The 115,343-nt window shown below is 60.5% G+C and carries 94 protein-coding genes and 1 tRNA gene (2 of these 95 running past the window's edge); 28 read left to right on the top strand and 67 right to left on the bottom strand.

What is annotated here, in order from left to right; genetic code table 11:
- The 5 genes from glmU to CENROD_RS02800 all read right to left on the bottom strand — a co-directional run.
- On the bottom strand, nucleotides 1-1,267 hold the 5' portion of the coding sequence (glmU, locus tag CENROD_RS02820; protein WP_041193902.1) for a bifunctional UDP-N-acetylglucosamine diphosphorylase/glucosamine-1-phosphate N-acetyltransferase GlmU. It extends 146 nt beyond the left edge of the window; the window shows 1,267 of its 1,413 coding nt (coding positions 1-1,267); the start codon lies at nucleotides 1,265-1,267; its stop codon lies beyond the left edge, outside the window.
- Between the two features lie 16 nt (nucleotides 1,268-1,283).
- Nucleotides 1,284-3,758 carry a diguanylate cyclase domain-containing protein gene (locus CENROD_RS12335; protein WP_051360286.1) on the bottom strand — a complete coding sequence of 825 codons (2,475 nt, stop codon included), beginning with the start codon at nucleotides 3,756-3,758 and terminating at the stop codon, nucleotides 1,284-1,286.
- A gap of 30 nt (nucleotides 3,759-3,788) precedes the next feature.
- Entirely contained in the window at nucleotides 3,789-4,835 is a 1,047-nt protein-coding gene (locus CENROD_RS02810) for a sugar ABC transporter substrate-binding protein (RefSeq protein WP_022771571.1), read from the bottom strand.
- A 176-nt stretch (nucleotides 4,836-5,011) separates the two neighbouring features.
- The gene (locus tag CENROD_RS12330; RefSeq protein WP_238551813.1) at nucleotides 5,012-5,818 is read right to left on the bottom strand and encodes a putative metalloprotease CJM1_0395 family protein; all 807 of its coding nucleotides are present in this window, start codon (nucleotides 5,816-5,818) and stop codon (nucleotides 5,012-5,014) included.
- A gap of 75 nt (nucleotides 5,819-5,893) precedes the next feature.
- A complete protein-coding gene (locus CENROD_RS02800; RefSeq protein ID WP_238551812.1) occupies nucleotides 5,894-6,916 on the bottom strand; it encodes a M14 family zinc carboxypeptidase in 1,023 nt (340 codons plus the stop codon).
- On the opposite strand from CENROD_RS02800, the gene hemG reads away from it, so the two are divergent.
- Nucleotides 6,915-7,469 carry a menaquinone-dependent protoporphyrinogen IX dehydrogenase gene (gene hemG / locus CENROD_RS02795; RefSeq protein ID WP_022771568.1) on the top strand — a complete coding sequence of 185 codons (555 nt, stop codon included), beginning with the start codon at nucleotides 6,915-6,917 and terminating at the stop codon, nucleotides 7,467-7,469. The genes CENROD_RS02800 and hemG overlap by 2 nt on opposite strands.
- Here hemG and CENROD_RS02790 read toward each other — a convergent pair.
- Nucleotides 7,390-8,517: an aminoglycoside phosphotransferase family protein gene (locus tag CENROD_RS02790; RefSeq protein ID WP_022771567.1), complete on the bottom strand. Its 1,128-nt coding sequence runs from the start codon at nucleotides 8,515-8,517 to the stop codon at nucleotides 7,390-7,392. The two genes, hemG and CENROD_RS02790, sit on opposite strands and share 80 nt — an antisense overlap.
- 89 nt (nucleotides 8,518-8,606) lie before the next feature.
- Between CENROD_RS02790 and CENROD_RS02785 the strand changes: the two genes are divergently transcribed.
- Genes CENROD_RS02785 through rsmA form a run of 3 tightly spaced genes read left to right on the top strand, consistent with a single transcriptional unit; the run spans nucleotide 8,607 to nucleotide 13,324 of the window.
- Complete coding sequence (locus tag CENROD_RS02785) at nucleotides 8,607-11,090, top strand: LPS-assembly protein LptD (protein ID WP_022771566.1); 2,484 nt, start codon at nucleotides 8,607-8,609, stop codon at nucleotides 11,088-11,090.
- A gap of 3 nt (nucleotides 11,091-11,093) precedes the next feature.
- Nucleotides 11,094-12,464 (top strand): peptidylprolyl isomerase, encoded by a 1,371-nt coding sequence (locus tag CENROD_RS02780; RefSeq protein ID WP_022771565.1) that lies wholly within the window; start codon nucleotides 11,094-11,096, stop codon nucleotides 12,462-12,464.
- On the top strand, nucleotides 12,461-13,324 hold the full coding sequence (rsmA, locus tag CENROD_RS02775; protein ID WP_022771564.1) for a 16S rRNA (adenine(1518)-N(6)/adenine(1519)-N(6))-dimethyltransferase RsmA: 864 nt from the start codon (nucleotides 12,461-12,463) through the stop codon (nucleotides 13,322-13,324). Before CENROD_RS02780 ends, rsmA begins: the two co-directional genes overlap by 4 nt.
- Here rsmA and CENROD_RS02770 read toward each other — a convergent pair.
- From CENROD_RS02770 to cysS, 7 genes are all read right to left on the bottom strand, one after another.
- Nucleotides 13,302-13,877 carry a barstar family protein gene (locus CENROD_RS02770; protein ID WP_022771563.1) on the bottom strand — a complete coding sequence of 192 codons (576 nt, stop codon included), beginning with the start codon at nucleotides 13,875-13,877 and terminating at the stop codon, nucleotides 13,302-13,304. The genes rsmA and CENROD_RS02770 overlap by 23 nt on opposite strands.
- Before the next feature lie 540 nt (nucleotides 13,878-14,417).
- Nucleotides 14,418-14,510, bottom strand: a tRNA-Ser gene (locus CENROD_RS02765).
- A gap of 95 nt (nucleotides 14,511-14,605) precedes the next feature.
- Nucleotides 14,606-15,874 (bottom strand): aspartate kinase, encoded by a 1,269-nt coding sequence (locus tag CENROD_RS02760; RefSeq protein WP_041193210.1) that lies wholly within the window; start codon nucleotides 15,872-15,874, stop codon nucleotides 14,606-14,608.
- Nucleotides 15,875-15,883: 9 nt separating this feature from the next.
- Entirely contained in the window at nucleotides 15,884-16,870 is a 987-nt protein-coding gene (tilS, locus tag CENROD_RS02755) for a tRNA lysidine(34) synthetase TilS (protein WP_041193209.1), read from the bottom strand.
- Nucleotides 16,863-17,846, bottom strand: coding sequence for an acetyl-CoA carboxylase carboxyltransferase subunit alpha (locus tag CENROD_RS02750; protein WP_041193208.1), 984 nt, complete (start codon nucleotides 17,844-17,846; stop codon nucleotides 16,863-16,865). Before CENROD_RS02750 ends, tilS begins: the two co-directional genes overlap by 8 nt.
- Nucleotides 17,847-17,936: 90 nt before the next feature.
- On the bottom strand, nucleotides 17,937-18,593 hold the full coding sequence (locus CENROD_RS02745) for a DNA-3-methyladenine glycosylase family protein (RefSeq protein ID WP_022771558.1): 657 nt from the start codon (nucleotides 18,591-18,593) through the stop codon (nucleotides 17,937-17,939).
- A gap of 25 nt (nucleotides 18,594-18,618) precedes the next feature.
- Nucleotides 18,619-20,043 (bottom strand): cysteine--tRNA ligase, encoded by a 1,425-nt coding sequence (gene cysS / locus CENROD_RS02740; protein WP_022771557.1) that lies wholly within the window; start codon nucleotides 20,041-20,043, stop codon nucleotides 18,619-18,621.
- Between the two features lie 353 nt (nucleotides 20,044-20,396).
- On the opposite strand from cysS, the gene CENROD_RS02735 reads away from it, so the two are divergent.
- The 7 genes from CENROD_RS02735 to greA all read left to right on the top strand — a co-directional run bounded on the left by CENROD_RS02735 (nucleotide 20,397) and on the right by greA (nucleotide 27,736).
- A complete protein-coding gene (locus tag CENROD_RS02735) occupies nucleotides 20,397-21,530 on the top strand; it encodes a L,D-transpeptidase Cds6 family protein (RefSeq protein WP_151194646.1) in 1,134 nt (377 codons plus the stop codon).
- A gap of 270 nt (nucleotides 21,531-21,800) precedes the next feature.
- Entirely contained in the window at nucleotides 21,801-23,129 is a 1,329-nt protein-coding gene (locus CENROD_RS02730) for a L,D-transpeptidase family protein (protein ID WP_081699911.1), read from the top strand.
- Between the two features lie 72 nt (nucleotides 23,130-23,201).
- Nucleotides 23,202-23,717, top strand: a complete 516-nt coding sequence (locus CENROD_RS02725; RefSeq protein ID WP_022771553.1) for a peptidylprolyl isomerase — start codon at nucleotides 23,202-23,204, stop codon at nucleotides 23,715-23,717.
- A 33-nt stretch (nucleotides 23,718-23,750) separates the two neighbouring features.
- Entirely contained in the window at nucleotides 23,751-24,521 is a 771-nt protein-coding gene (locus CENROD_RS02720; RefSeq protein ID WP_022771552.1) for a UDP-2,3-diacylglucosamine diphosphatase, read from the top strand.
- Nucleotides 24,522-24,658: 137 nt separating this feature from the next.
- Nucleotides 24,659-25,531: an HlyC/CorC family transporter gene (locus CENROD_RS02715; RefSeq protein WP_022771551.1), complete on the top strand. Its 873-nt coding sequence runs from the start codon at nucleotides 24,659-24,661 to the stop codon at nucleotides 25,529-25,531.
- Nucleotides 25,518-27,137 (top strand): apolipoprotein N-acyltransferase, encoded by a 1,620-nt coding sequence (gene lnt, locus CENROD_RS02710; protein WP_238551811.1) that lies wholly within the window; start codon nucleotides 25,518-25,520, stop codon nucleotides 27,135-27,137. The genes CENROD_RS02715 and lnt overlap by 14 nt, the downstream gene beginning before the upstream one ends.
- A 122-nt stretch (nucleotides 27,138-27,259) precedes the next feature.
- The gene (gene greA, locus CENROD_RS02705) at nucleotides 27,260-27,736 is read left to right on the top strand and encodes a transcription elongation factor GreA (protein WP_041193885.1); all 477 of its coding nucleotides are present in this window, start codon (nucleotides 27,260-27,262) and stop codon (nucleotides 27,734-27,736) included.
- A gap of 105 nt (nucleotides 27,737-27,841) precedes the next feature.
- Here greA and CENROD_RS02700 read toward each other — a convergent pair whose 3' ends face one another.
- Nucleotides 27,842-28,324 (bottom strand): YhbY family RNA-binding protein, encoded by a 483-nt coding sequence (locus CENROD_RS02700; RefSeq protein ID WP_022771548.1) that lies wholly within the window; start codon nucleotides 28,322-28,324, stop codon nucleotides 27,842-27,844.
- A gap of 23 nt (nucleotides 28,325-28,347) precedes the next feature.
- On the opposite strand from CENROD_RS02700, the gene CENROD_RS02695 reads away from it, so the two are divergent.
- The gene (locus tag CENROD_RS02695; RefSeq protein WP_022771547.1) at nucleotides 28,348-28,989 is read left to right on the top strand and encodes an RlmE family RNA methyltransferase; all 642 of its coding nucleotides are present in this window, start codon (nucleotides 28,348-28,350) and stop codon (nucleotides 28,987-28,989) included.
- Here the strand turns inward: CENROD_RS02695 and ccmE are convergent.
- The 11 genes from ccmE to CENROD_RS02640 all read right to left on the bottom strand — a co-directional run bounded on the left by ccmE (nucleotide 28,963) and on the right by CENROD_RS02640 (nucleotide 40,653).
- Nucleotides 28,963-29,385, bottom strand: coding sequence for a cytochrome c maturation protein CcmE (gene ccmE / locus CENROD_RS02690; protein WP_022771546.1), 423 nt, complete (start codon nucleotides 29,383-29,385; stop codon nucleotides 28,963-28,965). The two genes, CENROD_RS02695 and ccmE, sit on opposite strands and share 27 nt — an antisense overlap.
- 35 nt (nucleotides 29,386-29,420) lie before the next feature.
- The gene (locus CENROD_RS02685) at nucleotides 29,421-30,347 is read right to left on the bottom strand and encodes a PhoH family protein (RefSeq protein ID WP_022771545.1); all 927 of its coding nucleotides are present in this window, start codon (nucleotides 30,345-30,347) and stop codon (nucleotides 29,421-29,423) included.
- A gap of 66 nt (nucleotides 30,348-30,413) precedes the next feature.
- Complete coding sequence (locus CENROD_RS13830) at nucleotides 30,414-30,587, bottom strand: hypothetical protein (protein ID WP_187292325.1); 174 nt, start codon at nucleotides 30,585-30,587, stop codon at nucleotides 30,414-30,416.
- A gap of 72 nt (nucleotides 30,588-30,659) precedes the next feature.
- Nucleotides 30,660-31,019 (bottom strand): DUF1801 domain-containing protein, encoded by a 360-nt coding sequence (locus tag CENROD_RS02675; protein ID WP_022771543.1) that lies wholly within the window; start codon nucleotides 31,017-31,019, stop codon nucleotides 30,660-30,662.
- 4 nt (nucleotides 31,020-31,023) lie between these two features.
- A complete protein-coding gene (locus CENROD_RS02670) occupies nucleotides 31,024-31,416 on the bottom strand; it encodes a VOC family protein (protein WP_022771542.1) in 393 nt (130 codons plus the stop codon).
- A 255-nt stretch (nucleotides 31,417-31,671) separates the two neighbouring features.
- Nucleotides 31,672-32,088 carry a type II toxin-antitoxin system VapC family toxin gene (locus tag CENROD_RS02665; protein WP_022771541.1) on the bottom strand — a complete coding sequence of 139 codons (417 nt, stop codon included), beginning with the start codon at nucleotides 32,086-32,088 and terminating at the stop codon, nucleotides 31,672-31,674.
- The gene (locus CENROD_RS02660) at nucleotides 32,088-32,336 is read right to left on the bottom strand and encodes a hypothetical protein (protein ID WP_022771540.1); all 249 of its coding nucleotides are present in this window, start codon (nucleotides 32,334-32,336) and stop codon (nucleotides 32,088-32,090) included. The genes CENROD_RS02665 and CENROD_RS02660 overlap by 1 nt, the downstream gene beginning before the upstream one ends.
- A 75-nt stretch (nucleotides 32,337-32,411) precedes the next feature.
- Entirely contained in the window at nucleotides 32,412-32,996 is a 585-nt protein-coding gene (locus CENROD_RS02655) for a mobile mystery protein B (RefSeq protein WP_022771539.1), read from the bottom strand.
- Nucleotides 32,997-32,998: 2 nt separating this feature from the next.
- Complete coding sequence (locus CENROD_RS02650) at nucleotides 32,999-33,481, bottom strand: mobile mystery protein A (protein WP_022771538.1); 483 nt, start codon at nucleotides 33,479-33,481, stop codon at nucleotides 32,999-33,001.
- 171 nt (nucleotides 33,482-33,652) lie between these two features.
- Nucleotides 33,653-35,206, bottom strand: coding sequence for an ATP-binding protein (locus CENROD_RS02645; protein WP_022771537.1), 1,554 nt, complete (start codon nucleotides 35,204-35,206; stop codon nucleotides 33,653-33,655).
- Nucleotides 35,207-35,832: 626 nt separating this feature from the next.
- Complete coding sequence (locus CENROD_RS02640) at nucleotides 35,833-40,653, bottom strand: Lcl domain-containing protein (RefSeq protein ID WP_022771536.1); 4,821 nt, start codon at nucleotides 40,651-40,653, stop codon at nucleotides 35,833-35,835.
- A 167-nt stretch (nucleotides 40,654-40,820) separates the two neighbouring features.
- Here CENROD_RS02640 and CENROD_RS13825 point away from each other — a divergent pair, with 167 nt between their 5' ends.
- Nucleotides 40,821-41,003 carry a hypothetical protein gene (locus CENROD_RS13825; RefSeq protein WP_187292324.1) on the top strand — a complete coding sequence of 61 codons (183 nt, stop codon included), beginning with the start codon at nucleotides 40,821-40,823 and terminating at the stop codon, nucleotides 41,001-41,003.
- Nucleotides 41,004-41,560: 557 nt separating this feature from the next.
- Here the strand turns inward: CENROD_RS13825 and CENROD_RS02630 are convergent.
- The 13 genes from CENROD_RS02630 to CENROD_RS02575 form a co-directional block, all read right to left on the bottom strand.
- Nucleotides 41,561-42,205, bottom strand: coding sequence for a PD-(D/E)XK nuclease domain-containing protein (locus tag CENROD_RS02630; RefSeq protein ID WP_022771534.1), 645 nt, complete (start codon nucleotides 42,203-42,205; stop codon nucleotides 41,561-41,563).
- 93 nt (nucleotides 42,206-42,298) lie between these two features.
- Complete coding sequence (locus CENROD_RS02625; RefSeq protein ID WP_041193205.1) at nucleotides 42,299-43,870, bottom strand: FIST signal transduction protein; 1,572 nt, start codon at nucleotides 43,868-43,870, stop codon at nucleotides 42,299-42,301.
- 310 nt (nucleotides 43,871-44,180) lie between these two features.
- Nucleotides 44,181-44,363, bottom strand: coding sequence for a hypothetical protein (locus CENROD_RS02620; protein WP_022771531.1), 183 nt, complete (start codon nucleotides 44,361-44,363; stop codon nucleotides 44,181-44,183).
- Nucleotides 44,360-45,652 carry a type II toxin-antitoxin system HipA family toxin gene (locus CENROD_RS02615; RefSeq protein ID WP_022771530.1) on the bottom strand — a complete coding sequence of 431 codons (1,293 nt, stop codon included), beginning with the start codon at nucleotides 45,650-45,652 and terminating at the stop codon, nucleotides 44,360-44,362. The genes CENROD_RS02620 and CENROD_RS02615 overlap by 4 nt, the downstream gene beginning before the upstream one ends.
- Nucleotides 45,653-45,658: 6 nt before the next feature.
- A complete protein-coding gene (locus CENROD_RS02610) occupies nucleotides 45,659-45,979 on the bottom strand; it encodes a helix-turn-helix domain-containing protein (protein ID WP_022771529.1) in 321 nt (106 codons plus the stop codon).
- A 75-nt stretch (nucleotides 45,980-46,054) separates the two neighbouring features.
- Entirely contained in the window at nucleotides 46,055-46,210 is a 156-nt protein-coding gene (locus tag CENROD_RS13820) for a hypothetical protein (RefSeq protein ID WP_187292323.1), read from the bottom strand.
- A complete protein-coding gene (locus CENROD_RS02605; protein WP_022771528.1) occupies nucleotides 46,200-46,886 on the bottom strand; it encodes an SDR family oxidoreductase in 687 nt (228 codons plus the stop codon). The genes CENROD_RS13820 and CENROD_RS02605 overlap by 11 nt, the downstream gene beginning before the upstream one ends.
- Nucleotides 46,887-47,309: 423 nt before the next feature.
- Entirely contained in the window at nucleotides 47,310-47,510 is a 201-nt protein-coding gene (locus tag CENROD_RS02600; RefSeq protein WP_022771526.1) for a hypothetical protein, read from the bottom strand.
- A gap of 30 nt (nucleotides 47,511-47,540) precedes the next feature.
- On the bottom strand, nucleotides 47,541-48,860 hold the full coding sequence (gene hisD, locus CENROD_RS02595; protein WP_022771525.1) for a histidinol dehydrogenase: 1,320 nt from the start codon (nucleotides 48,858-48,860) through the stop codon (nucleotides 47,541-47,543).
- A 5-nt stretch (nucleotides 48,861-48,865) separates the two neighbouring features.
- Nucleotides 48,866-49,519, bottom strand: coding sequence for an ATP phosphoribosyltransferase (gene hisG, locus CENROD_RS02590; RefSeq protein WP_041193883.1), 654 nt, complete (start codon nucleotides 49,517-49,519; stop codon nucleotides 48,866-48,868).
- The gene (gene murA, locus CENROD_RS02585) at nucleotides 49,519-50,808 is read right to left on the bottom strand and encodes a UDP-N-acetylglucosamine 1-carboxyvinyltransferase (protein WP_022771523.1); all 1,290 of its coding nucleotides are present in this window, start codon (nucleotides 50,806-50,808) and stop codon (nucleotides 49,519-49,521) included. Before murA ends, hisG begins: the two co-directional genes overlap by 1 nt.
- A 99-nt stretch (nucleotides 50,809-50,907) precedes the next feature.
- Nucleotides 50,908-51,663 carry an ABC transporter permease gene (locus CENROD_RS02580; protein WP_041193204.1) on the bottom strand — a complete coding sequence of 252 codons (756 nt, stop codon included), beginning with the start codon at nucleotides 51,661-51,663 and terminating at the stop codon, nucleotides 50,908-50,910.
- Nucleotides 51,660-52,601 carry an ABC transporter ATP-binding protein gene (locus CENROD_RS02575; protein WP_041193880.1) on the bottom strand — a complete coding sequence of 314 codons (942 nt, stop codon included), beginning with the start codon at nucleotides 52,599-52,601 and terminating at the stop codon, nucleotides 51,660-51,662. Before CENROD_RS02575 ends, CENROD_RS02580 begins: the two co-directional genes overlap by 4 nt.
- 105 nt (nucleotides 52,602-52,706) lie before the next feature.
- Between CENROD_RS02575 and CENROD_RS02570 the strand changes: the two genes are divergently transcribed.
- Nucleotides 52,707-53,888: a nucleotide sugar dehydrogenase gene (locus CENROD_RS02570; protein WP_041193203.1), complete on the top strand. Its 1,182-nt coding sequence runs from the start codon at nucleotides 52,707-52,709 to the stop codon at nucleotides 53,886-53,888.
- A gap of 25 nt (nucleotides 53,889-53,913) precedes the next feature.
- Nucleotides 53,914-55,176 (top strand): EAL and HDOD domain-containing protein, encoded by a 1,263-nt coding sequence (locus CENROD_RS02565; RefSeq protein WP_022771519.1) that lies wholly within the window; start codon nucleotides 53,914-53,916, stop codon nucleotides 55,174-55,176.
- Here the strand turns inward: CENROD_RS02565 and CENROD_RS02560 are convergent.
- The 12 genes from CENROD_RS02560 to CENROD_RS14530 form a co-directional block, all read right to left on the bottom strand.
- Complete coding sequence (locus CENROD_RS02560; RefSeq protein ID WP_022771518.1) at nucleotides 55,163-55,531, bottom strand: DUF4062 domain-containing protein; 369 nt, start codon at nucleotides 55,529-55,531, stop codon at nucleotides 55,163-55,165. The two genes, CENROD_RS02565 and CENROD_RS02560, sit on opposite strands and share 14 nt — an antisense overlap.
- A gap of 13 nt (nucleotides 55,532-55,544) precedes the next feature.
- Nucleotides 55,545-56,150, bottom strand: a complete 606-nt coding sequence (locus CENROD_RS02555; protein WP_022771517.1) for a DUF4276 family protein — start codon at nucleotides 56,148-56,150, stop codon at nucleotides 55,545-55,547.
- Complete coding sequence (locus CENROD_RS02550; protein ID WP_022771516.1) at nucleotides 56,147-57,292, bottom strand: AAA family ATPase; 1,146 nt, start codon at nucleotides 57,290-57,292, stop codon at nucleotides 56,147-56,149. Before CENROD_RS02550 ends, CENROD_RS02555 begins: the two co-directional genes overlap by 4 nt.
- The gene (locus tag CENROD_RS02545) at nucleotides 57,289-60,867 is read right to left on the bottom strand and encodes an Eco57I restriction-modification methylase domain-containing protein (protein ID WP_041193202.1); all 3,579 of its coding nucleotides are present in this window, start codon (nucleotides 60,865-60,867) and stop codon (nucleotides 57,289-57,291) included. The genes CENROD_RS02550 and CENROD_RS02545 overlap by 4 nt, the downstream gene beginning before the upstream one ends.
- Nucleotides 60,864-64,256 carry a helicase-related protein gene (locus CENROD_RS02540; RefSeq protein WP_022771514.1) on the bottom strand — a complete coding sequence of 1,131 codons (3,393 nt, stop codon included), beginning with the start codon at nucleotides 64,254-64,256 and terminating at the stop codon, nucleotides 60,864-60,866. Before CENROD_RS02540 ends, CENROD_RS02545 begins: the two co-directional genes overlap by 4 nt.
- A 15-nt stretch (nucleotides 64,257-64,271) precedes the next feature.
- Nucleotides 64,272-65,102, bottom strand: coding sequence for a TatD family hydrolase (locus CENROD_RS02535; protein WP_022771513.1), 831 nt, complete (start codon nucleotides 65,100-65,102; stop codon nucleotides 64,272-64,274).
- A gap of 15 nt (nucleotides 65,103-65,117) precedes the next feature.
- Nucleotides 65,118-65,837, bottom strand: a complete 720-nt coding sequence (locus CENROD_RS02530) for an ABC transporter ATP-binding protein (protein ID WP_022771512.1) — start codon at nucleotides 65,835-65,837, stop codon at nucleotides 65,118-65,120.
- Nucleotides 65,838-65,841: 4 nt separating this feature from the next.
- Nucleotides 65,842-67,095 carry a lipoprotein-releasing ABC transporter permease subunit gene (locus CENROD_RS02525; protein WP_022771511.1) on the bottom strand — a complete coding sequence of 418 codons (1,254 nt, stop codon included), beginning with the start codon at nucleotides 67,093-67,095 and terminating at the stop codon, nucleotides 65,842-65,844.
- Between the two features lie 42 nt (nucleotides 67,096-67,137).
- Complete coding sequence (locus CENROD_RS02520; protein WP_022771510.1) at nucleotides 67,138-68,739, bottom strand: AAA family ATPase; 1,602 nt, start codon at nucleotides 68,737-68,739, stop codon at nucleotides 67,138-67,140.
- Nucleotides 68,740-68,741: 2 nt separating this feature from the next.
- Nucleotides 68,742-70,334 carry an AAA family ATPase gene (locus CENROD_RS02515; protein WP_022771509.1) on the bottom strand — a complete coding sequence of 531 codons (1,593 nt, stop codon included), beginning with the start codon at nucleotides 70,332-70,334 and terminating at the stop codon, nucleotides 68,742-68,744.
- A 2-nt stretch (nucleotides 70,335-70,336) separates the two neighbouring features.
- On the bottom strand, nucleotides 70,337-71,932 hold the full coding sequence (locus tag CENROD_RS02510) for an AAA-like domain-containing protein (RefSeq protein WP_022771508.1): 1,596 nt from the start codon (nucleotides 71,930-71,932) through the stop codon (nucleotides 70,337-70,339).
- Nucleotides 71,933-72,118: 186 nt separating this feature from the next.
- Nucleotides 72,119-73,495, bottom strand: coding sequence for an SDR family oxidoreductase (locus CENROD_RS14530; RefSeq protein ID WP_187292322.1), 1,377 nt, complete (start codon nucleotides 73,493-73,495; stop codon nucleotides 72,119-72,121).
- Here CENROD_RS14530 and CENROD_RS02500 point away from each other — a divergent pair.
- Nucleotides 73,494-74,579, top strand: coding sequence for a class I SAM-dependent methyltransferase (locus CENROD_RS02500; protein WP_041193201.1), 1,086 nt, complete (start codon nucleotides 73,494-73,496; stop codon nucleotides 74,577-74,579). The genes CENROD_RS14530 and CENROD_RS02500 overlap by 2 nt on opposite strands.
- A 100-nt stretch (nucleotides 74,580-74,679) precedes the next feature.
- Here the strand turns inward: CENROD_RS02500 and CENROD_RS02495 are convergent, their stop codons facing one another.
- The 8 genes from CENROD_RS02495 to CENROD_RS02460 form a co-directional block, all read right to left on the bottom strand.
- Nucleotides 74,680-76,206 (bottom strand): anthranilate synthase component I family protein, encoded by a 1,527-nt coding sequence (locus CENROD_RS02495; protein ID WP_022771505.1) that lies wholly within the window; start codon nucleotides 76,204-76,206, stop codon nucleotides 74,680-74,682.
- Between the two features lie 185 nt (nucleotides 76,207-76,391).
- Nucleotides 76,392-77,444, bottom strand: coding sequence for a CDP-6-deoxy-delta-3,4-glucoseen reductase (locus CENROD_RS02490; RefSeq protein WP_022771504.1), 1,053 nt, complete (start codon nucleotides 77,442-77,444; stop codon nucleotides 76,392-76,394).
- 170 nt (nucleotides 77,445-77,614) lie between these two features.
- Complete coding sequence (locus CENROD_RS02485) at nucleotides 77,615-78,838, bottom strand: glycoside hydrolase family 18 protein (protein WP_151194569.1); 1,224 nt, start codon at nucleotides 78,836-78,838, stop codon at nucleotides 77,615-77,617.
- A 51-nt stretch (nucleotides 78,839-78,889) separates the two neighbouring features.
- Entirely contained in the window at nucleotides 78,890-79,939 is a 1,050-nt protein-coding gene (locus CENROD_RS02480; RefSeq protein ID WP_022771502.1) for a porin, read from the bottom strand.
- 215 nt (nucleotides 79,940-80,154) lie between these two features.
- Complete coding sequence (lspA, locus tag CENROD_RS02475; protein WP_081699795.1) at nucleotides 80,155-80,685, bottom strand: signal peptidase II; 531 nt, start codon at nucleotides 80,683-80,685, stop codon at nucleotides 80,155-80,157.
- Between the two features lie 15 nt (nucleotides 80,686-80,700).
- Nucleotides 80,701-83,583, bottom strand: coding sequence for an isoleucine--tRNA ligase (ileS, locus tag CENROD_RS02470; RefSeq protein WP_022771500.1), 2,883 nt, complete (start codon nucleotides 83,581-83,583; stop codon nucleotides 80,701-80,703).
- 10 nt (nucleotides 83,584-83,593) lie between these two features.
- A complete protein-coding gene (locus tag CENROD_RS02465; RefSeq protein WP_022771499.1) occupies nucleotides 83,594-84,565 on the bottom strand; it encodes a bifunctional riboflavin kinase/FAD synthetase in 972 nt (323 codons plus the stop codon).
- A gap of 32 nt (nucleotides 84,566-84,597) precedes the next feature.
- Complete coding sequence (locus CENROD_RS02460) at nucleotides 84,598-85,827, bottom strand: HD-GYP domain-containing protein (RefSeq protein WP_081699794.1); 1,230 nt, start codon at nucleotides 85,825-85,827, stop codon at nucleotides 84,598-84,600.
- A 230-nt stretch (nucleotides 85,828-86,057) separates the two neighbouring features.
- On the opposite strand from CENROD_RS02460, the gene dapC reads away from it, so the two are divergent.
- The 6 genes from dapC to CENROD_RS02430 all read left to right on the top strand — a co-directional run bounded on the left by dapC (nucleotide 86,058) and on the right by CENROD_RS02430 (nucleotide 94,012).
- Nucleotides 86,058-87,290, top strand: a complete 1,233-nt coding sequence (gene dapC / locus CENROD_RS02455; protein ID WP_022771497.1) for a succinyldiaminopimelate transaminase — start codon at nucleotides 86,058-86,060, stop codon at nucleotides 87,288-87,290.
- Between the two features lie 116 nt (nucleotides 87,291-87,406).
- Nucleotides 87,407-88,231 (top strand): 2,3,4,5-tetrahydropyridine-2,6-dicarboxylate N-succinyltransferase, encoded by an 825-nt coding sequence (gene dapD, locus CENROD_RS02450; RefSeq protein WP_022771496.1) that lies wholly within the window; start codon nucleotides 87,407-87,409, stop codon nucleotides 88,229-88,231.
- Nucleotides 88,232-88,463: 232 nt separating this feature from the next.
- A complete protein-coding gene (locus CENROD_RS02445) occupies nucleotides 88,464-89,639 on the top strand; it encodes a PilT/PilU family type 4a pilus ATPase (protein ID WP_022771494.1) in 1,176 nt (391 codons plus the stop codon).
- Nucleotides 89,636-90,796 carry a succinyl-diaminopimelate desuccinylase gene (gene dapE, locus CENROD_RS02440; RefSeq protein ID WP_022771493.1) on the top strand — a complete coding sequence of 387 codons (1,161 nt, stop codon included), beginning with the start codon at nucleotides 89,636-89,638 and terminating at the stop codon, nucleotides 90,794-90,796. Before CENROD_RS02445 ends, dapE begins: the two co-directional genes overlap by 4 nt.
- A 19-nt stretch (nucleotides 90,797-90,815) precedes the next feature.
- Entirely contained in the window at nucleotides 90,816-91,727 is a 912-nt protein-coding gene (gene prmB / locus CENROD_RS02435; RefSeq protein ID WP_041193863.1) for a 50S ribosomal protein L3 N(5)-glutamine methyltransferase, read from the top strand.
- Between the two features lie 311 nt (nucleotides 91,728-92,038).
- On the top strand, nucleotides 92,039-94,012 hold the full coding sequence (locus CENROD_RS02430) for an ABC-F family ATP-binding cassette domain-containing protein (RefSeq protein WP_022771491.1): 1,974 nt from the start codon (nucleotides 92,039-92,041) through the stop codon (nucleotides 94,010-94,012).
- A 103-nt stretch (nucleotides 94,013-94,115) separates the two neighbouring features.
- Here CENROD_RS02430 and CENROD_RS12325 read toward each other — a convergent pair whose 3' ends face one another.
- The 7 genes from CENROD_RS12325 to CENROD_RS02395 form a co-directional block, all read right to left on the bottom strand.
- A complete protein-coding gene (locus tag CENROD_RS12325) occupies nucleotides 94,116-95,765 on the bottom strand; it encodes a diguanylate cyclase domain-containing protein (RefSeq protein WP_022771490.1) in 1,650 nt (549 codons plus the stop codon).
- Nucleotides 95,766-95,848: 83 nt separating this feature from the next.
- Complete coding sequence (locus tag CENROD_RS02420) at nucleotides 95,849-97,159, bottom strand: ABC transporter substrate-binding protein (RefSeq protein ID WP_238551810.1); 1,311 nt, start codon at nucleotides 97,157-97,159, stop codon at nucleotides 95,849-95,851.
- A 263-nt stretch (nucleotides 97,160-97,422) separates the two neighbouring features.
- Complete coding sequence (locus CENROD_RS02415; RefSeq protein WP_238551809.1) at nucleotides 97,423-97,722, bottom strand: metal-sensing transcriptional repressor; 300 nt, start codon at nucleotides 97,720-97,722, stop codon at nucleotides 97,423-97,425.
- A complete protein-coding gene (locus CENROD_RS02410) occupies nucleotides 97,710-97,922 on the bottom strand; it encodes a YgaP family membrane protein (RefSeq protein WP_022771487.1) in 213 nt (70 codons plus the stop codon). Before CENROD_RS02410 ends, CENROD_RS02415 begins: the two co-directional genes overlap by 13 nt.
- A gap of 41 nt (nucleotides 97,923-97,963) precedes the next feature.
- Nucleotides 97,964-99,253: an NAD(P)/FAD-dependent oxidoreductase gene (locus CENROD_RS02405; protein WP_022771486.1), complete on the bottom strand. Its 1,290-nt coding sequence runs from the start codon at nucleotides 99,251-99,253 to the stop codon at nucleotides 97,964-97,966.
- A gap of 43 nt (nucleotides 99,254-99,296) precedes the next feature.
- Nucleotides 99,297-102,596 carry an efflux RND transporter permease subunit gene (locus CENROD_RS02400; RefSeq protein ID WP_022771485.1) on the bottom strand — a complete coding sequence of 1,100 codons (3,300 nt, stop codon included), beginning with the start codon at nucleotides 102,594-102,596 and terminating at the stop codon, nucleotides 99,297-99,299.
- Between the two features lie 6 nt (nucleotides 102,597-102,602).
- Complete coding sequence (locus CENROD_RS02395; protein WP_187292321.1) at nucleotides 102,603-103,703, bottom strand: efflux RND transporter periplasmic adaptor subunit; 1,101 nt, start codon at nucleotides 103,701-103,703, stop codon at nucleotides 102,603-102,605.
- Between the two features lie 408 nt (nucleotides 103,704-104,111).
- On the opposite strand from CENROD_RS02395, the gene CENROD_RS02390 reads away from it, so the two are divergent.
- From CENROD_RS02390 to CENROD_RS02375, 4 genes are all read left to right on the top strand, one after another.
- Entirely contained in the window at nucleotides 104,112-104,951 is an 840-nt protein-coding gene (locus CENROD_RS02390; protein WP_022771483.1) for an ABC transporter permease, read from the top strand.
- 25 nt (nucleotides 104,952-104,976) lie between these two features.
- Entirely contained in the window at nucleotides 104,977-105,939 is a 963-nt protein-coding gene (locus CENROD_RS02385) for an MlaD family protein (RefSeq protein ID WP_022771482.1), read from the top strand.
- A gap of 29 nt (nucleotides 105,940-105,968) precedes the next feature.
- Nucleotides 105,969-106,664: a hypothetical protein gene (locus tag CENROD_RS02380; protein WP_022771481.1), complete on the top strand. Its 696-nt coding sequence runs from the start codon at nucleotides 105,969-105,971 to the stop codon at nucleotides 106,662-106,664.
- A gap of 159 nt (nucleotides 106,665-106,823) precedes the next feature.
- Nucleotides 106,824-108,038, top strand: coding sequence for an FAD-dependent monooxygenase (locus CENROD_RS02375; RefSeq protein ID WP_022771480.1), 1,215 nt, complete (start codon nucleotides 106,824-106,826; stop codon nucleotides 108,036-108,038).
- A 47-nt stretch (nucleotides 108,039-108,085) separates the two neighbouring features.
- Here CENROD_RS02375 and CENROD_RS12320 read toward each other — a convergent pair whose 3' ends face one another.
- Both CENROD_RS12320 and CENROD_RS02365 read right to left on the bottom strand, forming a co-directional pair.
- A complete protein-coding gene (locus CENROD_RS12320; RefSeq protein WP_022771479.1) occupies nucleotides 108,086-112,453 on the bottom strand; it encodes a PAS domain S-box protein in 4,368 nt (1,455 codons plus the stop codon).
- Between the two features lie 25 nt (nucleotides 112,454-112,478).
- Entirely contained in the window at nucleotides 112,479-113,450 is a 972-nt protein-coding gene (locus CENROD_RS02365; RefSeq protein WP_022771478.1) for an esterase/lipase family protein, read from the bottom strand.
- A gap of 110 nt (nucleotides 113,451-113,560) precedes the next feature.
- Between CENROD_RS02365 and aat the strand changes: the two genes are divergently transcribed.
- Together aat and radA are read left to right on the top strand one after the other, a co-directional pair.
- Nucleotides 113,561-114,379 carry a leucyl/phenylalanyl-tRNA--protein transferase gene (aat, locus tag CENROD_RS02360; RefSeq protein ID WP_022771477.1) on the top strand — a complete coding sequence of 273 codons (819 nt, stop codon included), beginning with the start codon at nucleotides 113,561-113,563 and terminating at the stop codon, nucleotides 114,377-114,379.
- Nucleotides 114,380-114,409: 30 nt separating this feature from the next.
- Nucleotides 114,410-115,343 carry the 5' portion of a DNA repair protein RadA gene (gene radA, locus CENROD_RS02355; protein WP_022771476.1) on the top strand. It continues 467 nt past the right edge of the window, so only the first 934 of its 1,401 coding nucleotides appear in the window; the start codon lies at nucleotides 114,410-114,412; its stop codon lies beyond the right edge, outside the window.

Here is a 115,343-nt window from a genome sequence, read left to right as displayed (position 1 = left end):
TGAGCACGCAATTGCTGCCGATATGTACGTCCGCGCCGATGTGGGTATGGTGCTTGCGCACGCCGTCGTAGTTGGCCGTGATGCTGCCTGCGCCAAAGTTCACGCGCTCTCCCACCGTCGCATCGCCCACGTAGGCCAGATGGTTGGCTTTGGCTCCCTCTGCGAGGGTAGAGTTTTTGACCTCGACGAAATTGCCCACATGGACGTCCGCACCCAGCTTGGCGCCGGGTCGCAGCCGCGCAAAAGGGCCAACCAGCGCGCCGGTGCCGATGCGCACAGGCTCTTCGGGTGCCGAGCCTTCGGCGTGGGTGAAGGGATGGATGCGTGCTCCCGCTTCGACGACGACGTTGCGCAGCACGCAGTGGGCACCGATGTGTACCCCCTCCCCCAGCTCCACCCGGCCTTCAAAGATGCAGTTCACGTCGATGGAGACGTCCTGCCCGCACTCCAGCACGCCGCGCACGTCGATGCGCGCGGGGTCGGCCAGTCGCACCCCGTTGTCGAGCAGGGCATCGGCCACGCGGCGTTGGTAGGCGCGTTCCAGCTCGGCGAGTTGCGCCGGGCTGTTGACACCAACCACCTGCACGGTGTCCGCAATGCAGTGGGTGACGACGGGGAACCCGTCTTCGACGGCCAGGCGGACGATGTCCGTCAGGTAGTACTCGCGCTGGGCGTTGTCCGCCTTTACCCGGGACAGCCAGGAACGCAGCCGTTGCGCGGGGGCGGCGAGGATGCCGCAATACACCTCGCGAATCGCACGCTGCGCGGGGGTGGCGTCTTTCTGTTCGACGATGGCACGCACCGCGTCCCCTTCGCGGACGATGCGCCCATATCCGGTCGGGTCGAGGGGTTCCATCGTTAGCAAGGCGAGCTGGTTCCCTTGGCTGGCGTGCAACAGTGCTTGCAGTGTGCCTGGCAGCGTCAAGGGCACGTCGCCGCACAGCACCAGCACCATGGTGTCGTCCCCACAGGCTGGCAATGCCTGCATCACGGCGTGGCCAGTGCCGAGCTGGGGTTCTTGCCGTATGCAGACGATGTCTGGCACGGCGCTTGCCATCGACGGCACACACGCGGGGATCGACGCCTCGACCATCGCGGCCTCGTGGCCCGTGACGACCACGACCTTGCGAGCCTGGAGCTGGTATGCCAAATCGACCACATGATGCAGCAAAGGCCGCCCGGCCAGTGGATGTAGCACCTTGGGCAAGCGGCTTTTCATGCGCGTGCCCTTGCCTGCGGCAAGGATTACCACGTCGAGGTTGTGCAGCGGAAAGGAAGAAAGATCAGGGTTGGACATCGGGGGGAGGCTCCAGGGGTCGTTCGGCTATCGCAACGGTATTGCGGCCGCGTTGCTTGGCAACGTACATCGCCGTATCGGCGCAGTGGGTCAAGGCAATGAGATTGGTGCCGTGGTCTGGGTACATCGCCAGGCCGATGCTGGCGGAGACATTGATGTCGTGCCCTTCGATGGGAAAGGGTTCGTCCATCGCGGCCCGCACTTTTTCGGCGACGAGCATCGCATCGTCTACATGCTTGACATGGCGAAGCAGCGCGACAAATTCGTCACCGCCCAGGCGGGCCGCAGTGTCCGAGGCGCGGATGCTTTGGCACAGGCGCATCGCTACCTCTTGCAGCAATAGGTCACCAATGCGATGCCCATAGCGATCATTGACAGGCTTGAATTTGTCCAGATCGAGAAACATCAGCCCAAAGCGCGACTGCTCACGACGGCATGCCGTCAGGGCGGATGCAACGCGATCATCGAAGAGCGAGCGGTTGGGCAGCCCGGTCAAGGGATCGTGCAAGGCCATGCTGCGGATCCGTTCCTCGGTATCTTTCAATGTTTGGATGTCGGCAAAGTACCCAAACCAGACGATGCAGCCTGCGCTGTCGAGTTCGGGCATGGCTTGCCCTTCGAACCAGTGGTACTCGCCATAAGCCTGGCGGATGCGGAACTGCTGCCTCCATAAGACGAGCGAGGCAGCAGATTGCGCAAGACTTTCCGTTACGCCGGGGGCATCGTCCGGGTGCAGGCGCGCAAACCATTCCCCAGCGTCGTGATGCAGTTCTTCCGGGGTCAGGCCGAAGATTTGCACGCGGGGGCTGATATACGGGAAATGCGCCCTGCCCTGCACGGTTTGGCGGTACTGGTACATCACCCCGGGAACGCTTTCGGCCACCTTGCGCAAAAAATCCAGCGTTTGGGATTGGGCGTGTTCGGCCAGCTTGCGCGCCGTGATGTCGGCATGTACGACGACGGCACCCTGGTTCACCGTGGCCAGCGGGGTGATGGTGAGCGTGAACCAGAGCTTTTCATGGGGCAAGTCGCAGCAGTATTCGGCGGAATAAATGGGTAGCAGTCCTTCCAGTACGGCCTGAATTCCCGCGCTGCCATCTGCCAGACGCTCTGCCACGGGCAAGCCGACCATGTAGGCTTCCAGGTAGTTGGTTCCCACTTCCGGACGCAAGTCCGGGCCAGCGCACGCGCGCAAGTGCAAGGCAAAGCGCTTCCAGGCAGCGTTGGTCTGGACGATGTACCCTGCTACGTCCAGCACAGCGATGTGGTTCGACTCTGAATCGAGAATGGCTTGGGCAAAGCGGGTGCTTTCGTCAAGCTCGCTCACGCGCTGCTGCAAATCGCCCAAGGTGGTCGACAGCCTCTGTGCCATTTGGTCTAGCGAGGCGGAGATGTGCGCAAACTCGTACTGGCCCACGACCCCGGTGCGATGCGCCATGTTCTCCCGCGCATACTCGCCAGCACCCCGGCTCAGCGCAGCCAAGGGTTCGACGATCTGGCTTCTGGTGAACTGACGGGATCGCCAGACGATCCACAACACACTGACTACGCCGAACAACAGCACTGCGGCCAGGAGGGCGATTCCCTGCGCCAGATCCGCCAGCGGCTGGTAGGCAATGACACGCAAATCCGAGCGCAGGGAACGCGCCGTGGCCACCAGATGCAGCCCCCCTTGCGCGGTTTCGTACAACCCGAAGCCATTGCCCGCAAACCAGGCGCGGGGGTACAGGGCATCGAAAGTCATGGCAGAGCGCATCCACGCAGGCTTGTGGTGCAACGTCACCCTACCGCCCACGCAGACTGCGAACACGCGGCCCGTTTGCCCCAGCCGAATCTGGTTGAGCTGTGTCCACAACCGGGATAGTTCGACGCGGGAGACCAAACTGTATGCAAAGCTGCCCGCAGCATTGGGCACCGGGACGGCGACGACGAGATGTGGCAAAGGCTGTCCGTCAAAGCGTGGCGCACCGACGAAAACGTCGCCCTTGCGCACCGACCCCAGCCAAGGCTGGTCATTGATCCTGCCCAGGTAAGGAATTTGCACCCGGTTCTGCTGTTCGAGTACGACCCCATCAGGCCGCACGAGATAGAGCCCCTGCAGGGTCGGATTCATCACGAGGGCCGTGCGGAAGATGTCGGCGTGGGCCTCCGTGGTGGCCAGGTATTTGGCGGTGATGTCGAGGTTGGTGCCGATCCCCAGCAGGTATTCGTCGACGACCGCTGCGCCTTGTCTGGCTTGCGCAAAGAGCTGGGCATGGATCTGCTGCCCGAACGACACCATGCCGCCCAGCGCAATAGTGCCAATGCCAAGCAAGGCAATCCACCCCAGTTGGCGTACCCGGCAATACAGCTCGGCGCCTACGCTGCGAGTGGGCGTAGCGCCAACAACATGGGCCTGGGGCTTGGACGCATTCCACGTCATCGCTTCCAGCCCTACAAGCCTGTCAACCAGCGCACGCATGGTCGTCACGCATCGTGTACCGGGGGGAAGTCAGCCGTTTTGCCGGGCGCGGAGGTACGACTCGACATTGCTGCGGTCGATCACCTCAATGCCACGCCATACGGAACGCGCAGGATAGGTTTCCTTGCGCTCCAAGTGGCGGATGAGCAGTTGCACCGCCGCGCGGGCCTGTGCTTCGGGGGACTGCTCAATGGTCAGGTGCATGCGCTCGGCAAGGATGGCTTCGAGCGCCTCAGGGTTGGCGTCGACGCCCGTCACGAGGATGTTTTTGCGCCCGGCGCGCTCAATCGCATCCGCAGCGCCGAGCGCCATCATGTCGTTGCCTGCCAGGATCGCGTCGATGGAAGCAAAGCGATCGAGCCACTCGCGGGTGATCTGCTCCGCCTGCGCACGGAGCCAGTTGGCGGATTTCATGTCGAGGATCTCGATGTCATGCTTGCCCAGCGCGTCCAAGAAGCCATCCCGGCGGTCGATGGCGTTCTGCCCCTCTTCCTGGCCAACGAGGATCAATACCTTGCCCCGTCCGCCCAGTTTCTGGGCCACCCAATTCGCAGCCAACACCCCGGCCTGGTGGTTGTCGAAGGCAAGTTGGGTCAGCGTCAGCGCAGAATTGAGCGGGGTATCCAGCACGATGACCGGTTTGCCCAGCTTGATGAACTGCTCTACCGACGCGACAAGCATGTTGCTATCGATGGGCACGACGACCATCGCGTCGTACTCCTCCTTGGCAAGCTGTTCGATCAGACGGATTTGGAGGGGAACGTCATAGCGTTCGACTTCCGGGTTGCGCAAATCGACCTGGACATGAAAGTCATGCGCTGCTTGCAAGGCACCACGCCCCAGACGCACGGGGTAAGAATTGCCCCCTTCTCCGGCCTTCGTCACCAGGGCGATCTTCCAAGGCTTGGTTGCACGGATATGGCGCGACGGGGAAAGATGGGTGGAATCGACCGGATTTTCTTCTGCATGGGAAGCTGGAACGACGGGCGCTTGCACTGCATCCGGCTCTTGGCGGGAGCAAGCCGCCCAATGCAAGGTCACTACCAGAAAAAAAGGAAACCAGCGTAGTTTGGGCATGGTCGACAAGGGCAAATGGATGCAATGCACCGGGTCGGGGCATTGTGCCAAGAACGTGCCGACTGCGGCCCATGCCGACGATCCGACAAATCCCATACCCTTTTGGGGATCACCATGGTTCCCTGGCAAAGGTACAGCGTATCGATTGCGTTGTAGGAGCGACGGCAGTCGCGATGTCAGGCTACCCACCGTTGCCCCACGGTGCCTTTCACGTTGGCAGCTTCGTCGGCATTGCCTGTCCGGTGATCACTTTCCACGCCGTAGGCACGGTCGACGGCGCGCTTCGTCGAGGAGGATTTGCCCTCGTTTCCCGCATTGCCCTCGTTGCTGGCTTGCTCGGCACGGGCCTGCAATTCCATCTGCTGGGCTTTGGCGGCGACGGCGACATCCGTGCTCGAAGGGTCTGCCGGAGCCAGCGCTGCGGTGCGTATCCTGCGGGCGCGGTCGGCAGTTTCCTCGGGCGTTCGACCCGGTGAGACGTCGATCGACACCTCCCCCCCGATGGCGTAGTAGGCCCCGTCCGGGCCACGCTGAAAGGAGAACGATGCCCCGGAAAGCGCCAGCCCGCCTGCTGCGGCAAGGTGCGCGGCTTCATGCTGGCGAACCTGGGTATCGCGAGACTGGAGCTTGGTAAGCTGGGCCAAATCCGCTTCGCTGAGCTGTGCCGGGTCCTCCGCGCCGGACTGCGCTGGGGCTTTGCCGTCGGTTTTTTTGTCGGCCGTCTTGTCGGTCTTTGGGTCGGCTTGGCGATTGCCGCGATCTTGTTCAGCCTGCCCGGCTTTCTGGGGTTGTCCGGGGGCAGACTGGGAAGCCTCCGCCGACAGGGATGGGGTGGGTGTCGTCGTCTCTGGATTGGCAGAAAAGGCAGGGGAGACGTCGGGCTGCTCCGCAGACTTCTGTGCGAACTGCTGAGCGCGCATCCCCGCATAGGCCCAGCGGCCCATGGCGGAGTAGGGAGCAGCAGAAACCGGGGAAATTCCCATGGCGGCACCGGAACGTACACCTTGCACAGCGTGCAGGCATTATCCGCAGGGTGCCTGCGGAAAGAAAGACCTGCCTCAGTGCAATCCAGACACCGGCGCGGACTGTGGAGCAGAAGCTCCCGTCGTCTTGGAAGCAGGGCGCGGCAAGGTGTTCTGCATCCAGCGTTGCAGATCCCCCCACATCCTGCGCATTTCCGCCGGGGGCGGCGCACGCAGCGCGTTGGGCAGTTCCACGGTGACGACAGGAATGCCTTGTTGCAGACCGCAGTAATGCCCCAGGGAACCGGGGAATACCCCAACCCGGTCGAGGTAGAGGCGCCCCAGCCGGGTGGGAGGGCGCAAGGGGCCGTCAAAGTCCAGCACACCGTAGGGAGCATGCACGCTGACGACGAGATCGGGAGCAAAGGTGCGAATCTGCTCGGCAAGGTAGCGGGATTCCGGCTCGCTCAAGGGGGCGGAGCCAGGCCAGCGCCGGGGGTCTTTGCGGGTGCGCCGCTCCCAATACAGGGGCGCTTCCCGGACCCAGTCCGGGGTGGCGAAATTGCGATTGAGGTCCACGCCATGGGCGTTGACTCGGGTGGCCGGCCTGCGCAACATGCCATCCGGGTTCAACACGGGAAGGAAGCGCCAGTGCGTATCCAAGGGATCCCGCAAAGCCATGCCAATCCAGTGAAAGACCAGTGATGCCGAAGAGAACTCGTCCCCATGGATCCCCCCCAGCACCAGCACGCGCCACTGCGCCGGAGATGCTGCGACATCACGCACCAACAAAGGCTGTCCCAGCACGCTAGTGGCCCCGCTGGGAACCAAGGCTGCCTGCTGGCACAGCGCACGCGACACCTGCGGCACGCGCAGAAAAAACGCCGGGCAAGCGTGCGCCATCCCCACCGTGCCAACGACGAGGAACATCCCTAGCAGGCGAACCACCAGGGAACGAACCGGGCATAGGCATATCCACTGCAACCAGTGCCACTGCGGCCCACACGACTGCGGCCCGTGCGTAAGATCAACGGGAAAGATTCGACGGATGCGGGAATCGCCCACGCCCTCGGCACCCCTGTTGCTATGACCCCTGCTCTCATTTCTACGCAACTTCATGAAAACGCTCATCGTCTACTCGACCACGGATGGTCACACCATGCGGATATGTCAGCGAATCGATACCGTGCTGACGGAACGCGGCCACGCCGTTACGCTGGTTCCCTTGCTGCCTTTGCTCCGGGATATGGCTCTCCTGCATTTCGACCGCATCGTCGTGGGAGCGAGTATCCGGTACGGCCACCATCGTCCCGAAGTGCTTGAGTTTCTGCAAACCTACAAGGACGTGCTGCAGCAACGCCCCACGGCGTTGTTTAGCGTGAACGTCGTTGCACGCAAGCCTGGAAAAAATACACCCGCAACCAACCCGTATACCAAGAAGTTGTTGCGTCGAATGGGGTGGACACCGGCTTTGGTCGACGTCTTTGCAGGCAAGCTGGATTACCCCCGGTACCCGTTCTGGGATCGGCAGATCATCCGGGGCATCATGCTGTTGACCCACGGCCCGACGGATCCCAAGGCAGTGGTCGAGTTCACCGACTGGGCGCGGGTCGATGCCTTTGCCCGAGCGGTGGACAAGCTCGCCATTCATCACGATGCCTCGCCTCATTGACAGCGCGCTGCTCCCACTCGTCGATGCAACGCAGCAGCGTATCCAGTTCGCGGTAACGGCGGCAGGTGTCACGGATGTATGCGATGAACCTCGGCGTATCGGCCAGGTAGCGCGGTTTGCCGTCGCGCAGCGTCAGCCGCGCAAAAATGCCGGCGACCTTGAGGTGCCGCTGAAGGCCCATCCACCGTACCCCACGGTCGAAGGCATCGACATCGTCCCCCACGGGCAGCCCGTGCTGTCGGGCAGTCAACCAGTAGCGGCGGACGATGTCCACGCAAAAGGCGTCGTCCCAGCTCAAAAAGGCATCGCGAACAAGGCTGGCGATGTCGTAGACGATGGGGCCATGCATGGCATCCTGAAAATCGAGCACGCCCAGGCGTTCATCGGTGTCGCCCGGCAGCATCAGGTTGCGTGGCATGAAGTCACGGTGTACGTAGACCGATGGCCAGGAGAGGTTTTCCGTGACGATAGCGTCGAACATCGCATGCAATGCGTTGCGTTGCGCATCGTCCAGCACGATCTGCCGGTGCCGTGCCAAGTACCAGTCTGGAAAGAGCGACAGCTCGCGGTGCAGGTAAGCGCGGTCATAGGGGGGGAGCACGCCACTACGGCTTGCGCATTGCCAGGCGATGAGCGCGTCGATGGCGCGGTCGTACATCCACACATTCCTATCGGGTTGTTGGGTATCGAGCGCCTGCATCATCGTCGTCGTGCCCAGGTCACTCAGCAGCAGAAAGCCGTGGGTTCGATCCCAATCCAGCACTTGCGGAACGCGCAATCCGGCCTCGCGCATCAGTTGTTCCACCTGGACGAAGGGAGCGCAGTCCTCCCGATCCGGCGGGGCATCCATGACGATGTAGCTCGTCTGCGCGGCATCGATGCGGAAATACCGCCGAAAGCTGGCGTCGGCACTGGCCATGCGCAGGCTGGCAGGCTCCAACCCCAAGGCAGCGGGCAACGATTGCAACCACGCCAGGAAGGCAGACTGGCGTTGCGCGCTGGGCCAGTCGATGCAATGTGGCGCGCCTTCGCCGTGGGCAGTGCTCATGGATAATCCTTTTTCCCAGTTGACTTTTTTGCTTGCACAAGCGTTCTTCGGTGTGGGGGTTGGGATAGCTTGGCCCCTTTCTTCCCCCCATGGATTGTCCCCGTCAGGGTGCCAGGCTCGTTGAAGTTCCCCCGCATGGCCAGCGCTTGCGGGCGGTGGCCATGGGTGTTGTCTTGCTGCTGTCGCGCACTGCGGCTATTGCACAAGAAACCGCTGCGCAGGGAACCATTGCACCGGGAACCATTGCACCGGGAACCAAGGTGCAGGGAACTGTGGCGCAAGACCGTGGCGAGCTTCGTTCCAGCCCGGCACTGGGGGAACGTGCTCCCTCGCCCGAACCCTTGCCTCTCTTCGTTTCCGGGCAGCGGGTACACGGCGTGGTCGATCAGCACGTCAGCATCGAAGGCGATGCGCGCCTCTCCCAGGGCGATCTCGTCGTCCATGCCGATAAGCTGGAATACCGTGCCGACAACGACCAGGCGCAGGCGGTGGGGTCGGTGCGGGTGTGGAAGGCGGGGGATCGATTCGCTGGGCCTCGATGGTCGATGCAACTCGGTACCCGGACAGGCTTCTTCGAAAAGCCCTCGTACCACTTGCTGCGCAACGATGCACACGGGCACGCGCAGCGAATCGACTTTCTCGGTGCCGACCACATCCGCATACAGGGTGCGCAATACACCACCTGCCCCTGCCCGACTAGCACGGCAGCAGGTATGGGGAAAGGTGGGGAACCCGATTGGGAATTGCGCGCAGACTGGATCGATCTTGACCGCCAGCAGAACGAGGGGACAGCCCGCAATGCCGTGCTGCGTTTCTTGGGCGTGCCTCTATTGCCAGTGCCGTACTTGAGTTTTCCTCTCGGCAACCAGCGCAAATCCGGCGTATTGCCACCGACCGTCGGTATCGACAATGTCGATGGCTACTCCCTTTCCGTGCCCTACTACTGGAATATCGCGCCCAACCGCGATGCCACCCTGACCCCCACGGTGATGACCAAGAGGGGGGTGATGCTCGGCAGCGAATTCCGGTACCTCGAACCGAGCCACGACGGCACGGTGCGCCTGGATTGGATGCCTTCGGACTCCCTGCGAGACCAGAGCCGCTGGGGACTCGACACCGTCCACACAGCCCGCTGGAACAACCCGTGGACTGCGTGGGGGGATTCCCCGCTGCACTTGCGCTTGCAGTTGCGCCGCGTGAGCGACGATGACTACTGGCGCGACTTTCCGCGTGCAGACACGCTGCTTTTTCAGCGTTTGTTGGCAAGCGAAGCAACCCTCTCCTGGACACAGGGAGATGTTTCGCACCGGGTGCAGGCACTGCGCTGGCAGACGCTGCAAGATGCATCGGCGCCGATCGTCCCGCCCTACGACAGGCTGCCGCAACTCCAGAGCCGATACCACCGGGAGATGGGCAACGGGCTGAACGTTTCCCTGCTGGCGGAACACACACGGTTCCAGTCCGACGAGACCCTGACCGGCCAAAGCAATGCCTGGCGTTCGCTAGGCATTGCCACGCTGGGGTATCCGCTGTCGGTGTCTGCCCTCTCCTTGCTGCCGACCATGCAATGGCATGCGACGCGATACCGCTTCGATACCCCCCAGGCGGATGGGCAACGCACTGCCACCCGTATCGTTCCCACTTTCAGCCTTGATGGCACGGTGGTATTCGAGCGCGATGCGTCGCTGTTCGGGCGGGAATTGCTCCAGACGCTGGAGCCTCGCGCCTTTTACGTTTTCACCCCATTCCGGGATCAACACGCTCTGCCCGTCTATGACACGGGCGCGAGGGATTTCAACCTCTCCTCCATCTACTCGACCAACGCCTTCGTGGGGAATGATCGCATCTCCGACAGCAACTTGCTGACCCTGGGGCTGACCACACGCTGGCTGGACCCAGCCACAGGTGCCGAGGCCGCGAGCTTTGGCGTGGCCCAGCGGTTGCGCTTGCGTGACCAGAACGTGACGCTCCCCGGCGAATCGCCTGTGGTCGATCGGATCAGCGACGTACTGTGGGGTGGTTCGATCCATTGGAACGAACACTGGGGCTTCGAGGGGACGATGCAATTCAACCCCAAAACCGACAGTTCCATACGGACGACCCTGCATGGCTCCTACAGCCCCAGGACGTACCACACCCTTTCCGCCGCCTACCGCTTCCAGCGCGAGTCGAGCGAACAGGTAGATCTGGGCTGGCAGTGGCCCCTGCAGTGGGGCGCCGAATCCGCGCAGCAAGCCGAAGCGCGCTGGTATTCCGTCGGGCGGCTGAACTACAGCATGCATGAAGGAAAATTGGTCGATTCGATCCTGGGCTTCGAGCACGTGGCACGGTGCTGGTTGGCGCGCGTGGTGCTGGAGCGGGTCCAAACCGGTGCTTCGAGCGTCAGCCACCGTCTGATGTTTCAGCTTGAATTCTTTGGGTTCGGCAGGTTGGGCATCAATCCCCTGAAATCTTTGCAGGAACACATCCCCGGTTACACGGGCCTTCGGTCTTCGGCTTCCGATTCCTCCCCTGTTTCTTCCTTTCCGTCTTCCTCTTCCTCTGCTCCCCAGCTTTATTCCCACTACGAGTAATCCATGCCCTTGCTATTTCCGCGTTCTTCCCTATCTTCCTTTTCTTCCCTGCTGGCGATGTTCGTCGGCGCCATCGTCAGCGTTCACGCGCAGACACTCACCTTGGCGTGGAGTGCTTCGCTTGATGGCGAGTCCGGGCCCCAGCGCCCTATCGACTACATCGTCGCGCTCGTCAATTCGGAGCCAATCACCCTCACCGACGTGCAACGCGAAGCCCAGCGTGTGCTGCAACAACTGGCGGTGCAACGCCGCCCCGTTCCGGATGAAAAAACCTTCCGCTCCGACGTGCTCGAAGGGCTGATCCAACGACGGTGGCAATTGCAACTTGCGCAGGAACTGGGGATTCGGGTGGAAGAAGCGGCGGTTGACGAAGCCGAACGCACCATTGCATCCCAAAACCAAACCAATGTTGCAGAGCTGCGCCGCCGCGTCGTCGCCGAAGGGATGGGGCTGGATCGGTTTCGCAGCCAACTGCGTGAGCAATTGCTGTTGCAGCGCCTGCGGGAAAAGGAGGTGATCGCTCGCGTCACCGTCTCCGAGCTGGACATCGACAACCATTTGCAGCAGCAAGAACAAGCGCCGGATTTGTCCAAATTGCGGCTGCATCTGGAACAGCTCGTCGTGCCGGTTCCTGATGGAGCTAGTCCTGCCGATGTCGACAAACTGCGCACCCTGGCCGAAGCACTGCGAAACCATGCCAGCAAGGGAGAGGCGCTATCGACGCTGGCTACGACGCTCTCCAATGCCACGCTGCGCATTGCTGCGGAAGATTTGGGGGTACGCACTGCCGACCGCTACCCGGCTGCATTCGTCCATGCCGTGCGGCATTGCGCGCAGGGGGAGGTGTGCGAGCTGGTGCAGTCCGGCGCAGGTTTCCATATCCTCAAGGTGCTGGAAAAAACCAACCCTGCCTTGCCTGCCCCCTGGAGCGTGGAACACCATACCCGGCATATCCTGTTGCGCCCCTCGACCAGCGTGAGCGAAGCCGACGCCCGTTCGCGGCTGACCGAGCTTCGACGCCAGATCCTGGCTGGTCGCATCGACTTTGCCAAGGTGGCCAAGGATCTTTCCCATGACGCCAGTGCAGCCCAGGGGGGCGATTTGGGGTGGGCCGGGCCGGGAGTTTTCGTCCCGGAATTCGAGGCCATCATCGAACAACTGGAACCCGGCGCGCTCAGCGAGCCTGTCATTTCCCGCTTCGGAGTGCATCTGATTCAGCTTCTCGACCGCCGCCGCGTAACCATGCCCCCCGCGCAGTACCGGGAAGCGGTACGCGCCACAGTGCGCGCCCTCAAGCTGGAAGAAGCCTACAAGACGTGGAACCAGGCGCAGCGCGCCAAAGCCTATGTCGAATACCGGCAGGCTCCGGAATGACGAAGGTTCCGGGATCCCTGTCGGGGTCGTGCAATCCGCCTCATTCTTGCCGGGGACACATCGCACGCAAGCGCTTCGGCCAGCACTTTCTGGTCGATGGCGCAGTGGTCGATGCCATCGTCGATGCCATTGATCCCCAACCTGGGGAATACCTCGTCGAAATCGGCCCCGGGCTTGGTGCCCTGTCCGAACCCATCGCCGAACGTGCTCTGGGGCTGACCGTCGTCGAAATCGACCGGGACCTGGCGCAGCGTTTGCGGTCGTCGCAGCCGAGGTGGCACGTCGTCGAAGCCGATGTGTTGCAGGTGGACTTCACGGCCATGGCGCAATCGGCGCAAGGCGATGGAAAGAACTTGCGCATCGTGGGCAATCTGCCCTACAACCTGTCCTCACCAATCCTTTTTCATCTGTTGCGTCACATTGATGCCATCCAGGATCAGCACTGCATGTTGCAGCGGGAAGTCGTCGAACGGATGGTGGCTGTGCCATGCACTGCGGAGTACTCCCGCCTGAGCGTAATGCTGCAAGCGCACTACGAGATCGAGCGATTGCTCGACGTGGCTCCAGAGAGTTTCTACCCGCCACCACGGGTACACAGCGCCGTGGTACGCATGATCCCACTACCCAACCGCCCGCCGCCCGCACAACAGGAAGCCCTGGAAGCCCTCTTGCGCGTGGCTTTTGCCCAGCGCCGCAAGATCTTGCGGCATGGCCTGGGAACATGGCTGACGGCAAACGGCGTGCAGGCCCCAATCAACCTGCAACGCCGGGCGGAAGAGATTGGCGTGGAGGAATACCTGGCTCTCGCGCAGCAGGTAGCGAGCAGCCCAGGTTTTGCTACGACCAAAGGTTCGGGTTGAAAGGGCTGCTCATCCGCAGTGCATGCAAAGACACATCCAGTAGGCGGGCAGCCGCCGGTGCATCGGCATCGGCATCCGCGCCCCGTGCGCCTGCAGCGGGCAGCGCGACGGAAAAGGAATAGAAGCAGCGGAAGGGCACCTTTTTCTCGCCCCAGTGTTCTGCGGCGTCCCGGAAGGTGTCCAGCAGTTGCTCACGTGCTTCCTTGTCGAATTTCGCATGACAAGGAAGATGCTCCAACACGATGATGAACCCGAGGTAGCCGGCCGTCTTGAGCGTGCCGTCGCTGAGGCTGTCATGCAAGGCATCGAAATTCTTGCATGCCGTCGCGCCCAGCCCAAATTGCTGACAAAGGACGTCGAAAACTTCTTGCTTGCTTTGCGCAGTCGCAAGATTGGCGCGGAGGAAGCGATGACCCGCCGTCCTGGCAACCTCTTCAAGCTCATGCACCCGGTAAGCCTGGATCGACTGGACAACGTTCGGTCGAAGGCTAGCCAGCAGGGCTTCAATGCGGAGGGAGGAAGGAACGCAGATGGGGGAGGAATCCAGAGGCATGTCGTGACACTTTCTTTGGTGGGCCAGATAGCAAGCCTGGGCTGCTATCGCTTGATTCCGTTTTTCATCGAATCGCACGCGACCCCATCGAAAAACGAAAAAAGGAGTGTCGGGGATTTGGGCAAAAAACGCAAGTATGCGAAGCAATCCGGGTAATCCATCACACCCCGGCAAGGCCGCTGCGCAACTCGGGGCAAGCAGCACATTACAAAATGGATGCTGGTTCTTCCAGCGTTATGCATGAAAGTCGCGCTCATCCGTGCTGACGATCCGGCCTTCTCCATACTCCTCGGCCAGCATAAGAACCTATTCCAGTAGGGGCTGCGCCATCGCATTGCACGCGGCGGCGGTGCTCGGAATCCTCATGTACCGTAAGTACATTCCGGTTCCTGCGCTCCGGCGCCACGCACACTGCTTCGGCTCGCCTGCCTACTGAAATTGGTTCTAAGTGGGACGCAAAAAAAGCCCCGTAAACACTAGATTTGCACTAGGTTTGCGAGGCTTCTCAGGGGCTGTGCAGAACTACATGAAATTCTTTTCTGGCGGAAACGAAGGGATTCGAACCCTTGATGAGGCTCAACACCCCATACTCCCTTAGCAGGGGAGCACCTTCGGCCACTCGGTCACGTTTCCAAAAGACTCGAAATTATCGCATGTTGGGTAGCTCTTACTAGCCCCGCAGCCTTGGATATGGCACTCTCATCCGTTGGGGGAAGGGGGATGGCCTTTTAGGCAGGCTCGGCTTCAAGACCGAAGGCCTTGTGCAGAGCGCGCACGGCCAATTCCAGGTACTTTTCATCGAGGACGACGGAAGTTTTGATCTCGCTCGTCGAGATCATCTGGATGTTGATCCCTTCTTCGCTGAGCGCCTGGAACATCTTGCGTGCCACCCCAGCATGGCTGCGCATGCCGATTCCGACGATCGAGACCTTGCAGATTTTGGTATCGCCGATCACGTCCATCGCTCCGAGCTTGGGGACGACTTGGTTGCGCAACAACTCCATCGTCTTGGGATGGTCGTTGCGGTGGACGGTGAAGCTGAAGTCGGCTTTGCCCTCCTTGCTGATGTTCTGGATGATCATGTCCACTTCGACATTGGCATCCGCGACAGGGCCGAGGATTTGGTAAGCGATGCCTGGCTTGTCTGGCACCCCCAGAACGGAAATTTTGGATTCGTCGCGGTTGAAAGCGATGCCCGAAACGATGGCTTGCTCCATGGTGTGGTCTTCCTCAAAAGTGATCAATGTGCCGGAGTTGGCTTCTTCGTCGATGTCGATATCCCACGGGGTGAAGCTCGACAACACGCGCAGCCGCACCTTGTATTTCCCCGCAAATTCGACCGAGCGAATTTGCAAGACTTTGGAACCCAAGGACGCCATCTCCAGCATTTCCTCGAAGCTGAGGGTGTGCAGACGGCGGGCCTCGGGAACGACGCGGGGGTCGGTGGTGTAGACGCCATCGACATCGGTGTAAATCAGGCACTCGTCGGCCTTCATCGCAGCCGCCACGGCGACGGCAGAGGTGTCGGAACCACCGCGCCCCAGCGTGGTGACATTGCCGCCCTCGTCTAACCCCTGGAAGCCCGTGACGATCACGACTTTGCCCGCATCAAGGTCGGCTCGCAGCCGTGCGTCGTCGATGGACTCGATCCGCGCCTTGGTGTATGCGCTATCCGTACGAATGGGCACCTGCCACCCTGCGTAGCTGACCGATTGCAGCCCCAACGCTTGCAGCGCAATGGCCAGCAAAGCGCTGGATACCTGCTCTCCCGTGGCGGCAAGCATGTCCAGTTCCCGGTAGTACGCAGGAGTCAATGCCTGGGGGGATAGTTCCTGCGCCAGCGCAAGCAGACGGTTGGTTTCCCCGCTCATCGCCGAAGGGACGACAACCATGCGATGCCCGGCGCGCACCCATTTGGCAACGCGCAGCGCCACCTGGCGAATCCGTTCGGTAGACCCCATCGAAGTACCACCGTATTTGTGTACGATCAAAGACATATAAGAAATTCAATGAGTTGGAGTGGGTATATTGTACCAATGCAGTGCATCCCCCTGACGCTGGCAATGCCCCGTTGCCACCTTGAGATGGACCGCATGGCCACGAGTACGGCAGTGTGCGATTTGGCGCAACAGCTCGTCGAGCTGGGCAGCGCTGGGGATGACGCCGTGGCAGGTGGCCAGCCAATGCCGCAATACATTGGCTTGGCGGTGCGTAGCCAATGTTTGCAGGGCAGTGATGCGAGGTGGCACGCCGACTTGCTCCAAATCCATCGCTGCCAGATCGTCGAGGAGCTGCTGCGCTTGTGCACAGTGCGCGCTGCTCCGGGCAAAGGTGTGAAGGCACTGCGGCATGCACTGCGTCAATGCGGGGAGAACTTGCTGCCGGATGCGGTTGCGCAGAAAAGATGGATCGTCATTGCTGGGGTCTTCGACGAACGTGACGCCCTGTCCTGCCAGCCAGCGCCGAATGTCTTGCCGGGACACGTCGAGCCAGGGGCGGTGGTATGCGATGCCGTCTCGCACCCAGGTTCGAGGCATGGCGCTCAGGCCCCGCAGGCCCGCGCCACGCGCCAGCGCCAGCAGCAGGGTTTCGATCTGGTCGTTCGCGTGTTGGGCCAGAGCGATTGATGCAACCACTCCACCCTGCTGACGAATCTGCTCCACCATGGAAGCAAACGCCCAATAACGCGCTCGCCGTGCGGCATCTTCTGGGCTTTGGCCGGGGAGTTTGCGGGCATCCACGGCACGCAAGTGCAGCGGAACGCCAAGCCGTGTACACAACTGCGCACAGTGCTGCGCAAAAACCGACGCCGCAGGCTGCAACCCATGGTCGACATGGAAGGCACACACCTGCCCAGGCCAACGTTGCGCACAAGCCCAGAGCAACGCGGTGGAATCGGCACCGGCGCTGCACGCTACAGCCAGTGGCAGCGCAGGAGCAAAAACATCCAGCGCCTGCTCCACGGAGCAGTGCCGGTGCCCCCACTCAGGCACTCGCAGTACCGGGCTTGAGTTCGGTAAATCGTCCGTAGCTTTGCAAGCGGGCATAGCGCCGTTCCAACAGCGCCTGCGGGTCGAGATCGTTGACCTGCCGCAGTGCCTCCGCCAACGCCCGCTTGAGGAACGTCGCCATTTGCTTGGGGTCACGGTGCGCGCCGCCAACGGGTTCGTTGACGATCTTGTCGATCAACCCCAGCGCCTTGAGCCGGTGCGCGGTGATGCCCAAGGCATCGGCTGCGTCCTGCGCCTTGTCCGAGGTTTTCCAGAGGATCGACGCGCACCCTTCCGGGCTGATGACCGAATAGATCGAATACTGGAGCATCAACACTTGGTCGCCGACGGAAATCGCCAGTGCCCCGCCGGAACCACCCTCCCCGATGATCGTGACGATCACCGGAACCCGCAACTGTGTCATCTCGTAGATGTTGCGACCAATGGCTTCGGACTGGCAACGCTCTTCAGCATCGATACCGGGGTACGCCCCAGGCGTGTCGACGAAGGTGAAGACTGGCAGGCGGAATTTTTCTGCCGTTTTCATCAGCCGCAAGGCCTTGCGATAGCCCTCAGGCTTGCTCATCCCGAAATTGCGGACCGAGCGTTCTCGGGTATCGCGCCCCTTCTGCTGCCCGATGATTACGCACGGCATTCCATGGAAGCGGGCCAGGCCACCGATGATGCTCAGGTCATCCGCGAAATGCCGATCCCCATGCAGCTCGACGAAGTGCGTAAAGATCTCGGCCACATAGTCCAGGGTGTAGGGCCGCTCAGCGTGGCGGGCAATCTTGGTGATCTGCCACGGAGTCAGGTTGCTGTAAATATCCTTGGTGAGCTGCTGGCTCTTGCGCGCCAGTTGATCGATTTCCGCAGAAATGTCGACAGCAGATTCGGACTGGACGTAGCGCAGTTCTTCGATCTTGTTTTCCAAGTCGGCAATGGGGGTTTCAAAGTCCAGAAAAGTTTTTTTTGCCACGCCAGCTCCATTCGACGAAATACCCCGCACGACAACTCCGCACGACAACCCCCCGGACTCCCCCCGGAACACCTCCGTTTCCCGCCCCGGTCAATATTCGACGGGAATGGGATCCAGCGATCGCCAAATATACCAAGTGGCTACGGAACGGTATGGCGCCCACCGGCTGGCAATATCCAGGGCTTGGCGACGCGCAATCGCAGCGCCATCCAGGTAGTTCTGGCTGATTCCCCGCAACAGCCCGATATCGTCGAGCGGCAGCACATCCGGGCGCATCAGGTGGAAGATCAGGAACATCTCGGCAGTCCAGCGACCGATTCCGCGAATCGCGACCAGCTCCTTGATGATCGCTTCGTCGTCCATGCCCGCCCACGCAGCGGTATGCACCTTGCCTTCGATGCAATGCCGAGCCAAATCGCGCAAATATTCGACTTTGCGGGCACTCATGCCAACAGAGCGCAAGGTGTCCGTCGATAAGGCGAGCAATGCTTGGGGCGATGCGGGCTGCATCTGACCAAGCAATCGATCCCATACCGACTGGGCAGCCTTGACCGAGATTTGCTGCCCCACGATGCTGCGCGCCAGGGTGGCAAAGGCGTCGTTGCGGCTGCGTAGCCGCGCAAGCCCATACGTGGCGATCCACCGCCCGAGGATGGGATCGCGCTCGGCAAGGTAGACGCAGGCCTCGTTCCAGTAGGCAGGGGTCTCGGCGCCACTGTCTTCGGGCGACCAGGGGGTTGCGGCCATCGCGCCAGCGTTGTGGACGGGGGATTCAACCCAAGCGGGAGACAGATTCCCAGGTCGTTCCCGACGGGGTGTCCCGCAGCGCGATGCCTTGCGCGAGCAACTCGGCGCGGATCCGGTCGGCCCATGCAAAGTCCTTGCTTGCCTTGGCTTGGGCGCGCTGGGCGATGCGGGCTTCGATGTCTGCGCGATCCACCGCAGCGCCACCTTGCAAATACGAGGCGGGCTCCTGTTGCAGGATGCCCAGGCATCCTCCCAAAGACCGCAATAGCCCTGCCAGCCGTGGGCAGTGGCTGCGGTGTACTTCGCTGGCCAGATCGAACAACACCGCTACGGCTTCCGGGGTGCCAAAGTCTTGATCCATGGCTTTGCGAAAACGGGCGGCATAAGGCTCTTGCCCATCGATGGATGCCATGGATGCAATACATGCGGTAGATGCTTCGGCGGGAGCTGCATCGACCGGCACTGCGGCCAAGGCGCCGTACAGCCGCCGCAAAGCCAGCCGCGCATCGTCGAGCGACGCGCCAGTGAACGCCACATCGCTGCGGTAGTGCGAACGCAGCAGGAAAAATCGCAGCGTCTCAGCATCGACGTGCTGCAGGATGTCCCGGATCGTCGACACATTGCCCAGGCTTTTGGACATCTTTTCCTGCCCCAGGGTGACGAAGCCGTTGTGCAGCCAGTACCGCGCCAAAGGAACGCCATGGGCTGCCTCGCTTTGGGCGATTTCGTTGTCATGGTGAGGGAACTGCAAGTCCACGCCGCCACCGTGAATGTCGATAGTCTGCCCCAGCAGGGACGCACACATCGCCGAACATTCGATATGCCAACCCGGGCGCCCTACGCCAAAAGGGCTATCCCACCGCGCTTCGGCGGGGTCGCTGTCCTTGGCGGATTTCCACAAGACGAAGTCGAGAGGATCTGCCTTGTTGTCATTGATGCCGACCCGTTCCCCCGCCCGCAGTTCGGCCAGGCTTTTCCCGCTCAGTCGGCCATAACCGGCAAAGCGACGCACTGCGTAGTGCATATCGCCATCAGCGCTGCGATAGGCGAAACCTTGCTCTTGCAAGCGGCCAATCAGTGCCTGCATCGCGGGGACGTACTCGGTGGCGCGGGGTTCCTCGGTGGGGCGGAGCACACCCAGCGCATCGGCATCCTCGTGCATCGCGGCGATCATCCGGTCGGTAAGCGTGCGCAGGGACTCCCCGTTTCCCGCAGCGCGACGCAAAATTTTGTCGTCGATGTCGGTGATATTGCGAACGAAAGTAACGCAGTACCCACTTTCCTGGAGCCAGCGGCGAATCACGTCGAAAGCAACCATGGACCGCGCATGGCCAAGGTGGCAGAGGTCGTAGACCGTCATGCCGCAGACGTACATGGAGACATGCCCGGGACGTTGCGGCACGAAAGGTTCGAGGCTGCGGGTAAGGGAGTTATAGAGGTGGAGACCCATCGCGTGTTGGTCGGATAGAGAAGAAGCAACAAAACTTTGCCAAAGGCGTATTCCAGTAGGGCTATTTTCAGGCTGGATTGCACTCCTCACGCACTCTACCCCTCCCCCGCTGAGGGAGAAAATTGTTGTGCCGTGCGTTGGCTTCGCTCCTATCGAAATAGGCTCCCAACCAAAATGGCCCAAAAATAGGCTGGTCTACAATCATTTTCGGTAATCGAATGCAGCAAAATCAGATAGGTGCCGCTTCGGTGCCAACGATCTCAGTGTTCTTTGCAAGACCATTGCAAGACTTTTTTGCCAGTCGATCCGGAAGATGTTTTTTCTTTATCGATTCTGTCGTCACACCAACAATGATGCCCAATCGCTCTTTGCTCCCCAAAGTTTTTTTGCGCTCGCTGGCCCTATCTGTCAGCCTGTGCGCCGGTCTATGTGCCAGCTCGGTCGTGCTGGCGGACGACTACGCCGATGCCAGCCAGTTGGTTCGCGCCAACAAATTTGCCGAAGCGATGGTCAAAGTGGACAAGGTGCTCGCCACCAAGCCCAACGACCCCCAAATGCGCTTCCTCAAGGGGGTGATTCAGCGTAACCAAGGCAGACATGCCGACGCCATCGCCACCTTCACCAAATTGACGGAAGACTTTCCCGAGTTGCCTGAGCCGTACAACAACCTCGCCGTGCTCTATGCAGGGCAGGCACAGTACGACAAGGCGCGCATCGCGCTGGAAATGGCGATTCGTACCAACCCCAGCTACGCGACTGCGCACGAGAACCTGGGCGACGTATACGCCCGGCTTGCATCACAGGCCTACAACAAGGCCTTGCAGCTTGACAGCGGCAACCTCGTCGTTCCGCCCAAGCTGGCGTTGATTCGCGAAGTGTTCAAACCCAATCTGGGCAATACCCGTCCCGCCCCAGAACCAGCGCCAGTTGCGGTGACTGCTTCGGCCTCCGCTCCGACTCCTTCTCCTATCCCCGCTCCCACCCCTGCTCTGGCCCCCAACCGCCCGATGTCTGCTTCGGCGCCAGCCACGCTATCGGTACCTACCTCGGTACCGGCATTGGTTCCCGCTGCGCCCAAGCCTGTGGACGTTGCGGCTGCGCCTAAGGCTCCCACCGTTGCTACCACTCCTGGGGCGCCGGCTGCCAATCCAACGCAGGCCGTCGAGCAAGCCGTGATGGCATGGGCGCAGGCGTGGTCTGCCAAGGACATCAATGCCTACTTGGCCAGCTATGCGCCGGATGCCGTGCCCACCGGCAAAGGCCCTCGCTCTACCTGGGAACAGGAGCGCCGTGACCGCATCCTGGGCAAGAAGTCCATCCATGTGCAGATTTCCAAGCTCCAGGTCAAGGTACAGGGCGACACGGCGCAAGCACACTTCCGCCAAGCCTACCGTGGGGACGACCTCTCTGTCTCCAGCAGCAAGACTTTGGGACTGCGCAAAGTTGGCGCGCAGTGGCTCATCGTGAGCGAGACCTCCGGGCGTTGATCGCGCTGGGGGCTGCGCATGGCCCCAGTGCAGCGCATCCATCTGTTGCAACGCATCCATCTCTTGTAGGAGCGCCGGAAGTCGCGATGGCAGGGCCACTTCCGGCGATGGGATTTGCACAGTCGGCTCTGTTTTGCGACGTCCGTCGCTCCTACCCCTACAGCAAAGACGGTTTTCTCTGTGTGGAAGCAGCGGAAACTGTGCTGTGCCTGGCCAATGGCTAGAGGTGTGCATACCGTAGCCCTGCGGGAAAAGAGTGAGGGCGACACCATGCAACCGCCGAATTGGGCTTATGGGTGGTTCAGCCAAGCTTTGTTGGGCAGTCCGGGCTTCTGGGGCGTAGTGCGCCGCAGTGCGTACCGGGTAGGTTTCTGCCTGTTCCTCGCTGCCTTGATCTTGGCGATGGGAGCAGCAGACGCCCAAAGCAAGCAACGAGCGCCCAAGCCCAAGCCCTCGTCCGTGCAGCCTGCTGCGGCCGTGTCGTCCTCTCCGATGGGAGCGGAGTCCCGGTTACTCGACATCTATAGGCTGATTCTGCTGGGGGATACCCGCACTGCCCTGCTGTACGCGACTGCGCTGGTGCGTGACTATCCCCATTTCGCCTTGGCGCAGTTGGTGTACGGCGACCTTCTGCAAGCCCGCTCGCGCCCCATGCAGCAATTTGGCGATGCACTCCCACCACAACGCAAGGCAGGGCAAGATGCCTTGGCAGATTTGCGCGAGGAAGCGCGGTTGCGCAGTAAGGCGGCCAACGAGCGCCCACGGCTGATGCGCGTTCCCTCGCAATTTGTCCATCTGGCCCCGGAGATTCGCCATGCGATTGCGATCGATGCCTCCCGCGCACGGCTGTATGTCCTGGAAAACCGTGCGTCAGGAATGGTCGTCGTCGCCAACTACTACGTCACCATTGGAAAAATGGGGCTGGGCAAGACGAGCGAAGGCGACCAACGCACCCCCACCGGGGTGTACTTCATCACGGGGCGTATTCCTTCCCAAGCGCTGCGTGAAGAATACGGGGCCGGGGCGCTGCCGCTCAACTACCCCAACCCCATCGACCAACGCCGGGGCAAGACGGGTAGCGGCATCTGGCTCCATGGCCCCTCGCCCAAACAATTTGCCCGTGCGCCAGAGGCCAGCGACGGCTGCATCGTCCTCTCGAACCCAGATTTGGAGCAACTGATGCGAACGGTCGAGCCACGGCTCACCCCGGTGGTTATCGCTCCCCGGCTGCACTGGGTGCATCCCCGTTCTCTGCAGTCGAACCGTCAAGATTTCGAAGCCAGACTGCGGGCGTGGTCTCAGGCGCGTAGCCATTCTGACCCGGAAGCACTGCGGGCGTTCTACGAAGCGGTGTCCATCGGCCCCAAGATTGCCCCTGCGGTAGATGCTGACGGAATTGCGCCAGCGACAACCCGACAAACTGACAAACTCCTACCCCGTGCGCCACGCGCCCTGTCGTTGCTGCGCTGGGTTGATCCAGAAGAAACCATGATCGTCACCCTCGAAGAACCGTCTGCCAAAGACAGCATCTTCCGTCGCCAGTACTGGGCACGCCAAGGCCGACAGTGGTTCATCATTCACGAAAGCATCGTGGATTAATCTTCCTCCCTCCCCCTGTGGGCGTTGCCTGCGGGGCCTTTTCCCCACCATCCTTTCTACAAAAAAAGCACCATGCCAGAAAACACCACGCCTACTGTCGCTCTCCACATCCGCAACCACGGCGTCATCACCCTCACGCTGGATGCAGAAAAAGCCCCGCTGTCGGTCGCCAATTTTTTGCGCTATGTCGAAAAGGGACACTACGACGACACCCTGTTCCACCGGGTCATTCCCGGGTTCATGGTGCAGGGCGGAGGCTTTGATCCTGGTATGCGGCAGAAACCCTGCGACGCCCCCATTGCCAACGAAGCCAGCAATGGCTTGAAAAACCAGTCGTACAGCGTGGCCATGGCGCGTACCAACGATCCCCACTCGGCCACGGCGCAGTTTTTCATCAACGTGGCGAACAATGGCTTTCTCGACCACAAGGCGCCCGATGCCTCGTCGTGGGGCTACGCCGTGTTCGGCAAGGTAACGGAAGGCAGCGAGGTCGTGGATCGCATCGCAGCCGTGCGCACAGGCCGCCGTGGGTTCCACGAAGACGTGCCGGTGGAGGATGTCGTCATCGAAAAAGCCGTCGTCGTTTGACGATTGCATTGCGCGCCCTTCGCCTACGCTCCCATGCACGCCACCCCGCCCTGGCCGACCGTCGACGCCCCCCCAGGCTGGCAAACGGTCGATTGCATTGCCGACGTGCATTTGTCGGAATCCGATCCACAAACGTTTGCGCAGTGGGAGCACTATCTGCAAACCACCACTGCCGACGCCCTATTCCTGCTGGGCGATGTGTTCGAGGTCTGGGTTGGCGATGATGTGCTTGATGCGCCGCACGCCCAGGCAGTGTGGGAGCGTCGCTGCCAAGCCGTGCTCCAGGCAGCATCCTGCAAGGCCGCGTTGTTTTTCTTGCCAGGCAATCGGGACTTCTTGCTAGGCACCCGCTTTGCCCAGGCATGTGGGTTCCAGTGGCTCGCGGATCCAACAATCCTGGTTTTCGGTGGACAACGCTGGCTGCTTTCGCACGGGGACGCCTTGTGCCAAGGCGATGTCGAATACCAGCGTTTCCGCAATGAGGTTCGTTCCCCCGCATGGATGGAGCAATTTCTGTCGTTGTCCTTGCAGGAGCGTCGCACTACGGCGCGCACCCTGCGCGCAGCCAGCAGCGCCCAACGGAAACCCGATGCAGACGTGGACGATGCGCTGGTGCTGGAATGGCTGCAGGCGGCGGGAGCACACACGCTGATTCACGGCCACACGCACCGGCCCAGGGAACATCGCTTGGGTGATGGATATGCGCGGTTCGTGCTGGGGGATTGGAACGCTAGTTCCACGCCCGTTCGGGGCGATGTGCTGCGGTTGTCTCTGCATAGCCCGCCGCAACGATTGGCGTTATAGGCCCAGGCTCTTCTCGAATCCGCTATCCTTCACGCAAACGGACGTATCCCGCCATTCCCGTGCAGCCGGTGCCTGAGTGCTTACTTGAGCACTAGGCGCGCCGGGTGTGTTCCCTGTGGGGTCCAGCTTTTTCCACCGTGAACGATCATTCCGCCCCCCCACTCGATGGGGAAGACAAGCGCACGCTGCTCCAAAAAATCGCCGAGTTCATCCACCCTGGGCCGGATTCGACGAGCGAGCTGCTCGATACCTTGCTCCGGGCCGAGCGGCAAGAGCTAATCCCCACCGACTCGCGGCACATGCTCGAAGGGGTAATCCGCATGGCCGAGATGAGCGCGGGCGACGTGATGGTTCCTTCTGCGCGCATGGACATGATCGACCTCGGTGCCATGCCAGAGGTGATGCTTGACGGGGTGATCTGCTCCGGCCATTCGCGCTACCCCGTCTTCGAAGGACGGCGGGAAAACATCGTTGGCGTGTTGCTGGCCAAGGACTTGCTCAAATGGCACCGCAACCCGGGCATTGAGGTACGTAGTCTGCTGCGGCCCGCCGTGTTCGTTCCAGAAAGCAAGCGACTCAACGACTTGCTGCGGGACTTCCAAAGCAACCACAACCACCTGGCCATCGTGATCGACGAGTACGGCGAGGTGGCAGGGCTGATCACCATTGAGGATGTGCTCGAAGTCATCGTCGGCGACATCGAAGACGAGTTCGACTCCGGCAAAAGCGAAGGCAGCATCTATGACGTGCCCGATCACAGCTACACCGTCAGCGGCGATTCCCCCATCGAACGGGTCGAGTACGTGCTGGGCATCCACATCGACCGCAGCAATTCCGCCGAGGAGCAGGAACTCGACACCATCGGCGGGTTGATTGCGCACCGAATGGGCCACGTTCCCCAGCGTGGGGAGCACTACGAGCTGTGTGGGTTGCGTTTTTCGGTGGTCTATGCCAAGGGCGGCTACGTCCAGTGGTTCAACGTGCGCCATCCCGACGATGCCCCGCAGTAAGCTGCGCTGGGCACAACAGGGGCAGCCCCTGATGCGGGGTGGAACAGGATCGTCGGCGTTGGCCGTGCTGGCCGGAGCCATGCAGGCAGCCAGCCTGGCATGGCCTATTTCACTGTCCCCTGGCTGGAGCGCGATAGGGCTGGAACGTGGGCAGACTGCGTGGTGGGTGTCCTGGTTGGCGCTGGCGATGTTTGCCGCATTGATCGATGCCTGTGCCACCCCCCGCGCAGCGGTACGGGTTGCTGCGGGCTTTGCTCTGGCACAGTTTGGGTGCGCCTTGGCCTGGGTTTTCGTATCGCTGCACACCTACGGAGGGATGCCCCCGGCCATGGCAGTGGCTTCGGTGCTGGCGCTGGCCGCAGGGCTGGCTGTATACCAGGTGCTGGTTTGTGCGTGGTATGTCCGGGCTGCTCCACCCTCCCCTTTGCTGCGTGCCCTACTTCTTTCCGCACTGTGGATGCTGGCCGAGCTATGCCGTGGCACGCTGTGGAGCGGATTTGGATGGGGAGCAGTCGGGTATGCACAAATCGACGGACCCTTGGCCCCTTGGATTCCCTGGGTCGGCGTCTACGGCACCGGCGCCTTGGCGGTCGCTATCGCTGCGCTATCTGCCCGTTTGCTTGCAGCGCGCACCTGGCAAACCGTAGGCGCAAGCCCGATGTCGATGCTGACGCTCCTCCTTGCGCTGTGTATCGCCCCCTATCTTGCGGACATGCCATCCACGCAGTCTGCCGGGGAACTATCGGTGCGCCTGCTGCAAGGCAACATCCCACAGGATGAGAAATTCGACGCCCGGCGCGGCATCCCGCAATCGTTGCAGTGGTACGCCGCAGCGCTGTTCCGCAGCCCGGCGGCCCTCACACTCACGCCGGAAACGGCGATTCCCGTTCTGCCGCGCAGGCTCCCCCCCGGCTATTGGCGCGAGCTGGCAGACCACTACGCGCAGACCCAGCGCGTAGCCCTCGTCGGCATCACGCTGGGGGATATGGAGGCCGGATACACCAATTCCGTCGTCGCGCTGGGTATGCCGTGGCAGTACGACAAGCATCACCTCGTCCCTTTTGGCGAATTCACCCCCGTGCCATTTGCGTGGTTCCGCGAGATGCTGCACATCCCTTACGGAGATTTTGAACGGGGGCCTCTGCCCCAACCCCCTCTCACCTACCAAGGGCAACGCATCGCGGCATCGATTTGCTACGAGACCCTGTTCCCTGAGGAAATGGCTGCGTCGTTCTCCCATGCGGCCCGTGCGCCGACGATCCTCGCCAACCTCAGCAACCTGGGGTGGTTCGGCGAGCATCTGGCGATGGACCAACATCTGCACATCGCCCGCGTGCGTGCCCGGGAATTTGCCCGCCCCTTGCTGCTGGTGACCAACACCGGCCGCACTGTGGTGATCGACCACACCGGGCACGTGCGCCACGCCGCCGCGCCCCACACCGCCACCGTGCTCGATGCCACCGTGCAAGGCCGCACCGGGCTTACTCCCTATGCATGGTGGATGGGCCAGTGGGGGCTGCTTCCGCTATGGGTGCTGGGGCTGCTTGGGATGCTGGCGCCGGGGCTTCGTGCCCTTCCCATGCACCAAAAACGGGATTCGGCATAATCTGCCAGCCGCCGAACGGCCTGTGCCAGCGATGGAGGCTCTACGCCCTGTTGGGCTTCGATATCGCTGAGCACAAAGCGTCCGGCGTTTTTTTTTCCTTTTTTTTCTATCTGGAGCATTCGGTGGCCACTTATCCCATGACCCGACGCGGCGCAGAGCAACTGCATGCCGAATTGCATCGTCTCAAAACGGTTGATCGTCCGGCAGTCATCGAAGCCATTGCCGAAGCACGCTCGCAGGGCGACCTCAGCGAAAACGCCGAATACGACGCAGCCAAAAACCGCCAAGGGTTCATCGAAGGCCGCATCCAGGAACTGGAGGCCAAGCTGGCCAGCGCGCAGGTCATCGACCCGGCGCAATTGCAGGCCAATGGCTTGGTGGTGTTCGGCGCGACCGTCACGCTCGAAGACGAAGACAGTGGGCAGCGATCAACCTACCAAATCGTGGGCGAGGACGAAGCCGACCTCAAACAGGGGCGGATCAACATCAACAGCCCCATTGCCCGAGCGCTCATCGGCAAGCGCGAAGGTGATGTCGCCGAAGTGCAAGCCCCCGGCGGGCTGCGTTGCTACGACATCGTCACGGTGGAATACAAGTAAGCAGGCGGGGCTGTAGACATCGTCAGTGCCCACAGCAGGCCAAGGGAGGATGCGCGAACCTTGGCGTTGTACTGGGGCAAGGCCGCATCGCGACTTTTGTCGCTCCTACACCCCCCCAGGCGGCCTTTTCTTCGCGCTGACGGTATGGGCGCGTTTGATCTTCTTGACCTTGCCCCCCGGCGTCAGCCGCTGGTTGCCCAGCACCCGCACGATCTTGACTTCCGGACGTTGCCCGCCTCGCTTGCTGTATTTCAGCACCTTGACTTTTTTGGGGCCGGGTTTGCGGTCGGGATCGATGGGTTTGCTGCGTTCGGGAATGGCCCGCCACAGCATCAACAGCTTGCCCAGATGCCCGATGGGCGCTGCATTGAGTTCATCGGCCAGCGTTGCCAACATCGCTTCCCGCTCGCTGCGGTCGTCGCTGAACACCCGCACCTTGATCAGGCCATGCGCACGCAAGGCGGCGTCGACCTCTTTCTTGACGGCATCGGACAAACCCGAAGACCCCACCATCACGACGGGGTCGAGATGATGGGCTTCGGCACGGTACAGCTTGCGCTGCGCGGGGGGCAAGGTCAGGGCGGGCATGGCAGGATTATCGGGGGCACACCATGAGCACCAAAAAAGGGCAACGGGCCTGGTTCCAATCGCATGTTCACGACCCCTACGTCCGTCGCGCCCAGGAACAGGACTACCGCGCCCGCTCTGCGTTCAAGCTCCAGGAAATCGATGAGAAGCTGCACCTGTTTCGCCCAGGGCAGTGCGTCGTCGATCTCGGCGCCGCCCCCGGCGCGTGGAGCCAGTACGTGCGCAGGCGCTGGGCAGCGATGCCTGGCGCGGGTCGCAACAGCCTGCTGATTGCGCTTGATCTACTCCCGATGGAGCAAATCGACGGGGTGCATATCCTGCGCGGGGACATTCGCGACGACGCCATTCGCACGGAATTCGACGCATTGCTGTCCGGGCGGCAGGTTGACGTGGTGTTGTCGGACATGGCGCCCAACCTCAGCGGCATCGATTCCGTCGATTCCGCACGGGTCGAAGAGCTGGTCGAGACGGTCGTGGACGTTGCCAGCGCTTGGCTGCATCCTGCGGGCAGCGTGGTGGCCAAAACCTTTCACGCTGGCAGCTATGCCGCCTTGGATCAACTGTTTCGGCAGACGTTCCGCACTGTGCGCCGCTTCAAGCCCCAGGCTTCCCGCACGCAGTCTTCCGAGACGTATTTGCTAGGCGCCGGGTTGCGCGGGGGCTGAAGTTCGTGCCCCCGGGGGGCGGTAGTTTTCGTCGTGCTTGGCCAGTACTTCCCTGGCGACGAACTGCCCTTGCGCGCCAAAGCTCCCCTGCACCACCACGCCCTTCCCTTCCCGGAACAAGTCGGGCAAAGCACCGGTGTACATCACGTCCACATCATGCACCAGGTCGGTGACGCGAAAGGCAATCGTCAACCCCGTCCGCACTACCGACCCTTCCCGCACCACCCCGCCAATTCGGAACACCCCCTGCTGCGGCGCTTTGTGGGCCAAGACTTCGGAAGGCGTGAAATAGAAAACAAGGTTGCTTTGCAGTGCGTCGAGCACGAAGAACGCCGTCAACGCTACGCTGGCAACTGCGCCGACGAGGAGTAGCAAGCGATGGGGAGCGGGTCGCATAGGCGCGGGATTGTCCAGATAGCGGGTGCTGGGTGCTATCGGCTACTCGCATCGTAGGCGTTGACGATCTTCGCCACCAGCGGGTGCCGCACCACGTCGGCGCTGGTGAGACGGCATACGGCAAGGCCTTCCACGTCGCGCAGCACGTGCAACGCATCGACGAGGCCACTGGGTTGGGAAGGGGGCAAGTCGATCTGGCTCGTATCCCCCGTGACGACGACTTTCGACCCCTGCCCCATGCGGGTTAGAAACATCTTCATCTGCGCCGCCGTGGTGTTTTGCGCTTCGTCGAGGATCACGAACGCTGCGTTGAGCGTACGCCCGCGCATGAATGCGAGCGGGGCGACCTCAATCGTTCGCCGGTCGATGGCGCCTTGCACGGCTTCCAGCCCCAGCAGGTCGTACAGGGCATCGTAGAGCGGGCGCAGATAGGGGTCGATTTTTTGCGTCAGGTCTCCAGGCAAAAAGCCCAGCCTTTCCCCGGCTTCCACCGCAGGGCGGGTCAGCACGATGCGTTGCACGGCGCTGCGCTGCAAGGCATCGACAGCCATGGCCACGGCCAGGTAAGTCTTGCCGGTTCCCGCAGGCCCCAGCCCGAAAGTGAGGTCGTGCGTGGCGATAGCCTCCAGATAGCGTGCCTGATTGGCAGAACGCGGCTGCACTTGTCGCCTGCCTGCGGCGATGGCAAAGGCTGCTTCGTCCAGCTCGGGAACAGGGTCGCCGAGCATCGTGCGCAATACCCCGTCCTCAATCGGGCGGTCGGCCATTTCGTACAGGGCTTGCAGCAACTCGATGCACTGGTTCGTCGGGCCTTTGGCTCCGTCTACGCGAAAGTGCCCATGCCGGTGCTCGATGCGCACCGCCAAATGCGCTTCGATGGTCCGCAAATGGGAATCCATCGGCCCGCACAGGTGCTGTAGCCGTGTGTTGTTGGCAGGGGTGAATTGGTGTTTGCGAATCATGAATGTCGTATGGGGTATGTCGTTGCGCTGCCGCCGGGCTACTGGCTTGCCCGTGCGATGCCAGACTTACCGTCTGCGCATGGATAGACCGATCTTGATCAAAGCAAAGCCAACGCCAAAGCACCCCAGCGTTGCCGGCAAGAACATCAGCAATTCCTTGCCTGCCTCTCTGCCGCCAGTGCCGATGAATCCCAGCAGATAAACACCGGTGAATGGCATACCGATAGTCACAGCAGCCATGGTGACCACGACTCCGACAATCAGAAAAAATAGTCCGAACAAACGCATGATGGAATAGTGGTTGAGCAGTCCTCACGGTTCCGAGGACAGCTTGAGCGCCAAGGAGAGATATTCGCGGACATGTTTCCCCAAGATATCCTGCGCCGAGTCGAGCTTGATGTGCCTACGAAATTTGCCTGCCCCCTCCAGTACGCCAAACTTGTCTGGAAGCGACGCGCCCGCACCGAATTCCACGGAAACGTGCTTTGCGTAGGAAAAGACGCCACAAAACGGTTTGGGAGCGGAAAACAAGAACCCGCCGTACTTCACTTCCTCAGAGATGGAGGAATCCAAACCCAGAATGATTTCTCTCAACGCCTGCACAAGCGCAAAGCGAGTTGGATCGAGAAGACGTATGTCTTCGAGCAAGGTGGAGATGCTTCTGGCGGACATGGCATCAGCACTTGTAGTATTGCTGGAACTCCGGGCTGGGTTCCCGCTCGGAATAGATGTACAGCACGATGCCGTTGGGATCCAGAATGGCAAAGCCACGATCTCCCCAGGGATGGTCTTCGAGCGGCATGACTACAACCAACCCGGAAGCTGTGAGCGACTGGAACTCGGCATCGACATCGGAAACGCTGAAGTTGTACGTCAAACCGACGGGATGGCAAACAGGCTGATCGAGCTGAGGCGCCATGAATTGCAGGGAGGCGCCGCTCCCGAATTCGAGGTTGACGTACCAGCCGCAGTCGAAAGTGACTTTTGCACCCAAGTGCCTGATATAGAAATCGCGGGATTCATCGATCTTGTTCGTTGTGATGCAGGGGGATAGCGAATGGGCAAGCATGGAAGTTCCTTGTGGTGAAAAGTAACGATGGGTCTTATATTTCCCTCTTGTTGATCGTCGCACAGTAGCGTATAGGAATCCAACGAAAACAGTTCCGGCGGCGGCACCTTGATCTTGGGCAGCATGCCCTCCCATTCGCGCTTCTCGTCCGTCCAGAGAATGGCGACGAGCGCAGCTTCCAACATCGGATTGAAACGCCTAGGCTGTTCCTTCAGGCGCGCAGTCAGCGCATCGGGTACGGTTGGGCTGGAGCCTTCATGGACTGGATGGGTCTGTCGTTGCCAAGACATGTACCGCCATGGCTCCTGCCGCCACCTTCAACCGGTTGTCGTTGGTCCAGATTTCATTGCAACCATGATGCTGCGCGGTGGCCAAATGCAATGCATCCGGCGTTTTCAGGCCAAACTGGCTGCGCAGGTCCAGTGCATGGGCAAATATCGCATCGTTGATGGAAAGCCAGGTCTGGCGTGACAGCAGCAATTCATAGGCATCAATGAGCGCGATTTGGTGGAGGCGCATCGGCTTGACCATGACTTCCAGTCGCACCAGCGGCGACACATGGAGCACAGCATCGGCGTTGTCCGCCAACCAGCGCAAAGCCGCTTCGGATTGCGGCGCTTCCTGCTCCACCCAATAGATGCACACACAGCTATCAACATAGGCGCGACGCATCAGTCGTCCTTCCAGTCGTTGCGCAATTCGGCGATGCGCTGTTCCATTTCCTCCGCATTGCTCTTGGGCAAATTGCGAAACGCTGGCGATTGCAGCAGTGCCAGCGTGGCGGCGGCGCTGCCTTGTGTTTGCGGCGCGGGCATCTCGTCAAGAAAAGTGACCAATACCGACATCTGGCGTTCGTGCAGCAGGCTCGGCGGCAAGGTGAGATGGCCATCGGGTTCCAGGGTGGCACGCAGGGTCAACATGATTTCTCTCCTTGGAGGTTCGTCCGCGCCACTTTCTTTTTAGCCAGCGTGGTGTGGTGGCGGTTGCAGTTGGGTTCAACTTCTGGCGAACGCGAGCAAGGGCCTGATGTCATGCTTGTTGGCCGCTTGCAGGGCTGCGATGTATTGCTGACGTGTTTCGCCGACATGGACCAAACTACGGCTGCCCCAAGTGAAACGGGGCTGGCCCAGACGCTTGACGAGCAGATCGGCCATCAGACGGGCATGGCGGCCATTGCCGTTGGGGAAGAGATGAATGGCGACTAGGCGATGATGGAAGCGCACCGCGATTTCGTCGGGCGGATAGCTGGCGTGTTCGATCTGGTAGCGGGCATCGTCGAGCAGATTTTTGACTTCGACACCGATCTTGAACCAATCAACGCCGATGTTCGTGTCGGTCTTGCGAAACTGGCCTGCCCATTTCCAGGTTTCGCCGAACATTTGCTTGTGCAACTGGCACAAAAAGTCTTCGGTGAGGATTTCCGTGCGTTGTTGGTATGCCCAATACTCACCCTGGAAGATGTTGAGTTGCTCCCATTCGTTCAGTTCGCCCTGCGTGGTGATGTGGCCGGGAATCAGGCTGGCGATCTCGTCAGCATCAAGCGGTGTGGCACCGTGGGGATCGTCGAGTTTGATAGTCATCGCTATTTGGCTTCCCGCTTCGGTTGTTTCCAAAGGACGTGCCATGGACCCTTGAGCAGGTCCTCAGCCAGGGTGCGGGTTTGCCATTCGAGAGCCTCGTGTGAAGTCGCTTGTGCTTCTAGCGCCATGGTGTGACTGATGGATGCCATTTGCTGGCGTGCCAACGCCATGGCGCGGTTTTCCAGAGTGTCGGCCAAGGACTGCTTGGGCACCAGGGCGTATTGCAACTCGCAACCCATGGCTTCGGCGGCACGGCGCAAGGTGGCCAGGCTGATGGTGTCATCGGCCTCGGAGGTCTCCAGCCGGGTGACGGTAGACGTGGTGACACCCAGCCGATCGGCGAGGTCCGTTTTGGCCATGCCCAGGCCCTCGCGGATGGCCTTGAGCCAGCCTATGGGCGGGCGCGCTGGCAAGTCGGCACTGCGCCAACGGTTGAGGTTGGCATCGATTTGGCGGAGCTTGAGTTCAGAGAAGTTGCATTTCACTTTTTACTCCATAACGCAAAGTACATGGTATCGGTACCCTAACGGCTGCGCTACTCCATGCAGCGTGATGGGGCAGTACGCACAGTTTTCTCCATGGATGACGTGCTGGTCGATGTTACTGTGGACCAAGGGCACGGCCAAAGCCAGCCATAAAAAAACACGTTGTACAAACTACAAAACCTGCATCGTTTCAACCTCAAACCTCACAATGTTTCTGGTGGTTTTGCTGAACTCCACACCGATCAGATGAATTGGCTCACCCCGATGCTGGTACTTTTGCGCATAGTTTCGTTCCTTGATTTGCTTCAGTGCGCCCCCGCGTGATCTGCCCTTGACCACCTTGAACTCAAACAAAAACACCTGGCCATGAAACAGAACGGTCATGTCAATGCAGCCAAAGTTGGTGGGGTCTTCGAGTTGAATGTGCAAGCCAAGCGCAGCAAAGTAGCTGTAGAAAATGCTGACGTAATAGCCTTCGTAGCCACTGAGTTCGTTTTTGCGATACCAGTCGTTGGCAATGCTGGCATAGAAAGCGTGAAACAGGTTTTTGAGGCCGGCAAAGTCTTGGTTTTTCAGCAGGTCGTACAGGCGATCCTGATGGGACTCCGGCACGCTCAAGCTGCCCGTCAGGCTGTGCAAAAGGCAGTTGTTCAGACTGGCCTGAACTTCCAGGTTGGGGTATTTCAGCGTTAATGTCAGCCGCCCAGGCATTTGACCAACGCTGTCAATGGTCAAATAGCCTGCCTGAAACATCAGGGCTTCTACGGGAATGGTGTTTACATCAAAGGTGGATAACAGGGTCTCGGAAGCCACCATGCGCGACAAGTCGGGGGTGAATTGCTGGCGCTTTTGCAACAGTTGAATTAAAAAATCAGGCGTACCGGTTTCAAACCAATGGGGCTTAAACTTGCGGGTGTCAAACAACTGCAATAAACCAAAAGGGTTATAGACCGAAGTGCCCAGCCAGTTGTAACCGTTGTACCACTCGCGAATCAGTTCACGGTCCAAACCCGGCAATTCTGGTGCAAACACCGTATCGACATCGGCATCGGTATAGCCACAAATATCACTGTAGCGTTCATCCAAAGTGATGTCAGTCAAGTTATTCAAACCAGAAAACAGGTTCACTTTGCTGAATTTGGAAACGCCCGTGAGCATGGCAAATTGAACATTGGCATCTTGCCCTTTGATGACCGAATACAGATCACGCAGACCATCACGCATCTCGCTGGCAATGTCGGGGTTGGTGATGTTGTCCAGCATGGGTTTGTCGTATTCATCCACCAACACCACCACGCGCAAGCCGTACTTGGCTCGGGTCAAACGAATCAGTTCACTAAAGCGGGCAGAGAGCAGGGGCTGGGTAGTATGCAAGCCCAAGACCTCTTGATTGACATCCAATTGCTCAGTGATTTTGGCATTCAGCGCTTCACGGCTATGCACCACCCCTTCGGCAAAACTAATAAAAATCACCGGCGACTTGCGACTCCAGTCCCAGCAGGTCTCGGCGGCCAGACCTTTGAACAATTCCTGCTGTCCTTCAAACAGGTTTTTCAGCGTATCCAAAAACAAACTCTTGCCAAACCGCCGTGGCCGCGACAAAAAATAATATTTGCCCTCGTTGGCCAAACGCACGGCATGGCCGCTTTTGTCAACGTAGTAATACCCTTCTTCCCGAATTTCTCGAAAGGTCTGAATGCCAATGGGGAGCTTTTTGCGAATCATGGGGTCATTTGAGGTAGGGATTTATTTCATTTTAGGCACGGCAAACGTCAGATTTCCCGATGATCCGTGTGGAATGCCAAATGGCACTTTGTAGAAGCGCCATCTTGGCGCTTGACAAGTTGAAAGCGGCAGGATGCCGCTTCCACAAAGCACCATGCCCGCCCCAAGCTCACAAACTCACGGATTGCGCAACGCTTCATCCGTGCCATGAACTATGAATTTGATAGCTACCAATGCAAGCCAGACGGGCGTTAGAGGCAAAAATGACACTTATATTTTGCGTGGGTCAGGCAGCAACGTAGCCCGTATGAAGCGAAGCGCAATACGGGAGTTAAAGCGCAGGGACGCAGCCGCAGCGTGGCGGTCAAGTTGATGCAACGATTGGGAACGGTCTCCCACGGCTGAGTCAGTCGTGCAGGTAGATGGATGACCGCTATCCCGCCTGGATCCGACGCTCAGAGGTGGGGATATTCAGTGGCGTCAGTGTCGGCTGATGGCCGGGAGCGGTCTGTCACCTGAGTTATCTGAGCGGCCGCTCTCCCTGCACAGCCGCCGTCGGCAAAACGTGGTTCAACCTCGTGAACTTTTTCATGGCCAAATTATGCGCCGTCCCGCCGGTGCCTACTTCACGGCATATTCACCCAGAACCCTGTCGTTGGTGAAAGTGTGCCTGTTGGCGTGGACGGCAGCGTAGTGAAATCCAGGTAGCCTTTGCTGCTCAGGTAGTTCGCCAAACCACTGCTATTCACCAGACTCGGCGCCCAGAAATACCAGCCGCCTCGATCCGCATCCCATGCCCACAAGGTCTTGATATTCTCGGCGATCACTCCGGGAGCAGGCGGCGAGAGAGAAAGGTTATCGTTGAAGCGGGTCGGCGTCGGGTTATCGCCGGTGGCCATCAAGCGCCAACCCGCGCCCAAGGCGCGAAAACCGCCTTCCGGCTGGAAGCTCGACGAGGCAATCGGGGTGCCCGCCGGCAAGGCGTAGGTGAAGCCTGTCTTGGCATTCACCCAGAAGCCATCACCGCCCTTGATGACGGCGAGCAACTCGTAGCCCTTGCTGGCAGCGTAGGCTTGGCCACCATCGGCCAGGCTTGGGGTGTAGAAGGCCCAGGCCGGGTAGCTTATCCCCGCTGCGCTCCCGCTGGTCACCCATTTCCAGATCGTGAAGAACTTGCTGCCGTCGCCAAAAGTCTGCGTCACATCGATATCCGCCTCGACGCCGTTGCCCAGCAGGTTCCATCCTGGCGTCAACGTTACTGGTGGCTTCGCCGATGTGGTCGTGCATTGCGCCGTGCCGCCGCCACTGCTACCCGCGCAACTCCACGCCCACGGGCCGCTGCCGCTTACCACGCCGGCCGTGCCGGTGGCGCACAGGCCGCTGCTGGTCGGCGCGCTGGACGATGCCGTGTTGTGGGCGCTGCCGCAGGTGCCGCTGACCGCCGCGGATGTCGTGTTGCATTGCGCCGTGCTGCCGCCACCGCTACCGCTACCGGCGCAACTCCACGCCCACGGGCCGCTGCCGCTCACTGCGCCGGCCGTGCCGTTAGTGCACAGGCCGCTGGCCGGCGCGCTCGTCAATGCCGTGTTATGGGCGCTGCCGCACGCACCGTTCGTTACCGGAGCGGTCGGCGTAACGCTGTTGGAGGCCGCCGAAGCCGCGCTGGCACCGGCGCTATTGGTCGCCTTTACCGTGAAGGTATAGGCAGTGCCGTTGCTGAGACCGGTGACAGTCAACGGACTGGCCGTGCCGCTGGCGGTGAGTCCGCCGGGGCTGGCGGTCACCGTGTAGCCAGTGATCGCCGCGCCGCCGTTGTCCGTTGGGGCGGTGAAACTGATCGTCGCCTGGCCTTGACCGGCGATCACTGTGACAATAGTCGGCGCTTGCGCCACAGTCGCGGCCTTGATGGTTAGCGTCTTGCTGGCGGTGACTGTTTTACCGTTCTCGGTATAGCTGGCGGTCAGCGTGACCTGGGTATCGGCCGCAACGCTGCCGGCGGTGAGCACGCCCGTGGCGGACACCGCAGCCACGTCCGGGTTGGAACTAGTCCAGGTGGGGGTGACGGTCTTGGTTGTGCTGTCGGAGTAGGCGGCGCTGGCGCTGAGCGTCGTCTTGCCCGAGGATTGCAGGGTGGCGGGGGCGGTTAGGGATAGCGAGGCTAGGGTGGCTACTGCACCGTAGAGCTGCTGGACTTCGGCGGCGGAGAGGGCGCGGTTGTAGATGCGGACTTCGTCGACTTGTCCGTTGAGAGGTTGAAAGTAGTCCACGCCGGCTCCGATATACACCGGGTAGTCGAAGTTTTGTAGCACCTTTGAAGTTGCGAACTGTGAATCAAGCTGGCCGTCAAAGTAATAGACCCACTTTGATCCATCCCAAGTAAATACCAGAAAATACCACTGCCCAGTTGTCGCTTTTGTCTTGGCACGCCGGGACCAATCTATTCCCGGGTCTGAAGTCGATGACGATCCATAATCCAGTCCAACCCGAGTCTCGCCATTTGGTTCGACAAGTAACTGGAAGTAGTTCGCTACATATGTATGAGTCTTATCAAGCAACACACTGTATGTCGATGACTTATTTAGCTTGAACCACATTGCAACGGTACCACTTGGCAGGCTATTCAGTGCCTTGTTCGGAATCTGAATCTTTGTTCCACTTGTGCCATCGAATGATGCGGCACTGCCAACGGGGCTAGTGACAAAGCTGACCCCGCCCGATGTGGTCCCATGATGTCCATTTCCGCTCGCATCATTAGCATTCCCATCGAAGGGATAATAGGCAACGAGGCCCGAGGCCAGATCAACACTGGGAGAGGTTTGTGTACCACGCACGAGGCGAACGGGAAGGATGCTGCTCGGGCCACCGGCTCCGGCGTTGCCATAGCGGAAATCCACGACCAACCCTACGCCAGAATTGCCGGCGTAGGGCGAACCTGACCAGAAATGCGAACTCGGTGTATTCGGGAAGATCGTCGTGTTGATGGGTGGGTAGTTGGCGTACTCGAGTATGGATTGCAGTTCCTGGATGTTCGGGGTGCGCCAATCGCTCTGACCCGCAAAACTGCCGGACAGTGCGACGGCCTGATCGTAGGTATAGCTGCTAGCCGTGCCGCTACAGGTGGAACCGATCCAGGTTTGCCCTTCGGCACAACGTTTCCACGTCAGGTGGGTCTTCTTGTGGGTGACGGTGCCATCCCCGTTATCCGTAAAGTCTGAATCCGGGGTGGTGGAGGTTCCCAAAGACTGCCCGCCTCGTACTAGACGAACGCGGTTGCTGCCGCTGCGGCCGTTTCCAAAGGCGTTGCCATCACTGAAATCCACGTCCCACGCGCCGGTATGGTAGGCGCTGGACGAACCTGACCAGAATAGTGAACTCGGATACGAACTCGATGTATTCGGGAAGATCGTGCCATTGATAGCTGGATTGTAGTTGTCGTAGTCAACAATGCTGATCAGTTCCCAAGGACTCGGCAACCGCCAATCGGTCTTGCCAGCAAAGCCGGAAGTCAGCGCTTTGGCCTGATCAAATGTGTAGGTGCTGGCTGTGCCGGAACAGGTCGCCCCCGTCCACGTCTGCCCCATCGCGCAGCGCATCCACGTCAGCCCGGTGAGCTTATGCGTTACCGTGCCGTCGCTGTTGTCGGTGAAGTCGCTGGTCGGCGTGAAGCTGTCGGCAGCTTGAACCGGTGCGAAACTCGCCGTTACCGTCTTCGCTGCGTCCATGGTCAGGGTGCAGGTGGTGGACGTTCCGCTGCAACTGCCACCGGACCAGCCGGTGAATGTGCCGCCAGCGGTCGGCGTGGCGGTTAGCGTTACGCTGGCGTTCGCCGTGTAGTTTTCCGAACAATCGTTACCGCAATTGATGCCGGCAGTCGTGCTGACGATGCTACCGGAACCTGTACCGGAACTGGTGACAGTGAGTGTGTAGGTGGTTGGTGCTGGTATTGACGGGTCATTCGGCGCCGAATCTTGCGTGTTGGCTACGCCGTCAAAGTCTGCGTCATTGAACGGGTTTGCCATCGTGCGGCGAGTGGATACCCAGTCACCCAATTCCGTGGCGCCTTTTTGGAATATTGCATTTACGCGGGCGCGCTCGTACTTGTTTTCTAGCAAAGGTAGATTCTCATAGCCAAGCTTAGCCGCGAATCCGTCAATAATCTGGTTCATGGTCGGGTTGCTTCCGGATGTCAATCCGGCGGAGACAACCATGCCGTCCCATTTGCCGTAGTTGTCTTGAATCAACGATTGGAGCATGGCCCAGGCGATCTTGGTTTCATTGAAGCGCTCTTCGAGTTCGGCAAGCGAGATTATTCCGACGCTGTTGCCCATGATCGACACGATGTCTAAACCCAATTTTTCACCTACATCGAGGACATCCAGCATCACTGTCACAACATTGGGAGGCTCCCCAGTTTTTGGATCAATGCCAGTGAGTAACCTTAAGAGTGGGGCAGCAATAGACAAATGGTTGTTGAGTGACTCTAACGCTACGCCAATAGTTTGAATGCCGTTAGCATCTAACACCATTGCAGTAACGCTTCCGAGTCTACTATCCAGGAATTCTTTCGCCGCCGCAGTCGCGTCAACTTTCGCACCTGGAGAACTTTGCGAGGACGATGCATATGCACGGGCTGCAGCCATACCCGCATCAAAAGCAAGATCGAACATTTCCACTTTTTTATCGGCGAGTTCCTTGGCATAGCCCACCGCCCCAATGCGATACGCGATCTGACCAATCTGAGAGCGTATCCACGGCTCAACATCTTTCCGGTAGTGGGCGGGCAACCAGGATTGCTCGCAGGTCCAGTTGGTTGTCGGTAGGAGATGATTACAGGACTTCCCGTCACCATCCGGAAAAAAATCGAAGCTGACATGGGGGTAATCCTCGCCAGCAAAACGCATTTCGACCAAATATTCTCCAGGCTGCGCCACATAGTTAACCAGCAGGAAGTTGGGCCCATCGATCGTCTTCACTAGTTGAGTTGTGTAATTGTTTGAGGTTCCAACCAGACGGTAAAGCGACAGTTTCTGCCCTGCCTTCAACGGACTTGTGATCACAAGTGATCCTGTACGATAGACATCATCGATCAGAAGATAATTGACAGCGTTGTTTGAATTGAAGGTGGAATCGTGCGCCTCGGTGCTCTTCCAGATTGCCTTGGCGTAAGTAAGGTTTGTACTCGTTCCGGAAATTACTCCCCCGTTATGAGTAATCGTCAGGGCGGATGCACTCAAGGAAAACAGGGCTATCCAGACTGACAAAATAAAGCGGCCGGATTCGAAAAATCCACTGACTCCCCGTCTCGCCAGCGCCGACTTCCTGACCATTACGCGGCTTTGAGCAGAGCCGCGATCAGTAGAAGCAGACCGCATGCCGGAATGTGTACCATTTCCCGACTCCAGCCATTCCGCCAGCGCCCGAATCCCGTTCATCAGTACCTGAAACATTTTCGTTCCCCTTATCAACCGATCATCACCAACCCGTCACCCTAACGCGCCGACTTTTCCGTTGCTACGCCTGCCAAACCAAAATTGAAAGAATATGACTCGGCAACGAGTGTAATCGTTTAGCCCCCCCGCCTCATGCTGCAATTAAGGGCATATTGCCTACAGAAATGGGCTCTAAGCCCGCGTCGGGTAAGGTTGTCGAAGTCGTTGTTGTAGTAGTTGTCGCCCACGATGACGTGCTGGTCGAAGTTGTTGTCGTCGTTGTCGTAGCCATGGTGTTTGTAGGCCCCGTCACCACATTCACCCAAAACCCCTCACTCACCCCAATGGCATGGTCAAAAGCAAGGTAAGACATTTTGGCCAGGTAGTCGGACAACACTGTGCCGCCTTGTTCTGCCAAAGTGGGTGCATGAAACTTCCATATGCGCATCACAAACTCCTTGAAGATGAAAAACCGCCAACGACCTGGTTCGTACCCTCCTCAGCCTGGTGTTGGCTTTCACTCATGGCCTTGGTGGGTGTAGAGGTCAGATTGAACCCGTTTTGGACCCAGTGTGAAAAATGACCGCATTATTTTTTACCGGCGATGATGTAACCAAAACAAAGTAAAAACTTCAATCAAAACAATAAGTTAGAGTCATCTTTGTCTGTCATGATGTCGGTCAGTGGCTTGAGCATCCGTGGAAAAAGCTGGCCATACTGTGTTGCTAACGCAAGTCATTGACCCGTCGCGCCAGTCCCAGTTTGTTGAGCGTGGGCGGATTGCCTTTTGTGGCAGCCAAAAATTAGCGACAAGCCTTCAGGCCGGGGTCGGCTCCCCCTGCCCTGCAGGGCGGGGTTTGGGTTTTCAATCGAAATTTGTTTGTCGATGCAATCGGCGATAAGCTTATCTGGTATGCGTTAGCAGCTACAAAACCTGCATCGTTTCAACCTCAAACCTCACAATGTTTCGGGTGGTTTTGCTGAACTCCACACCGATCAGATGAATCGGCTCACCCCGATGCTGGTATTTTTGCGCATAGTTGCGTTCCTTGATTTGCTTCAGTGCGCCCCCGTGCGATCTGCCCTTGACCACCTTGAACTCCAACAAAAACACCTGGCCATGGAACAGAACGGTCATGTCAATGCAGCCAAAGTTGGTGGGGTCTTCGAGTTGAATGTGCAAGCCAAGTGCAGCAAAGTAGCTGTAGAAAATGCTGACGTAATAGCCCTCGTAGCCACTGAGTTCGTTTTTGCGATACCAGTCGTTGGCAATGCTGGCATAGAAAGCGTGAAACAGGTTTTTGAGGCCGGCAAAGTCTTGGGTTTTGAGCAGGTCATACAGGCGATCCTGATGGGACTCCGGCACGCTCAAGCTGCCCGTCAGGCTGTGCAAAAGGCAGTTGTTCAAACTGGCCTGCACTTCCAGGTTGGGGTATTTCAGCGTTAATGTCAGCCGCCCAGGTATTTGACCAACGCTGTCAATGGTCAAATAACCTGCATGAAACATCAGGGCTTCTACGGGAATGGTGTTTACATCAAAGGTGGATAACAGGGCCTCGGATGCCACCATGCGCGACAGGTCGGGTGTGAATTGGCAACAGTTGGATTAACGTGAAAGAACTCAAAAACCATAAAACGACGCTTCCACAGTGGGGGTATTGCATCATTCGGGATGGCTGGGACGGCCATGACAGGGAACGTCAATCTGATCCGTCAACAGGTTGGCCAGTTGCTTGAGCATCACTGGAAAGGGCTTGCCATACTGTTGCTGATGCAAGTCATTGACCAATCGAGCCAACCCCAGTTTGTTGAGTTTGGGCGGGTCGCCTTTCATGGCCAGACGTTTGAAGTCGGCAAACCGGGTATCTAGTAGGCTGCACACCAACTGTAGCGCCAAGGCGCGGTTTTTCATCATCTCTTCGGTTCGACTGTGCGATGCCACGCGATTAAGTAATCGGCACTGTGCTAGTTCGTCTTGCAGGCGTTGTATTTCAGCCCTGGTGTTTTCCAGCGCCTGCGTGAGCGCTTTGTTATCTTGTGCCAGGTTGTCTGCTGAAAATTGATGGTGCTGACCAAAAATACCGGTGCTGGTCAGAGGCTCTTCGCCCAAAAGCAGTGTGACCAGTGTGGAGCTGTGGTAGGTGTTGTGACCCGTCGTGCGTGCGGGGGCTATTTCGCCGTAGGTATAAAAACCGGCCACCGGTAAATCGGATGCTATTGCCTCTGTTGCGGTTGCAAACTCGTTAGCCGCATCGTTCGCCAGCACCAAAGCGCGACTCACGCAAGAAAACCAGAGCGCTGCCGTTGGCGTATCTGTACTTGGGTAGTGCGCTAGTGCCTGGTGAATGTTTTTTCGCGATACAGCCAAAATGGTGGCGGGATCGGGCTGGGTGAGCTGAATCTGGCAATCCGTTGGCAAGAGGTTGATGGATTCCAGTCTGCCCGTGGCCTCGCAATAGCCAATGACATCCCGAAAATAATGCACGTCGCTGCCGCGGTCTGGGTAAATCACAAAGGGGTGACAGACAGACAATTGCCCCCCCTGGAGGCGGTAGCGCGAAGCCAAGTAGTCAACGGCAGGTTTTTGCGCAAGGGTGTGGATGTATTTGCCGTCGCACTGCGCATCAAGGCGCTTACCCACCGCACGCCAACCCGAGTCCAACCCCTCAGTTATCGCCCAGTGGTGTCGTAAGGGGCCATAAAACAGAAGATAGGGCACGGCGTTGTGCAGCACTTCGTGGTTGAAAAACTGCTTGGTTTGAGTGAGCGTAAAGTTCTCGGCGCTGGCCCCTCCAAAAAAGTGGGTGGTTGGAAAAGTGTCCGAGAACAACCGGACTATTGACCCCCCATCCAACCCCAAACCGTCAGGAAACAGCAAACCCAACGCGGGCATGGGTGAGTAGCCTTTGTCAAACCTGATCTCAATACCCTGCTGCTGCCATTGCTGCATGGCGGTTTCCAGGTTAAAGGCTTCGTTATCAAACGTCAAATTGCGCAATACACCGGCACGAAAAGTGATGGTGTCGCTGGCAAACACAATCAGCAAAGATGAACCCACCCGATAGCCTTGCTCGCGTGAGACTTCCCCGTTGGAACTGCCCCCCACAATGGGGCAGCCAGGCAGCAATTGTGTGAGTTCTTGCAGCAAGGTGGCGTGATCATTGCCAAAAGTGGAAAACAACAAGGCCGCATTGGGAGGGCAGACACCCAGCTCACGCAGCACTTTGGCGACCATTGCAGATGCAGCAACCCGGGCATCAGAGGTCAGACTGTGAGAAATGCTTATCTTGAACACGGTGTCCCCTGTCTCATCAAGGAAGATGTTACAAATCGAAAAATGTGCCGATGTTGTAACCCGCTTCGGCATTCATAGCGGCTTTGACCGCCCATAGCTCTTGCAAAATGGGATCGTGGCGACCGAATCGGGGACGTGGCGATGGCATGTATGAATGCGCCGACGTTACGGTGAGTCGCAAACCCACGGCGTGCAGTACTTTGAAAATTGATAACAGCGTTGGGGTATCTGTTTCTGACAACGCATCAAGTCAGTCTTTTGCATCCAGATCACCTTGCTGCGCCTGAGCATTGGCCACATGACGCAGTGCGACCTGAAACGCAGCGGAGTCTTCCTGCTCAATGACCGCATCAAGATAGGCAGCAGCTTCCTTTCGGTCGGTCAGCAGCGATAGTAAGGTTCTGTCATATGGTTCGTCGCGTGTTTGTGTCATGGCGGCACTTGGAAATCGTCGCGAACCGCTTGAATGGCTTTCTCACCCAGCCCGGCCTGCTTGGCAAATTCGGGCCAGTGGTCGAGGGCGGCGCGGACATCCTTGAGCGCATCCTGTGGGCGGCGGACGCCAAAGCGGTCGGCCTCGGCCAACAGATCGGCGCGGGTGATGCCGCTGAACTTGCCGTTGACACTCAGGAGGTGTTGATACGTCCATGCACCCTTGGGGTTGTAGGCGTGGGTAACGTCGTAGGCCGGCGCCAGTTCCCAGGAGTCACCCTGCTTCAGGCGGAAAGCGAAGTTTTTGGTGTGGTCGTCGCAGTTCTTCGCCATGACATTGAAGGCCATGCGGCGAAATGCTTGGCCGTTGGCCTCGTCGCCCAACTGGAGTTGCGCGATGGCCATGAAAAGCTGGGCATAGGCGTGCGTAGCACGTTGCTTGTAGTCGAGGTGGCTCATGGCGCAGAGCGTTTGCACGTGGTGCTTGATCGTCTGGCTGTTGGCAACATCACGGTCGAAACGGCGCGTCATGAAATGGGCGCGACCGCCCTCGATCAGCAAGCGGCAGGGGGACATGCGAATGCCTGACGCCTCGGCCATCCGGTAGTAGGCGTATTCGATGCGACCGTAGTCGGCACTGCCGCCCAGTTCGGCATCCTTGCCGACGCCGTCGAACTTGAGCAGCCAGTGTTCGAAACCCGGCGCGGCGTCGAATTGGCCGCTGCGGATTTGATTCGTCTGCGGGTTCCAGGTGACAACAGCCTTGGCGCGAGCGCCACCGGCGCTGGTGCCGACGCGGATGATGTTGGCGAGTGCGGCCTGTGCCTGGACATCGCCGGATAAGTCGCTATGCACTACCTTGCGCGCGGCTTCCACCAGGTTTTTCATCTCCAGCGGTTCGGCGCTCTCGCGGTGGGAGCCGCGTGCAGGCTTGAACTCCAGCGCGCCCATACCACGCTTGCCCATGTAGGCCAGGCGGTCGAGCGTGGTAATGGCGCGTTTTTCGACACCCTTGGCGCTCATCCAGGCATCGATCAGGGCATTGCCGAAGTCGTCGGGCAGGGCATCGGCCAGCAGGCCGGGCAGGCGTTTGTAGCTTGGTTCGGACAACTCGGGAAAGGCGAAGCTGGGTCGCAGGTCGTCGAGTGGCATGGTCAGCGGGGCCAGTGGGATGCCGTTGCGCCGCCAAGCCGGGTCGTAGGCAAAGACATAGCAGCCCAGGCGAGGATCGGGTGCCACCGCGCCGACGCGCTCGCCCCAGATGCGAACTTCAATGACGGGTGTGTCCATGAGGGCTTAGCCTACCGAATTCTGTTTGCGCGGACGGCGCACACGTTGCGGCGGCTTGGGCTGCCGTAACAATTCGAGCGGATTGACGCTGGCCTCGGGGGCGAGCATGTCCAGACCTTGCAGGTGATCCAGCGCCTTGAGGACGCGCAGCAGGGTTTCCACGGTCGAGCCTCGGCCGGATTCAAGGTTGCGCAACGCCTTTTCCGAGATACCTGCCTTTTCCGCCGTCGTGCGCTGATCCAGGTTGCGGCTCAAGCGCAAACGCTTCAGGCGCGTTCCCAAGAGTTCCTGAAGTTCGTTTGGCGCTGAAAAAGCGAGTGTCGCCATGATGTTTAATAACTGGTAACTATGTGCCTGTTAGTTGGTTTATATTTTATCAACCGGAATAGTTATGCCTTTATATCACAACTGAACTGGGCCGTTTGCCAGTTTCTGGATAACGGCCGTGCGCACTTCGGCCAGCCCGGCATCCAGATCGGCCTCGTCACGCAGGATGCGGTAGGGCGGCGTAACCGGCTGTACCCGCCATGCCCCCGCAACCACCCTTTCACGACACACTCAAAGATTTACCCGAATCCTTGGGCCCCAAAGAAAGAATGAATGTCGCTGCACGGTGCGCCCAATGTTCTGGGGATTCGTAGCCGGAAGCCGCTGCACCAAAGGATTGCCGCAACATATCCGTATCGATGATCCCGGGATTGAGCGGCACTGCGGCCATGCCGGCGGGCAATTCTTCGGCCAATGCCTTGGTTAACCCTTCGATAGCCCATTTGCTTGCGCAATACGGCGCTACGTTGGAGGACACACTGCGGCCCCAACCGGAACTCAGGTTCACGATCACACCGCGCCGGTTCTGCACCATCGCCGGGACGACATGGCGAATGACTGTGGCTACGCCGCAAACGTTGACGGCCATCAGCGTATCGAACTCGCTCGCGGGGACTTTCCACAACGGCGCGGGCGTATTCATCAATGCCGCGTTGTTGACCAACAAATCCGGCACGCCGACCGATTGCAAGACCTCCACCGCCCACGCCGCCACTTCGTCATCGTTGCGCACATCGACGGTGGCGAAAGAGTGTGGCGCAGGGTACGTGGCGCGCAGGGTTTCGATGTCCCGTGCATTGCGCCCACAGCCCGCCACGGTATGCCCGGCTGCAACCAGTTCGGTCAGCAAGGCGCGGCCCAGGCCACGGGTTGCGCCGGTCAGGACGATGATGCGTTGGTTTGGCATGATGGGTGTGCTCCTTGGGTTTTGCGATCTGTTGCGGGAGGGTTACTCACGAGCCGGGATGCACTCCTTCCCACAGGGGCGGACCGAATGTGCGCATAGGGCATTCCGCTGGGGCAGGTACTCAGCGTCGCAATCACTTTTGAAATCGGAAATGATGGAGAAGATACATCTTTTACGAAAGCAATTTGTCATATTCTGCATGGGTTCCTATCCAAAACCAGAGGAATCCCTCTTGAATTGTGGTGGCCAATGCCCGATAGTGTGAACCAACGCGAACCGAATACACAGTACCGCATTTCTTGAACTGTAATGAAGGATGAGAAATATCCGATTTCAGCAAACTGAAATTTTTGTCAGCAAGAGAGCGAATCTCCAGCGGAAGATTCTCGTAATATGCCCAAAAACTCGTGGATGTTTTGTGAATCAAAGTTCCCTCGTTTTTCCTGCCTGGTGTTCCCCAATCGCTGCATGGATCAAAAAATCCAGTTTTCCTGCATTCGAATCCGCCTCAATTTTTTTCTCCCATCGGGCGTGATCGAATTCGATGAACCAATTTCGCAACTCTGCAAAAGAAGCCTCATCCAATTTGGCAATATTTTGTTCGATGATTTCTACTTGATTCATTATTTCCTCGCTTTTCTCGCGTTGACACCCTCACTCCAACGCATGGCACCGCATTTGCGCGGAGCGTGCGTGGGCTTCGAGGCCCTCGCCCTGGGCGAGGATGTAGGCTACGTGGCCCAGGGTGCGGGCGCCTTGGGCGCTGACTTCGATGAGGCTGCTGCGTTTCTGAAAGTCGTAGACACCCAATGGAGAGCTGAACCGGGCCGTCGTGCTCGTCGGCAAAACGTGATTCGGGCCTGCGCAGTAGTCGCCAAGACTTTCGCTGGTGTAGGCGCCCAGAAAAATCGCCCCTGCATGGCGTAGCAAAGGCTCCCAGCGGTGTGGGTCGCGGCTGCTCACTTCCAAGTGTTCCGGGGCGATGGTGTTGCTGATGGCACAGGCTTCCTCCATGCTTCGGGTATGGATGAGCACCCCCCGGTCGGTCAGGCTTTTGGCGATGATGTCGCGCCGGGGCATGTCCGGGAGCATGCGGTCGATGGCCGAAGCAACGAGGTCGATGTAGCCTACGTCCGGGCAGAGCAGGATGCTTTGCGCCAGCTCGTCGTGCTCGGCCTGGCTGAAGAGATCCATCGCCACCCAGTCCGGCGGGGTCGATCCATCTGCCAGCACGAGGATTTCGCTAGGCCCGGCGATCATGTCGATCCCGACGATGCCGAAAACCTGTCTCTTTGCGCTGGCGACGTAGGCATTGCCCGGCCCGGTGATTTTGTCGACTTTGGGGATGGAGGCCGTGCCAAAAGCCAGCGCAGCCACGGCCTGCGCGCCCCCGACCGTGAACGCCTTCGTCACGCCCGCCACGTGCGCAGCGGCCAGCACCAGCGGATTGCGCTCTCCACCAGGGGTCGGCACCATCATGACAATCTCCGCGACCCCCGCGACGTGTGCGGGAATCGCGTTCATCAACACACTCGAAGGGTACGCGGCCTTGCCGCCGGGGACGTACACACCCACCCGGTCGAGCGGGGTGACTTTCTGGCCGAGCAGCGTGCCTTCTTCGTCGTGGTAACTCCAGTCCCCCCCGCACGCTGTGCGCTGTGCTTCGTGGTACGTGCGCACCCGGTGTGCGGCGAATTGCAGGGCGTTGCGTTGGGCCTCGGGCAGCAGGTGGAAAGCCTGCGCAAAGTCCTCAGCACCCAGTACCAGCCCCGCCATGGAGTCGACGTGCAGTGCATCGAAACGCGCCGTGTATTCGAGGACGGCGGCGTCCCCACGCTGGCGCACATCGGCCAGGATCTGCGCGACACGTGCATCAATGTCCGCATCCAGGGCGCGGGACCAGTGCAGTCGCTCTTGCAGCGCGGCGGCAAAGTTGTCGGTGAAAGTGGACAGGCGCAAAGGGGTGCAGAACATGGCAGTTACCGGGAAGATTGCGGGGAACCTACCGCATGGGCAAAGGCGTCCATGATCGGGCGCAGGGCGGTTTGCTTGAGTTTGAGGGATGCCTGGTTGACGACCAAGTGCGAGCTGATGTCGAGGATGTGCTCGACTTCGACGAGGTGGTTGGCGCGCAGGGTGCCGCCTGTCGAAACCAGGTCGACTATGGCATCGGCCATGCCGACAAGGGGCGCCAGCTCCATGCTGCCGTAGAGCTTGATGACATCGACGTGTACACCTTTGTTCGCAAAGAATTCGCGGGTGATCGACGGGTACTTCGTCGCCACCCGCAGCCGCGAACCCATTTGCACGGCGCTGGCGTAGTCGAAGTCCTCGCGAACGGCCACAGCCATGTGGCAACGCGCAATCTGCAAATCGAGCGGGTGGTACATGCCCGCGCTGCCGTATTCGAGCAGCGTGTCCTTGCCCGTGATGCCGAGGTCGGCGCCGCCGTGGCGCACGTAGACGGGCACGTCCGCAGCGCGAACGACGAGCAGGCGCACATCGCTGTGGGACGTTTGCAAAATCAGCTTGCGCGTGCGTTCGTGGTCGTCAAGCACCTCGATGCCTGCCGCGTGCAGCAGGGGCAAGGTTTCCTCGAAGATGCGTCCTTTGGAAAGCGCCAGGGTAATCATCATGATGCAGTGCGGGACGAAGCCACCCGTTCGATGCGGGCGCCCAGAGCGCCGAGTTTGGTTTCGAGATGGTCGTAGCCCCGGTCCAGGTGGTAGATCCGGTCGATCCACGTCTCCCCCTGGGCCACGAGCGCGGCGATGACCAAGCTGGCCGAAGCGCGCAAATCGGTGGCCATGACGCACGCTCCCGACAGGGCGGGCACTCCTTCCACCATCGCGACCTTGCCGTCGATCTGAATGTTGGCCCCCAGGCGAACCAGCTCGTTGGCATGCATGAAGCGGTTTTCAAAAATCGTTTCGGTGATCTTGGCCGTGCCTTTGGCAACGCAGTCCACCGCCATGCACTGCGCCTGCATATCAGTGGGGAAACCGGGGTATTCCGAGGTGCGGAAGCTCTGCGCCTTCAGCGACGCAGCCCCGGCTGATTGCACGCGAATGCCCTGCGGAACCGCAGCGATGACGACGCCAGCATCGCGCAGCTTTTCGACGACGGCTTCGAGGTGCTCGATGCGCCCACCCTGCGCCAGCACATCGCCCCCCGCCGCAGCGACGGCACACAGCAAGGTGCCTGCTTCGATGCGGTCGGCAACGACGGTGTGGCAACAGCCATGCAGGCGCTCTACTCCTTCCACGCGGATGCGCGGGGTGCCGTGCCCTTCGATGCGTGCGCCCATCGCCAGGAGCATCTCGGCCAGGTCGCAGACTTCAGGTTCGCGGGCGGCGTTTTCGAGGATCGTCTCGCCTTCGGCCAGCGTTGCGGCCATGAGCAGGTTTTCGGTGCCGGTGACGGTGACCATGTCGGTGCTGATTCGCGCTCCGCGCAGCCGCGTGCGGCCTGGGGCCAGCCGGGCCACCATGTCCCCGTGTTCGATGGCAATGTCGGCACCCATTGCCGCCAGCCCCTTGAGGTGCTGATCCACGGGGCGCGCGCCAATTGCGCAGCCACCGGGCAGCGAGACGCGGGCTTGCCCGCAGCGTGCAAGCAGGGGGCCTAGCACCAGTACCGACGCACGCATCGTCTTGACGCGCTCGTAGGGGGCTTCGGGGGTGTGCAACGCTTGGGCGTCGAGCACGAGGACATCGCGCTCGGGCTGGTCGATGCGCATCCCCATGTGGCCCAGCAGTGCGTGAAGGGTTGCGACATCCCGCAAGGAGGGGACATTGCGCAGGGTGACGGGCGCATCAGTCAGCAAGGCTGCGCACATCTCGGGCAAGGCAGCATTCTTGGCGCCGGAAACGCCCACAGTGCCGTGCAGAGAAACCCCGCCGAGGATTCGGAATCGTTCCATGGATCAAGAAAGAAAAAAAGAATAGGACGTACGCAAGGACGTACGCAAAACTGTCCCGGCTAGGCAACCCCGCGCAGACAGTACAAAGCAGTCCAAAGATCAAGAACGCAGCCGGTATCCCGACCGCAACAACTGCAACGCCAGCGCAGCAACCAGCAGCGTGCTGCTGCCCACGACGGCCAGGCTGTGCCACACGCCCACATCGCTAACGCCAAAGACCCCATAGCGAAAGCCGTCGATCATGTAGAAAAACGGGTTGCAGCGGCTGACCGTCTGCCACAGCGGGGGCAGGGAGTGCGTGGAATAGAACACCCCGCTCAGAAACGTCATGGGCATCACAACGAAGTTTTGAAAGGCCGCCATCTGGTCGAATTTCTCCGCCCACAGCCCCGCAACGATGCCCAGCGAACCCATCAACACCGCGCCCAGCAACGCAAAGGCCAGGACCCACAGCGGATGCGCCAACCCGACGGGAACAAACAGCCCCGCAGCCAGAAAAACCCCCGCCCCTACCAGCAACCCGCGTAGCACGGAAGCACCGACAAAGGCCAGGAACCAATGCACATACGTCAGCGGGGAGAGCAATAGAAACACGACATTGCCCATGACCTTGGCCATGATGAGCGACGAGGCGCTATTGGCAAAGGCGTTTTGCAACAGACTCATCATGGCCAGGCCGGGAACGAGGAAGGCGGTGTAACGCACTGCGTCGTATACCCGCACATGTTCGTCGAGCACATTGCCAAAGATCAGCAGATACAGCATCGCCGTCAACACTGGCCCGGCAATGGTCTGCCCCGCCACCCGCCAAAAGCGCAGCACTTCCTTGTACAGCAGCATCTTCCAGCCGGTCATACCCGCGCTCCCCGATGCATTACTTCCAAAAAGACGTCTTCGAGGTCTGCCCGGCGAATCTCTACGTCGCTTGCAGTCACCCCGGCCTGGCGCACGGCGGCGAGGCAGTCTTCGATGGAGCGCGCATCGCCCACGGGCATCTCGACCCATTCCCCCGTCACCCGCACGGTGGCAGCAATGGCTGCTGGCAAGGCACGATCCACGCGGAAACGCAGCACGCCAACACCGCTGCCCAGCAATGCGCTTGTGGTATCCAGCGCGACCACCCTACCCTGTTGCAGCATCGCGATGCGCGTACACAGTGCCTGCGCTTCTTCCAGGTAGTGGGTGGTCAGCAGCACGGTATGCCCCTGGCTGTTGAGGCTGGCGACGAACTGCCACAGCGTTTTGCGCAGCTCTACATCGACTCCGGCAGTCGGCTCGTCGAGGACGATCACTGCCGGTTTGTGAACCAGCGCCAGCGCGGCGAGCATCCGGCGCTTCATCCCGCCGGAGAGGGTGCGCATATTGGCATCCGCCTTGTCAGCCAGCCCGAGGCTGCTCAGCAATTCATCGATCCACGCGCCATTGCCGCGCATGCCAAAGTAGCCGGACTGGAATTCGAGCGCTTCCCGAACGCGGAAAAAGGGGTCGAACACCAATTCCTGCGGGACGATCCCCAGCAAGCGCCGCGCCTGTTCCGGCTGCAAGACCACATCGCAGCCGAGGACGGACACCCTGCCCTGCGTAGGCCGCACCAGCCCGGCAAGGATGCTGATCAGCGTGGTTTTGCCCGCCCCATTGGGGCCAAGCAGCCCAAAAAATTCCCCTTCTTCAATGTGCAGGCTAATGCCATCCAAGGCGCGAAGGTCGGACTTTTTCCCTTGTCGATCCCCGTTTTTTCTCCCCCGTGCGGCAGGGTAATCCTTGATGATGGCATCGAAAACGACAGCAGACATGGTGCCGAAGATTCTACGGGGGGCCATTTTTTGCAGCCGCCGCGCATCCCTACACAATACCTTCACAATACTTTCCTCCTGACAACCCCCATGTACTCCTTACCCATGAAGATCGCCATTGCAGGAACCGGTTACGTCGGCCTTTCCAACGCCATGCTCCTTGCCCAGCATCACGAGGTCGTCGCGCTTGACATCGTCGCGGAGAAAGTCGCCAAGCTCAACCGCAAGGAAAGCCCGATCGAAGACTCGGACATCGAAGACTTTCTGCACAACAAACCCTTGCAATTCCGTGCGACAACGGACAAGGAAGACGCCTACCGGGGTGCGCGCTTCGTCATCATCGCAACCCCCACGGACTATGACCCGCAAACCCACTACTTCAACACGAAGTCGATCGAGTCCGTCGTGGCCGATGTGCTGCGCATCGAACCGCAGGCGGTGATGGTCATCAAGAGCACGATCCCTGTGGGCTATACCAAGGGTTTGCTCGACCAATACCAGCAAGCGGGCGGCCCGGTGCCCCGGCTGCTTTTTTCCCCCGAATTCCTGCGCGAAGGGCATGCCTTGCATGACAACCTGCACCCCTCGCGCATCGTCGTCGGCGCCCTGTCGGAGGAAGCCCGGGAATTCGCCGCGCTGCTGCAGGAAGGGGCCGTCAAGAAAAACATCGACGTCCTGTTCACCCACAGCACCGAGGCCGAGGCGATCAAACTGTTTGCAAACACCTACCTTGCGATGCGCGTGGCCTTCTTCAACGAACTCGATACCTACGCCGCGACGTATGGGTTGGATTCCCGCCAGATCATCGACGGGGTATGCCTGGATCCGCGCATCGGCAGGCATTACAACAACCCGAGCTTCGGCTATGGAGGCTATTGCCTGCCCAAGGACACCAAACAGCTCCTGGCCAACTACCGGCACGTTCCGCAAAACATCATGCACGCCATCGTCGAAAGCAATACCACGCGCAAGGACTTTTGCGCTGGGCAGATTCTTGCTCGCAACCCCAGGGTCGTCGGCATCCATCGCTTGGTGATGAAGGCGGGGTCGGACAACTTCCGTTCCAGCAGCATCCAGGGAATCATGAAGCGGGTCAAGGCCAAGGGGGTCGAAGTCATCGTGTACGAGCCTGCGTTGCAGGAGCCAACCTTTTTCCATAGCCGCGTCGTGCCGGACTTTGCCCAGTTCAAGGCCGAATCCGATGTGATCGTTGCGAACCGCATGACTGCGGAACTGCGCGACGTGGCCGACAAGGTCTACACGCGGGACCTGTTTGGGCAGGATTGATCACGCCACTTTCGGGTTCTCTTCCGTGTCTGCCGACATCCCGCTACACGTCGCGCGCCAGCCCATTCTGGATGCGCAGCGCACCATCTTTGCGTACGAGCTTTTCGACCGATCGCGCACGGATGGCGTCTACAGTGCAGCCAGCGATGCCGCGCTGCTGTTCAACCTGCTTTCCAGCGCAGACCTGGATGTCTGGAACAGCAAAAGGCCGGTGTTCGTCAACTGCACGCACCACACCTTGTCCGGCGGGCATCTCGACCTTGTCGAGCCGGAGCGCGTGGTGCTGGAAATTCCGCCCGTCACAGCCCAAGCCGTCCATGCAACCGAGGCCTATACCGTAGAAGCCTATGCAGCAGAGGCCATTGAGGCCCACCTGCCCACGCTGTTCGACGTACACCAGCGTGGGTTTCGCCTCTGCTTCGAGGACAGCGTGCTAACCCCTGCGTATGCCGGGTGGCTGCCTTTGGCCAGTTTCATCAAGCTGGATCTGGGTCGGCTCGACACGCAGGCGCTGGCTTGCGCAGTGCGACAGGCCAAACAGACGTCGAACGCCCGCCGTATCGCCACCAAAGTCGAGACTGCGGAGCAATTTCAGCTTGCGCGGGAACTGGGTTGCCACCTATTCCAAGGCTACTGGTTCGCCCGACCCGTGCTGCTGCGTGGCAGAACGGTACGCCCCGCGCAGGCCACGATCATCCAGTTGCTCAATCTGGTAGGGCGACAGGCGAGCACGAACGACATCGAAGCCGTGCTCAAACACGACCCCACGCTCTCGTTCAACCTGCTGCGGTTCATCAATTCCGCCGGGTTCGGGTTGAGCTGCGAGATCACGTCATTCCGCCACGCCGTGATGATCCTCGGCCTCAAAAAACTCTTCCGCTGGGCAGCACTGCTGCTGACGACCTCGGGCAACGGAGATGTGGCCCCGGCGGTAGCAACGGCAGCGGTGGTGCGTGGGCGGCTGATGGAGCTGCTGGCCAAGGATTTGCTCAGCCCCGAGGACTGCGACAGCGCCTTCGTGACGGGCGTGTTTTCCCTGCTGGACACGATGCTGGGGCTACCGCTGGCAGACGCCCTTGCGGCCATCGCGTTGCCAGCCACCGTGACGGATGCCCTGCTCCATGACCGGGGAGTGCTGGCCCCTTTTCTGCGCCTGGCGCTGGCTTGCGAAAACGTCGACGACGAAGCTTTCGCCGCGACAGCCACTGCCCTACACCTGACCGGCGACTACATCAACCTGGCGCACCTGGATGCTTTGGTTTGGGCGGATCAGCTCACGATGGTGTGAGTGGGGCAGGCAAGGTGCGGGCAAACACCACCTGGTCATGCGCCAAAACCCAGCGCGGCTTGTTGAGATCAATCGCCCGCAGCAATTCCTGATGGGTAATCGACAGTACTGATGCATCCTCCTTGCCCGAACCGTAATGCGTAGTAATGAGGCTCAGGAACAGATCGCACTGCTCCACCGCATGCAGGCAATTGTCGAAAGCACTCTTGGTCGAGATCACCGGCACGGTGCCCTTGTGCGACATCCACACCTCATAGCCGAACCTGGTCAGGATGGCATAGATACGTTCCAGCAGTTCTTCGATGCCATATACCGTCGAGGAAACCATGACAACCAGTTGTTTCTTCTTTGCCATGTACTCGCGCCCCCTAAGCGATTACCTCAAGCAACTTCGTTTCAAACCGTGCAAAGGTGGGTGAGCGTCGCAGCTTCCTCAAGTCCAACTCGCCAGACTGCACGACTTTTACAGCATGTGTTCGATCTTCGTACCGCCAGCCGCGTGCCACTTTGAAATGATTCATCATGACCGCTTTGGGATTGCTTACGTGGTCCGGCTTTCGTTCCCGCTTTGCTGCGTAACTGTGTGCATCGGTCGAGAGATAAGCGGATAGCTTTGCCTCGTCTGCAAGTAGCCAGCATTCCAACTCCTGTTCGACGCAAACGAGAAATACCGGCGAGCCTGCAATCTCCGCATTTTTGACAGAAGCAAGAATCGCATCACGCTCGAACTTGCGACAGGGTTTGCGCTTCTTGTCGGGCCAGGCTGGTCGCAAGTCCCAGACGACCAGAACCCGTTCGCATCCTTCAGCAAGCAGGGCTGCGGCCACCTTGCCGGCGTCTTTTAGAAGGTTGGCTTTGTTATCCAGCGTCCGCGAAACAGGAATGATGCCGGGCTGAATTTGCGCCGCCAGATATTCGCAGACCTGCTTGTCTGCGCCCTGCGGGCCGCATTCGAAGACGAACCCGACCTTCATTGTTGCGCCTCGCCAAGCGAACCCATGGTGTAGAGCTTGCCGGGGGCGAAGTCATTGGCCCAGCGTTGAAGGTTTGCGTTATCTGCGGGGCGAAGAAAGCACGGATGTCCCTTGTTGTCGCGTTCGACCAGAACCAAATGCTCCAGAGTCAGCAGGTCGAGGAGGTAGGGTGAGTGGGTGGTCAGCACCACCTGGGTTGTACCGTCCAGCACCGCGTTGCGGATTTCTTCCACGATCAGATGGATGCTGCGCGGGTCGAGGCCGTTCTCGATTTCTTCCACCACGATCAGGGGCGGTGGCTTGGGGTGGCGTAGCAGAGCCAGCAAAGCCAGTAGTCGCAGCGTGCCGGTGGAGAGCATCCAGCCCGGCACCTTGAAATCGGCTTCGGTCAGTTGCAGCCAGGCTTTGCGCTCGATCTCGGATGATGTCAGCGAAGGCTGGATATCCTTGGCGTAGGGCAGCACATAGGCCATGGTTTCGACGATGCCGTCGAAGGCGTTCTGGTCCTGCCGACGCAGATCAAGCAGGAAGTCGGCGATGTTGGATCCATCCCGCGCCAGACGCACGCCGCCACCGGTGCGTTGCTGGGGAACGGGAACACCCATGCGGTCCGGCACCAGGGTCAGAAACTGCCAATCCAGGATATGGCAGGCGATTTCCAATACATCCTTACTCGGCGCACTGAACATCGAGCGGCCTTTCGCGGGAATCTGCGCGGTGCCCTTGGGGGCGAGAACCTCGAAGGTAGTGATCTTGTCAGGGAAGGTTATGCGTTCATCGACGATGAACATCTGGTTGGCAGCCGGGTCGTTGTTGACCGCCAGGGTCACTCGCGACACCTTGCGGGGCGAGGGGCCAAGCGCCAGTTCAAAAGCGATGGGATTGACCGGCTCGCCCAATCGCTCCTTGGCCTCTTGGCCCTTGTGGCGTGCGTGCTCAATGCCGAACCAGCGTTGCATGGCCGCGTCCAGTCCGTCGCGGACGATGGCTTGGTAGGTCTCCAGCGCCTCGATCAGGCTAGATTTGCCCGCGCCGTTGTGGCCGATGAAGGCCGTGAGCGGGCCGAGCTTGACCACCCGGCTATCGACGATGGCCTTGAAGTTGCGGACGCGGAGGCTTTGCAGTTGGGTGGGCTTGTTCATTGGATCAGGCCCCTTTTGACATCGCGGTAGGCATTGAGCGCGGCGATCTTGACCGGTTCGGCCACCAGAGGGAAGGTCGAGAGCACATGGGCGAACTCGGCTTCGGTCAGGCCATAGAGATGGGCGATCAGACCGTCGAGTTCGGCGCGCAGACGGGCGCGTTCGGCGGGGTCGGTTACGCCGTCATGGTGGGATTTGAGGCCGACTTCTTTGGCTAGACCGGCAAATTCGGGGGCAGTGCAAATCAGCCTAGCCGCCCGCTCGGCGATGGGATGCGACCCTCGGTCGCTTTTTCTAAGTCGTGGCACCGGCACCTGATACACGTAAAACATATTGAGGTGCGAGGTGATTTTTTGCCTTAACAACCAATCCACGATAAAACTATCGAAACAAGCGACAACGAAAAGTTGTTCGACTACATCGAGGGAAAGCGCACATTTCCATCCGTCCACTCCAACATCAAAATCGTAGGGTTGCAGAAGGTTGAGCGTGTTACCTGCAAAAACGTGCGGCGGCAATACCGTACAGATCATGGCACGCTCGTTAGTGCTTGCGGCAATATCGCGAAAACCAAAACGGCAGCGATGATGGTCGAGTGGTACCTGGTCGGCACGGATAAGTGATTCAAGTGTCGCTTCATCTTCGATCCCCAGCTTCTTGAATTGCTGCTTGAGGTTACGAATACGGGCGCTACGCAGAGCGCTATCAGCCTCCTCCATTTCCACCCAATAGCGTGGCTCCGCCAGACGGTGTTCGAAGTGCCAAATCATCTTGCCTTCGAATAGCGGCAGCCGATTCTTGCCAGGTTCAGTCTTGAACAGATGGCTATCGTTGGTCATGTGAAATTCGTTTGTCAGCCGCACATTCCATTTCCCCTCGATTTCCTCCCCCAGCAATGGGAACCGGAGCATCTTCTCGGCAATGTGAATGTCCGTTTCGCTCTTGAACTCCATCACCGAATGGGAATCCGGCGAGAGCCGCCGAATAAGCTCTACCGACAACCGCAGGCCCATTTCACGCGGAAAGCCCGCCAATTCCGCCGTGTCATGGCGCATGAAGGCAGCGGGGAATCGCTCTGTATTGCCACCTTTCTCGAAGGTCAGCACGACGAATTTGAAACGGCTATCCACCCCTTCAAAAATCTCCTTACGGTTTTCGAAGCAGAACAGGCCAGTGACCTTGTTATGGTCGAACAGCAGGTCGCGCAGGCCCTTGGCACCCAGGTCGGTATAGATGCCGGAGGGAATGACGATGCCGCAATCACCACCTTCTCGCAGCAGGTTGGCGCACTGTTCAGTGAACAGCTTGTAGAGATTGATGTCGCTGCCGGTCTTTTTGCCGCCCACGATGGCCGATTGGCTCTTGAATTGGGGCGCTACGCGATACCAAGCGGAGACGTGTGGAAAGCGGGACAGGTATTCCAGCCAGGCGGCGCGAATTTCCGATTTCTTCAATAGCTTGGCTTGTTCCTTCTCGAATTCCTTGATGGTCATCTTGTTCTTGCTGACCAACTCGGAGTGCTCCTGGAAGAACTCCTTGGCGTTGGGTTTGAAAATTTCCCAAGGCGGGTTGGTAATGATGGCATCGAAGCCGCCGCGTTTATTCAGGATTTCATCGAACTCGAAGCCCCAATGGAAAGGTTGCAGAGCTTCGATGTCGGCAATGGTGAGGTTGCGCTTTTTCGGCTTGCCTTCCTTGCCTGTGGCACTGTCCCAAGTAGCTTCCTCGAATTTGATGCCGGCGCGGTGCCACTCGCTCAGCAACAGCTCGTTCAGGGTGGCCTGGGCCTCGGTCTTGTGGCTTTCGATTTCGGCCTTGAGGCTGGAGATGTCCATGCCGCTGGTCCAGGCGGCGGTGTGGCGGTAGAGGTCGATCTTGCGGTTCTTTTCGTCCAGCACATGGCGGTAGCTCTTGCGGAACAGGTCGCCCTGGGCGCCGGCTTTACTTTCGTACTCGTGGGCATCCACGTGCAGCAGCCCCACCAGGGAATTGCCGGCGACGATGTTGAAGTCGATATTGGGCAGCGGCTCCAGTTGGTCGACAGTTTGCGCGGAGGCCACCAGGGCCAGGAAGAGGCGCAGCTTGGCGATCTCGGTCGCCTCTTCCATGATGTCCACGCCAAACAGGTTGTCGCTGATGATGGTGCGCTTGATGAAATAGGCAAGGCTCTTGTGTTCGGCTTCCCATTTCTTGAGCGTTGCGGTGAGGCCCTTGTCGTTGAGGAATTTGATGCGCCCGATGACCGCCGAGTAGATGTTGATGAGCGTCTTCATGGCGGCGACCAGGAAAGCGCCTGAGCCACAAGACGGGTCCAACAGCTTGAGGTCGGGCAGCACCTGGGTCAGCAGTTCCCGGCAAAGGCCGGCATCCAGTTGCATCAGCAGGTCCGCCACGCTATCGAACTTGCGAGCAACGGGTTCCCTCACCCCCGGCCCCAGGGGGAGAGGGGTGAGGAATTGGTTGATGCGCGCCAGGATGAGCCGGTGAATGGTGCGCTCGCACAGGTATTCGGTGATTTCCGGGCGGGTGTAGTAGGCACCAAAGGCTTTCTGGTTGATGTACTTCTCAAAGATGTAACCCAGCACGTCCGGGTTGATCTCGTTATCCAGCCCGCCGGGTGTGTCGTTGAGGTTCCACGAATAGGCGGCAAATAGGTGGAACAGGTTTTCGAACGCGGCATCAGGGACCCGGATGGCCGGGCCGTATTCCCGTTCCAGGCGATGGGGGATGAACAGGCCGCCGTTCAAATAACGGATGTCGCCGATCAGCCGCTTGGCTTCGCTGGTGCGTTGCTCGGCGGGCTTGGCAAAGCCTTCGAAGAACAACGCTTGCAGGAAGCCGGTATAGAAACCGTCCTTGCCCCGGCTTTGGCTCTCGGCCAGCTTGTCGGTGAGATAGTTCGTATTGCTGCCATCGAGAAAATGCTTGCGTTGCAGGAACCAGACGAACATGAGCCGGTTCATGAGCACCGAGGCATACCAGCGGCGCTCCCTCTCGTCGGGGATGCCCTGGATCAGTTCGACAAAGACCAGGCGCTGGGCATCGTATTCCTTGAAGAACTTCTTGGTGACCCGTTCCACATCCAACGCGGACTTCATGCGGTCTACCAGTTGGGCGAGGGGGAAATGGCCGTGCTCGTCCAGCTCGTTGATGTCCACCACGATGCCGGAAATCTTGGAGATGAACAGATCGCCGGGCTGGCCTTTGACATACAGGTGTTCGCGCTGGAAGCGCTTGCTGCCTTCCCGCTTGACCCAGAGCCAGAGGCTTTGGGTGGCATGGGCGCTTTTTTCACTGTCCACGAAGAGGATCAGGTTCTCGTGGGTGTGCTGGGCCAGCGCTGTATGGATAGCGAGGCGAGCGGGCTGCTCCGGTAGCCCGACCACCATGAAAGCGACCACGCCGGAGAGCGCGGCAATGGGTGTGGCTTGCCAGGTATGTTCCTGAACCGTCACGGGAATCGACTTGGTGCCCTTGACGTGGGACCAGCCCAGCTCCTCGATAAACAGGCGTTGGAAGTCGAAGGACTGGAGGCAGTCGCGTAGGCGTTCGATTTGTAGTTTGTCCATGTTCATGCCAGCCCCAGGGTGCAGATGAGTTTCGGCTCACGTTGGTATTCATCTTCGGTGATGATGCACAGGCGGCCATCCTCGCGCAGGTTCAGGATCAATGCAGCCAGCTTGTGATCGTCAATGTCGGCCTTGAGTTGGCGCTTCAAGGTGTCGGTGGCGGTCTGGTAAAGGGGGTAGCGGTACATCTCTTCCAGGGCGCGGTCGATCTCGCGCACATGGGCATCCGTGGTACACAAGTCCCGCTTGTCGTCCAGGCCGTTGCGATACCGCTTGAGTCGCTCGAAGGCCTTGCAGCGCGCGCCAGAGGGGCGGCCCAGCGCTCCGCCGAAGGATTTTTCTTCTTCAACGATGTGGGCCAGCCCTTGCTGCGTGAGCGCGTGGTGATGTTCGGTACGTGGCAGGGCCGGGGTGTTTGCCGCGCAGGCCGCTGCTTTCAGAATGGTGAGCTGGGACTGGGTGACCGGCTTGCCAGCCTCGTCCATCCAGGCCAGCGCGTCGTTGCCGTGGGCAGTGCGCATATAGACCAGCACGCCCCGAGGCGATGCGGGATGGTGCTCGTGGGCCTTGGTGGCATACACCACGTTGGGCATGGCCTCAATCTTGGATGCCAGCGATGGATCGGCATCTGTGGCGTTCTTCCATATCTGGTAAGCGTAGGAGGCCAGGTCAACCTCGGTGTCGCCGTCGTCGTCGAGGATGCCGTTCTTCTCGGTGTATAGGTCGCGGATCAATTCTTCATCCGTGTCATCATCGAAGAAGCTTTCGTCAGAGCCTACGACCTCGGCGTTTTCGATCAGGCGTTGCTTGACCCGGGCACGCAGGTTGATGAGCTGTTCCACGCCATCAGCCGGCACGAAGGAATAGCAGAGGATGGTGTCAGACTGCTGCCCGATACGGTCGACACGGCCAGCACGTTGAATCAGGCGGATGATGGCCCAGGGCAGGTCATAGTTGACGATGATGTGCGCGTCCTGCAAGTTCTGGCCCTCGGAGAGCACATCGGTCGCAATCAGCACACGCAGTTCATCGGCCTTTTTGATCTGCTCGCGCTTGCCGTTCGATTCCGGCGAAAAACGCCAGACCAATGAAGTCGGGTCTGCGCTCTGCCCGGTGGCCTCCTCCACCTGCTTGATACCACGTGCGACCAACTGTGCCTGGAGATAACGGGCGGTGTCGGCAAATTGGGTGAAGACGAGCAGCTTTTCCTTGGGGTGGCGCTGGTTGATCAGTTCGATGAGTACAGCCAGCTTGGTATCTGCATCGGCCTTCCACTCGCCACAAAGACGCAATAGCCGGAGCAAGGATTGCGCATCCGTGAGCAGGTCTTGGGCGAGTTCCTTGGTGAACAGTGTTCCCGGAAGCCATTGGAAGCGGCTTTTCAGCGCACCGCTGTAGGCCTTGTAGGCCTTGGCAGCGCGGGCGTGGTAGTCGGCCTCGGTGCGTAGGCCATTGGTGGCTGTCGGATCGGTAACGTCATGGTCATGGTCATCGTCACCATTGTCATCAGCCAACAGGCCATCGGGGTCCTCATCGTAATGGCGTGTATCCAGCAGTTCGGCACCCTGCGTACCCAGCGGGATGTCTAGGCCGTTTTCGATTGCGTGCAGAACGATGAAGTTACGCAGGATGTGACGCTCAATGGACAGGATGAATGCCGGGCCGGCACTTTCCAGGCGTTTGAACAGATTGGTGCGGCAAAAGCCCATCAGGCGCGTGCCCGCGCGCGAAAGCCCCTCGATGATCTTCGCCTGTTGTGCCGTAGGCGGTGTCTTGGGCTTGGGCGCGATGTAGTTGCCCAGGCCGTAGCGCGGCAGCATTAGCTCGTTGATCGCATGGACCACCGGGGCGCAATAAAACCGTGCGTAGGGGTCGGACGGATTCGCATCATCGATTTTGAAACGGAGATTCTTGGGCAGACGCTTCGGAAAGTAGGATTTCCGGCCATCCGAGCACAGCAGGTATTTGCCGCGCTCGTCTTCGCGGGCGTAGTGCTGCATGATGAAGCCGCGTGTGCGGCGCACCATGTACAGGCGCATGAGATCGCGCCAGTCATCGGGAATTTCGCTTTTCTCAAATGCCGCCAACGACCGCACGCCACACTGATGACGGCGGATGAATTCGTGCTCGCCGCCCAACTCGGTCAGCAGTTTTTCCGGGCGAATGCCGATGTCGGTATCTTCATGTAGGAACAAGGCCAGTTGCGCGGAAAGGTCGAGGTAGGTCTTGTTGTAAGGCGTGGCCGAGAGCAGAACAGTCAGGCTGGCGTTACGCTTGATGTATTCGCGGATGACTTTCCAGCGTTTGCCTTCCTTGTTGCGCAGGTTGTGCGATTCATCAATGAGGACCAGCCGGTAACGCCGGGTTTTCTCCGGGAGTTCGGTCAGTACTTTGGATAACGGCAGTACTTTGGCATGCAGGCGATACCGGTGGGCATAGTCTTCCCACATCGAAACGAGGTTCTTGGGGCAGATGATGAGCGTTTCGGTGTGGTAATCGTCCTCGAATATCTTGGCCAGGGCGGTGGCCATCATCGATTTGCCCAGTCCGACCACGTCGCCGATCAGGACGCCACCGCGCTTGTTCAGATGGTGCGCGGCAATCTTGACGGCAGCGACCTGGAAGTCGAACAGCGTTTCGCCAAAGACGGAGGGGATCCGAAACTCTGAAAGACCGGCACGCGCTTCCTGAGCCAGGTGAAAGGCCATCTTGAGGTAGACGTGATAGGGCGGCACCAGACGTTCACCTGCCCAACTCTCGTTGATGATGTCGGTCAGTTCCTTGGAGATGTCGATGCACCAGCGGTCACCCCAGCGATCCTCGAACCAATCCATCAGCTTGTTGCAGGCATCGTGCTCCAACACATCGACGTTCAGCTCCCCCTGCTTGGCAAGGCCCGCGAGTGTCAGATTGGAGCTACCCAGAAATCCTGTGACCGGATTGTTGGCATCCTGCCGATGCAGCAAGTACAGCTTGGCGTGCAGCGGGTGGCGCAGATGGACCTTGACGAACAGCTTCTTGGCACGAATCTGCACCGAAAGTTGCCGCAGTGCAGCTTCGTCGTCATTGCTTGGAACGCCCAAGATCAGTTGTTGGCGAAATTCTTCCGCAATGCGGCGCTTTTCTTGTTGCGCCGTTTGGTTGTCGATCTGATCGTCGTCCTCGCGTGTGCGCAGGGCCTGCCTAAGCTCGTCGCTGGGGGTCACATGCATGCCAACCAGCAATCGGCAGCATTGGCCTTCGCCGCCTGCCCACCGATCAACATACCCGGAAAGGTGGCGCCAGCCGCGCAAGTTGAAATACCCGACGCAAAAGTCAGCACGCTCGGCAACTTGCAGCGATTCCTGCAAGGCGGGCAATAGCGGTTTTTCGATGTTGTCGAAGATTCTCGGCATATTTCCTGCCCTTATTTATCGGACATCTACTGTGCGGCCCAACCGTGGCAAAGCCCACAGCGCATTGCGCGTAGTCACCTGCGCGATGTGCGCGACGCTATCCCCGCGCAATGCAGCCAGTGCCTGACCGATGCGGGGAAGTTCCGCGCTGCTGTATGGAGTGCCATCTGGAGCGCCATCGGAGTTGCTACAGGAAGCGCCACAGGAAGCACCAGGGGTGATCCACTGCGGGGGCATGTCGGGCGCGTCGGTTTCCAGAACGATATCGTCGAGCGCCAATTCCTGCGCCAGCCGCCGCAAACGCAATGCGCGGGTGTAGGTGAAAGCGCCGCCAAACCCTAGCTTCAGCCCAAGCCCCACCAGGGTTCGCGCCTGTTGCGCGCTCCCCGCAAACGCATGGGCCACGCCGCGCCAACCTTGGGGCGAACCCCGGCGCAAGGCAGCAGCCACATCATCCACCGCACGGCGGGAGTGCAGCACTACCGACAAATCATGCTGACGGGCCAACGCGAGTTGCCGTTGTAGAAAGCACTGCTGTCGTGCGTAGGCCGATGGGGTGATTTCGGCTGCGACGTACCGATCCAGGCCGATTTCCCCCACCGCAACCAGGGCGGGGTCGTTCACAGCGCGTTCCAGTTCCCGTTCCAGCTCGTCCAGGGCCTCGTCGGGGGAGCGGGATACATACAGCGGATGGATGCCCAACGTGTAGCTGGCGCCAGTGGCGTGCGCCATGGCGCGCACGGTCGCGAAGCTGGCTACATCCCATGCAGAAAGCACCCGGTGGATGCGTTCCCCTCGCGCGACGTCAGGGGGTTCCCCACCGTGGCAATGCACGTCGACCCACAAGGCCCGTACACCCGCTCAGCACTTTTGCAGGGCGCCCTGCACCAGATGCAGGCAGCGGTCGCAACGGGTGGCGAGGCTTTCGTCGTGCGTGGCAAGTACGAAGGCGGTTCCCTGCGTCCGCGCCAGTTCGAGCATCCGGCCAAAAACACCCAGGGCCGTGTTGCGGTCGAGATTGCCGGTGGGTTCGTCGGCCAACACGCAGACGGGTGACGTCACCAAGGCCCGTGCAATGGCAACGCGCTGGCGCTCCCCGCCGGACAACTCCCCCGGGCGATGGTGCAACCGCTGTTCCAACCCGACTTTGCCGAGCATTTCCTGCGCGGTGCGCGCAGCCTCTGCCCTATCGCGTCGGCCAATCCACAGCGGCAGCGCAACGTTGTCGATCGCATCCAGCTCGGGCAGCAGATGGTGAAACTGGTAGACGAAGCCCAGATGGCGGTTACGCCACCGCCCGCGTTCGGATTCGCCCATCTCCGCCAGATCCTGCCCTTGCACGAGCACCTTGCCCGCCGTCGGCGTATCCAGTCCCCCCAGCAGATGCAGCAAAGTGCTTTTGCCCGAACCCGAAGCACCGACGATAGCGAGCGTCTGGCCAACGTAGACGTCGAGATCAATCCCTTGCAGAACAAGCACGTCGAGCTTGCCGTCGTCGAAACGCCGTGCCAGCCCGCGTGCGGACAGCACGACTTCGGTGCTTTCGCTGATCGTGTCGTAGTTACTGTATGTACTAGCCATCGCGCTATTCATGCCGTAGCGCTTGTGCAGGATCGACCTGGCTGGCCCGCCAGCTTGGGTACAGGGTGGCGACGAAAGCGAGCGCCAGCGAAATCAGGGTGATAGGGACGATGTCGCCCGCCTGGGGGTCAGAGGGCATCTGGTGGATCAGATAAATCTCCTGCGGCAGGAAATGCGCGTCAAAAAGCCGTTCGATGGCCGGAACGATGACATCGATATTCCACGCCACCCCCAAGCCCAGTGCCAGCCCGCTCAGCGTTCCCAACACCCCGACCAGCGCGCCTTGCACGACAAAGATGCCCATCACGCTGGCCGGACTGGCGCCCAGCGTGCGCAGGATGGCGATTTCGGAGCGCTTGTCGTTGACGGTCATGACGAGGGAGCTGACGAGATTGAACGCCGCGACGGCGACGATCAGGGTCAGGATCAGGAACATCATCCGCTTTTCGACCTGCACTGCGATGAACCAGGTGCGGTTCTGGCGCGTCCAGTCGCTGATGCGCAGCGGGCCGGTGAGCGTCTGCTGCAACTGCTGCGCCACCACGTGCGCACGGTGCAGATCGTGGAGCCGCAGCCGCACCCCGCTGGGGCCGGCAATACGGAAGATGCGTGCGGCATCGTCGATATGCAGCAGCGCCAACGCAGAGTCGTATTCAAAGTGGCCGGAATCGAAGGTGCCGACGACAGTCATCTGCTTGATCCTTGGAACGACCCCCGCCGGGGTCATCTGCCCGCCGGGCGACACAAGCGTGACACGACCCCCTGCCTCGACCCCCAGGCGCCGCGCCAATTCGCTACCCAGCACCACGCCATATCCACCGGCTTGCAGCCCGTGCAAGGCGGTGCCCAGCCCGGCAGCCATGTCTGCCACTTGCGGTTCCCGCACGGGGTCGATGCCACGAACGATGGCGCCTTGGGTGCCGTCCGCCCGGACTAACAGCGCCTGCGCGGCGATGAACGGCGCTGCTGCGGCGACCTGCGGATGCGCCATGGCTTGGGCTATGGTGCTGCGAACATCCGGCAGCGCGGCACCGTCCGCCGAGAGCAGCTCGATATGCGCAACGACGGCAAGCATGCGGTCACGCACCTCCTTCTGAAAGCCGTTCATGACGCTGAGCACGATGATCAGCGCGGCGACACCCAGCGCAATCCCCAGCATCGACGCGCCGGAGATGAAGGAGAGGAAAGCGTCGTTCCCGGTGGTTCGGCTAGTGCGCGTGTAGCGCCAGCCCAAAACCCATTCAAAAGGAAGCTGCATGGCAGGAATTGTGGCACGGGGGGGGATATGCCGATGCGCCCCCTACATCCCCCATGCCATTACTGCCCTGCCCGCATGGTGATGTTCGCTGCGGTAGAGCTTTTGTTCCCAGGGCACGTGGGGGTTGCGGTCGAAGAGCAGCAGGTGCGCTTCGTCTGCGCCGCATTGGTCGCCATAGCGGGTGATTTGCGCCATGCCTTGCTCCAAGGTGTACTGGCGGGTGCTGTGCAGCACTTTGAGTTCGAGCACGACGCGCTGCAGTGGGCCGACAAAGCCTTGCGGGGTGAGCGGCCATTGCAAAAACAAGTCGGTGCGCCCCATCCCGAGGCCGTATTCGCGGGCGATGCGCCCTCCCCCATTGACGACGCGCTGCAAAAAGGCTTGCAGCAAAAGCTGGGGGCCTGCTTCCTTGTAGGAGTAGCGGTCGAGCCAGCTCTCGGAATGCTCGCGGAAGAACTGTTGGAAGGCGGTGAGCAGGGCCACCATATCGATGCGGCCGTCGGCGCGAACGTACCAGCGGGGTTCGGCGTGGCCTTGCAGGCTGTCTTGCAGCACAGAAGTAAGCGTGCGGGGCAGCACCTCGCGGTAGATGCGGTTGGCGACGACAAGCGCGCCGTCACGCCGCGCCAGCAAGCCCAGATCGATGCAGTATTGCCGGTTGTCGTCGCCCACGTCGGTGGGCAAGTCTTCCCCTTGCAGCACAGGCTCGATGACGCTGCGCACACGCGGTTCGCGCAGCTTGTCGGCGAGTTGGTCGAGATGGGTGTCGCAACGCAGAATCAACCGCTCGCGGGCCTGGCGCAAGTGTTCGAGCGTGACGGGGCAGGAACGGTCGCGCAACGCAGGCAGGCGAAAGCAGGCCTCGAAAGCCAGCGCATTGACTAGCCAAGGCTGGCCGCGTGTGTCTTCCCAGAGTTCTTCGAGTACGCCGTCGTCGAAGGTCTGGCCAGTTGTCTCGGTGTGCTGTGCCAGCAGCGCGGCCATCTGGGCCTGGGTGAAATCGCCAAGGCGGATCGACTCGCTCTTGATGTTGAAAGCGCTCCCGCCGGTAATGACCTCGCCATCGCTACGGTGAATGCGGTAGTCGCGCACATCGCGAACGCCGCAAAGCACCATGCTGTGGGGGAATGCCGTAGGCCGCTGTGCGTACCCGGCGCGAATCTGGCGCAGCAGGGACACCAAGGCATCGCCAACCAGGGCATCGGCTTCGTCGACGAATAGCACGAGCGGCACTGGCGATAGCCGTGCCCAGTGTTCCAGAACGCGGCGCAGGGCATCGCCGCGTTCCCCCGTGGTGGCTACGTCGCGCGTCCAGGCGCACAAGGCGGCGTCGTTCCAGTACACGTCCGCAGCGCTGGCAAAAGCGCCGAGCACAGTACCCATCGCTGCCCCGACATCATTGCGCGCAGCTTGCGCGGCTTCGATGTTGACGTAGAGCGCCCGGTAGCGCCCTGTCTCATTGAGCTGCTGCGCCAAATGGAGCAACAGCCCGGTCTTGCCCGTCTGGCGCGGCGCATGGAGCACAAAGTACCGCTGCGCGTCGATCAACCAGGACAACTCCGCCCAATCCACCCGCTCCAACGGCGGCAGGGTGTAGTGCAGTGCGGGTTGATTCGGGCCAGCAGTATTAAAAAAGCGTTCCATCTCTACATCCCCCATGCCATCACTGCCCTGCCCGCATGATGATGTTCGCTGCGGTAGAGCTTTTGTTCCCAGGGAATATGCGGGTTGCGGTCGAAGAGCAGCAGGTGCGCTTCGTCTGCGCCGCATTGGTCGCCATAGCGGGTGATTTGCGCCATGCCTTGCTCCAAGGTGTACTGGCGGGTGCTGTGCAGCACTTTGAGTTCGAGCACGACGCGCTGCAGTGGGCCGACAAAGCCTTGCGGGGTGAGCGGCCATTGCAAAAACAGGTCGGTGCGCCCCATCCCGAGGCCGTATTCGCGGGCGATGCGCCCTCCGCCATTGACGACGCGCTGCAAAAAGGCTTGCAGCAAAAGCTGGGGGCCTGCTTCCTTGTAGGCGTAGCGGTCCAGCCAGCTCTCGGAATGTTCGCGGAAGAACTGTTGGAAGGCGGTAAGCAGTGCCACCATATCGAGGCGACCGTTGGCACGAACGTACCAAGCCGTTTCCTGTGCCATTGTTTCCTGCGTGCTCCAGGTAAGCTGGCGCGGGATGATTTCGCGGTAAATCCGGTTGGCAATGGACAAAGGCCGCCCTGGGGCAAGCAGGCCAAGGTCTCGGCAATACTGAATATCGTCGTCGGGCAGATCGACGCTGCCGCTTTCGCTGGCAATGATTGGCTCGATGACGCTGCGCACACGCGGTTCGCGCAGCTTGTCGGCGAGTTGGTCGAGATGGGTATCGCAACGCAGAATCAACCGCTCGCGGGCTTGGCGCAGATGTTCGAGCGTGACAGGGCAGGAACGGTCGCGCAACGCAGGCAGTCGAAAGCAGGCCTCGAAAGCCAGCGCATTGACTAGCCAAGGCTGGCCGCGTGTGTCTTCCCAGAGTTCTTCGAGTACGCCGTCGTCGAAGGTCTGGCCGGTGGTCACGGTGTGCTGTGCCAGCAGCGCGGCCATCTGGGCCTGGGTGAAATCGCCAAGGCGGATCGACTCGCTCTTGATGTTGAAGGCGCTCCCGCCGGTAATGACCTCGCCATCGCTACGGTGAATGCGGTAGTCGCGCACATCGCGAACGCCGCAAAGCACCATGCTGTGGGGGAATGCTGTGGGCCGCTGTGCGTACCCTGCGCGAATCTGGCGCAGCAGGGACACCAAGGCATCGCCAACCAGGGCATCGACTTCGTCGACGAATAGCACGAGCGGCACTGGCGATAGCCGTGCCCAGTGTTCCAGAACGCGGCGCAGGGCATCGCCGCGTTCCCCCGTGGTGGCTACGTCGCGTGTCCAGGCGCACAAGGCGGCGTCGTTCCAGTACACGTCCGCAGCGCTGGCAAAAGCGCCCAGCACAGTACCCATCGCTGCCCCGACATCATTGCGCGCAGCTTGCGCGGCTTCGATGTTGACGTAGAGCGCCCGATAGCGCCCTGCCTCATTGAGCTGCTGCGCCAAATGGAGCAACAGCCCGGTCTTGCCCGTCTGGCGCGGCGCGTGCAGCACAAAGTACCGCTGCGCGTCGATCAACCAGGACAACTCTGCCCAATCCACCCGCTCCAACGGAGGCAAGGTGTAGTGCAGTGCGGGTTGATTCGGGCCAGCGGTGTTGAAAAAGCGTTCCATCCCTACATCCCCCACGCCATCACTGCTCTGCCCGCATGGTGATGTTCGCTACGGTAGAGCTTTTGTTCCCAGGGCACGTGCGGGTTGCGGTCAAAGAGCAGCAGATGCGCTTCGTCTGCGCCGCATTGGTCGCCATAGCGGACGATTTGCGCCATGCCTTGCTCCAGGGTGTACTGGCGGGTGCTGTGCAGCACTTTGAGTTCGAGCACGACGCGCTGTAGTGGGCCGACAAAGCCTTGCGGGGTGAGTGGCCATTGCAAAAACAGGTCGGTGCGCCCCATCCCGAGGCCGTATTCGCGGGCGATGCGCCCTCCCCCATTGACGACGCGCTGCAAAAAGGCTTGCAGCAAAAGCTGAGGGCCTGCTTCCTTGTAGGAGTAGCGGTCGAGCCAGCTCTCGGAATGTTCGCGGAAGAACTGTTGGAAGGCGGTGAGTAGGGCCACCATATCGAGGCGACCGTTGGCGCGAACGTACCAGCGGGGTTCGGCGTGGCCTTGCAGGCTGTCTTGCAGCACAGAAGTGAGCGTGCGGGGCAGCACCTCGCGGTAGATGCGGTTGGCGACGAGGAGCGCGCCGTCACGCCGCGCCAGCAAGCCCAGATCGATGCAGTATTGCCGGTTGTCGTCGCCCACGTCAGTAGGCAAGTCTTCCCCTTGCAGCACAGGCTCGATAACGCTGCGCACACGCGGTTCGCGCAGCTTGTCGGCGAGTTGGTCGAGGTGGGTATCGCAACGCAGAATCAACCGCTCGCGGGCCTGGCGCAAGTGTTCGAGCGTGACGGGGCAGGAACGGTCGCGCAATGCAGGCAAGCGGAAGCATGCCTCGAAAGCCAGCGCATTCACGAGCCAAGGCTGGCCGCGTGTGTCTTCCCAGAGTTCTGGGAGTACGCTGTCGTCGAAGGTCTGCCCAGTTGTCTCGGTGTGCTGTGCCAGCAGCGCGGCCATTTGGGCCTGGGTGAAATCGCCAAGGCGGATCGATTCGCTCTTGATATTGAAGGCGCTTCCGCCGGTAATGACCTCGCCATCGCTACGGTGAATGCGGTAGTCGCGCACATCGCGAACGCCGCACAGCACCATGCTGTGGGGGAATGCCATAGGCCGCTGTGCGTACCCGGCGCGAATCTGGCGCAGCAGGGACACCAAGGCATCGCCCACCAGGGCATCGACTTCGTCGATGAAGAGCACCAGGGGTTTGTCGCTCGCCAGGCTCCATCGCTGTAACAGGGTGGTCAAGCTGTCGGCGTTGGGGGATGTGGAATCGAAGGCTGCGCTGGCCCATTGCGGGCTGTGCCATTGCAGCGCCACGCTGCGCGCCAGGGTAGACAGGATCGTCCCCATCGCTGCCCCGACATCATTGCGCGCAGCTTGCGCGGCTTCGATGTTGACGTAGAGCGCCCGGTAGCGCCCTGTCTCATTGAGCTGCTGCGCCAAATGGAGCAACAGACCGGTCTTGCCCGTCTGGCGCGGCGCGTGAAGCACGAAATACCGCTGCGCGTCGATCAACCAGGACAGCTCTGCCCAATCCACCCGTTCCAACGGAGGCAAGGTGTAGTGCAGTGCGGGTTGATTCGGGCCAGCGGTGTTGAAAAAGCGTTCCATGGAATCATCATAGACCTGCAAACGCTGAACGGATAGATTCCTTTGTGGAAGCGCGTAGGCACTTGCAGGAGCGAGAAGCCGTGGTTCCCCTGCCACCCCGCGCAAACCATCGCGACCGTACCCACGCCGTGGCATCGCAGCGATGGCCATGCTGCCCCCTGCCCAAGGCGCTACGACAAAAGCTCCTCACGACCACCGTCCCACCTCCATCTGCAGCGCGACTTCGCAGTCGGCAAACACCGCCAGCTTGGTGATTTTGATGCGCACGCCCAGCACGCCCGGAATCTGCTGGAGCCGCTGGCAAAGCTTGCCCAGCAAGGTTTCGAGCAAATGCACGTGCCCACGGTGGCATTCTTCGAGCAAGATGGCGCGCACGCTGCGGTAGTCCAGCACGCAGGCAATATCGTCCTGTTCCGGCAACAGGGGGCACTGCCCCAGATAGAGCGCTGCATCGACCTGGATCGGCTGTGGCTGCACGCGCTCTGCATCAAGCACCCCGACTCGCGCTTCAAAACGCAACCCGGTCAAATACAACGTCTGCCCCCCCGTTTCTGCGGGATCCCTTGCACTGTCTGTGGTCTGCATTGCGAGGGAACAGGGAGCGAAACAGGGAGCGATGGGCGCAGACTGGCATGTGGATAGTGTGTCCAGGCTGACCATTCGGGAAAAATCTTGCGCAAGGGGGAGCAAATGCTGCCCGCCATCGACGAGCAGGGTCGTCCCGGTGATCGCAGGGTTGGCCAGCGCGAAAGAGACGGCTGCGGCCACGTCCTCCGGCATCGAAGAACGCCCTAAGGGCGAGAGCCGATGCAGCGCGGCAAAGCGCTCGGCATCAATCGTCGGGCCGGGCAATGTCAGCCCGGGCGCTACGCCCACCACGCGCAAACACGGTGCCAGCGCTTGTGCAAGCATGGTCGTCGCGGTTTCCATCGCCGCTTTGGACAGCGTATAGCTCAGGTAATCGGGGTTCAGGTTCCAGAGTTTCTGGTCGAGCAGTACCACCAGCACCGCCGTGTCTGCGCGCGCACTGGCATGGTCATGCAAGGCCTTGCCCAACAGGGTTGCCGCACCGGCATGGACGCGCATGTGCCGTTCCATCGCTGCGTACCCAAAACTGGCCACGTCGTCGAACTCGAAGACGGATGCGCTGTGGACGATGGCATCCAACCTCCCCAATGCCGCCACCACCCTCGGTACCAGTCCGCGCACCGCAGTCTCATCGCCAAAATCGGCATCGAACACCGCGCTGCGCCCCTCCCATGCCGCGCATTCGGCCTGCACTTCCAACGCCTCGGCGCACGAGCCACGGCAATGCACGCCCACGTTCCACCCTTCCCGCGCCAACATCAATGCAATGGCCCGCCCAATGCGGCGCGCTCCCCCCGTAACCAACACCGTGCGAACCGTTGCGCTGCCAGACAATGCCGCCCCCTTTGCTACCCGAACCCTACCGATGCAATCCAGTGTAGCCAGCACCCTTTCGGGCACTTTTTCCAGTCCTCTTTCTGGTTCTGCTTGCAGCCCTACAGCCCACCCTACTCCCAGCTCTACTTCCAACCCCATGGCCAATCCGCTGGCGCAGTACATCGCTGAAGCCCTGACTGAGACGGGCGGTTGGATGGGCTTTGATCGCTATATGGAGATGGCCCTGTACACCCCCGCGCTGGGCTACTACGCCCGCAATGCCGACATGCTCTCCGCCACAGGCCAAAGCGGGGATTTCGTTACTGCACCGGAACTCAGCCCCCTGCTGGGATGGGCGCTGGCGCGACAAGTGGCCCAGGCCCTGACAGCCACGGGCACGCGGGAAGTCTGGGAATTCGGCGCTGGCTCCGGTGCGCTGGCCGTGCAACTGCTGCGCACCCTAGACGAGCTGGGCACCACGGTAGTCCGCTACACCATCGTGGACCTCTCCCCTGCCCTGCGGCAACGCCAGCAGGCTACGCTGGCGGCCTACGCCGACCGTGTTCGCTGGGTCGATGCGCTACCGAACACGCTGCGCGGTGTCATCGTCGGCAACGAGGTGCTGGACGCCATGCCGGTTCGGCTCCTCGCACGCTGCAATGGGCAATGGCAGGAACGCGGCGTGGGGCTGGATGCCAACGGCGCAGGGTTCGCATGGGCAGACCGCCCCACCCTATTGCGCCCCCCGATCCCCATCGACGGAGGGCATGACTACCTCACCGAAGTCCACCCCCAAGCCCAGGCATGGGTGCGCACGGTGGGCGAACGGCTCGAAGCGGGAGCACTATTCCTGATCGACTATGGCTTTCCCCAGTCCGAGTACTACCACCCCCAGCGCAGCACCGGCACCGTTGCCTGCCATCGTGCGCAACGGGTCGATTTCGATCCCCTGCAAGACGTTGGCGACAAAGACCTTAGCGCCCACGTCGACTTCAGCGGCATCGCAGAAGCCGCGACGGACGTCGGCCTGGAACTGCTGGGCTACTGCTCCCAAGCGCACTTTCTGCTGAACTGTGGCGCCGCGCAATGGCTGGAACGTTGCGACCGCGCTGCGCGCATCCGCGCCCAAACGCTGCTGTGGGAACACGAAATGGGCGAGCTCTTCAAAGTCATCGGCTGTACCCAAGGCCCCGCATGGGAAGCCATGGGCTTTGCACAGGGGGATCGGACAGGGATGTTGTAGGGTATCGATGCGGGTTTCCGGCTGTCCCCACTGTGCCCATGTCACGGTACGGCAGATACCGCAACGTCCCGCAATGTGCTCTGCGTAGCTACAACTACCGCTACACCCAGCCGGATTCGACCATCTCCGCCGCGTGCAGCAAGGCACGGGCTTTGGCCTCGGTTTCGCGCCACTCCATTTCCGCAACGCTGTCCGCAACGATGCCTGCTGCGGCCTGGACGTAGAGGTTCGATCCTTTGACGATTCCGGTGCGGATGGCGATGGCCAGATCCATATCGCCGGAATAGCTCAGGTACCCGCAAGCGCCGCCGTAGATGCCGCGTTGGACCGGTTCGAGCTGGTCGATCAATTCCATCGCATGGACCTTGGGCGCGCCGGTCAGGGTACCGGCCGGGAACGTCGCACGCAATACGTCCATCTGGCTCATGCCAGGGCATAGCTCGCCTTCGACGTTGCTGACGATATGCATCACGTGGCTGTAGCGTTCGACGCAAAAGGCATCCGTCACGCGGACGCTGCCAATGCGTGCGATGCGCCCGATGTCGTTGCGGGCCAGGTCGATCAGCATGACGTGCTCGGCGCGTTCTTTGGGGTCGCGCACCAATTCTTCTTCCGCCGCTTTGTCGCGCTCGGGGGTGTCGCCCCGGGGGCGCGTGCCTGCCAGGGGGCGGATCGTGACTTTTTCCCGGGCTTCGTCACCTTGCCCCACGCGCTCCTGCCGAACCAGAATCTCCGGGCTGGAACCGACGACGTGGAAAGCCCCACCCCCATCCTGCCCGGGGTCGAAGTGGTAGTAGTACATGTACGGGCTGGGGTTGAGCGAACGCAGCGCACGGTACAGGCTCAATGGCGCATGGGCAAAAGGCTTGCGGATGCGCTGCCCCACCTGCACCTGCATGAAGTCGCCTTGCTCGATAAGCCGTTTGGCGCGTTCGACGGCAGCAAGGTAGTCTGCCTTGGCAAAGTCCCGTTGTGGGGGGGATGTAGGCCCCGGCGCAGGCTGCGGCACCTGCACTGGCGCTTGCAGGCTACGCCGCAACACTTCCAGCCGTTCGACGGCGCGGGCATAGGCGCCGGGTTCGTTGGGATCGACGTAAATGATGAGGTGGAGCCTGCCGCCGAGGTTGTCCACCACGGCAAGTTCTTCGCATTGCAGCAGCAGGATGTCCGGGCAGCCCAGATCGTCGGGCGGGCAGGTGGCCTGGAGCTTTTTTTCGATATGGCGAACCGTGTCGTAGCCAAAGTACCCCACCAGCCCTCCACAAAACCGGGGCATTCCCGGCGGCACTGCCACGCGCAGGTGCGACTGGTACGCGGCCAGAAAGTCAAGCGGGTTGCCAGTGTCAGTCTGCACGACGACGCCGTCCGTCAGCACCTCGGTGCGAGTCTGCGCCCCGAAACCACGAACCCGCAGCATGGTGCGCGCAGGCAGCCCGATGAAGCTGTACCGGCCAAAACGCTCCCCCCCAACCACGGATTCGAGCAGGAAACTGTTGGCCGCCCCGCCGGTGAGCTTGCAATAGAGCGAAAGCGGGGTATCCAAATCGCCAAAAGTGTGCAAGGACACGGGAACGCGCGCAAACCCCTGCGCACGCAAGCGCTCGAATTCTTCTTCCCCTGACGTCACGGCAAATTCCTCTTCTGCACTGTGCCAACAGCCCTGCTCATTGCATCCAAAACATTCCAAACATCCCAAACACCGCATGCATCGACAGCACCGCACAGGTTCGCGGCCAGTGTAGCAACGCCTTTTTTCGCAGTGCGACAGCGGTTATGCATGTCGTAGGGGTTCCCTATTCCCGCATTGCAAGTTCAGTTTTCCGTCTTTCGATCCACCTGCGACACGAAGGCATCGGCAAAAAACTCTTCTGCGGGCAACCCGCGCTGTGCATAACTTTGGCGTGCGGCATCAACGACGACCGGCGCGCCACAGGCATAGACCTGGTGCCCGCGCAGGTCGGCAAAGTCGTCCAGCACAGCCTGGTGGACGTATCCAGTGCGCCCTGTCCACCCATCTTCCGGCCGGGCATTGGACACAACAGGAACGTAGTGCAGCGTCGGCATCTCGGCTTGTTTGGCGCGAATCCACGCATCGCGGTAGAAGTCGCTGGGCCGGTATCCCCCCCAGTACAAGGCGATGTCCCGTCGGCTCCCCAAGTGTTGTAGCTGTTCGAGGAGGGCGCCGATGGGGGCCAAGCCGGTACCGCTGGCCAACAGGATGATGGGTTTGTCACTGTCCTGCTGCAAGCGGAACGTGCCATGGGGGCCTTCGATCCGCAACACATCGCCCACGCGCAGATTCTGGAAAACGTGGTTGCTGAAATGCCCAGCGGGAAAGTGGCGGATATGCCATTCCAACAACCCCGGCGCGATATGCGGCGCACGGGCCATCGAATAGCTGCGCCGTACAGCATTGGGCAACAGCACATCGACATACTGGCCAGCTTCGTAGTCGAGCTGGTCGCTGGCGGAAAGGCGAAGCTGGAGGATGGCGACGTCGTGGCTCACCTTCTCGAAACTGATGACTTGCACCGGAAATTTCCGGGAGATGCTCACGGTCGGCCCGTGTGTCACGCGGGATTGCAATACCACGTCGCTATCGACCACCGTGGCACAGCATGTCAGCACCATGCCTTGCGCTTCCTCTTCAGGACGGAGCACCCCAGGGGAATGCTCCAGGTGCAGCACCGTTCCAGCGGTTTTTTGCACCTTGCATACACCGCATACACCGCGCTGGCAACCGTAAGGCAACTGCACGTTCTGCCGCAACCCCGCTTGAAGGATCGTCTCTCCAGATTGCACGGTGAACACGGCATGAGAGGGTTCGACGGTGACGTGGCAGGTTGTCAAGGGAGAGGAGGGCATGGTGGTGTGCTCCGAAATACGATAGAAGAAGGATGTACGCAAAATTGTCCGAACCAGGCAACCCCACGCAGTCAGTACAAAGCCGTACGGCAAGTGGAGAGAACGATGCTGGGGCGGTTTGGCATTCCCAAGTCCTGAGTCCTCAGTCCTAAGAGGGGAAAAAACGTAGGCTATCTGGACCCATCGATACAAGGCTGCGCATCTGTGGCCGCATCCCTGGCCGATACGCTGCCAGACAGCAACCGGGCAAAGTCCATGTTGCCGATGGTGGGGAGGCCATGGCAGAGCGCAGAGGTGGGAGAAGCGGGGTCGGCGCAAGGAATATCCCGGTTAAGCGACCAATAGTGCAGTCCGCCCAGCCCTCTTTCCTGGGCGGCCTCCCGCAGCGCCACAGCGTCTTCCGGGGTGAAGACGTTGTGGGGCACATCATTGACCCCAATCATCGGAGTGACTTCGATGCGGGAGTATGGAATGCGGTAATGGCGGTGTACTTGCTCGACAGCGCGCATGGCAGAGGCCACCATGTCGCAATGTCCTTCGCGCACCACGCAACTTCCGGCGGATGGATCGCCGTAGTTCATGACCATCAGGTTGACGAACACGCGGGTCAAGCCTGCATCAGCCAGGGCTTGCAGCACGCTGCGACCGGTGTCGTTGACGCCGCCCGAATCCCCCTCCACTGCCGTGGCTGCGATGGTGAAGCTGAATCGCAGATGGGGATGGCGATCGACTGCACGACGTACCTCGCGAACCAAGCTACGCATCTCTGCCTCCGTCATGCCGGTTTCGATGTCGAAATCGAAACCCAGCAGGTGGCTGGACGCATAGCGCTGCACAAAGGTCTCCATACCCTGCGAGTCGTTGCAGTGGAAAGGCGCCCTGGCTCCACCGGTGGCGATGATGTACCCCAGGTTTGCGCGCTGTAAGGCGGCCAGATTTGCTTGCACTAAGCGCTGGGCATCGAAACCGCCCCACTGTTCCTTACCGCATTCCCCGGTGGCAAAGGCCAGGGTAACGCTGCGCAATGCGGGCAGAGTAGCGAGCGCGGCGGGGTCGATGGTTGCGGGGGAATGGATGCCGAAGGCCACGCCATCCCAGGGCAGCCCACGTTCGATGGCCAGCCCCACATCAATGTATGGGCTGAACTGGAAAGCCTGCGCGGTTTGCAGCACTGCCGTGCGTTGGGCCAAGTGTCTATGCAGCGCGCTCACTGCAAGGATCAGCGTCAAGAGAACAAACAGCCCCCCCAAACTCATGCGGGCTGCTTTGTTAGACGGGATGACGCGGCGCACGGCAGGCGAAAAAAAAGGCCGGTGAACGGCCAAAAACGATAGGGGAAAGGATAGGGGAAAAACGACAAAGTCCAACGCGACAAGGTCGAACAAAAGAGGCAAGGCACACCCAGCAGCGCGCCTTGCCTAACAACCCTGTACAGATTGTCGATTTCAGAATGCGTGGCGCACGCCCATCCCTGTAATGTGTGCAGAGACGCTGTCCGTGTTGTTGTCGTCCTTGGTCTTGTGCAATTGGTAGCCACCATAGACCATCGTCCGCTTGGACAACGTGTAGGCCGCTGCCACGCCGTAACCACGGCGGGATTGGTTGTTCGTCAGCGCAGCAGCGTTGTCGCTGGAACCGGCAATACCGCCAGAGACCACGAGATCGGAGGACATCGGGACATCAATGCCCAGTTCCCAGTCCTTCACCAGTGCGTTTTGGGACGGCAAATCCCATGCGCCACTGAAACCGAACCCCATGTTCTGGGTCCTGCCATACCCGAACAGTACCTTGGCAACTTCCAAGTCGTAGGTCGTGTTGAAGCGGAAGTACTTGACGGTCGTTGCGCCATCGCCCTGTCCCCTTTCCGCCTGGTATGCCATGCCCACGTACAGCGGGCCATCGGCGTACTGGGCACTGACCGAATTGACCGCGCTGGCCTTGCCGGTGTTCGGGTTGTCCTTGTCCTCACCGAGGCTCATGCTCAACGCAGCGCTGAAACCGCCAAGGTTGGGCGTTGCGTAGTACACGGTGTTGGCAGGGTTGGCCATGTAGCTGGTGCTGACCCAGACGTGCTCCTGCGGGGAGAAGATCGAATCGAAAGCAGCGTGACCATGGCCGCTGATATCGTCGAAAGGCGTAAACGTTTTGCCGATGCGCACTTCTCCGGTGCTGCTCGTAAACGCCAGATAGGCTTGCCGATTGAAGGCGTTGCCTTGTTCTGCGGCATTGTTGCTGGTGGCGCCAGAATCAATGCGGAAACTTTGTTCGAGCAGGAATTTGGCTTGCAACCCCGCGCCAAGCTCTTCTACCCCATAAAAACCAACTCGGCTATCGCTCACGCCGTCGCTATCGATCACGGTTTGCGAAGCATTGGGAGCCACTTGCGATTCGCGCCCAATCCATACATCCGCCACGCCGTACACGGTTACGGAAGACTCGGCATAGGATGCAGCCACTACACAAAGGGACGCTGCGGCAATCAGGGTTTTTTTCATCATGAACTCCGGGGAAAGAACAAACCGTAATAAGGCATATTGACGATCAACGGTAAGCATTGGCAGGGTTGATCGTGAGGCTCGTAAGAATCGAGAACAGGGTAATGCCCTCCAAGGCAAAGCCGAATAGCGCAAAGATTGTCGCACGGGGATTTGTGCCAGTCGGTATCCGCTGCCTAGCCGAACCGTCAATCAGAGTGCAGCGTTGTGCATGGTCAACGTTGCCGTCGCACTCGCAAGAATTCGTCGAGCAATAACAGCGCAGCGCCGACGGTAATCGCGCTATCGGCCACATTGAAAGCGGGGAAATGCACTCCCGCCCAATGAAAGTCCAGAAAGTCGATGACGTGCCCATACACGATCCGGTCGATCACATTGCCGACAGCCCCGCCCAAAACGCAGGCCAGCGCAAAGGCGAACAACTTCTGCGCCCCGTGCGTGCGCAGCATCCACACCACGAACAGCGCAGCCGCCACGCCGAACCCGATAAAAAACCAGCGCTGCCAGCCCGAGGCATCTGCCAGCATCGAAAACGCCGCGCCGGCGTTGTGTACGCGGATGAGCCGGAAAAACCCCGTCACCGGGTGGGCCTCCCCCACCTGAAAAAACCCGACGATCAGCACTTTGGTGAATTGGTCGGCGAGGATGATCAGTGCAGATACGGACAACCACGCCATCCAGGACAGGGCACCGGATTGCGCAGAAACACCAGGAGAACGAACGGGACGAGGAGCAGTACGTGCCATCAAAAAACCCCATGGTCAAGCCATACTGCGCACTTCGCCTTCGCCAAACAGATTGCTGGCGCAGCGCAGGCATAGGCCCGGGTGAGCGGGGTCGGCATCGGCTGCGAGAACATAGTGCCAGCAGCGTGGGCATTTGTCCCCCGGTGCCGGGGTGACTTCGACGCGCAGTGCGTCCCCAGCATGGAGCGCGAACGAGGAGGTCAGGAAGACGAACTTGGCATCTGCCCCCAAGTGCGATAGCGCCGCGTAGTCCTCGCCACCGGCATCCATACACACTTGCGATTGCAGCGAAGAGCCGACCTGACCCGCAGCGCGCAGCACTTCAATGTCCTTGTTGACCAGGTCACGGATCGCACGGATGCGCTCCCACCGCTGGTGCAATGGGGACGACGCATCCACCTCGGGCCATTTGACGAAGCGGTCGAGGAACACCGAAGCACGGGTGGCTTCGGGGGTCATTCCCTGCTCGCCCAACACGGCCCAGGCTTCTTCGGCAGTGAAGCTCAGGAATGGCGCCATCCAGCGGATCAGCGCATGGGCAATGGCGTACAGCGCGGTTTGCGCACTGCGCCGAGCTATCGAATGCGCAGCGTTGGTGTACAGCCGATCCTTGAGGATGTCGAGGTAGAACCCCCCCAAAAACTCGCTGCAATAGGTTTGCAGCAGCGTGACCACGGGGTGGAATTCGTAGACCTCGTAGTTTGTGAGGATTTGCCTTTGCAGCAATGCGGCGTGTTCCAGGGCGTAACGGTCAATCTCGACGAGCGCATCGGTGGCGACGGCATCACGCACAGGGTCGAAGTCGCTGGTGTTGGCCAGCAGGAACCGCAGCGTGTTGCGAATCCTGCGGTAGATATCGACCACGCGATCCAGAATCTTGGTATCGACGCTGATGTCCCCGCAGTAGTCGCTGGAGGCCACCCACAGCCGAAGGATTTCCGCGCCGTACTTCTTGCAAATGTCTTGCGGGTCGATGCCGTTGCCAGCGCTCTTGCTCATCTTGTGGCCCTTCGGGTCTACGATGAACCCGTGGGTCAGCACAGCTCTGTACGGGGCGTGCCCGTACATCGCACAAGAGGTCAGCAGGCTGGAATGGAACCAGCCCCGGTGTTGGTCGTGCCCTTCCAGGTACAAGTCGCTGGCGGGGCCTTCGTCGTGTCCGCAACCGGGGTGCGAACCGCGCAACACGGTGGTGTGCGTGGTGCCGGAGTCGAACCAGACTTCGAGGATGTCGGTGCTGCGGGTGTAGAGGGCCGCATCCGCTTCGCCAAGGATGGATTCCGTGCTGCGCTGGCTCCAGGCTTCGATGCCACCCGCTTCGACGATGTCCGCTGCCTGGTCGAGGATGTCCAGCGTGCGGGGATGCAGCACGCCCGTTTCCCGGTGCAGGAATAGCGGTAAAGGCACGCCCCAGCTTCGTTGGCGGCTGATGCACCAGTCTGGCCGGTTGGCCACCATGTCGCGCAAACGCGCCTTGCCACTGGAGGGGAAGAAGTTCGTTTGCTCGATGGCGTCGAGCGACATCTTGCGTAAGGATTCGGGAGCGGGGTCGCGGGCTAGCACCCCTTGCCCTTCGTCCATGCGGATGAACCACTGCGCCGCAGCGCGAAAGATCACCGGCGTTTTGTGCCGCCAGCAATGGGGGTAGCTGTGCTGCACATCGCCCAGTGCAAAGAGCCGCTGCGCATCGCGCAGGGACTGGACGATGCCCTGCGTCGCCTTCCAGATGTGCTGCCCGCCAAAGAGCGGGAAGTCGCTGGCATAGCGTCCATCAGGCCCGACGGGGTGGAGGATCTCATCGTGCCGCATGCCGTGCGCAAGGCAACTGCGAAAGTCCTCCATGCCATAGGCCGGAGCGGCGTGGACGATCCCCGTGCCATCCTGCGCGGTGGCGTAGTCGGCCAGGTATACGGGGCTGGGGCGGTCATACCCGGCATCGACGCGTGCGAGCGGATGCTCGAAATGGATCGCATCCAGCCGTTCCCCGGCCACGGTACCGAGCACCGCGCCTTGCAGCCCATACCGGGCCAGGCAGGTCTCGACCAGTTCCTGCGCCAGCAACAACAAGCCGCGTTCCGTATCGACCAGCGCGTAGTGCAATGCGGGGTGAAGGTTGAGCGCAAGGTTGGCAGGGATCGTCCAAGCCGTTGTCGTCCAGATGACCGCAAAAACGTCTTTCTGCAGCGCTGCCAGCCCGAAAGCCTGCGCAACCTTGTCCGGTTCCCGGCACAGAAAGCCGACGTCGAGCGATGGGGAATGCTTGTCGCGGTATTCGATTTCGAATTCGGCCAAGCTGGATGCGCACTCGAAACACCAATGCACGGGCTTGAGGCCCCGGTAGACGAATCCGCGTTCGACGATGCGCCGGAACGCACGAATTTCCTCGGCCTCGTTGTGGAAGTCCATCGTGCGGTAGGGATGTTCCCAGTCCGCAAGGATGCCCAGCCGTTGAAAGTCCGCGCTCTGCAATGCCACCTGCGATGCCGCATAGGCGCGGCTCAAGGACTGCATCGCATCACGCGCCAGGGCGCGACCATGCTGCTTTTCGATGGCGTTTTCGATGGGAAGACCATGGCAGTCCCACCCTGGGATGAACGCTGCATCGAACCCGCTCAACAGGCGGGATTTGACGATCATGTCCTTGAGCACCTTGTTGAGTGCATGCCCCATGTGGATGGGGCCGTTGGCGTAGGGCGGGCCGTCATGCAGCACAAAGGGCGGCGTACCTTGGCGGGCAGCGCGAATCTGCTGGTAGATGCCGCGTTGTTGCCAGTCCTGCACCCACTGGGGCTCGCGCTTGGGCAAGTCTCCCCGCATGGGGAAGGGCGTATCGGGAAGCTGCAAGGTTTTGCGGTACTCGTCCGCAGTGGAGGAGGCCGCAGTGGAAGGGGGGGTCATCGAAGGGGGGTCATCGCCGTTGCGCGAAGAAGGCCCGGGCATCTTGGCAGTCGCGAAGGATGCCGGCGCCGAGCGCGTCGAGGGAGGGATAAGAAAGCTCGTCGTGCAGCTTGTGCAGCAGCTCGACCCGAATCAGTTTAGCGTAGCCCCCTTTTTCGCCCAGCGTGGGTGGCCATTCCAGGCAATGCGTCTCCAGCAACACGCGCCCACGATTGGCGTCGCGGGAATCCAGCGAAGGCCGCACCCCCAGGTTGGCCACGCCAGGCAAGGGTGCTTCCCCCAGGCCATGGACGTGAACGACGAAGACCCCGCGTGCGGCGGGGTTCCAGTGCGCAAAACGCAGGTTCAGGGTGGGAAAGCCCAGTTCGCGCCCCAGCTTGCGGCCGTGGAGCACGTGCCCGGAGACGGTGTAAGGGTGCCCAAGCAAGCGGGTGGCATCGTCCATGCGCCCTTTCCCCAGAGCTTGGCGCACTGCGGAACTCGATACCCGCACGCCGTGGATTTCGTATTGGTTCATTCGCCCTACGTCGAAGCCCAAGGCTATCCCCTGCTTGTCGAGCAAAGCGTAATCGCCCATGCGCTGGGAACCAAAGCGAAAGTCGTCGCCGACGAGCACATAGCGCGCCTTCAACCCCCGCACAAGAACCCTGTCGATGAATTCTTGCGGCGGCAGACTGCAAACGCGGTCGAAAGGCAAGACGATGGTTTGATCGATACCCAGGCGACGCAGGTCGTCGAGCTTGTCACGCAAGGTACATACGCGCTGGGGCGCCAAGGAAGGGTCGCGCTGCACTGCCGCAAAATGGTCGCGCGGGTGCGGTTCGAAAGTAAGCACGCAACTAGGCAGCCCACGCTGCCGTGCCTGCGCACGCAACAAAGCCAGCATGGCTTGGTGGCCTTGGTGTACGCCGTCGAAGTTGCCGATGGTCAGCGCGCAAGCTGGGGCAACGCCCGGGTGATGACAGCCACGAAAAATGGGCATGGGTACGAATACTTCCCCAGGGATGCAGTCCGTTATTGTGAGTAACCCCGGGGAATCAAGCGGAGCATGCTTTCCGGGTTGAGGCTGACGCGCACTGCATGTGCAGGCAAGGTCGATTCGATTGTCAGACCATCGCGGGCCGTATCGCGCACGCGGGGTTCCGCGATGACGTCATCGCTGCGGTTGAGGATGCTCGCAATAACAGGCTCTGCCGGGCGTCCCCCCCGCCGTAGCACGACGGCGATTTCCCCATTGGAGAGCCGAACGAAGGTGCCCGGAGGCGACAACCCCAGCAGCGAGACGAGCGCGGTGCCGACCTCGTCGTGTTTGGAAGACCCTTCCCGCACGACGACGCTGCGCACGGAATCCCGCGCCGTTCTGCCAATACGGGACTTGCGTGGACTCATCGCAGCGGTGTAGCGGTCCACGGTTTGGAGGATTTTGTTCAATTTGGGGACGACAGGCCACTGCCCGAAATTCCCAGGCTCATTGGGCGCAGTGTGGTGGGTGGCCACCAATTCCAGCCAGACGGGGTCGGTGACTCCAGCAGCTTCAAGCAGTTCTTTCCCGATGGTGGGGTGCCGGTCGATGTCACGCCGCTGTGGGGGGGTGGGCGCGGTTTTCTGTAGCGCAAGCAAATCCTGCAAATGGGTCATTGCCACATTCATCGTTAGTGCGGCGCGAACCAGCGAAACGCGCTGTTCTTCCTCCAAAAGAAAAATTCTCGACAAGGCACAGGTCAGGCATCCGCACAACAACGAATGCAGTGCGCTATACCCTCCATAGTGCGTGACGGCACGATGGAAGAGCAGGAATAGCGCAGCGTCGGAATTCTGGGTCAAAAGCTGTGTGGTCTGCTCTTCCAGTACACCGATGCGTTCGACGAATTCTGTAGGCGTGCGGATGCTCCCGAGCAAAACGCCAAGTTTTGCCTCGATATCGCTCCAAAGCTGGACGATGGTGGCTGGCGAATGCTCATCGTGCTTGGAAGTTTTGCGCATGCTCAAGTACTTGGAGAAGTCCTTGATTGGCGCGCCAGCCAGGTTCAGCGCGGAAATGCCCGACATCACTGCGCGAACCCCTTCGTCGGATTCGTCGATTTCGACATAAATCGCCCTGCGGGTGCGCAACCCCTGCAATTGCGCGGGGTACTCGATCGTTTGCCCCTTGATCAGAAGAATCTTGCCGTTTTCATCGCGCAGGGTGTAGCGCAGCGTCATGCCCAGGAAAAGTTGTTCCGGGCGAATTGCGATCAGATCCACGAGAAATCCACGAGAGAAGTCAACCAGGGAAAAGCTGCGGGAGGCAGTGCCGATGCGTCAGCACGCAACGGATACCGACTCATTGCAAATCGGCCATGAAGAAATAAAGAGGAGTTCGAATATGGAAATGCGGAACGCGATTTTCACGGGTGCATCCAACAAAACAGCATCGTACTTGCTACGACTTTATCGGCACAAAGCCCAAAATCGATCCGGGATAATGATTTGCTATGAACCCGCTTCTTCATCGATTGCAGCCCTACCCTTTCGAGCGGCTGCGCAAGCTATTCGAGGGTATCACGCCCAATCCTGCATACCGTTCGATCCGCATGGGGATTGGGGAGCCGCAGCACGATACGCCTGAGGTCATTCGCCGTGCGATGGTGCAAGCCATCGAGCGCCACCCCAGCGCCTTGGCCAACTACCCGGCCACGCAAGGGGAATCCACCTTGCGGGCTGCGTGTGCAGGGTGGGTGACGCGGCGCTACGGCGTGGACTGCGATCCCGCCACGCAAGTCCTCCCCGTCAACGGCTCGCGGGAGGCCCTGTTCTCGCTGGCGCAGGCGGTGTTCCCCTCTTCTGCCAGTGCCACTTCTGCTTCTTCGGCTACGGTGGTGCTTTGTCCCAATCCTTTCTACCAAATCTACGAAGGCGCAGCCTTGTTGGCTGGCGCGGAAGTGCATTACGTTCCCAGCGTTCCGGCACGCAACTTTGCCACGGACTGGGAGAGCATTCCCGAAACAATCTGGGAACGTACCGCGCTGGTGTTCGTTTGCTCTCCCAATAATCCCACAGGCGCGGTGATGCCGATGCAGGAGTGGGAGCTGCTTTTCGAGCGCAGCGACCGCTATGGCTTCGTCATCGCATCAGACGAGTGCTACAGCGAAATCTATTTTCGCGACGAGCCTCCGCTCGGTGGCTTGCAGGCTGCGTATGCGCGAGGGCGAACGGACTTCCGCCGTCTGGTCATGCTGACCAGCCTATCGAAGCGCAGCAGCACGCCGGGGTTGCGCAGCGGTTTTGTCGCGGGGGATGCCGACATCCTCTCCCAATACTTGCACTACCGCACATACCACGGTTGCGCGATGGGCACTGCCGTGCAGGCTGCCAGCATTGCAGCGTGGTCGGACGAAGCACATGTCGTCGAAAACCGTGCGCTCTACCGGCAAAAATTTGCGCAGGTTCTGCCCATCTTGCAAGACGTGCTTGATGTCTCCCTGCCCGACGCTGGGTTCTATCTGTGGGCTGGGGTAGGAAGTGAAAAAACCCCGCAGGACGAAACCCTATTCGCTCGGGATTTGTTCGCTTCCTACAATGTGACGGTGCTCCCAGGCTCCTACCTTGCGCGTAGCGTAGGCGGCCATAACCCCGGTTCCGGGCGCGTGCGCTTGGCGCTCGTGGCCTCGGTCGAAGACTGCGTCGACGCAGCGCGGCGCATCCGGGAATTCGTTCTTCGCCGCTGACCTGAGTTCGACGTTGACCCGATTTCGCAGTTGACCCTATCGCGGTTCCTTTTTTTCTTCTCTCCCTGACTTCTTCGTTTTTCTTTTTTCCTTCTTCCTTGATTCTTCCTTGATCTATGAGTTCTTCCTTGCAGAACCTTCTCGACGCAGCGTGGGAAGACCGCGCCAACCTCAACGCGGACAACGCTCCCAAAGAATTGACCGATGCCATTGAGCACGTCATTGCTGAACTTGATGCGGGGCGGCTTCGCGTCGCCACGCGGGAAGGGGTGGGGCAGTGGACGACCCACCAGTGGATCAAAAAAGCCGTTTTGCTCAGTTTTCGCTTGCGTGACAACGCGCTGGTGCAGGGGGGGGACTTGCGGTACTACGACAAGGTGCCCACCAAATTCCAGGGCCTTGATGAAGTGGCGATGCGCGAGCTAGGCGTGCGTGTCGTTCCTCCTGCCGTTGCCCGGCGAGGTTGCCACTTGGCCAAGGGAACGATCCTGATGCCTTGCTACGTCAACATCGGCGCCTTCGTCGATACGGGAACGATGGTCGATACCTGGGCCACGGTTGGCTCCTGTGCGCAGATCGGCAAGAACGTGCATTTGAGCGGTGGCGTCGGCATTGGCGGCGTGCTCGAACCGATGCAGGCCGGCCCCACGATCATTGAGGACAACTGTTTCATCGGCGCGCGTTCCGAAGTCGTCGAAGGGGTGATCGTCGAAGAAAACTCGGTCATCTCGATGGGGGTCTACATCGGGCAAAGCACTCCGATCTACGACCGTTCCACGGGCACGGTCAGTTACGGGCGCATCCCTGCCGGTTCCGTGGTCATCAGCGGTAGCCTGCCCAAGGAAGGCGGCAAATACAGCCTCTATGCCGCGATCATCGTCAAGCACGTCGATGCCCAAACCCGCGCCAAGACCAGCCTCAATGACCTGTTGCGGGAATAACTGCCATGACCTTGCACAGAGGCCCTGCATTAGGAACAACATGGGGAACATCATGGCAGTTGCCCTCACCCCCCAGCACCGCAACCCCATCCCCCTGCCGCTGGGCAAGGGGGGCTTCGAGAAGCCGCTTCGCGACTTGCACAGTAACCTGCCCAGCCTAGGCGAGTAGCGGCCCGAATTTCTTGGCCTGCGACCTTCCTCCTTCTGCTTTCCTCTTTCCACCTTCTCCCCCATGGCTACTACCAGTCCTTCCGGCACGGGCACCATGGAGCGCATCCTGCGCCTCATGACAGAGAAGCGGGCTTCCGACTTGTACTTGTCCGCCCATTCCCCTGCGTTGATCCGCATCAATGGCGTGTGCGTTCCGGTCAATAGCCAGATCCTCCCGCCGGACGCACCGCTCAATCTGCTGCTGGAAGTGCTGCCTGCGCAGCGCATCGAGGAATTGCGCGAGCTGAACGAGCTGAACATGGCGCTTTCCATGCCAGGCATCGGTCGCTTCCGCGTCAGCGCCATGCGTCAGCGCGGATCTTTCGCTGCGGTGATCCGCTATATCGTCAACGAGATCCCCTCGATGGCCTCGTTGAGCGTGCCAGCCTCGTTGGCCGACCTGATACTGGAAAAACGCGGGCTAATCCTGATGGTCGGCGCCACCGGCGCCGGGAAAAGCACGACGCTGGCGGCGATGATCGACCATCGCAACATCAATATGTCCGGGCACATCCTCACGATTGAGGATCCCATCGAATTCCTGTTCAAAAACAAACGCTCCGTCGTCAACCAGCGCGAGGTGGGAACGGATACCCAGTCCGCGCAAATCGCCCTCAAAAACGCATTGCGCCAAGCGCCCGACGTCATCTTGATCGGCGAAATTCGCGACCGGGAAATGATGACCGCTGCCATCGCCTACGCCCAGACGGGGCATCTTTGCCTGGCGACCATGCACGCCAACAACAGCTACCAGGCGCTCAACCGCATCCTGAGCTTTTATCCTGTCGAAGTGCGCGCGACGATGCTGGGCGACTTGGCCGCTGCGCTCAAAGCCATCGTTTCCCAACGCTTGCTGCGCAACATCGCGGGAACACGCTCCCCTGCCGTCGAGGTGATGCTCAATACCAAGCTCGTGTCGGAGCTGATCGCCGCCGGAGATTTCGCTGCCATCATGGAAGCCATGGAAAAGTCGATGGCAGAAGGCAGCCAGACCTACGAACAGGACATTGCAAGACTGATCTTCTCCGGCATCGTCGAGCGCAAGGAAGGGATTTCCAACGCGGACTCCCCGACCAACCTGATGTGGCGTCTGCAAAACGACTTTGCCGCACGCGACAAGGTCAAGTCCGCCACTTCCGACGACGATGCCGACGATCAAGCCACCTTCACCGACATTACTTTGGACGTTCCCCAATGACGATCGAACTCTTGCGCCAACTCATCGCCTGCCCTTCCCAAACGCCTGACGACGCAGGGTGCCAGGCTCTGTTGGCCGTTCGCCTGTCTGCGCAGGGCTTTGCCGTCGAGCACCACGATAGCGGCCCGCCCCAGCACCATGTGCGCAATCTATGGGCACGACGTGGGGCCACCGCCAACCCCAATGCGCCCTTGTTTGTTTTTGCAGGCCATACGGATGTCGTTCCTCCCGGCCCGGCAGAGCATTGGATCAGCCCGCCCTTTGCGCCCACCGTACGCGATGGCGTTTTGTATGGTCGCGGCGCTGCGGACATGAAAGGCTCTGTCGCTGCGTTCGTCATCGCCGTCGAGGAATTTTTGGCGCGCTACCCTGACGCGCCGCTGTCGCTGGGCGTACTGCTGACGAGCGATGAAGAAGGCCCCGCCGTCGATGGCACGGTGCGCGTCGTCGACGCTTTGCAGCAGCGTGGCGAACGCATCGACTATTGCATCGTTGGCGAACCGACGTCGATCGACACCGTGGGGGACCAAATCAAGAACGGGCGCCGTGGTTCGCTGACCGCAAAAATCACGGTGCGGGGAACGCAGGGGCACGTGGCCTACCCCCAGTTGGCCGATAACCCCGTCCATCGCCTTGCCCCGGCATTGACCGAGCTCGTCGGCACCGTGTGGGACGAAGGCAATGACGACTTCGAACCGACGACCTGGCAGGTCAGCAATATCCACGCTGGCACTGGCGTGGACAACGTCATCCCTGGCACGGTCGTCGTCGATTGCAATTTCCGTTATGGCACGGCGTCGAGCACCGATTCGCTGCAATCGCGCTTGCAGGCCGTGTTGGACAAGCATTGCTTGCGCTATGACATCGTCTGGACGCAAGCCAGCCAGCCTTTTCTGACCCCACGCGGAACGCTGGTCGATACGGTCGCCGCTGCCGTCCTGGCTGAAACCGGGGTACATACCCAGCTCTCGACAGGAGGGGGAACCAGCGACGCACGCTTCCTCATCCGCATCTGTCCGCAGGTCATCGAACTGGGGCCGCGCAACGCGAGCATCCACCAGGTCGATGAGCACATCGGGGTCGAAGAATTGCAGCATCTCAAAAACATGTATCGCAGGGTGCTGGAATTGCTGGCTTTCCCCGATGGCGCCCACTGATTCCCAACGGGTTGAAGCCATGCCTATCGAACCGGAACTGGGGTTGACGCTGCCGGATTGCGTCACCCAAATGCAAGCCAAGCTGGAACAAGCGGGGGTGGCTTTTGGGCATGGCACGACCAATGCCCTCGATGAAGCCGCGTGGCTGGTGCTGTGGCGGCTGAGCCTGCCGTTGGACACCTGTCTGACGAGCGACAAAGCGGTATCGCGGCACATCAGCCCGCAAGAGCTGGCGTACATCGACGAGCTGGTCACCCAACGCATCGCCACGCGCAAGCCCGCCGCGTATCTGACGCAGGAAGCCTGGCTCATGGGCGTTCCTTTTTACGTCGATGAACGCACCATCGTTCCCCGTTCGCTGATTGCAGAAATCCTTGTCGAAGGCAGTCTGGACTACTGGCTGGGGGAAGACATGCACCGTGTGCTCGACCTCGGCACCGGCAACGGCAGCCTGGCAGTGCTGGCCGCGATGGAATACCCTGATGTGCGTGTACAGGCCAGTGACGTCAGCGTTGAAGCGTTGGAAGTCGCCCGCATCAACGTTGACCGCCATGGCCTGCACGACCGCATCACGCTACGGCATTGCGACGGCATCCCCAAAACTGGCAGCCACTACGACTTGATCCTGTGCAATCCCCCTTACGTCGACGCAGCCGCCATGGCCGCCCTGCCCCCGGAATTCCGTGCAGAACCGGCGCTGGCGCTTGATGGCAACGTGCTTGGTGGCACGGATGGGATGGATTTCATCCGCCAATTGGTGCAGGATGCCCCAGCGCAAATGGGCAAGGACGCCGTGCTCGTGCTCGAAATCGGCCACGGGCGTTCGCGCTTCGAGGCCGCATTCCCCAAGCTCGAAGTGGTGTGGTTGGAGACGAGTGCCGGCGAAGACCTCGTCGCCTTACTGACCCGCGACGCCCTCCTTGCCGTTTGACGACGGCATCTCGCGACTTTTGTCGCTCCCACAACATGGCTGGATGCGTCGTGCCCATGTAAGAACCTATTCCAGTAGGGGCTGCGCCATCGCATTGCACGCGGCGGCGGTGCTCGGAATCCTCATGTACTGTTAGTACATTCCGGTTCCTGCGCTCCGGCGCCACGCACACTGCTTCGGCTCGCCTGCCTACTGAAATAGGTTCTAAGGTGATGCCGATTCTCCGTTTCCGTGCATACCCCTGCCTTTATTCCCGCCTCTATCCCTAGCCACCTACCTCTACGGATGTCCGTCCCGCTTTTGTCCTTTCCATGCTTCGTCTGCAAGACCTGACCGTTCGGCGCGGTGGCAAGGTGCTGCTTTCCGGCGCCAACCTTACGATCTGGCCGGGAGAAAAGGTTGCGCTCGTCGGGCGCAATGGCTCGGGCAAATCCACCCTGTTCGCGCTGTGGAGCGGGGCTATCGACGATGACGGGGGGGAATGCACGCTACCACCGCATTGGCGTGTGGTGCAGGTGGCGCAGGAGCTGCCCGATACCGATCAGCCTGCCACCGAGTATGTGATCGACGGCGATGCCGCGCTCCTGCGTGCGCGCCAGGAAGTGCAAGCGGCCGAGGCCAGCCACGACGGCGTTCGGCTTGCCCATGCGCTGGCTGCCTTGCACGACGCCGGGACGCACGACGCCCCCGCGCGGGCGCAGGCCCTGCTGCTGGGGCTGGGTTTTCGCAGCGCGGAGCTAGGCCGCAGCGTATCAAGTTTTTCCGGGGGGTGGCGGATGCGCCTGCAATTGGCGCGGGCGCTGATCTGCCCTTCCGACCTGCTATTGCTCGACGAACCGACCAACCACCTCGACCTCGATGCCTTGGTGTGGCTGGAAACCTGGTTGCAGCGCTATGCGGGAACGCTCGTCGTCATCAGCCATGACCGCGAGTTTCTGGATGCCGTCACTGCCGTGACCGTACACATCGACAACGCCGCGTTACACCGCTACGGCGGCAACTACAGCACTTTCGAGACCCTGCGCTCCGACTCCCTGCAACATCAGCAGGCTGCATATTCCCGCCAACAGGAAGAGATTGCGCGGATGCAGCGCTTCATCGACCGCTTCCAGGCCAAGGCCACCAAGGCACGGCAGGCGCAAAGCCGGGTCAAGGCGCTGGAGCGCATGCAGCGCATCGCCCCCGTGCTGGCCGAATCCGAATTGCGTTTTTCGTTCGCCCAGCCCACCCATTCTCCCAACCCGATGCTCAAGCTGGATCGGGTCGATTGCGGTTATGCCCCGGCAACGGCGGGGGATGGAGCAGACCCGGATGAATCCGACATCGAGGCCCACCCCACCGCTGGCAACCAGGCCGCAGCCCCCACCGTGATCCTGCGCGGGGTGGGGCGTACCGTGCTGCCTGGGCAGCGCGTGGGCATTTTGGGTGCCAACGGGCAGGGCAAATCCACGTTGGTCAAGACGATCGTCGGGGTGTTGGCCCCGCTCGACGGTCGGCGCACCGAGGGCAAGGGTTTGCGCATCGGCTACTTCGCGCAAAGCGAGGTCGATGTGCTGCGGTTGGATGATTCCCCGCTGGAACACCTGCTCCGCCTGCGCAACGCCCTGCCTCCCACCCATCCCGGAGCCACCGCACGGGAACAAGACCTGCGCAATGTGCTCGGCACCTTCCAGTTTTGCGGCGATATGGTGCATCAGAGCGTAGGCAGTATGAGCGGCGGGGAAAAGGCACGTTTGGTGCTGTGCATGATCGTTTGGCAACGCCCCAACCTGCTGCTGCTCGACGAACCGACGAACCACCTGGACCTCACTGCGCGGGAGGCACTGGCTGTCGCGCTCAATGATTTTTCCGGCGCGCTGCTGCTCGTCAGCCACGACAGAGCCTTGCTACGCGCCGTGTGTGACGAGTTCTGGCTGGTGGCGGATGGGCAAGTCAGCCCCTTCGATGGCGACATCGACGACTACCAGCGCTACGTACTCGACCGCGCCCGTGCTGATCGCGCTCCACCCCGTAGCCGCGCTGCCCGGCCCACATCTGCTGTCCAGTCGGCCAAGCCCTCTCAGCCTTCCCTCCAAACCCTGCAGCGCCGCCTAGCAGCCATCGAAGCGCGGGTGGAAACTCTGCGCCAGCAATGCGCTGCCCTCGAATCCCAGTTGCTCCAATCCCAGTGCCCTACGGCCCTCGCCGATCTGGGCACCCGACTGCAGCAGACGCAAGAAGAATGCGACACCGCAGAAGAAGAATGGCTGGAGCTATCGTGTGCGGTGGAGGAAATGGGGGGGTAAACGTAGGCCCTTCCCTCCTTCCCTTGATACCCCTGCTAAGAACCTAGAAACTACTTCAGTAGGGGCTGCGCCATCACATGCCTACCCAAATTGGTTCTACGGCCTACTTGCTGCCTTGCCGATTTTTCGCTGCGTACATTGCTTCGTCAGCGCGTTGGAGGATGTGGTCAGGATCGTCGCATTCTTCCCCACCGCACACCACGATTCCTACCGAACCCGCTCCCCAATAGGTGTGCTCGCCCAGCTCATATTTGGCGCGCAGCACGGCGCGAATCTTTTCGGCAATGGCCTCGGCAGCGTCGCTTGCGGATTCGGGGTCTTCGCCAAGGTTCTCGATCAGCACGACGAATTCATCCCCGCCAAAACGAGCAACCGTGTCGCAATCGCGAACGATCCTTCGCAACCGCCGCGCCACTTCGATGAGGAACAGATCCCCCACATCGTGCCCGTAGGTATCGTTGAGCGACTTGAAGTGATCCAGATCAATGAACAACACCGCCAATTGGCTATGGTTTCGCTTGCTGTATACGATGGCTCTATGCATCCGATCAAAGAGCAAGCGGCGATTGGGCAGATGCGTGAGCGGGTCGTGGAAGGCGATATGGCGCAACTGCGCTTCCAATTCTTTGCGCTCTGTCAGGTCGATCAACTGGAGCAGCAGATGGTCTTCGTTGTACAAGCGCAAGGGATAGATCTTGCAATCGAAGGTCGCGGGCTTGTCGGCGCGTCCCTCGATGGTCACTTCGTATTGGTGGGGGGTTTGCTGGCGCAAGGCGGCAAGGCATTCGTCGCAAAAGCCGGTGCGAATCCATGCATCGATGCCAAACAGGCTTAGCTTGGATACGGCTTCGCGCGTGGTGTGCAGCAGTTTGGCGTAGGCCTCGTTGACCAGCAGGCACTTCCCATCGGAACGGTACACGGCCATGGCCACCGGCGAATTGAGCAGTACGGTCTCGCTGAGCAGCAGGGCTTGGCTGAGTTTGTGATCATGTTTGGCAATCTCTTCAGCCATGATGTTGAACTGGTTTGCCAGCACGCCGAACTCGTCTTTGCGATCATGGGGGATCCGATGGTCGAAATGGCCGCTGCCAATGCGGGCAGCACCTTGCATGAGTACGCGCAGGGGCCTGCGGATACCTTGCACGGTACCGATTCCAAACAGGCCGAATGCGATGACCAATAGCCCCGCCCCGTAGAGGAAATACATGGCGATCCGGCGCTGCTGATCCCTCGTCTCGCTGCGCAGTTGCTCGGAAAGGTCCACTTGCAGCGCACGGAACTCGGTGAAGTACGCGTGCAGCTCTACCGATTGCTGTTGGTATGCGCCGCCCAGCACATGGTGCATCGTGTCGTGTTCGTGTTGCTCGCTCGAAAGATCGATGAGGTCGCGAAAAGTCCGAAACCGCTCTGTGATGGCGGAGTCGAGCGCATCGACGACAGTACGGCGTGCGCTATGCATGATCAACAGTTGCCGCAGGCGAGCCATGCGCCTAGGCCATTCATCGCGGGCAATCTCGTACGTTTCCAGGTCACGCGGGTCGTGACTGAGCAAATACGTCAACACCGCAGTTTCGGCGCGGCGAAGTTCCAGCATGACGCCGTTGACTTCCGTACCCGCTTGGGCGACTTCGCTTTCCTGCGCCCAGACATCCTGCAGGCGCTGAATATGCAGCCACCAATGCACCGAAACCAGCAGGACCGTGACCACGGCCAAGACAAAACTCAGGGAAATACGTTGCGTGACGTTGAGCATGTACAGACAAAACGAATCGGCCAATCACTACGATTTGGCGTAATCAATCCATGGATCGGGACGATCCATGAGGTTCAAGCGGTTCAAGCGCTGTAGTACTTGCGCGCATGCGCAGCGGCATGGCTGGCTGCTTCCTGCGGCGTTTTCTTGTTGCCGCATACGTCGGCAAACATGTCGACGACGATGAGCTGCCCCAACACTGCCGAAGCTGCTTTGCCCAGGCTCCCGGCATGGCCGATAGGCAACATGCGACGGGTGAAGTCCCGAAAGGGGGTGACTTTGGGGTCGCTCGTCCAGACTGGATTCTTTTCGTAGTAGGCCAAAGGCGGGCTGAGGTATCCCTTCGACGCAGCCAGCCAGGGGTCGTATTGCTCTTTTTCCATCATCCAGCGCAAGTACTCCCGCGCAGCATTGGGGTACGGCGTGTGCCGGAAAACGAGGGCGAGCGACATACTGCCGGACTCGGTCGATTGGCCGACGGGGCCAATGGGGAAGGCAGCATGGTCGATATCCGCAGCCATGGCGCGTCGTTGGGGATCGTTGGCGCGCAAGGCTGTTGCGTAGATCGACACAGGGTTGGCAGTCAGGCTGCACTCTCCGGCTAGAAAAGCGAGGTTGTTGCTCGAATCGACCCAAGACAGGGTTTCCGGCCGAAAGGTTTGGAATAGTTGCTTGGCGTATTCCAAGGCAGCGATGGTTTCCGGGGAATACAGCACTACTTCGTTGTTTGCATTGGCAACCTTGCCGCCGTGCGCCCACAGGCACCAGTGCGTCCAACTTGCTGCGTCGTTAGCGGAACGACCCAGTGGAAACCCCGCCGGGGTGCCGTTTTGGGCCAGCCGTTGGCACAACGTCAGAAAGTCCCCCAGGTTGGTGGGCATTTTTTCGAACCCTGCCGCACGGATATGGCTGATCCGGTACGTCAGGCAATAGGGCAGCGCCCCATGCGGCAAAGCCACCCACCGGTCGTGGTGCATGCCGTACACGCGCATGGTCGGATGCCACCCACCGTATTTGCGGCCCAAGTCTTCGGCAAGCGCCGTCAAATCCAGCAGTTTTTCGGGGAAAGAATGGACGTTGTCGGCGGTCTCGAAAATGATGTCCGCGCCTACTTGGTTGTCAGCAGTTTTCCTGGCACGCAGCAACAAGTTTTCGGTGACGTCGGACTCGACGCGGACTTCCACCCCAGTCTTTTCCGCAAAGCGCTGCGAATTCGCCAGAAACATCGCCTCTTCTGCATCGACGTATGGTTTCCATCGCAACACACGCAGGCGGGCACCGCGTTCGATCTTGGCGCCAAACCATCCCAAGGGGTCAAAAGCGTGCGCGGTCGATGCCAAGCACTGTGCGCCAATCGCACCCAGTCCTGCCAAAACTTGTCTGCGTGTATGCACGGGCATTCCTTCAGGGGCAAGGGGTACAAAGAAGAAAGAGGGGAGAGGGGCGTCGGGTCAAGGCTTGTGGGAGCCAGGCCGACCATACCCCTGCGAACGACATCAGGCGCCCGCTGCTTCCTTCCGGGGGAGCGCAAAAAGCGCGGAGTGTAAAAACAGCCGTTGTCCGGGAGCGGAACGCTTTGGATAACGGTCGACAACTAGGGCAGCGTGACAACGCCGCTCAGAAAAGGCTCAGGAGCCGATTGACAGCCCAGCCCTGATCACCCCACGCCAGCCAACAGACTTTCCATGTCCTTCAGCCAAGAGCGCATCCGCTCGCGTTCGGCTGGGTCTTCGGAGATGCAGGTGCCGAATTCCTGCTCCATCAGGCACATCGTCATCCGCAAGTAGGTGCTGTCGAGCGCCTTGCGAACTGCCATGAACTGCTGGCTGACCTTGAGGCAGTCTTCGCCTTCTTCGATCATCCGCTGCACTGCACGTATTTGCCCTTCCGCCCTGCGCAGGCGATGGAGCACATCCGTGCGGGCAGCGTCATTGGTCAGTCTAGTCACGTCCGGCATTCCGGAATGCCCAGCTTTTTGAGGAGCATGGCCAGCGGGCAGAAGTTGGTGAATCCCGATTGGAAGAGATTGAGGCCGACGAATGCCGTCAACGCCAATGCCCAGGTGCTCCAGAACACCGGGCTGCCTTCCACGCCCAGCGCGAGACTGACGATCACGACCAACCCTGCGAAAACCCGGATATACCGTTCAATAGTCATTACATGCTCCTAGTGTGTGGATAAAAAAAACCGCTTGCGAATCAGGAATCGCTCAATCGTTTGATGCCCAGCAATCCCATGACGTATTTTTCGTAGATCGGTTCGGACGTGCCTTTGCGGAGTTTGCGCAGGAAATATTTTTCATACGCAATCTTGGCCAGGTGTACCCATTTGCCCTTGCGGAACCAGTTCACGTTGCGTGGTGGGATTTGGGGCAAGGCGACAAACGCTGCGCCCGTATCGCCCATATCTGCCAGACATACGGCGTTCCAGGTGCCGGTTGCCACGGCGGGACGTCCTGCCAGCTCGTCGGCAATGTTGTGGCAGATGGCGGACATCATGCTCTCAATCATGAAGCCGGTTTTGGGCGTTCCGGTGGGAACGGGTGTTTCTTCGACGGGCGGGATGGCCACGCATACCCCGGCGGCAAAGATGTTGTGGTATGCCTTGCTGCGCTGGTATTCATCGATCAGCACCATCCCCTTGGCGTTGCACAGATTGGGAACGGCGGCGACGCATTCGACGCCCTGGAACGCGGGCAACATCATCGACAGGCGGAAGTCAATCACATGCTCTTTGACTTCGTGGCCTAGGTCGTCGTACTGGGTTGCGTACATCTTGCCCGGTTCCACGCGAGTGACTTTGGCATTGGCCACCCACTTGATATCGCGGTTGCGGAATTCGGATTCGAGCATCGACTTGCTGTCCCCCACGCCACCCAGCCCCAGTTGTCCGATATACGGTTCGCTGGTGACAAAAGTCATGGGCACCTTGTGGCGTAGCTTGCGTTTGCGCAGGTCGGTGTCAAGCACCATCGCGTATTCGTAGGCGGGACCGAAACAACTGGCTCCGGGCAAGGCGCCGACGATGATCGGCCCGGGGGCTTGCAAAAAGCGCTGGTAGTCTGCGTACAAATCGAGAGCATGGTCGACGCGGCAGATCGAATGCGTCAGCCCCCCTCCCCCGCAATCGACCGGCCCCGCCCCAGGAACGTGGTCGAAAGTGAGCCTGGGGCCTGTGGCGATCACCAGGTAGTCGTAGTCGAGCGTTTCCCCGTCGGTGAGCGTCAAGCGGCTGCGTTCGGGGTCAATGTGGGTGACGGCCTTGGGAATGAAACCAATCTTCTTGCGGGTGAGGTAGGGGGCGATGGGCAGCACAACCTCGTCGCGCTCCCTCCACCCCACGGCTATCCACGGGTTGCTGGGGACGAACTGGATGAAATCGGTGCGGTTGAGGACGGTGATCTTGTGCTCCGAACCCAGTACCTCCCGCATTTCGTATGCGGCAGGCATCCCGCCGATTCCTGCTCCCACGATGACGATATGTGCCATACCTATGCTCCTGCGTTCTCGATTGCGCCCTTGATCCTCTGCATCAAGCCGATGGAACCCGCCGCCGGTACAGGGCGAAATACAGGACGGGAATGACCACCAGGGTGAGTACGGTAGAGACCAGAATTCCAAAGATCAGCGAGATGGCCAGACCATTGAAGATGGGGTCATCAAGGATGAATAACGCGCCAATCATGGCCGCCAGCCCTGTCAAGGCAATGGGCTGCGCCCGCACACTGGCGGACTGTACTACCGCATCCCGGAATGGCATCCCTTGGGAAAGCTGTAGCTCGATGAAGTCGACGAGCAGGATCGAGTTGCGAACGATGATCCCGGCAAGTGCAATCATCCCGATCATCGACGTTGCCGTGAATTGCGCTCCAAGCAGCGCGTGCCCCGGCATTACGCCGATGATGGTCAGGGGAATGGGCGTCATGATGATCAAGGGGGTGAGATAGCTCTTGAATTGCGCGACGACGAGCAGGTAGATCAAGATCAAACCAACCGCGTAGGCTGCCCCCATGTCTCGGAACGTCTCGTAGGTGATTTGCCACTCTCCGTCCCATTTGATTGCGTACTGGCGGAAAGGGTCTTCGGGCTGGCGAATCCAGTACTCGCCCACCTCGCCGGTATTAGGCAAGGCTGCCTCCGCCAAGCGGGAACGAATCGCGAACAACCCATAGAGCGGGGAATCGAGCTTGCCGGCCATGTCGCCATAGACGTAACTCACCTCTTGCAAATCCTTGGTGTAGTAGGGCTTGTCGATGATCCCGTGTTCGACGGAAACCAGTTCGGACATCGGAACGAGCTTGCCATGGGCCGCACGCAGTGGCATGGCCAACAAGGAATCCAGCCCGACTTGCGTAGACAGCGGCATCTGCAGGACGACGGGAACGGGGTATTTGGACGTGCCATCGTGCAGGTATGCAGCGTGGCTGCCCCCCAGTGCCATGGCCGCTGTCTGCGCCACCACAGCGACGGGAATTCCCAGCGATTCCGCGCGTTGTCTGCGCACGCGCAGGTAGGTGCGCGGGGCATCGGCCTGCAACGAGGTATCGATGGCGTGGATATCCGCCGTCGAGGCAAAGACCTTTTCCAGCCTGGCCGCGAGTTGGTTGCGCCCGGCTTCGTCTGGGCCATAGACCTCGGCAACGAGCGCAGACATCACCGGCGGGCCGGGGGGCACTTCCACGACCTTGATCCGCGCTTGGTGCCGACGAGCGATTTCTTCGAGGCCGGGGCGCAGCCGTTGCGCAATGGCGTGGCTTTGCTCGTTGCGGTGTTTTTTGTCGACCAGGTTGACCTGCAAATCGCCTTGCTCGACGCTGGAGCGCAGGTAGTACTGGCGTACCAGGCCATTGAAGGTGATTGGCGACGCCGTTCCCGCATAGGCTTGCAGGTGCAGCACTTCCTTTTGCTGGGCAAGGTACGCGCCCAAATCTTGCAATGTGGCGGCGGTTTCTTCGAGCGGCGTACCCGCAGGCATATCGACGACGACTTGGAACTCGCTCTTGTTGTCGAAGGGGAGCATCTTGAGCACCACCCATTCGACCAGCGTCAGCCCTACCGATAGCAACAAGGCAGCCAGAATGCCTGCGAGCAGCATCCAGCGTTTGCGCGCGCTGTCCAGAAAGGGAGCGAGCAGCCGGGCGAAGAAAGGCTGCAACCATGCGCCCAGGCCGCTGGGGGCGTGCCCCGCGCTGTGGGAATGGCTATGCATGAATTGCACGGCCAACCAGGGCGTGATGGTGAAGGCAATGGCCAGCGAGATTGCCATGCCCAAACTGGCGTTGATCGGGATCGGGCCCATATAGGGGCCCATCAGCCCGGTGACGAAAGCCATCGGCAGCAGTGCTGCGATGACGGTCAGCGTTGCCAGGATCGTCGGCCCGCCGACTTCGTCGACCGCACGGGGAATGATGTCGATTAGCGATGCGCCGGGCGTAAGCTGCTGGTGGCGATGGATGTTTTCGACGACGACGATTGCGTCGTCAACGAGGATCCCGATCGAAAAAATCAGCGCGAACAACGAGACCCGGTTGAGGGTGAACCCCCACGCCCAGGAAGCAAACAGCGTGGCGGTGAGGGTCAGAATGACCGCCGCGCCGACGATGATGGCTTCCCTTCTGCCCAGCGCCAGCCCGACGAGCAGGATGACTGACCCCGTGGCAAATGCGAGTTTCTGGATGAGCTTGTTGGCTTTTTCTGCGGCGGTTTGGCCGTAGTCGCGGGTGACGGTGGCGTGGACGTTCGCGGGGATGACGGTATTGCGCAGCATCTCCACACGCTGCCGCACTGCGCTGGAGACATCGACGGCATTGACCCCCGGTTTCTTGGTCACGGTCAACGTCAGCGCCGGGTATACCGCCCCTGTTTGCAGCGTGGTCTGACTACCTGCCGCATTTGCTGCCTTGGGCTGATAAGCTCGCTTTGCGGTATGTGCTTCATTCGCTGCCCCATCCGCTGCGCCGGGGCTGAACCACACGTAGCGGCTGGGCAATTGCGCGGTAGCTTCAATCCGCGCCACCTCCCGCAGGTAGACGGGAACGCCAAGGTGGACGCCGACGACTACATTGCCCACATCGTCGGCATCGCGCAGAAACTGGCCTGTTTCCACCTGCACCATCGTCGAATCTTCGGTGGAAAAGACGGCCCCGGCGGGCAGGCTGGTGTTGGCCCCGGCAAGACTGGAGCGCAGTTGGAGCACATCGACGCCGCGTTCACGTAGCCGGGTGGGATCCAGCCAGACTTGCACGGCTCTGCCGGGAGCACCGATGGTTTTGATCTCCCTCGTACCGGGGATTCTTTTGAGCTCGGCCTCGATGGTGTGCGCAACGCGCTCCAGCTCGACGGCGCTTATCGCATCCTCGCTCCACAGCGTGATGGCGGAGACGGGAACGTCGTCGATGCCCTTGGGTTTGATGATCGGTAAATGGGTGCCCAGCTCTGCGGGCAGCCAATCCTGGTTGGCGTGGAGCACGTCGTACAAGCGCACCAGGGCTTCCGTTCGCGGAACGCCGACCTGGAATTGCACGGTCATGATGGCCATGCCGGGAAGCGCGACGGAATAGGTGTGCTCAATTCCTGCGATCTGGTTGAGCACTTGTTCCGCCGGGCGCGCAACCATGTTGTGGACATCCGTGCTGCTTGCCCCTGGGAAGGGGATCAGCACATTGGCCATCGTCACATTGATTTGTGGCTCTTCTTCGCGGGGGGTGACCAGCACCGCGAACAGCCCCAGCAGCATCGCGACGACAGCCAGCAGCGGCGTGATGGCGTTGCGCTGGAACTGGGCAGCCAGCGTGCCGGAAATACCCAGGGGCGCAGTGCGTTCGCTATCCATCGCGCTTTACCGCCCTACTGAGGAAGCACCGGCCAACCCGGCACGCAAGGGGTCGAGGGCCACGCGATCCTTGTTCGTCAGCCCGGCGAGCACTTCCACCCCTTGTGCATAGTCCCCACCCAGGCGGACTGCGCGCAGCACGAAACCTTGGGCGCTGTCCACGTAGACGGCAGTCAGTTCGCCGCGTTGCAACACGGCGGAGCGGGGAATCACCATCCGTTGCTGCAACCCCGATGCAATCCGCACACGCACCTGTTGCCCAGGCAAAACGCCTTGTATCGACTTGGGCAGGTCGAGCCGGTATTCCACGGTTTGCGCGACGGGGTCTGCGCCCGGCAACAGAGTGCGGACAGCGGGAGTGATCCACTGGGTGGAACCATCCGGCTGGGGCATTTCGATCTCGACCGCGCTCGCGGCAGAGATGGCTTTGGCGCGGGACAAAGGCAATTGCACGACCACCCGCAGCGCCTGCGGGGCAAATACGGTCACGATCGATTTGCCCGGCACAGCCAAATCGCCTGCTTCCGCGTGGGTTTGGAGGACGAGCGCGTCGTAGGGCGCGGTGAGTTGCGTGAAGCCTTGTTGCACGCTCGATTGCCGTGCCATCGCTTCGGCCTGTTCCATCGCGGCCTGCGTCGCGTCGAGCTGGGCTTGCGCGGTGTCGAGCGCGCTGGCGCTAACGAAGCCTTGGGCGCGAAGTTCGCGGTTGCGGGCGAAATGGGCTTTGGCGTTGTGTAGCTCTGCCCGTGCCTGGGCCACGGCAGCCGTGGCGCGGGAAACGCCTGCCTGGGTTTCGCGGTCATCGATGGTGGCCAGCAATTGGCCTGCACGTACCCGATCCCCGGCTTGGACGCGCAAGCCCAGAATGCGCCCGGAGGTTTGCGCCGACAACGTACTTTGCTGCACGGCTTGCACCACTGCGTCGAATTCGCCGAGCTGCCCCACGGCGCGGGACTGCACGGCGACCACTGCGACTTCGGGTGCCGCCCACGACAGCGAACCCCAACAGGCTGCGCAACACGCCAACGCTGCGGTGACGACAGCGCGGATCGGTACGTTTCCATGAGCAAAGCCACCCTGTTCCTGCATTCCCAAAGACTCTTTCATACGTTGCCTATCGTTGTCTGATTTGCCCTTCTTCATTGTTCATAGCACAAGCTAGGAACGCCTCACTCAGGCCAAAACTGCCTCGCCACTGCATCCCCCTGCCCTGCAAACCCTCATGGACTATCTGGGTTTATCGTAGGTCGTGCGCCATGGGCAGGGTCTATTGGGGACACGGTGACGCTTTCCGGTCGTTACCTGTGCAGACTTGGGCCTGAGCGTACGACAAACGAGGATTGCCCTATCTAAAAAGCCGATAAGACGAGTATAGATTGCATACCCTACCCAGTACAAATACCCAATACTGGCAGTGACGGAAGTCGCGATGAGGGGCGTCTTGCGTTGGGACTGCGTTCTCTATGATTCGCGCTCGCCTGCTTCTCGTGCGCCTTCCACCGACGTATCTGGACGATGTCCGCAGTACCCCCATCCTCCCCTCCTACCCCTGTGCAGTGTGAAGCATCGGCCCATGCCTTGCCTGTCGGCTTCGGCGCGGGGTTTTTCCGGCAGCCTGTACATGTGGTATCGACGTCCATGCAGTCGCTACAGCTTGCAGTACTGCGCTGGAGGTTTGCCTTCGCATTCGGCGCGCTGGCCTTGGTATTGGCCGCCAGCCCTTCCACCTACCGCCCGGCTACTCGTGCGGCCATTCTGAGCAATCTCCATGCCAGTACTGCGCAGACTTTGCCCTGGTTCGCCGCGCTGGCCAGTCTGCTCAGCCTGGTGCTCATTCGCATCGTCGTCGTCACTGCGGCGAGTTATGGGCTTTCGCAGCTTGCGCTGCAAGTCGTCGTGCGCGTGCTCGTCCTGGAATTGATTCCTCTTTCTGCGGCGCTGTTCGTGGCTTTGCGCATTGCCCCATCTTGGGCATTACCGAAGGTTGGCATCCTGCATATCGACGATCTCTCCTTGCCTTGGGTGCGCAGGGAACTGGTTCCACGTGTGTTGGCGGAGGCCTTTGCCGTCGTGGCGCTGGCAGTCGTCAGCAGTGCATTGGCCTTGGTTTTGGCGTACCTCGTGGTGTACGGCTTTTCCCCCTGGGGGTTGCCAGTATTTACGCGCACCATTGGGCGTGTGTTCGATCCCATCGTCAGCACCTTGCTGGTCAGCAAAATTCTGGCTTTCGCATGGGCCGTCGCCACGGTTCCCTTGGCCGCAAGACTGGAACGGCCCGATACGGCCATGTCGACGCGCTTGTTCGTCGTATTGCTGGGGTTGGAGGCGGCCACGCTGTCGCTACAGTACGTCTGACCCCTTCGCGTGACTGTCCCTCATCATGGATGCTGTAGCCCCCTCCCCTGACGACGTGCTCGACACCCGTATTCACCGCAAAGCCTTGCTGGTGCTGTGGGGGGTGGGGCTGCTGGTGGTGGGGTTCGTCGTCTTTTTGCTCGTGGCGCGCGGGGTGTTTGAACCTACGCAAGACCTCACGTTGATCGCCGACAACTCCGAAGGCGTGACTGTCGGCATGGACATGACGTTTTCCGGGTTCCCGATCGGTCGCGTCCGTCGCATCGACCTGGCCAACGATGGCAAGGCCCGGCTGCTGCTCGATATTCCCCGCAAGAACGCACGCTGGTTGCGCACGTCCAGCGTCTTTACCCTGGAACGCGGCATGGTGGGCGATACGAACATCCGCGCATTTAGCGGCATCCTGGAAGACCCGATTCTTCCCCCCGGTTCGCAGCGCACGCTGTTGCGCGGGGATACCTCTGCGGAAATTCCCAGGCTGATCGCCAACGCACGTGCGTTGCTGGAAAACCTGGAGTCGATGACCCTGCCAGAGTCTGCGCTCAATGAAACCCTCAACCATCTGCACATCGTCACCCAACGCATGGCAGGCAAGCACGGCGCGATGGAGGCCGTGCTCGGTTCCCCGGAACAGGCTCGCGCCATCGTTGCGGCCATTGCGCGCGCCAACGCCTTGCTTGCCCAAACCCAGCGGCGCTTGTATGGCAAGGGGGGATTGGCCGACGGCGCCGACCGTGCCTTGCGCGAAGGCACGCAAACCTTGCAAGCATTCCAGGCCACGTTGCAGGATGCCCGCAGCACACTCGCCAAGGTCGATGCGGTGCTGGAACATGCGCAGGCCATCGGCAAAGACGTGCGTGGCGTCAGCACAGACCTGGGGACTTTGCGTTCCGACGTCGAATCCAGCGTGCGCAAGCTCGGTCAGCTTGCCGACGACTTGCAACGCGTTTGGCCTTTGGCGCAAGACCCTGCCCTGACGCTCCCTTGACGCTGCCTTGACCGTACCTTGACTCAGCCATGCATGCCAGGTTTCGCTTTCTGCTGTACGTGCTGATCGCCTGGTTGGGGGCCTGCGCGCATCCTGCCCCGGACTGGCAACATGGCGCCCACCGTGCGTTGCATCGCCATATCGATGCGTACTTTGCCGGAAACCCAGGCGTTGCTGCCTACGAATGGGAGCAGGCCCAGGCGCAGATCGCCCGCAGCGGGGATGTGGAATGGCATATTCAAGCCGAGTTATTGCGTTGCGCTGCGTTGGTCGCCAGCCTCGATGGCGCAGACTGCCCTGGGGTCAAGACTGCTCTGCAAGACGCCACCCCTGCGCAGCGTGCGTACTGGGCTTATTTGCGTGGCGCATGGAACGAGATGGACCCCGCGCTGCTCCCCAGCCACCATCGCTCGATCGTCGCTGGGGCCGTTGCGCAGGCAGGGAGCACCAATGTTGCCGTGCAGGAGGCTTTGCGCGCCATCGAAGACCCTCTGGCCAGGTTGGTCGCTGCTGGCGTGTTGTTCCCCCAACACCGGTTGCCGCCAGAGAGCATCGCGCTGCTCGTGGACACGGCCTCGCACCAAGGCTGGCGTCGTCCCTTGTTGGCGTGGTTGCATGTGCAACAAGATATGGCGCATGGCGACGCAGCGATGCAAGCCCGTGTGCAGCGGCGTATCGACCTGGTGCTACGGCAAGCTCCAGCCAATCGGAATGCCCCCCTGTAGGAGCGACGGATAGGAAAACCCTGTTATCCCAGAAAGCGCCGCGATGGGGATTGATCTGGAAGCGCGCTCCTAGAATTTCGAGCTTCGATGTGGGCGGTAGGGTGGCAAGCGCGATGTTGCGATGGCTACAGAATCCGCCGTTTTTTTGGGTGTGACCCCATGGAACCGATTTTGGTGGCGGGTGGTGGCTTGGGTGGCTTGTCTACGACGTTGGCATGCGCCACTGCGGGGGCAGACGTTTTTTTGTACGAACGCAGCCCGGAATTTCAGGAATTTGGCGCTGGCATTCAGCTCGGTCCCAACGTAGTGCGGGTGTTGCACGAGTGGGGACTGGGCGAGGCGCTCAACGAGGTGGTGTCTTTTCCCGATCGACTGCAATTCCGTTGCGCCGCAACGGGAACGGAATTGGGAGTGCTACGTTTGGGCTCCGACATGTCTCAGCGCTACGGCGCACCGTATTTGACGATCCACCGTGGCGACATGATGAAGGTGCTGCTCGACGCAGTGCGAACGTTGCCGAATGCGCGGCTGTTCCCTGCCAGCCCCGTCGTCCGTTTTGAGCAATCGGAGTTTCAGGTTCGCGTCCATTTGGCCACGGAACAGGCGCAGAACGGGTTGTTGCTCGTCGGTGCGGATGGTGCCTGGAGCGACGTGCGCAAGCAATTGCTCGACGACGGAGCGCCCCAACCCATAGGCCACTTGGCATACCGTGCGTTGATTTCGCAGGCGCGGCTGCCGTTGCACTTGCGGTCTTCGCAAATCACGGTATGGCTGGGGCCGAAGATGCATGTCGTGCAGTACCCGGTACGAAGGGGGGAATTGCTCAATGTGGTGGTAATCGTCCATGGCAATGTGTACGGAGACCTGTCCCATTGGGATCACAGTGGCAACGCGAATGAAGTGCGCACACGCATGGCTGTGGCATGCAAGCCGTTGCACGACATGATCCTCGCCGTGCCAAACTGGAAACTCTGGGCCTTGTGCGTCCGCACGCCGATGCGTGCTGCGTCGGAACACACCGCTGGCCGTGTCGCGCTGGTGGGGGATGCCGCCCACCCCATGGTGCCGTACCTGGCACAAGGGGCGGCAATGGCTTTCGAGGATTCCTACGTCCTGGCTCGTGTCTTGAAGCAAGGGGGGGTGCTATCAAGCAGTCTGCGTAGCACCTCCAAAACGGCGGCGGAAGTGCCCAAACTCTTGCATTCCTTTGCGGAGGCGCGATGGAAGCGCAACGCGAAAGTGCAATCCCGCGCATTACGCAATGGCAAGATATTCCATGCAACGGGGCTGATCCGCCTGGGCCGCAATGCCTCAATGCAAATGGGTGGCGAGGGGCTGCTGGATCAGCCCTGGCTGTACGGCGCGACGCTCTGAAGCTGCTTGATTACTGCCTAGTTGTGTCTAGTTGTGCCTAGTTGTGCCTAGTTGTCTTCGCGCCGACGGTCGATCCATTCGATCGTCGTCTCGAAAGCCTCACGCAGGGCCACGTGTAGCCCATGCACCTCGCTGGCGGCATTGGCCAGCGCAGCGTGTTCCAGCGATGCTGCGACGGATCCCATCTGATCCACCCCCAAATTGATGCAGGTGGACTTCAGATCGTGCGCCAGCGCCGCCACTGTGGGGATATCCCCCTGTTTTACGGCATCGCGCAAGCCTTCCATGGTCAGCGCGGTGCCAGAGCGGAACATGTCCAGCAATTGGGATATCGCGTGGGGATCGTTGCCAAAGCGTTCCTGAATTTTGGCGACGTTGACGGGTTGTGGTTCAGGGGGCGCTTCCGGTACGGCGACTGCCACTGCAGGACGCGCATTCCGTGGGCATGCACTCAGGTCCACGGCTGCGTGGAAAGCCTTCTGCAGCTCTTGGTGGGATGCGATTGCTTGCGCCGTGTCGCTGGACCGCGCAGCGTGCTCCAAGGTCGCAGCGATGGTCGACATCTGCTCAATGCCAAGATTGGCGCAGGTTCCTTTGATCTCATGCGCCAGCGCACCCACTTTGGGTAGATCATCCTGCTCGACGGCATGGGCCAGTTTTTCCATGGTGGATGCCGTGTTGGTGCGGAACATTTCGAGCAATTGGGCGATGACTTGCTGATCGTCGCCAAACTGTTCTTCCAGCCACGGGAAATTGATCACTTGGGGGCCGGATTCCGACGACAAGGCGGTTTCCACTCCGGTGGGCAGGGTTGCGGTGGTGGAGGCGAGGGGTTGAATCCAGCGGCGTAGCACGGTGCGCAGTTGGGCTGGGTCGATCGGTTTGGCCAGGTAGTCGTCCATGCCGACGGCCAAACACCGCTCCCGATCCCCTTGCATGACGTTGGCGGTCATGGCGATGATGGGGATGTGTCGATCCGTTTCCTCTTCGGATTTGCGAATCAGGATCGTGGCATCAAAGCCGTCGAGCACTGGCATCTGGCAGTCCATCAGCACTGCGGCGAATGCGGGAATCTTGCCTGACATGGCATCTTCGACGGCCTGCACGGCTTCCATGCCGTTGTTGACGATGTGCAAGGCATAGCCCAGCTTGCGAATTTGCAGATTGGCCACCCGCTGGTTGATGGCGTTGTCCTCGGCCAACAACACGATGTGCTGCGATTGCCCTGGCGGTTGCACGGTGGTGGGTTCCCGACGGCGCGAGGGCTGCACTGTCGTGGGCTGCGAATCTTCCGCTGTGGAGCTGGTGTTTTGGCCGCTCAGGCAGTCGAATAGCACAGACTGGCGCAGCGGCTTGACCAGGCAGGAAGCAAAGCCTAGCGAGCGGGCTTGCTGGCATAGCTCGCGTTGGTCGAAGAGCGTCATCAGCACCAAGCGCGCCGCGTCGAATTTGGGGTGTTCGCGCACCACGCCGGCAAAGGCCAGGCTGTCGGTCTCACTCTGGGCCAGCCCAATCAGCACCAGTGTGTAGGGCGCGTGGCACTTCAGTGCTTCATGCATCATCTGAATGGCTGCCTCGACGTTGTCCGTCGCTGCATGGGCCACTCCCCAGGCATCAAGATAGTCGGCAATGATTTGCCTGTCGCAGGGTTGGTCGTCGATGACGAGCACGCAGCGCGAGGCAACGGGTTCGAGTGCGGCGCAGGGGTTGAGCGAGCTCTTGGTGGGGTCACGAACCATCGGCAGGGTGAACCAGAAAGTGGACCCTTTGCCCTCGGTACTGTCGATACCAATCGTCCCGCCCATGAGTTCGACGAGCCGCTTGCTGATGGCTAGCCCCAACCCGGTTCCCCCGTATTTGCGCGTGGTCGTGCTGTCGGCCTGGGTAAAGGATTGGAAGAGCTTTTCCTGGACCTCGGGGGAAATGCCGATGCCGGTGTCACGCACCTCGAAGCGCAGCGAAGGCAGGCGGGATTCGACGTTGCGGGTAACGCGCACTTCGACCCCACCCTCGTGGGTGAACTTGATGGCGTTGCCGACGAGATTGAGCATGACTTGCCGCAACCGGGTGGGGTCTCCGCGCAGATGCGCCGGCAGCCAGGGGTCGACGAAGCAGCCCAGCGAGAGGGACTTTTCCCGCGCCTTGGCAAAGAGCAGGTCGATCGTTCCTTCGACGACCTGCACCACCGAATAGTCGGTCTCTTCAATATTGAGCTTGCCGGCCTCGATCTTGGAAAAGTCGAGGATGTCGTTAATGATTGTCAGCAAAGCATGCGCGGATTCGCGCACTGTGCGGGTGTAGTCGCGCTGTTCATCGTCGAGCCGGGTATCGAGCAACAAGTCGACCATGCCGATGATTCCGTTCATCGGGGTGCGAATTTCGTGGCTCATCGTCGAGAGAAAGTCCGACTTGAGCTTGGAGGTCTCCAGCGCCTGGTCGCGGGCTTGGCGCATCGCAGCTTCGGCTTGCTTGCGCAGGCGAATGTCCGAAAGCAGCCCCACGTAATGGCTGACTTTCCCGTTTTCTCCCTGTACGGGGGACAGGTGCAGCTCGCCAATGAAGGTGGAGGTGTCGAGCCGCTGCAATTCCATTTCGATCGTCACGCTCTCGCCTTTCGTCATGATGTCCATGATGAGTGAGAGTTTTTTGTGGTCGGTATTTGGTCCGTAGAGGGCGCTGATGCGCTGCCCCACCGCCCGCTTTTGCGGGTAGCCGGTGATGCGCGTGAACCCGGAGTTGACGTACTGCACGATCGGCCCGGCGGGATGCGGAACGGCATCCATGATGTGGATGCCTTGGTCGATGTACTGGATGGCTGTTTCGACCAGTTTCAGGCGCGTGCGGCGTTCCACATCCTCGGAAATGTCGCGTTTGATCGCGATGAAATGCGTGATGACCCCATGCTCGACGATGGGCGTGATGCTCATCTGTTCGGGATAGACCTCGCCATTCTTGCGCTGGTTGTGGACTTCTCCTTCCCATGGGCGGCCTTCGAGCAAGGTGCCCCACATGCTTTGGTACAGCTCTGGATCCTCAATGCCGGACTTGAGCAATTTGGGGTTGCGGCCCAGCACTTCCTCCTGCGTGTACCCTGTGGATTTGCAAAAGGCGGGGTTGACGTACTCGATCAAACCATCTTTGCGGGTGATGACGATCATGTTGACTGTGGCATCCAATGCAGCTTGTTGCATGCGGATGCGCGCCTCGCTGGCGATGCGGTCGCTGATATTGCGGAACGAGAGCAAGGCCCCGACGATTTGCCCATCCTTGAGGAGTGGCTTGGTGCGGTACGAGATGGGGATCAGTTGCCCGCTGTGGTCGAGGAAATAGTCCTCTCCGTCGAGCGAGGCGCCGTGTTGGAGCACGCTCAGCAAGGGGCATTCCTCTGAAGGGAAGTAGGAACCGTCCGGGCGGGTATGGTGCAGCGTGCGGTGTGCGTGCTGGCCTACAAGCTCTTCGGCAGACCATCCCAGGATTTCTTCCCCCGCGCTGTTGATGAAGGTGATCATCCCCCGGGTATCCACCGCATATACCCCGTCGCTGAGGGTATCGAGCATCGTGGCATTCGCGGAACGCTCCTGCTCACTTTGGGCAATCGTCGTGTGGGCTACGGCAACGGCAGCGGACAGCCTGCGCAGAAACAAGGCGCCTGATGCAATGCCCAGCAAAACGATGATCCCGGCCAAAACGAACTCCAGGCGCTGCATGGTGACCTGGCGCGCTTCGAGCGTGTGCTCCATGGCATTCATGCGTTGCTCGGCATCGAGCAACAAGCGATTCGCGTTGCGCCGCAGCCTGTCGAAGTAGGGCACCATCTTTGCGATCCAACTGGTCAGTTGACCATGGAGTACGAGGACCTTCGCGGAATCTCTATTCTGGATGGCTTGCCAGCGCTGGCTCAACAGGGTTTCCAGCGGATGCAGCTCGCGGCGGATCTGGTCGAGGTGGGGTTCCATTTCGAGCAGTTCGGTCAATACGGGGATACCTGCGGGGTTGTACCGTACGACTCGGGCCGTCTTGCCGGTTTCATCGGGTTCGAGCGATAGCTCGCGGATGGCATCGCCCCCCAATTGCAAAACGTCCAGGTTGGTATGTAGCCGGGATATCTGGACTTCCAGCGCCTGGTGCAGCCGGGAAAACGTTTCTTCTTCCCGCGCCAACAACATGCCTTGCACGAGCCTCTCCACATCATGGGCGCTGTAGAGAATTTCTTCACACAGAAAGACCCGTGCGTGTTCGTTGGAATCTTGGCGACGAATTTCCTGGGCTACATCGGAAAAAACGAGGTGCATCACCACCACCGCGCACAGGCACAGCAGAAACACGATGACGAACCAGCGCAGTGGAGCATCGACCCTGGCGAAGGGCCGGGATGGATCAGGCGCGGAGGCAGGAGGAGAAGCAGGCAATGTCATGGGGGATAGGGCGGAACCGCGCACTTCAGCGTGCGAAGCCCGCAGACGATACCGAACCCTGGCAATGCAGCACTACCCAATCGACGACTGCATCGTCAAAGCAGAGCTGCATGTGTCCTACCCCTGTGAATATGGTGTCCACTGGGTGGGTAGGCAAGGGCGCATCGTTGGGAAAAACGATGTTGTCGTGCTGGGTTTTCGCCACGCAAATCCGTTCCCAGGTTTCGGGGGATTCGCTGGCGTGCAAGGCGTGCAGCCAGTTGCTGCGCTGCATCATCTGGCGGCAATTGGCGGCAAAGGGCAGCACCCGCGCCAGCCACGTCCCCCAGTGTGGAGATCCCAACGTCAATACCCGGTCTGCGCGTGCGGCACCGTGGGTGCGCATCCATGCGCGGATGACCAGCCCGCCCATGCTGTGGCCAACCAGAATGGCGCGGGGGGCATGGCTGCGCTCCAGCACAGTGGCAATGGCTTGCTCGACAGTGGGCACGTAGTCATCGATGGGCGCGAACAAGGGTTCCAGGTCTACGGCCAACACGTCATGCCCTGCACGGCGCAAGACATGCGCCATCTTTGTCCAGATTTTGTGGTTGCAAAAAAAACCATGCACTAGCACGATGGGAAGGCGCGAAGAATCGGGTAACGAAGACCGTACATAAGTGGGGCTGGCATCCGACCAAGGTACGCCAACCCAGAACACCCACAGCATGGTTCCCCACTCTCCCAGAATGGCCCGCCACCGCCCTGCTGCGGGGGAGCCAGACAGGGCCATCGTGGCCAAAACGATGACCAAATGGGGGAATGCAGCCAGCACGGCAACGCAAAGCAAGGGCAACAGGACGACCCCCACCCAGGAAGGACAAGCCAATAAAGCCACCCATACCCCTGCTCCCGCTCCTAGGACAAGCTGGATTAGCGCGGAGATGCGGACGGCGCGGGCAAACATGGTGACGATTCGGGCTGCACCCCAATAAATGCTCGCAACAAGTGTAGCCATGCGCTTATGACGAGGCAGTTACGCAAGTTGTGGCGCTATGCCATGGTTTTGCAGGTGGTACAAGGTGGCCATCGCGGTTTCCGCCGCCCTACAGCTACCATCCGCAGCCCATGCCTAGCCCTGTAGAGCCGCTTACCCTGCCATTTCTTGCCCCCGGTGAGGACTTTCCCCCGCCGCGCATTGCGTGGGATGCAAGTACCGATGCGCCGGGCCTGTTGTGCGCCGGGGCCGATTTGACGGTGGCCACCCTTGTTCGCGCCTACCGCCAGGGCATCTTTCCCTGGTATGCGTTGGGTCAGCCGATTCTGTGGTGGAACCCCGACCCCCGGATGGTGCTCGACATTGCCGACTTTCGCTTGCACCCTTCGCTGCGCAAGACCTTGCGTCGCTTTGCCCGGACACCCGGTTGCACCGTGCGCATCGACTCGGCTTTCGGCGAGGTGATTCGCGGTTGCGCGCAGACCCCCCGGCACCGGAGGCTGGCGACGTGGATCCTCCCCGCAATGGTCATCGCCTATGAGGATTTGCACTGCGCTGGCCTGGCCCATAGCGTCGAGACCTGGGTCGATGGGCAGCTTGTCGGCGGGTTGTATTTCGTCGCCATTGGCAAAGCCGTCTTCGGGGAGTCGATGTTTCACCGCGCTTCGGACGCGTCCAAAATCGCTTTGGCGGCACTGGTGTGTTGCTGTATCCATCGCGGTATTGACCGCATCGACTGCCAGCAAGATACCCGGCATTTGGCTTCGTTGGGGGCGCGGTGCATTCCCCGGCAGGAATTTTTGGCCGGGGTTGCAGAACGTGTACGGCAGCCCAGCCCCCTCTGGGCGTGGGACGATGCCTATTGGCAGGCGCTCTGGCCTGCCCCAGTTCCCCTCACCTCCCACCCCTCTCGCATTGGGCGAGGGGAGCTTGGAGAAGCCGCTTCGTGACTGGCACAGTACCCCCACGCAGTACGCCCCATGACCAAAACCACCCATGTCTGTTCCTCCTGCGGGGGCACCCACACGCGTTGGCTGGGCAAGTGTCCCCATTGCGGGGAGTGGAATACCCTCGTCGAATCGACCCTGGAGCCTACCGCCCCCACTGGTTCCTCTCACTCCCCCCATTCCCGCTTTGCACCCCTTGCAGGCACTGCGGAGATTGCGGTGCTGGGCAGCCTGGACGCCCAGGAGCTAGCCCGGGCAACGTCCGGGTGCGAGGAACTCGACCGCGTGCTCGGCGGGGGCTTTGTCGAAGGAGGCGTGGTGCTCATTGGCGGTGATCCCGGCATCGGCAAATCCACGCTACTGCTCCAGACGCTCGATGCCATGCAGCGCCGCACCCAGCAAGATCGCAACACCCTGTACGTCACAGGGGAGGAAAGCGGCGCCCAGGTCGCCCTGCGCGCACGCAGGCTGGGGCTGGGCCATTCGCAGGTGCGGGTGCTGGCGGAAATTCGCCTTGCTTCGATCCTGGCTGCCATCCAGACCCACCGCCCCCATATCGCGGTAATCGACTCGATTCAGACGATCTATTCGGACGACCTCTCCGCAGCGCCCGGTTCGGTGTCGCAGGTGCGCGAGTGCGCGGCACAGCTTACGCGGATGGCCAAGTCCAGCGGGGTGGCTATCGTGCTCGTCGGCCATGTCACCAAGGAAGGCTCGCTGGCAGGCCCGCGCGTGCTTGAACACATGGTTGATACGGTGCTGTATTTCGAAGGGGATACGCATTCGAGCTTCCGGCTGGTGCGTGCGTTCAAGAACCGCTTCGGCGCGGTCAATGAAATCGGCGTATTCGCGATGACCGAGCGCGGCTTGCGGGGGGTCAGCAACCCCAGCGCGATGTTTTTGAGTCAGCATTCCGAGCCGGTGTCGGGCAGTTGCGTGATGGTCACGATCGAAGGAACCCGTCCCA

Origin of the sequence: Candidatus Symbiobacter mobilis CR, from assembly GCF_000477435.1 — a bacterium.
Taxonomy (GTDB): domain Bacteria; phylum Pseudomonadota; class Gammaproteobacteria; order Burkholderiales; family Burkholderiaceae_C; genus Rhodoferax; species Rhodoferax mobilis.
This window is presented reverse-complemented; position numbering and strand designations above follow the sequence as displayed.

What these genes read in the sequence shown, in the direction of transcription:
- CENROD_RS02490 (WP_022771504.1), bottom strand. Translation starts at nt 77,444, where the DNA reads ATGCCCTCCTCTCCCTTGACAACCTGCCACGTCACCGTCGAACCCTCT.
- ileS (WP_022771500.1), bottom strand. Translation starts at nt 83,583, where the DNA reads ATGACCCCCCCTTCCACTGCGGCCTCCTCCACTGCGGACGAGTACCGC.
- CENROD_RS02530 (WP_022771512.1), bottom strand. Translation starts at nt 65,837, where the DNA reads ATGGCTAGTACATACAGTAACTACGACACGATCAGCGAAAGCACCGAA.
- CENROD_RS02630 (WP_022771534.1), bottom strand. Translation starts at nt 42,205, where the DNA reads ATGGTGGCATCCGAGGCCCTGTTATCCACCTTTGATGTAAACACCATT.
- CENROD_RS12320 (WP_022771479.1), bottom strand. Translation starts at nt 112,453, where the DNA reads ATGACATTGCCTGCTTCTCCTCCTGCCTCCGCGCCTGATCCATCCCGG.
- CENROD_RS02610 (WP_022771529.1), bottom strand. Translation starts at nt 45,979, where the DNA reads ATGGCGACACTCGCTTTTTCAGCGCCAAACGAACTTCAGGAACTCTTG.
- CENROD_RS02385 (WP_022771482.1), top strand. Translation starts at nt 104,977, where the DNA reads ATGGATGCTGTAGCCCCCTCCCCTGACGACGTGCTCGACACCCGTATT.
- CENROD_RS02685 (WP_022771545.1), bottom strand. Translation starts at nt 30,347, where the DNA reads ATGATTCGCAAACACCAATTCACCCCTGCCAACAACACACGGCTACAG.
- CENROD_RS02675 (WP_022771543.1), bottom strand. Translation starts at nt 31,019, where the DNA reads ATGTCCGCCAGAAGCATCTCCACCTTGCTCGAAGACATACGTCTTCTC.
- CENROD_RS02670 (WP_022771542.1), bottom strand. Translation starts at nt 31,416, where the DNA reads ATGCTTGCCCATTCGCTATCCCCCTGCATCACAACGAACAAGATCGAT.
- CENROD_RS13825 (WP_187292324.1), top strand. Translation starts at nt 40,821, where the DNA reads ATGGGCTCTAAGCCCGCGTCGGGTAAGGTTGTCGAAGTCGTTGTTGTA.
- CENROD_RS12335 (WP_051360286.1), bottom strand. Translation starts at nt 3,758, where the DNA reads ATGCGTGCGCTGGTTGACAGGCTTGTAGGGCTGGAAGCGATGACGTGG.
- CENROD_RS02510 (WP_022771508.1), bottom strand. Translation starts at nt 71,932, where the DNA reads ATGGAACGCTTTTTCAACACCGCTGGCCCGAATCAACCCGCACTGCAC.
- CENROD_RS02780 (WP_022771565.1), top strand. Translation starts at nt 11,094, where the DNA reads ATGCCCTTGCTATTTCCGCGTTCTTCCCTATCTTCCTTTTCTTCCCTG.
- hisG (WP_041193883.1), bottom strand. Translation starts at nt 49,519, where the DNA reads ATGATTACCCTGGCGCTTTCCAAAGGACGCATCTTCGAGGAAACCTTG.
- CENROD_RS02380 (WP_022771481.1), top strand. Translation starts at nt 105,969, where the DNA reads ATGCATGCCAGGTTTCGCTTTCTGCTGTACGTGCTGATCGCCTGGTTG.
- CENROD_RS14530 (WP_187292322.1), bottom strand. Translation starts at nt 73,495, where the DNA reads ATGGGGTTGGAAGTAGAGCTGGGAGTAGGGTGGGCTGTAGGGCTGCAA.
- aat (WP_022771477.1), top strand. Translation starts at nt 113,561, where the DNA reads ATGCCTAGCCCTGTAGAGCCGCTTACCCTGCCATTTCTTGCCCCCGGT.
- CENROD_RS02500 (WP_041193201.1), top strand. Translation starts at nt 73,494, where the DNA reads ATGGCCAATCCGCTGGCGCAGTACATCGCTGAAGCCCTGACTGAGACG.
- CENROD_RS02515 (WP_022771509.1), bottom strand. Translation starts at nt 70,334, where the DNA reads ATGGAACGCTTTTTCAACACCGCTGGCCCGAATCAACCCGCACTGCAC.
- CENROD_RS02660 (WP_022771540.1), bottom strand. Translation starts at nt 32,336, where the DNA reads ATGTTGACCCTGCGTGCCACCCTGGAACCCGATGGCCATCTCACCTTG.
- CENROD_RS02570 (WP_041193203.1), top strand. Translation starts at nt 52,707, where the DNA reads ATGAAGATCGCCATTGCAGGAACCGGTTACGTCGGCCTTTCCAACGCC.
- CENROD_RS12330 (WP_238551813.1), bottom strand. Translation starts at nt 5,818, where the DNA reads ATGGGAATTTCCCCGGTTTCTGCTGCTCCCTACTCCGCCATGGGCCGC.
- CENROD_RS02540 (WP_022771514.1), bottom strand. Translation starts at nt 64,256, where the DNA reads ATGCCGAGAATCTTCGACAACATCGAAAAACCGCTATTGCCCGCCTTG.
- CENROD_RS02770 (WP_022771563.1), bottom strand. Translation starts at nt 13,877, where the DNA reads ATGCCTCTGGATTCCTCCCCCATCTGCGTTCCTTCCTCCCTCCGCATT.
- CENROD_RS02665 (WP_022771541.1), bottom strand. Translation starts at nt 32,088, where the DNA reads ATGCGTCGCGCCTATGTTGATAGCTGTGTGTGCATCTATTGGGTGGAG.
- CENROD_RS02735 (WP_151194646.1), top strand. Translation starts at nt 20,397, where the DNA reads ATGCCCAATCGCTCTTTGCTCCCCAAAGTTTTTTTGCGCTCGCTGGCC.
- CENROD_RS02700 (WP_022771548.1), bottom strand. Translation starts at nt 28,324, where the DNA reads ATGCCCGCCCTGACCTTGCCCCCCGCGCAGCGCAAGCTGTACCGTGCC.
- CENROD_RS02480 (WP_022771502.1), bottom strand. Translation starts at nt 79,939, where the DNA reads ATGAAAAAAACCCTGATTGCCGCAGCGTCCCTTTGTGTAGTGGCTGCA.
- CENROD_RS02520 (WP_022771510.1), bottom strand. Translation starts at nt 68,739, where the DNA reads ATGGAACGCTTTTTTAATACTGCTGGCCCGAATCAACCCGCACTGCAC.
- CENROD_RS02620 (WP_022771531.1), bottom strand. Translation starts at nt 44,363, where the DNA reads ATGACACAAACACGCGACGAACCATATGACAGAACCTTACTATCGCTG.
- hemG (WP_022771568.1), top strand. Translation starts at nt 6,915, where the DNA reads ATGAAAACGCTCATCGTCTACTCGACCACGGATGGTCACACCATGCGG.
- CENROD_RS02415 (WP_238551809.1), bottom strand. Translation starts at nt 97,722, where the DNA reads ATGCCGGACGTGACTAGACTGACCAATGACGCTGCCCGCACGGATGTG.
- dapD (WP_022771496.1), top strand. Translation starts at nt 87,407, where the DNA reads ATGAGTTCTTCCTTGCAGAACCTTCTCGACGCAGCGTGGGAAGACCGC.
- CENROD_RS02365 (WP_022771478.1), bottom strand. Translation starts at nt 113,450, where the DNA reads ATGGCTACACTTGTTGCGAGCATTTATTGGGGTGCAGCCCGAATCGTC.
- CENROD_RS02555 (WP_022771517.1), bottom strand. Translation starts at nt 56,150, where the DNA reads ATGAAGGTCGGGTTCGTCTTCGAATGCGGCCCGCAGGGCGCAGACAAG.
- CENROD_RS02575 (WP_041193880.1), bottom strand. Translation starts at nt 52,601, where the DNA reads ATGTCTGCTGTCGTTTTCGATGCCATCATCAAGGATTACCCTGCCGCA.
- CENROD_RS02785 (WP_022771566.1), top strand. Translation starts at nt 8,607, where the DNA reads ATGGATTGTCCCCGTCAGGGTGCCAGGCTCGTTGAAGTTCCCCCGCAT.
- CENROD_RS02760 (WP_041193210.1), bottom strand. Translation starts at nt 15,874, where the DNA reads ATGTCTTTGATCGTACACAAATACGGTGGTACTTCGATGGGGTCTACC.
- CENROD_RS02560 (WP_022771518.1), bottom strand. Translation starts at nt 55,531, where the DNA reads ATGGCAAAGAAGAAACAACTGGTTGTCATGGTTTCCTCGACGGTATAT.
- CENROD_RS02410 (WP_022771487.1), bottom strand. Translation starts at nt 97,922, where the DNA reads ATGACTATTGAACGGTATATCCGGGTTTTCGCAGGGTTGGTCGTGATC.
- CENROD_RS02395 (WP_187292321.1), bottom strand. Translation starts at nt 103,703, where the DNA reads ATGAAAGAGTCTTTGGGAATGCAGGAACAGGGTGGCTTTGCTCATGGA.
- CENROD_RS02430 (WP_022771491.1), top strand. Translation starts at nt 92,039, where the DNA reads ATGCTTCGTCTGCAAGACCTGACCGTTCGGCGCGGTGGCAAGGTGCTG.
- CENROD_RS02725 (WP_022771553.1), top strand. Translation starts at nt 23,202, where the DNA reads ATGCCAGAAAACACCACGCCTACTGTCGCTCTCCACATCCGCAACCAC.
- CENROD_RS02400 (WP_022771485.1), bottom strand. Translation starts at nt 102,596, where the DNA reads ATGGATAGCGAACGCACTGCGCCCCTGGGTATTTCCGGCACGCTGGCT.
- CENROD_RS02745 (WP_022771558.1), bottom strand. Translation starts at nt 18,593, where the DNA reads ATGGCCGCAACCCCCTGGTCGCCCGAAGACAGTGGCGCCGAGACCCCT.
- CENROD_RS02615 (WP_022771530.1), bottom strand. Translation starts at nt 45,652, where the DNA reads ATGGACACACCCGTCATTGAAGTTCGCATCTGGGGCGAGCGCGTCGGC.
- CENROD_RS02390 (WP_022771483.1), top strand. Translation starts at nt 104,112, where the DNA reads ATGTCCGCAGTACCCCCATCCTCCCCTCCTACCCCTGTGCAGTGTGAA.
- CENROD_RS02465 (WP_022771499.1), bottom strand. Translation starts at nt 84,565, where the DNA reads ATGCCCATTTTTCGTGGCTGTCATCACCCGGGCGTTGCCCCAGCTTGC.
- CENROD_RS02545 (WP_041193202.1), bottom strand. Translation starts at nt 60,867, where the DNA reads ATGAACATGGACAAACTACAAATCGAACGCCTACGCGACTGCCTCCAG.
- dapE (WP_022771493.1), top strand. Translation starts at nt 89,636, where the DNA reads ATGACGATCGAACTCTTGCGCCAACTCATCGCCTGCCCTTCCCAAACG.
- prmB (WP_041193863.1), top strand. Translation starts at nt 90,816, where the DNA reads ATGCCTATCGAACCGGAACTGGGGTTGACGCTGCCGGATTGCGTCACC.
- CENROD_RS02655 (WP_022771539.1), bottom strand. Translation starts at nt 32,996, where the DNA reads ATGACTATCAAACTCGACGATCCCCACGGTGCCACACCGCTTGATGCT.
- CENROD_RS02640 (WP_022771536.1), bottom strand. Translation starts at nt 40,653, where the DNA reads ATGTTTCAGGTACTGATGAACGGGATTCGGGCGCTGGCGGAATGGCTG.
- murA (WP_022771523.1), bottom strand. Translation starts at nt 50,808, where the DNA reads ATGGAACGATTCCGAATCCTCGGCGGGGTTTCTCTGCACGGCACTGTG.
- CENROD_RS02695 (WP_022771547.1), top strand. Translation starts at nt 28,348, where the DNA reads ATGAGCACCAAAAAAGGGCAACGGGCCTGGTTCCAATCGCATGTTCAC.
- CENROD_RS02375 (WP_022771480.1), top strand. Translation starts at nt 106,824, where the DNA reads ATGGAACCGATTTTGGTGGCGGGTGGTGGCTTGGGTGGCTTGTCTACG.
- CENROD_RS02525 (WP_022771511.1), bottom strand. Translation starts at nt 67,095, where the DNA reads ATGCAGCTTCCTTTTGAATGGGTTTTGGGCTGGCGCTACACGCGCACT.
- cysS (WP_022771557.1), bottom strand. Translation starts at nt 20,043, where the DNA reads ATGGGTCTCCACCTCTATAACTCCCTTACCCGCAGCCTCGAACCTTTC.
- CENROD_RS02810 (WP_022771571.1), bottom strand. Translation starts at nt 4,835, where the DNA reads ATGCCCAAACTACGCTGGTTTCCTTTTTTTCTGGTAGTGACCTTGCAT.
- CENROD_RS02645 (WP_022771537.1), bottom strand. Translation starts at nt 35,206, where the DNA reads ATGATTCGCAAAAAGCTCCCCATTGGCATTCAGACCTTTCGAGAAATT.
- CENROD_RS02405 (WP_022771486.1), bottom strand. Translation starts at nt 99,253, where the DNA reads ATGGCACATATCGTCATCGTGGGAGCAGGAATCGGCGGGATGCCTGCC.
- CENROD_RS02790 (WP_022771567.1), bottom strand. Translation starts at nt 8,517, where the DNA reads ATGAGCACTGCCCACGGCGAAGGCGCGCCACATTGCATCGACTGGCCC.
- lspA (WP_081699795.1), bottom strand. Translation starts at nt 80,685, where the DNA reads ATGGCACGTACTGCTCCTCGTCCCGTTCGTTCTCCTGGTGTTTCTGCG.
- CENROD_RS02605 (WP_022771528.1), bottom strand. Translation starts at nt 46,886, where the DNA reads ATGCCAAACCAACGCATCATCGTCCTGACCGGCGCAACCCGTGGCCTG.
- CENROD_RS02730 (WP_081699911.1), top strand. Translation starts at nt 21,801, where the DNA reads ATGCAACCGCCGAATTGGGCTTATGGGTGGTTCAGCCAAGCTTTGTTG.
- lnt (WP_238551811.1), top strand. Translation starts at nt 25,518, where the DNA reads ATGCCCCGCAGTAAGCTGCGCTGGGCACAACAGGGGCAGCCCCTGATG.
- rsmA (WP_022771564.1), top strand. Translation starts at nt 12,461, where the DNA reads ATGACGAAGGTTCCGGGATCCCTGTCGGGGTCGTGCAATCCGCCTCAT.
- CENROD_RS02445 (WP_022771494.1), top strand. Translation starts at nt 88,464, where the DNA reads ATGGCTACTACCAGTCCTTCCGGCACGGGCACCATGGAGCGCATCCTG.
- CENROD_RS12325 (WP_022771490.1), bottom strand. Translation starts at nt 95,765, where the DNA reads ATGCTCAACGTCACGCAACGTATTTCCCTGAGTTTTGTCTTGGCCGTG.
- CENROD_RS02600 (WP_022771526.1), bottom strand. Translation starts at nt 47,510, where the DNA reads ATGAATCAAGTAGAAATCATCGAACAAAATATTGCCAAATTGGATGAG.
- hisD (WP_022771525.1), bottom strand. Translation starts at nt 48,860, where the DNA reads ATGTTCTGCACCCCTTTGCGCCTGTCCACTTTCACCGACAACTTTGCC.
- CENROD_RS02720 (WP_022771552.1), top strand. Translation starts at nt 23,751, where the DNA reads ATGCACGCCACCCCGCCCTGGCCGACCGTCGACGCCCCCCCAGGCTGG.
- CENROD_RS02800 (WP_238551812.1), bottom strand. Translation starts at nt 6,916, where the DNA reads ATGAAGTTGCGTAGAAATGAGAGCAGGGGTCATAGCAACAGGGGTGCC.
- CENROD_RS02580 (WP_041193204.1), bottom strand. Translation starts at nt 51,663, where the DNA reads ATGACCGGCTGGAAGATGCTGCTGTACAAGGAAGTGCTGCGCTTTTGG.
- dapC (WP_022771497.1), top strand. Translation starts at nt 86,058, where the DNA reads ATGAACCCGCTTCTTCATCGATTGCAGCCCTACCCTTTCGAGCGGCTG.
- CENROD_RS13830 (WP_187292325.1), bottom strand. Translation starts at nt 30,587, where the DNA reads ATGGCTGCTGTGACTATCGGTATGCCATTCACCGGTGTTTATCTGCTG.
- ccmE (WP_022771546.1), bottom strand. Translation starts at nt 29,385, where the DNA reads ATGCGACCCGCTCCCCATCGCTTGCTACTCCTCGTCGGCGCAGTTGCC.
- CENROD_RS02625 (WP_041193205.1), bottom strand. Translation starts at nt 43,870, where the DNA reads ATGGTCGCCAAAGTGCTGCGTGAGCTGGGTGTCTGCCCTCCCAATGCG.
- CENROD_RS02550 (WP_022771516.1), bottom strand. Translation starts at nt 57,292, where the DNA reads ATGAACAAGCCCACCCAACTGCAAAGCCTCCGCGTCCGCAACTTCAAG.